Source organism: Bacillus sp. SD088 (assembly GCF_017355205.1).
Taxonomy (GTDB): domain Bacteria; phylum Bacillota; class Bacilli; order Bacillales; family Bacillaceae_C; genus Lederbergia.
In genome coordinates this window covers 1-115,343 of record NZ_JADIJK010000001.1, presented here as the reverse complement: position 1 = coordinate 115,343, position 115,343 = coordinate 1, and the positions used below count along the sequence as shown (strand labels likewise).

Annotated in this window: 89 protein-coding genes and 3 pseudogenes (1 of these 92 running past the window's edge); 68 read left to right on the top strand and 24 right to left on the bottom strand. The window is 37.2% G+C overall.

All coding sequences use genetic code 11. The annotated features are described in order from the left end of the window. The 9 genes from IPU53_RS00445 to IPU53_RS00405 form a co-directional block, all read left to right on the top strand. On the top strand, positions 1–1,579 hold the 3' portion of the coding sequence (locus tag IPU53_RS00445; protein WP_207446293.1) for an extracellular solute-binding protein. Its footprint begins 35 nt before the window's first position; only the last 1,579 of its 1,614 coding nucleotides appear in the window; the start codon falls outside the window, past its left edge; its stop codon occupies positions 1,577–1,579. Between the two features lie 92 nt (positions 1,580–1,671). Next, on the top strand, positions 1,672–4,077 hold the full coding sequence (locus IPU53_RS00440; protein WP_242697968.1) for a glycosyl hydrolase: 2,406 nt from the start codon (positions 1,672–1,674) through the stop codon (positions 4,075–4,077). A gap of 634 nt (positions 4,078–4,711) precedes the next feature. Further along, complete coding sequence (locus IPU53_RS00435) at positions 4,712–5,437, top strand: GntR family transcriptional regulator (protein ID WP_242697967.1); 726 nt, start codon at positions 4,712–4,714, stop codon at positions 5,435–5,437. A 174-nt stretch (positions 5,438–5,611) separates the two neighbouring features. Further along, positions 5,612–7,348, top strand: a complete 1,737-nt coding sequence (locus IPU53_RS00430) for a class I mannose-6-phosphate isomerase (protein WP_207446287.1) — start codon at positions 5,612–5,614, stop codon at positions 7,346–7,348. A gap of 14 nt (positions 7,349–7,362) precedes the next feature. Next, positions 7,363–8,268 carry an ROK family protein gene (locus tag IPU53_RS00425; RefSeq protein WP_207446285.1) on the top strand — a complete coding sequence of 302 codons (906 nt, stop codon included), beginning with the start codon at positions 7,363–7,365 and terminating at the stop codon, positions 8,266–8,268. A gap of 17 nt (positions 8,269–8,285) precedes the next feature. Next, a complete protein-coding gene (locus IPU53_RS00420) occupies positions 8,286–10,718 on the top strand; it encodes a glycosyl hydrolase (protein WP_242697966.1) in 2,433 nt (810 codons plus the stop codon). Positions 10,719–10,734: 16 nt separating this feature from the next. Further along, positions 10,735–12,813 (top strand): DUF5054 domain-containing protein, encoded by a 2,079-nt coding sequence (locus IPU53_RS00415; protein ID WP_207446281.1) that lies wholly within the window; start codon positions 10,735–10,737, stop codon positions 12,811–12,813. Between the two features lie 867 nt (positions 12,814–13,680). After that, positions 13,681–14,316 carry a pentapeptide repeat-containing protein gene (locus IPU53_RS00410; protein WP_207446280.1) on the top strand — a complete coding sequence of 212 codons (636 nt, stop codon included), beginning with the start codon at positions 13,681–13,683 and terminating at the stop codon, positions 14,314–14,316. A gap of 120 nt (positions 14,317–14,436) precedes the next feature. Continuing rightward, positions 14,437–15,069: a CatA-like O-acetyltransferase gene (locus IPU53_RS00405; protein WP_207446279.1), complete on the top strand. Its 633-nt coding sequence runs from the start codon at positions 14,437–14,439 to the stop codon at positions 15,067–15,069. A gap of 3 nt (positions 15,070–15,072) precedes the next feature. On the opposite strand, the pseudogene IPU53_RS00400 reads toward IPU53_RS00405, so the two are convergent. The 6 genes and pseudogenes from IPU53_RS00400 to phnX form a co-directional block, all read right to left on the bottom strand. Further along, a pseudogene (locus IPU53_RS00400) lies at positions 15,073–15,329 on the bottom strand (IS3-like element IS655 family transposase); the annotation flags it as partial. Positions 15,330–15,428: 99 nt separating this feature from the next. Then, entirely contained in the window at positions 15,429–16,742 is a 1,314-nt protein-coding gene (locus tag IPU53_RS00395) for an ABC transporter substrate-binding protein (protein WP_207446278.1), read from the bottom strand. Between the two features lie 33 nt (positions 16,743–16,775). Then, entirely contained in the window at positions 16,776–17,711 is a 936-nt protein-coding gene (locus IPU53_RS00390) for a metallophosphoesterase family protein (RefSeq protein WP_207446271.1), read from the bottom strand. Between the two features lie 154 nt (positions 17,712–17,865). Then, positions 17,866–18,750 (bottom strand): metallophosphoesterase family protein, encoded by an 885-nt coding sequence (locus IPU53_RS00385; RefSeq protein ID WP_207446262.1) that lies wholly within the window; start codon positions 18,748–18,750, stop codon positions 17,866–17,868. Between the two features lie 230 nt (positions 18,751–18,980). After that, on the bottom strand, positions 18,981–20,114 hold the full coding sequence (locus tag IPU53_RS00380) for a phosphonoacetaldehyde reductase (RefSeq protein WP_207446260.1): 1,134 nt from the start codon (positions 20,112–20,114) through the stop codon (positions 18,981–18,983). Continuing rightward, complete coding sequence (phnX, locus tag IPU53_RS00375; RefSeq protein WP_396019870.1) at positions 20,098–20,949, bottom strand: phosphonoacetaldehyde hydrolase; 852 nt, start codon at positions 20,947–20,949, stop codon at positions 20,098–20,100. Before phnX ends, IPU53_RS00380 begins: the two co-directional genes overlap by 17 nt. A 236-nt stretch (positions 20,950–21,185) precedes the next feature. Between phnX and IPU53_RS00370 the strand changes: the two genes are divergently transcribed. Next, positions 21,186–21,959, top strand: a complete 774-nt coding sequence (locus tag IPU53_RS00370; protein WP_207446256.1) for a DeoR/GlpR family DNA-binding transcription regulator — start codon at positions 21,186–21,188, stop codon at positions 21,957–21,959. A gap of 276 nt (positions 21,960–22,235) precedes the next feature. Here the strand turns inward: IPU53_RS00370 and IPU53_RS00365 are convergent, their stop codons facing one another. Beyond that, positions 22,236–23,111 carry a helix-turn-helix transcriptional regulator gene (locus IPU53_RS00365; protein ID WP_207446254.1) on the bottom strand — a complete coding sequence of 292 codons (876 nt, stop codon included), beginning with the start codon at positions 23,109–23,111 and terminating at the stop codon, positions 22,236–22,238. A gap of 253 nt (positions 23,112–23,364) precedes the next feature. Between IPU53_RS00365 and IPU53_RS00360 the strand changes: the two genes are divergently transcribed. From IPU53_RS00360 to IPU53_RS00350, 3 genes are all read left to right on the top strand, one after another. Further along, complete coding sequence (locus IPU53_RS00360; protein ID WP_207446252.1) at positions 23,365–26,760, top strand: glycoside hydrolase family 2 protein; 3,396 nt, start codon at positions 23,365–23,367, stop codon at positions 26,758–26,760. 95 nt (positions 26,761–26,855) lie between these two features. Next, a complete protein-coding gene (locus IPU53_RS00355) occupies positions 26,856–27,323 on the top strand; it encodes a hypothetical protein (protein WP_207446250.1) in 468 nt (155 codons plus the stop codon). A 14-nt stretch (positions 27,324–27,337) separates the two neighbouring features. After that, positions 27,338–28,126, top strand: coding sequence for an SDR family NAD(P)-dependent oxidoreductase (locus IPU53_RS00350; RefSeq protein WP_207446248.1), 789 nt, complete (start codon positions 27,338–27,340; stop codon positions 28,124–28,126). Positions 28,127–28,306: 180 nt separating this feature from the next. Here IPU53_RS00350 and IPU53_RS00345 read toward each other — a convergent pair whose 3' ends face one another. Further along, complete coding sequence (locus IPU53_RS00345; protein WP_313886425.1) at positions 28,307–29,605, bottom strand: C40 family peptidase; 1,299 nt, start codon at positions 29,603–29,605, stop codon at positions 28,307–28,309. A 219-nt stretch (positions 29,606–29,824) separates the two neighbouring features. Between IPU53_RS00345 and nagA the strand changes: the two genes are divergently transcribed. From nagA to IPU53_RS00330, 3 genes are all read left to right on the top strand, one after another. After that, entirely contained in the window at positions 29,825–30,967 is a 1,143-nt protein-coding gene (gene nagA / locus IPU53_RS00340; RefSeq protein ID WP_207446246.1) for an N-acetylglucosamine-6-phosphate deacetylase, read from the top strand. A gap of 84 nt (positions 30,968–31,051) precedes the next feature. Then, on the top strand, positions 31,052–31,759 hold the full coding sequence (nagB, locus tag IPU53_RS00335; protein WP_207446238.1) for a glucosamine-6-phosphate deaminase: 708 nt from the start codon (positions 31,052–31,054) through the stop codon (positions 31,757–31,759). Between the two features lie 460 nt (positions 31,760–32,219). Beyond that, a complete protein-coding gene (locus IPU53_RS00330) occupies positions 32,220–33,425 on the top strand; it encodes an MFS transporter (protein ID WP_207446230.1) in 1,206 nt (401 codons plus the stop codon). A gap of 272 nt (positions 33,426–33,697) precedes the next feature. Here the strand turns inward: IPU53_RS00330 and IPU53_RS00325 are convergent, their stop codons facing one another. The 3 genes from IPU53_RS00325 to IPU53_RS00315 all read right to left on the bottom strand — a co-directional run bounded on the left by IPU53_RS00325 (position 33,698) and on the right by IPU53_RS00315 (position 36,262). Then, positions 33,698–34,942 carry an efflux RND transporter periplasmic adaptor subunit gene (locus IPU53_RS00325; RefSeq protein ID WP_207446228.1) on the bottom strand — a complete coding sequence of 415 codons (1,245 nt, stop codon included), beginning with the start codon at positions 34,940–34,942 and terminating at the stop codon, positions 33,698–33,700. 70 nt (positions 34,943–35,012) lie between these two features. After that, positions 35,013–35,693: a hypothetical protein gene (locus IPU53_RS00320; RefSeq protein WP_207446226.1), complete on the bottom strand. Its 681-nt coding sequence runs from the start codon at positions 35,691–35,693 to the stop codon at positions 35,013–35,015. A gap of 167 nt (positions 35,694–35,860) precedes the next feature. Beyond that, positions 35,861–36,262, bottom strand: coding sequence for a helix-turn-helix domain-containing protein (locus IPU53_RS00315; RefSeq protein ID WP_207446224.1), 402 nt, complete (start codon positions 36,260–36,262; stop codon positions 35,861–35,863). A 192-nt stretch (positions 36,263–36,454) separates the two neighbouring features. Between IPU53_RS00315 and IPU53_RS00310 the strand changes: the two genes are divergently transcribed. The 3 genes from IPU53_RS00310 (at position 36,455) to IPU53_RS00300 (ending at position 39,452) form a co-directional block, all read left to right on the top strand. Next, on the top strand, positions 36,455–36,901 hold the full coding sequence (locus IPU53_RS00310) for a hypothetical protein (RefSeq protein ID WP_207446221.1): 447 nt from the start codon (positions 36,455–36,457) through the stop codon (positions 36,899–36,901). Positions 36,902–37,237: 336 nt separating this feature from the next. Next, positions 37,238–37,960 carry a WecB/TagA/CpsF family glycosyltransferase gene (locus IPU53_RS00305; RefSeq protein ID WP_313886427.1) on the top strand — a complete coding sequence of 241 codons (723 nt, stop codon included), beginning with the start codon at positions 37,238–37,240 and terminating at the stop codon, positions 37,958–37,960. A gap of 421 nt (positions 37,961–38,381) precedes the next feature. After that, positions 38,382–39,452: a glycosyltransferase family 4 protein gene (locus tag IPU53_RS00300; protein ID WP_207446219.1), complete on the top strand. Its 1,071-nt coding sequence runs from the start codon at positions 38,382–38,384 to the stop codon at positions 39,450–39,452. Between the two features lie 421 nt (positions 39,453–39,873). On the opposite strand, the gene IPU53_RS00295 is transcribed toward IPU53_RS00300, so the two are convergent. From IPU53_RS00295 to tagD (IPU53_RS00280), 4 genes are all read right to left on the bottom strand, one after another. Further along, entirely contained in the window at positions 39,874–40,914 is a 1,041-nt protein-coding gene (locus IPU53_RS00295) for an LCP family protein (RefSeq protein WP_207446217.1), read from the bottom strand. 228 nt (positions 40,915–41,142) lie between these two features. Next, on the bottom strand, positions 41,143–42,336 hold the full coding sequence (locus IPU53_RS00290) for a CDP-glycerol glycerophosphotransferase family protein (RefSeq protein ID WP_207446215.1): 1,194 nt from the start codon (positions 42,334–42,336) through the stop codon (positions 41,143–41,145). Next, the gene (tagD, locus tag IPU53_RS00285; RefSeq protein ID WP_207446207.1) at positions 42,329–42,727 is read right to left on the bottom strand and encodes a glycerol-3-phosphate cytidylyltransferase; all 399 of its coding nucleotides are present in this window, start codon (positions 42,725–42,727) and stop codon (positions 42,329–42,331) included. The genes IPU53_RS00290 and tagD (IPU53_RS00285) overlap by 8 nt, the downstream gene beginning before the upstream one ends. Positions 42,728–42,966: 239 nt before the next feature. Next, a complete protein-coding gene (tagD, locus tag IPU53_RS00280; protein WP_207446205.1) occupies positions 42,967–43,368 on the bottom strand; it encodes a glycerol-3-phosphate cytidylyltransferase in 402 nt (133 codons plus the stop codon). Positions 43,369–43,860: 492 nt separating this feature from the next. On the opposite strand from tagD (IPU53_RS00280), the pseudogene IPU53_RS00275 reads away from it, so the two are divergent. The 9 genes and pseudogenes from IPU53_RS00275 to tagH all read left to right on the top strand — a co-directional run. Continuing rightward, a pseudogene (locus IPU53_RS00275) lies at positions 43,861–45,033 on the top strand (CDP-glycerol glycerophosphotransferase family protein); the annotation flags it as partial. A 289-nt stretch (positions 45,034–45,322) separates the two neighbouring features. Beyond that, a complete protein-coding gene (locus IPU53_RS00270; RefSeq protein WP_207446203.1) occupies positions 45,323–47,689 on the top strand; it encodes a CDP-glycerol glycerophosphotransferase family protein in 2,367 nt (788 codons plus the stop codon). Between the two features lie 349 nt (positions 47,690–48,038). Then, a complete protein-coding gene (locus IPU53_RS00265; protein ID WP_207446201.1) occupies positions 48,039–48,752 on the top strand; it encodes an IspD/TarI family cytidylyltransferase in 714 nt (237 codons plus the stop codon). Next, positions 48,749–49,774: a ribitol-5-phosphate dehydrogenase gene (locus IPU53_RS00260; protein ID WP_207446199.1), complete on the top strand. Its 1,026-nt coding sequence runs from the start codon at positions 48,749–48,751 to the stop codon at positions 49,772–49,774. The genes IPU53_RS00265 and IPU53_RS00260 overlap by 4 nt, the downstream gene beginning before the upstream one ends. Before the next feature lie 33 nt (positions 49,775–49,807). Continuing rightward, a complete protein-coding gene (locus tag IPU53_RS00255) occupies positions 49,808–51,025 on the top strand; it encodes a CDP-glycerol glycerophosphotransferase family protein (protein ID WP_207446197.1) in 1,218 nt (405 codons plus the stop codon). Positions 51,026–51,195: 170 nt separating this feature from the next. Then, complete coding sequence (locus tag IPU53_RS00250; RefSeq protein ID WP_242697963.1) at positions 51,196–53,127, top strand: CDP-glycerol glycerophosphotransferase family protein; 1,932 nt, start codon at positions 51,196–51,198, stop codon at positions 53,125–53,127. A 402-nt stretch (positions 53,128–53,529) separates the two neighbouring features. Next, the gene (wecB, locus tag IPU53_RS00245; RefSeq protein WP_207446194.1) at positions 53,530–54,630 is read left to right on the top strand and encodes a non-hydrolyzing UDP-N-acetylglucosamine 2-epimerase; all 1,101 of its coding nucleotides are present in this window, start codon (positions 53,530–53,532) and stop codon (positions 54,628–54,630) included. Between the two features lie 209 nt (positions 54,631–54,839). Next, a complete protein-coding gene (locus tag IPU53_RS00240) occupies positions 54,840–55,658 on the top strand; it encodes an ABC transporter permease (protein WP_207446192.1) in 819 nt (272 codons plus the stop codon). Between the two features lie 14 nt (positions 55,659–55,672). Continuing rightward, positions 55,673–56,482: a teichoic acids export ABC transporter ATP-binding subunit TagH gene (tagH, locus tag IPU53_RS00235; protein WP_207446190.1), complete on the top strand. Its 810-nt coding sequence runs from the start codon at positions 55,673–55,675 to the stop codon at positions 56,480–56,482. 102 nt (positions 56,483–56,584) lie between these two features. On the opposite strand, the gene IPU53_RS00230 is transcribed toward tagH, so the two are convergent. Further along, complete coding sequence (locus IPU53_RS00230) at positions 56,585–59,317, bottom strand: CDP-glycerol glycerophosphotransferase family protein (protein ID WP_207446188.1); 2,733 nt, start codon at positions 59,315–59,317, stop codon at positions 56,585–56,587. Positions 59,318–59,414: 97 nt separating this feature from the next. Next, entirely contained in the window at positions 59,415–62,093 is a 2,679-nt protein-coding gene (locus IPU53_RS00225) for a CDP-glycerol glycerophosphotransferase family protein (RefSeq protein WP_207446186.1), read from the bottom strand. Positions 62,094–62,761: 668 nt separating this feature from the next. On the opposite strand from IPU53_RS00225, the gene IPU53_RS00220 reads away from it, so the two are divergent. From IPU53_RS00220 to IPU53_RS25205, 7 genes and pseudogenes are all read left to right on the top strand, one after another. Further along, positions 62,762–63,451: an IspD/TarI family cytidylyltransferase gene (locus tag IPU53_RS00220; RefSeq protein ID WP_207446185.1), complete on the top strand. Its 690-nt coding sequence runs from the start codon at positions 62,762–62,764 to the stop codon at positions 63,449–63,451. Then, a complete protein-coding gene (locus tag IPU53_RS00215; RefSeq protein ID WP_207446184.1) occupies positions 63,451–64,182 on the top strand; it encodes an SDR family oxidoreductase in 732 nt (243 codons plus the stop codon). Before IPU53_RS00220 ends, IPU53_RS00215 begins: the two co-directional genes overlap by 1 nt. A gap of 35 nt (positions 64,183–64,217) precedes the next feature. Continuing rightward, positions 64,218–65,486: a CDP-glycerol glycerophosphotransferase family protein gene (locus tag IPU53_RS00210; RefSeq protein ID WP_207446183.1), complete on the top strand. Its 1,269-nt coding sequence runs from the start codon at positions 64,218–64,220 to the stop codon at positions 65,484–65,486. Between the two features lie 30 nt (positions 65,487–65,516). Continuing rightward, positions 65,517–66,671 carry a CDP-glycerol glycerophosphotransferase family protein gene (locus IPU53_RS00205; RefSeq protein ID WP_207446182.1) on the top strand — a complete coding sequence of 385 codons (1,155 nt, stop codon included), beginning with the start codon at positions 65,517–65,519 and terminating at the stop codon, positions 66,669–66,671. Positions 66,672–66,960: 289 nt separating this feature from the next. Then, positions 66,961–67,131 carry a hypothetical protein gene (locus IPU53_RS24755; RefSeq protein WP_242697962.1) on the top strand — a complete coding sequence of 57 codons (171 nt, stop codon included), beginning with the start codon at positions 66,961–66,963 and terminating at the stop codon, positions 67,129–67,131. Further along, positions 67,118–67,426, top strand: a pseudogene (locus tag IPU53_RS24750) (EAL domain-containing protein). The gene IPU53_RS24755 and the pseudogene IPU53_RS24750 overlap by 14 nt, the downstream one beginning before the upstream one ends. A gap of 166 nt (positions 67,427–67,592) precedes the next feature. Next, positions 67,593–67,715, top strand: a complete 123-nt coding sequence (locus IPU53_RS25205; RefSeq protein WP_278253218.1) for a hypothetical protein — start codon at positions 67,593–67,595, stop codon at positions 67,713–67,715. Between the two features lie 240 nt (positions 67,716–67,955). Here IPU53_RS25205 and IPU53_RS00195 read toward each other — a convergent pair whose 3' ends face one another. Then, entirely contained in the window at positions 67,956–69,161 is a 1,206-nt protein-coding gene (locus tag IPU53_RS00195; protein ID WP_242697961.1) for an Rpn family recombination-promoting nuclease/putative transposase, read from the bottom strand. A gap of 243 nt (positions 69,162–69,404) precedes the next feature. Between IPU53_RS00195 and IPU53_RS00190 the strand changes: the two genes are divergently transcribed. Beyond that, positions 69,405–72,971: a CDP-glycerol glycerophosphotransferase family protein gene (locus IPU53_RS00190; RefSeq protein WP_207446176.1), complete on the top strand. Its 3,567-nt coding sequence runs from the start codon at positions 69,405–69,407 to the stop codon at positions 72,969–72,971. A gap of 193 nt (positions 72,972–73,164) precedes the next feature. Here the strand turns inward: IPU53_RS00190 and IPU53_RS00185 are convergent, their stop codons facing one another. From IPU53_RS00185 to IPU53_RS00170, 4 genes are all read right to left on the bottom strand, one after another. Beyond that, a complete protein-coding gene (locus tag IPU53_RS00185) occupies positions 73,165–73,332 on the bottom strand; it encodes a hypothetical protein (protein ID WP_207446169.1) in 168 nt (55 codons plus the stop codon). A 171-nt stretch (positions 73,333–73,503) separates the two neighbouring features. Next, entirely contained in the window at positions 73,504–73,803 is a 300-nt protein-coding gene (locus IPU53_RS00180) for a hypothetical protein (RefSeq protein WP_207446168.1), read from the bottom strand. Between the two features lie 14 nt (positions 73,804–73,817). After that, positions 73,818–75,239 (bottom strand): radical SAM protein, encoded by a 1,422-nt coding sequence (locus IPU53_RS00175; RefSeq protein ID WP_207446167.1) that lies wholly within the window; start codon positions 75,237–75,239, stop codon positions 73,818–73,820. Between the two features lie 2 nt (positions 75,240–75,241). Beyond that, positions 75,242–76,021, bottom strand: a complete 780-nt coding sequence (locus tag IPU53_RS00170; protein ID WP_207446166.1) for a prolipoprotein diacylglyceryl transferase — start codon at positions 76,019–76,021, stop codon at positions 75,242–75,244. 362 nt (positions 76,022–76,383) lie between these two features. Between IPU53_RS00170 and IPU53_RS00165 the strand changes: the two genes are divergently transcribed. The 7 genes from IPU53_RS00165 to IPU53_RS25525 all read left to right on the top strand — a co-directional run bounded on the left by IPU53_RS00165 (position 76,384) and on the right by IPU53_RS25525 (position 82,537). Then, positions 76,384–76,557 carry a YjzC family protein gene (locus IPU53_RS00165; protein ID WP_207446164.1) on the top strand — a complete coding sequence of 58 codons (174 nt, stop codon included), beginning with the start codon at positions 76,384–76,386 and terminating at the stop codon, positions 76,555–76,557. A gap of 126 nt (positions 76,558–76,683) precedes the next feature. Then, entirely contained in the window at positions 76,684–77,658 is a 975-nt protein-coding gene (locus IPU53_RS00160) for a nuclease-related domain-containing protein (protein ID WP_207446163.1), read from the top strand. A gap of 625 nt (positions 77,659–78,283) precedes the next feature. Beyond that, positions 78,284–79,216, top strand: coding sequence for a cysteine synthase A (cysK, locus tag IPU53_RS00155; RefSeq protein ID WP_207446162.1), 933 nt, complete (start codon positions 78,284–78,286; stop codon positions 79,214–79,216). A 77-nt stretch (positions 79,217–79,293) separates the two neighbouring features. Further along, positions 79,294–80,136, top strand: coding sequence for an ABC transporter ATP-binding protein (locus tag IPU53_RS00150; protein WP_207446161.1), 843 nt, complete (start codon positions 79,294–79,296; stop codon positions 80,134–80,136). Beyond that, positions 80,069–80,821, top strand: coding sequence for an ABC transporter permease (locus tag IPU53_RS00145; protein ID WP_207446160.1), 753 nt, complete (start codon positions 80,069–80,071; stop codon positions 80,819–80,821). The genes IPU53_RS00150 and IPU53_RS00145 overlap by 68 nt, the downstream gene beginning before the upstream one ends. 337 nt (positions 80,822–81,158) lie before the next feature. After that, positions 81,159–82,130: an aliphatic sulfonate ABC transporter substrate-binding protein gene (locus tag IPU53_RS00140; protein ID WP_207446159.1), complete on the top strand. Its 972-nt coding sequence runs from the start codon at positions 81,159–81,161 to the stop codon at positions 82,128–82,130. 320 nt (positions 82,131–82,450) lie between these two features. Further along, positions 82,451–82,537, top strand: coding sequence for a putative holin-like toxin (locus IPU53_RS25525; RefSeq protein WP_396019876.1), 87 nt, complete (start codon positions 82,451–82,453; stop codon positions 82,535–82,537). Positions 82,538–84,045: 1,508 nt separating this feature from the next. Here the strand turns inward: IPU53_RS25525 and IPU53_RS00135 are convergent. Then, complete coding sequence (locus IPU53_RS00135) at positions 84,046–84,819, bottom strand: SGNH/GDSL hydrolase family protein (RefSeq protein ID WP_207446158.1); 774 nt, start codon at positions 84,817–84,819, stop codon at positions 84,046–84,048. A gap of 158 nt (positions 84,820–84,977) precedes the next feature. Between IPU53_RS00135 and IPU53_RS00130 the strand changes: the two genes are divergently transcribed. The 25 genes from IPU53_RS00130 (at position 84,978) to dcuC (ending at position 113,517) form a co-directional block, all read left to right on the top strand. Next, on the top strand, positions 84,978–85,718 hold the full coding sequence (locus IPU53_RS00130) for a YveK family protein (RefSeq protein ID WP_207446157.1): 741 nt from the start codon (positions 84,978–84,980) through the stop codon (positions 85,716–85,718). Beyond that, a complete protein-coding gene (locus IPU53_RS00125; RefSeq protein WP_207446155.1) occupies positions 85,711–86,406 on the top strand; it encodes a CpsD/CapB family tyrosine-protein kinase in 696 nt (231 codons plus the stop codon). The genes IPU53_RS00130 and IPU53_RS00125 overlap by 8 nt, the downstream gene beginning before the upstream one ends. Positions 86,407–86,832: 426 nt before the next feature. Continuing rightward, the gene (locus IPU53_RS00120) at positions 86,833–87,600 is read left to right on the top strand and encodes a tyrosine-protein phosphatase (protein ID WP_207446154.1); all 768 of its coding nucleotides are present in this window, start codon (positions 86,833–86,835) and stop codon (positions 87,598–87,600) included. Positions 87,601–88,030: 430 nt separating this feature from the next. Next, a complete protein-coding gene (locus IPU53_RS00115; protein WP_207446153.1) occupies positions 88,031–89,854 on the top strand; it encodes a polysaccharide biosynthesis protein in 1,824 nt (607 codons plus the stop codon). 24 nt (positions 89,855–89,878) lie between these two features. Further along, entirely contained in the window at positions 89,879–90,757 is an 879-nt protein-coding gene (gene galU, locus IPU53_RS00110) for a UTP--glucose-1-phosphate uridylyltransferase GalU (protein WP_207446152.1), read from the top strand. 207 nt (positions 90,758–90,964) lie between these two features. Further along, the gene (locus IPU53_RS00105) at positions 90,965–92,077 is read left to right on the top strand and encodes a DegT/DnrJ/EryC1/StrS family aminotransferase (RefSeq protein ID WP_207446151.1); all 1,113 of its coding nucleotides are present in this window, start codon (positions 90,965–90,967) and stop codon (positions 92,075–92,077) included. A 2-nt stretch (positions 92,078–92,079) separates the two neighbouring features. Then, positions 92,080–92,733, top strand: coding sequence for a sugar transferase (locus IPU53_RS00100; RefSeq protein ID WP_242697958.1), 654 nt, complete (start codon positions 92,080–92,082; stop codon positions 92,731–92,733). Between the two features lie 36 nt (positions 92,734–92,769). Beyond that, entirely contained in the window at positions 92,770–93,438 is a 669-nt protein-coding gene (locus IPU53_RS00095) for an acetyltransferase (protein ID WP_207446150.1), read from the top strand. 96 nt (positions 93,439–93,534) lie between these two features. Further along, positions 93,535–94,698, top strand: coding sequence for a glycosyltransferase family 2 protein (locus tag IPU53_RS00090; RefSeq protein ID WP_207446149.1), 1,164 nt, complete (start codon positions 93,535–93,537; stop codon positions 94,696–94,698). 32 nt (positions 94,699–94,730) lie between these two features. Continuing rightward, a complete protein-coding gene (locus IPU53_RS00085; RefSeq protein ID WP_207446874.1) occupies positions 94,731–96,050 on the top strand; it encodes a nucleotide sugar dehydrogenase in 1,320 nt (439 codons plus the stop codon). Then, complete coding sequence (locus IPU53_RS00080; RefSeq protein WP_207446147.1) at positions 96,038–97,180, top strand: glycosyltransferase family 4 protein; 1,143 nt, start codon at positions 96,038–96,040, stop codon at positions 97,178–97,180. Before IPU53_RS00085 ends, IPU53_RS00080 begins: the two co-directional genes overlap by 13 nt. A 49-nt stretch (positions 97,181–97,229) precedes the next feature. Beyond that, a complete protein-coding gene (locus tag IPU53_RS00075) occupies positions 97,230–98,432 on the top strand; it encodes a glycosyltransferase family 4 protein (protein ID WP_207446145.1) in 1,203 nt (400 codons plus the stop codon). A 61-nt stretch (positions 98,433–98,493) separates the two neighbouring features. Beyond that, positions 98,494–99,624: an EpsG family protein gene (locus IPU53_RS00070; protein WP_207446142.1), complete on the top strand. Its 1,131-nt coding sequence runs from the start codon at positions 98,494–98,496 to the stop codon at positions 99,622–99,624. Between the two features lie 68 nt (positions 99,625–99,692). Further along, positions 99,693–100,751 (top strand): TDP-N-acetylfucosamine:lipid II N-acetylfucosaminyltransferase, encoded by a 1,059-nt coding sequence (locus IPU53_RS00065; RefSeq protein WP_207446140.1) that lies wholly within the window; start codon positions 99,693–99,695, stop codon positions 100,749–100,751. A 36-nt stretch (positions 100,752–100,787) separates the two neighbouring features. Then, positions 100,788–102,242: a lipopolysaccharide biosynthesis protein gene (locus IPU53_RS00060; RefSeq protein WP_207446138.1), complete on the top strand. Its 1,455-nt coding sequence runs from the start codon at positions 100,788–100,790 to the stop codon at positions 102,240–102,242. Between the two features lie 36 nt (positions 102,243–102,278). Further along, positions 102,279–103,367 (top strand): DegT/DnrJ/EryC1/StrS family aminotransferase, encoded by a 1,089-nt coding sequence (locus IPU53_RS00055; RefSeq protein WP_207446136.1) that lies wholly within the window; start codon positions 102,279–102,281, stop codon positions 103,365–103,367. Between the two features lie 5 nt (positions 103,368–103,372). Beyond that, positions 103,373–104,248 (top strand): glucose-1-phosphate thymidylyltransferase RfbA, encoded by an 876-nt coding sequence (gene rfbA / locus IPU53_RS00050; RefSeq protein WP_207446134.1) that lies wholly within the window; start codon positions 103,373–103,375, stop codon positions 104,246–104,248. After that, positions 104,248–105,264, top strand: a complete 1,017-nt coding sequence (gene rfbB, locus IPU53_RS00045; protein ID WP_207446132.1) for a dTDP-glucose 4,6-dehydratase — start codon at positions 104,248–104,250, stop codon at positions 105,262–105,264. Before rfbA ends, rfbB begins: the two co-directional genes overlap by 1 nt. Positions 105,265–105,322: 58 nt before the next feature. Next, positions 105,323–105,970 (top strand): acetyltransferase, encoded by a 648-nt coding sequence (locus tag IPU53_RS00040; protein ID WP_207446130.1) that lies wholly within the window; start codon positions 105,323–105,325, stop codon positions 105,968–105,970. A 75-nt stretch (positions 105,971–106,045) separates the two neighbouring features. After that, positions 106,046–107,212: a nucleotide sugar dehydrogenase gene (locus tag IPU53_RS00035; RefSeq protein ID WP_207446128.1), complete on the top strand. Its 1,167-nt coding sequence runs from the start codon at positions 106,046–106,048 to the stop codon at positions 107,210–107,212. A 171-nt stretch (positions 107,213–107,383) separates the two neighbouring features. Then, positions 107,384–108,793: a thermonuclease family protein gene (locus tag IPU53_RS00030; RefSeq protein WP_207446126.1), complete on the top strand. Its 1,410-nt coding sequence runs from the start codon at positions 107,384–107,386 to the stop codon at positions 108,791–108,793. Positions 108,794–109,166: 373 nt separating this feature from the next. Beyond that, on the top strand, positions 109,167–110,144 hold the full coding sequence (locus tag IPU53_RS00025; RefSeq protein WP_207446125.1) for a LacI family DNA-binding transcriptional regulator: 978 nt from the start codon (positions 109,167–109,169) through the stop codon (positions 110,142–110,144). A gap of 15 nt (positions 110,145–110,159) precedes the next feature. Further along, complete coding sequence (gene rbsK, locus IPU53_RS00020; RefSeq protein WP_207446124.1) at positions 110,160–111,044, top strand: ribokinase; 885 nt, start codon at positions 110,160–110,162, stop codon at positions 111,042–111,044. Positions 111,045–111,062: 18 nt separating this feature from the next. Then, positions 111,063–111,983, top strand: coding sequence for a ribonucleoside hydrolase RihC (gene rihC, locus IPU53_RS00015; RefSeq protein WP_207446123.1), 921 nt, complete (start codon positions 111,063–111,065; stop codon positions 111,981–111,983). Positions 111,984–112,077: 94 nt separating this feature from the next. Further along, positions 112,078–113,517, top strand: coding sequence for a C4-dicarboxylate transporter DcuC (gene dcuC, locus IPU53_RS00010; RefSeq protein WP_207446122.1), 1,440 nt, complete (start codon positions 112,078–112,080; stop codon positions 113,515–113,517). A gap of 480 nt (positions 113,518–113,997) precedes the next feature. On the opposite strand, the gene IPU53_RS00005 is transcribed toward dcuC, so the two are convergent. Beyond that, positions 113,998–114,495: a hypothetical protein gene (locus IPU53_RS00005; protein ID WP_207446121.1), complete on the bottom strand. Its 498-nt coding sequence runs from the start codon at positions 114,493–114,495 to the stop codon at positions 113,998–114,000. Between the last annotated feature and the right edge of the window lie 848 nt (positions 114,496–115,343).

The following is a 115,343-nucleotide window of genomic DNA, read 5'->3' as shown; positions in this document are numbered from 1 at the left end:
TCTAACTTTTTCGATGATACTGACGGCTTGTAGCAATGACGATTCTAAAGCTAGTAAGGAAGGTGATGAGACAAAAGATGGTAAGTTATCGTTACATTTTATGAAGAGAGGTTTTGGCAGTATTCATCCACCCGCAGATGAGTTATGGATGTGGAAAAAGCTGGAGGAAATGACAGATATCCATATCGAATGGGAGGAAGTCCCTGATGAAAGCAGAGGAGAGAAAAAGAATGTTATCATGTCATCTAAGGAATTACCGGATGCATTCTATGGAGGATTCGGCTTTTCGACAGATGAGGTGGGAAAATATGGACAAGAGGGCTTATTTATTCCACTTGAAGACTTGATCGCAGAGCATGCACCAAATTTAACAGCATTATTTGAAGAAAATCCATCTATTAAGCAAGCAGTTACAATGCCAGATGGGCATATTTATTCTTTGCCGTATGTAGATTTCTCAGGTCCAGAGCGTTCTACAAGGTATTACATTAATAAAAATTGGTTAGCGAACATCGGTATTGATGACCCTACGTCTATCAAAACACTAGATCAATTTACAGATGTACTTCGTAAATTTAAATCAGAAGATGCCAATGGGAATGGTGATGTAAATGACGAGGTCCCACTTTCATTAAAACCAGGTGGAATTGGAAGCTTCGAAATACAAATGCTTGGTCCTTTTGGTTTGGGAGAGGGGGGTCTAAAGGCTGCTGAGATGAATCTTTATTTAGACGAAAAGGGCGAATTACAATTGACGCTTACGGATGATAAGTACAAAAGTCTATGGTCATACTTTAATATGCTCTGGGAAGAAGAATTATTTCACCCGCAAACATTTTCTGATATGGAATATGAGGAGTGGGTAACAGAAGGTTCTCAAGATAAGGTTGGTGTTTTCTCTCACCCAGGTCCTGATTATCTTGGCAGTAAAGTTGCGGACAACTTTGTTGGATTCCATGCCTTTGATGGACCAAATAGTGACAGAGTTTTAAACTGGATTGATCACCCTGCTCGTGGTACTACTCAATTTATGATTACAAAGGATAATCAACATCCGGAAGAGTCGCTTGAATGGGTCGATTTCTTCTATGGAGAAGAGGGTTCTAATTTCGGTTTCTTTGGAATTGAAGGAGAAACATATGAAATGGTTGATGGGGCACCACTTTATAATGATGAAATTTTAAACTATGATGGGGGTATTCAATTAGGAGCATTCCAGTTTGTGGATAATGTTTATGGTGCATTCTATCCATATGTTGAACCGGATCCAGAATGGCGTGTAAAAGCAAGAGGATTAGAAATTGATGACATATATAAAGTAAATACTGATGAAATTGAAGCATTAGAACCAGAAACCATCCTACCTCAATTCCAAAGTACTGCGGAAGAAGGTGCTGAAATTTCCGCCATCTTGACAGATGTTGAAACATATGTTGAAGAGATGCGTGCGAAGTTTGTAACAGGGAAGGTTGATATCGAAACAGGTTGGGAAGAGTATGTAAACAACTTGGAAAAAATGGGGATTGATCGTTACTTAGAAATTAGACGTTCCCAATATGAAAGAATTCAAAATCAATAATCCAAGTACCTTGATAAAGGTAAGTAGGATGGAACATCGGCAAATGTAAGGGCTTAAGTATATTTAGCAAAAAAATGACAGGTGGGCTTAAGATGAAAAAGAAATGGAAGCTATATTTTATTCAACACTCGCATACTGATATTGGCTATACGGATCGCCAAGAGAAAATTGAAAGACATCATGTGGATTATATTAAATCAGCTATTGATAGCATAGAGGCAATCGAAAATGGTACAAAAAAAGAATGGGAAGGCTTTAAATGGACTTGTGAGAATTTTTGGCAAGTAGAACAGTTTCTTGAAAACTGTAATGAAGAATATAGACAAAAATTCAAAAGATATGTGCAAGCAGGATTTATTGATATTTCCCTCACTTATTTAAATATGACGGAATTAGTAGATAATGAGATTTTAGATCAAAAGTTTCAAAAGGGAAGGGAATATGCGGAAACGAACCAACTTGATCTAAATTCCGCAATGACGGCAGATATTAACGGTTTTTCTTGGGGGTATGCTGAAACCTTATATAAAAATGGGATTGTTAACTTGTTTACATGCGTCCATACGCATCATGGGATGTTTCCTTTATATAAAAAGCAAATTCCTTTTTGGTGGGAAACACCGAAAGGTCATAAGATTTTAGTTTGGAATGGGGACCATTACCATATGGGGAACCAATTTATGCTTATTCCAAATAGCTATCGAATCAATAAAGGCTCAGCAACAGTGACAACCTCTGATCAAATGGATATTGCAGAACAGCGAATCTTTACGTACCTAGAAAACTTAGAAGAAGAAGATTATCCATTTGATTTTATTCCTAATATGATTTCTGGAATTGGGACGGATAATTCACCTCCTAATCCGCGCTTAATGGAAATGATTCATAAATGGAATGCGAAGCATGGTGAGCAAGTAGAAATTGAATTGATCACATTGAATGAGTTTTTTCAATTTCTACGTAAGCAAGCTATCGATATTCCAACTTATTCAGGTGACTGGACAGACTGGTGGGCAGATGGAGTTGGCTCTACACCAGCACCAACAAAAATATACCGTGATGCACAACGCAAATATCACTTATCAAAAAAATTAGATCCAGAAGATAAGTTAGGGAAGCTGCCATTTTTAAAAGAGGCCGAATATCAGCTAATGTTATACGCAGAACACACTTGGGGCTACAATTCTTCCGTAAGAGAACCGTGGAATACATTAGTTAATGATTTGGATTTTCGGAAAGCTGCATATGCGACCAACGCAAATCGCCTTATATCGAAAAATTTAGATGAAGTGCTAAGCAATCTTGGAGAAGTTGCCCATCAAATAGACCGAGAGCAGTTCTTTAAAGTTGTCAATCCTCATCATAATCGAGTGACTGATTATACATCTATTCAAATGAAGAATTGGGAGCATATTGATGGGGCTTATTTAGATAACTCTATTGAAGTTGTAGATTGTCAAACGAATGAAGTGCTAGATTCACAGCTTACATCTATCTCTAGAGGGAACCAGATTGAATTTGCTATTACATTAGATCCTAAGGAAGAAAGAATAGTTAAATTGCGGAGAGGGAAAGCTCCGCAAAAGAAAATGGTCGTGAACCATGCTGGTGTGGCAGATTTAGCCGCGTATCCTGGATATGAAAAGATGGCGAATACTCATGTTATGGAAACAAATGATTATAAAATCACGTTTAATCATAGCTCAGGAATTGAATCATTTGTTAATAAGCGTAGCGGAGAGGAATTAATCCATCCAGATGCCCCTTATGCACCGTTTGCTGGTGTTTATGAAAAAACGCCAATTCAAACAGATCCTAGTACAGAAAGAAGAGTGATGGGACTCAATCGTAAAGGAAGATTATCAGAGCGCTACGAAGCAAGCTTGAAAAATATGAAAGTAATAGAAGATGGAAAACTGTTTACATCGATTAAAATGGATTTCGCATTAGCCGGAACGGAAATGTATAATGTGGTCTTAAAGGTGTATAAAGATATGCCGAAAATTGGCGTTAATGTAAGGATTCAAAAGCAAAATGAGTGGGCTCCTGAAAATCTTTATATCCCACTTCCATTTAGTTTAGGGGAAGCAAGCGAGCTATTTGTCGAGAAGACAGGAAGCGTATTCAGACCGGCGATTGATCAGTTGCCTGGTACCAATACCGAGTTCTACCTGCTGCAGAATGGATTAGCATTTAAAGATGAGGAACAAGCCCTACTTGTCGCGATCAAGGACACTCCATTAATCACTTTAGGGACTTTGGATCATCATGAAATTGAATTGTGTAATAAAAACACCCATAAGAAAAACAAGGACTTTGTCTACTCATGGGTGATGAATAACTTTTGGGAAACCAACTTTAAAGTAGATTTATCCGGCTTTTATGAGTTTGACTATCAGCTTTATGTAGTTTCAGAAAAGCAAAGTCCGGAGCAGCTACTTGAGAAGTGCCAAGAGCTGAACGAAGGACTAGTAACCATTCCAGTTAACCCTGAATAAGGCGGAGTATCATCTTATAAAGAAGAAGCTACATGTTGTCTTTAAGACGCATTTAGATAGTGGTTTTATCGGCTTACCTGAAAGATATTATATTCCAAAATGCATGGAGGATAAACTTTCCGACTTAGTATGAGGGAGATATGGACTATCTTTTGAAAGAAGAATTGGCCATTCGTTAGAAGGACTTGTTGAACGAGGGGGAGAGATTCTCAAAAATATTTCAGGAGCATCCATTCCTTTCTCAAAAGGAAAGATCTCACGTAAATAACCTACGGCTAAAATTGTCGTAGGTTATTTGATCCTTAGCGCTATGCTCCGTAGCTAATTAAAAAATTTGGCTATACCTTAATAAGAACTTTGTCCCTGCAGTCAAAACCAGAAGGAACCTTTTGCCGTACTAATTTTGCTCCATTAAGTAGCTATGGATTTAGATGACGAGTCGGTATTTGTATTCTTATCGTATATGTAATAAGAAGTTAATGTTAGGGCCATTTTTATAAGATTTCTGTTCGTAAACATTACGTTTGGCTTGGCCACTATAAGTGTTTATATGAAAGGGAATAGAAGTGCTTGACTTATCAAATGAAACGAAAGAGACTAGTGATAAGTACAAATAGAAAGCAGTGAGTCCATAATGAAAATATACAATCAAGCGGCTTATCCATTATACGCGCAAATTGCCGATGATATGCGTTTGCATATTCAAACAGAGAAATGGCCGGAAGGTGAGCGAATTCCTACAGAAATGGAGCTATGTGATATCTATCATGTAAGTAGGATCACGATTCGGAAGGCAATTGATGAATTAATGAAGGAAAATTTGCTCGTACGCATTCGATCAAAGGGTACATTTGTTAAAGATACATTTCAAGAGGAAGATCATTTTACAATTATTAAGGGATTTACCCAAGAACTACAGGAGCGTGGGAAGCTTGCGAAAACAGTAGACGTAGAGGTGAAAATAGGGCATGCGAATAAACGTGTGGCTAAGTTTTTAAATATTGAAGTTGGAAGCGAAGTACTGGTCTTAAAGCGAGTACGGGGAGATGAAGATTCTATTTTTGCCTTCTTTGTCACCTATATTGCCTATGATCGCGAATATTCTTTAGATGCCAAGGACTATTATTCCTCTTTCTATGCCTATTTGAAGACAAAGAACATTAGTGTAAATCAGGAAAGAGAGTATGTTGAGGCTATATCGCCCAATCGTGAAGTGCAAAGAAAGTTAAAAATAAAGGAATCTGAACCTGTATTGAAAAGAGTTCGTTTTACTTCACAAGCTGCTGAAAACTTTTACGAGTATACAGAATGTTTTTATATCGGAAAAAAATACCGTTACTATTTAGATTTTCGTGAATAAAAGAGTATCACTTAAGATCACGAATCATATAAAAAACTAGGTCCATCGATCCAAAATCTATAACAAAGCTCGCTAAGCTTGCTCGGATGGTGCTTCTAAAAAGACAATTTCCGCTATTAAATTGTGATAGACTCTAAAGTAATGTCATAACAAAGATACATTAGGAGGAACGAAATGTTTAATCCTTTTCCAGAGGTAAAAGTTGAAACAGGGCAACAGGCATGTAGTGGATATAAAGAGATCATAACCAAAATAAGACAAGAAATCTCTCAATCCAGCGCTAATGTCATAACAATAGAATGCTACCCTACTGTGAATGAAAGAGAGTTGTTAGAAGAACTCATTAAATCGTTAAATCCAAGGTATATCGTGCAAGCATCTGAACAATTTTATTCATCGGAAAAAATAACAGAGATGATACAAATGAATTTAACGGATGATCGCGTTTTTGGCTTAATGAGCCATCACAGTTTTTCCGATTTTGTTGATGAAGAAAAACAAAAAAGTCTGAAGATGAGTATTCAAGAGAAGAGAGATAATGATGAATTGGTCGTCGTGTATGGAGTAGGAGCTTCATTACTCTATGAAACGGATCTCTTAATCTATGCCGACTTAGCAAGATGGGAAATTCAAAACCGTTATCGTTCAGGAGAATTTAGTAATTGGAAGGCAGAAAATTTCGGGGAAGATCCATTAAGAATGGTGAAGCGTGGCTATTTTTTTGAATGGCGTATAGCAGATAAATTGAAAAAGCAATTATTTGCTCACATTGATTATTTTTTGGATACACATCAGGAACATCAGCCTGTTATGGTGGATGCTGAGAGCTATTTCCAGGCATTAGAGCAGGTCGTTAGACAGCCTTTTCGTTTAGTCCCATATTTTGACCCAGGGGTTTGGGGAGGAAAATGGATGCAGGAAAAGTTTCAGGTCGGTCAAGACAAAGTCAATCTAGCTTGGAGCTTTGATGGGGTTCCTGAAGAGAATAGTTTATATCTAAAGTTTGGTGATGTACGAATGGAAATACCGGCTAATAATGTCGTCATGCACCAACCGTTACCATTATTAGGCGAACGGGTTTATGGCCGCTTTGGTGCTGAATTTCCGATTCGTTTCGATTTTCTCGATACGATGGGGGGAGGAAACCTTAGCCTGCAGGTGCATCCGTTAATAGACTATGCACAAGAAGTATTTGGTGCGCATTATACCCAAGATGAAAGCTACTATATTGTTGATGCAGAAGAAGATGCCCAGATTTATTTGGGGGTGAAAAATGGGACAGACAAAGAAGAGATGATGCAGCAACTAAGATTGGCCGAGACTGGTGCGGGGCGTTTTCCAGATGAAGATTATATTTATAAAAAAACAATCAAAAAGCATGACCACTACTCCATTCCAGCGGGAACGATTCATAGTGCAGGTGCCAACTCTGTTGTACTGGAAATCAGTGCAACCCCTAATCGTTTTACATTTAAGCTATGGGATTGGGAACGGGTTGGCCTAGATGGAATTCCACGTCCCGTTCATTTAGAGCATGGTGAACCGAATATTATTTTTTCTCGTGACCAAGATTGGGTGGAAGAGGAACTAGCCAATCGTTTTGAAGTACTGGTCGAAAATGATACGTGGAAGGAAGAACGAACTGGTCTTCATGAAAGTGAATTTATCGAGACTAGAAGACACACTTTTTCCGGAGAAGTATTACACGAAACTCATGGGAGTGTGAATGTCCTGAACTTAGTGGAAGGTGACGAGGCTATTGTAGAAAGTGTTGATGGAAGCTTTGCCCCATTTGTTGTCCATTATGGTGAAACTTTTATCATCCCTGAGGCAGTGAAGAACTACAGAATTAAGCCATACGGCAGCAGTATCGGAAAAGAAATAATAACTATTAAAGCCTTTGTACGTTAATTGAGGTGGAAACAATGACAGAAGAATTTTATTTATGTTTAGATATCGGTGGGACTGAAATAAAAGTAAACCTTTTACATGGGGATCAGGCAGATGGCGAAAAGTACCCTTCCCAGGCTGAGCAAGGAAAATTAGAAATATTGGCCAATTTTGAACAGATCATCAAAAGGCAACTTCAGATTGTACTGGAACAAAAAGGGAAGTTAAAGGGGATCGGGATCGCCTTTCCGGGTCCTTTTGATTACGAAAATGGGATCAGTTTGATAAAGGGTTTACGAAAATATGATGCTCTTTATCAAGTCGAGCTAAAGCCATATTTCCAGAAATGGTTGGCTGATATGAATTTTCCGGCAAATATCCCTTTCCTATTTGAAAATGATGCGGTCGCCTTTTCCATAGGTGAGTATATTTATGGAGTGGGTCAACAGGCGGATAAAGCGATGTTCATTATGTTAGGAACAGGCTGTGGTTCCACCTTTATTGAACAGGGTGAGATCGTGAAAAACAAATATGGTTTACAGGAGAGTGGCATGATTTATCAAGATCCATTTTTAGAGGGAACGATCGAAGACTATTTATCTGCAAACGGCTTAAAAACAGTAGCCAAGCAAATGGGGATGAAAGAAACGGACGGATTAGCGCTCTATCAAGCTTCACAAATAGGTTCACAAAAGGCGCAGCACGTTTTTCAAAAATTCGGTTTCCTAATTGGAACGGCTTTACAGCGTTATGTACAATCCTTCCAGCCAGATTGTATCGTTTTCGGTGGACAAATTGCGGGAAGCATGAAGTGGATGAAGGCTGGTATCCAGGCAGGACTAGATCAGGGACAATCATCAAGAACAGAGATAAAAGCAAGTGAGAATGGAATGCTCAGTACATGTAAAGGCTTAGTATATTTATTAAAGAAAAAATGGTAAGGATAGGTGGACTTCAGATGAAAAAGAAATGGACCTTATATTTAATTCAGCATTCTCATACTGATATTGGTTATACCGACCGCCAAGAAAAAATCGAAAGATATCATGTTGATTATATTAAATCGGTGATTGATATTTTGGACGCCGCCCGAAATGGTTCGAAAAAAGAATGGGAAGGCTATAAATGGACATGTGAGAATTTTTGGCAGGTGGAGAATTTCCTTGAAAACAGCAATGAGGAATTCAAAAGAAAATTTACAAAATATGTAAAAGCGGGCCTTATTGATATTTCCCTCACCTATTTAAATATGACAGAACTAGTAGATAATGAGATTCTAGATCAGAAATTCCAAAAGGGAAGGGACTATGCGGAAACGAATCAGCTTGACTTAAATTCCGCGATGACGGCAGATATTAACGGATTTTCCTGGGGATATGCTGAAACTTTGCATAAAAATGGCATAGTGAACTTGTTTTCATGCTTGCATACGCATCATGGAATGTTTCCTTTATATAAAAAACAACAACCATTTTGGTGGGAAACGCCAAAAGGTAATAAGGTGTTAGTGTGGAATGGCGACCATTATCAAATCGGAAATGATTTTATGCTTATCCCCAATAGTTATCGAATTGATCAAGGTGCTGTAGTCGTAACGAAACCGGATCAGATGGACATTGCGGAGGAAAGAATTTTCAGCTATATAGAAGATTTGGAAGCTGAAAACTATCCGTTTGATTTCATTCCCAATATGATTTCGGGAATTGTGACAGATAATGCGCCACCTAATCCACGTTTGATTGAATCCATTTATCAGTGGAATGAGAAGCATGGCGAACAGGTGGAAATAGCACTTATTACGCTGAATGAGTTTTTTCGAATTTTGCGAAACAAAGATTTGGAAATCCCAACTTATTCAGGGGACTGGACAGATTGGTGGGCAGATGGGGTCGGCTCGACACCAGCACCAACGAAAATTTATCGTGATGCCCAGCGAAAATATCATCTATCGAAGAAATTGGACCCAAAATCAGAGCTGGGCAAACAGTCGTTTTTGCAAGAGGCGGAAAATCAGCTGATGATGTACGCGGAACATACTTGGGGCTATGCTTCTTCTGTCAGTGAACCATGGAATACGCTCGTCAATGATTTAGATTATCGAAAGGCTGCTTATGCGATTAGTGCCAACCGGCTGATCTCTAAGAATTTGGATGAAGTGTTAAGCAATCTGGGGGAAGTGTCCCAGCAGACAGATCGGGAAAAGTATTTCAAAGTAGTTAATCCACATGAGAATAGAGTGACGGATTATACGTCTGTGCAAATCAAGCATTGGGAACATATTGATGGAACTTATTTAGCATGGGATAGGGAAAACTATGTGGAAGTGGTTGATTGCAAGACGAATGAGGTGCTGGATTGCCAGCTTACATCTATACCGAGTGGCGATTTGATTGAATTCGCCATCACGTTAGACCCTAAGGAAGAAAGAATCGTGAAATTACGGAGAGGAAAAGCGCCCAAACAGAAAATGATTGTAAACCATGCGCATATTGGCACAGATCGTGTGGAAGATTTAGCCTCATATCCTGGATATGAAGAGATTGCGAATACGCATATGATTGAAACAAATGCTTATAAAATTACATTTAATGATACATCAGGAATCGAATCATTCGTTGAAAAGCAGAGTGGCAGGGAACTCATTCATCCAGATGCACCATATGCTCCGTTTGCTGGTGTATATGAAAAAACGCCGATTCAAACAGATGCTTGTACAGAAAGAAGATTGATGGGGCGTAATCGCAAAGGGAGATTGACAGAGCGTCATCCTGCCAGTCTGAAAAATATTAAGATATTAAAAGATGGACCGCTATTTATCTCTGTTAAAATGGATTTTGAATTGGCTGGTACGGAAATGTACACCGTATTCCTGAAAATTTATAAACATGTACCGAAAATAAATGTCAATGTGAGAATTCAAAAACAAAATGAGTGGGCACCGGAAAATCTTTATATCCCACTTCCATTTAGTCTCGGGGAAGCAAGTGAACTATTTGTTGAGAAGACAGGTACCGTATTCAGACCAGCGATTGATCAGCTGCCTGGCACAAATACCGAATTCTACCTGCTGCAGAATGGATTAGCATTTAAAGATGAGGATCAAGCCCTGCTTGTCGCGATTAAGGACACACCATTAATGACATTAGGAACCTTGGATCATCATAAAATTGAATTGTGTAATGGAAACACTCATAAGAAAAACAAGGACCTTGTCTACTCATGGGTTATGAATAACTATTGGGAAACCAACTTTAAAGTAGATTTATCCGGATTTTATGAGTTTGATTATCAGCTTTATTTTGTTTCAGAAAAACAAAGTGCCGAGCAACTGATCGAGAAGTGTCAAGAGTTAAACGAAGGCTTAGTAGCCTTTCCGGTTAACCCTGAATAAGGAAGGAGTCACATCCATGAAGAAACTACATGTTGTTTTTAAGACACATTTAGATATTGGTTTTACCGACTTAGCTGAGAAGGTAATGGATACGTATCTGTTTGATTATATGCCTAGAGCGGTTGAAATCGGTGAAGCATTGAAGGAAAAGTTTACATGGACGACGGGGTCATGGTTAATTGACCACTATTTAAATCATGAAGCTGTTGTCGCAGAAGATAAAAATCGCCTGATTGCGGCTATTGAAGCAGGAACGATTAAATGGCATGGTTTGCCTGTTACGACACATACAGAGTTAATGGATCGAGATCTGTTTGAATATGGTTTGTCAATTTCACAAAAGCTTGATGAACGATTTCAAAAGAAAACCATAGCAGCGAAAATGACAGATGTTCCTGGACATACGATTGCAATCGTCCCCTTAATGGCGAAGGCTGGCTTAAAGTATTTGCACATCGGTGTAAATGCCAGTTCGGCTGTTCCGAATGTGCCAGAGTTATTCGTATGGCGGGCAAATGACGGATCAGAAATCATTGTTCATTATGCGAAGGATTATGGACAAACCTTTGAACGTGAAGATTGGAATGACTTACTTTATTTCGCACATAGTCACGATAATCAAGGTCCACCTCGTGATGCTCAAGAAGTGGTGGAACTTCATGAGAAATTGAGTCAGCAATATCCAGATGTTGAAATTGTCGCATCCACATTAGATGAATTTGCCCAAGCAGCCTGGGAAAAAAGGGAAACCCTGCCTGTGATTGAAGAAGAAATCGCTGATTCTTGGATTCATGGTGTTGGCTCTGACCCAGGAAAAATAGGCAAGTATGAGATATTGCTTGGTTTACGAGCTAAATGGTTAGCCCAAGGGACATTGCTAAAGGACAGCGAAGAATATCGGCAATTCTCAGAACAACTATTATTAGTAGCTGAGCATACATGGGGCGGGAATGGTAATGTATTTTTGCCGGATTACCGAAATTATTTAATCTCCGACTTTCAAAAGGCACGAGCAAAAGATAAATTAGAGTTTAATCGTGATCGAAAAATGATGGACTTCTTTGATTTGATGACGGAGATTAGTACAGATCTCGGTTTTCATACAGAGAAACGATCTTACAAATTATATGAGGCTTCTTGGGTAGAACAGCGGCAGTATGTCGAAAAAGCAGTTCAATTTTTATCAGAAGCCCACCGGGAAGAAGTAGACCAGGAATTTGCGGACTATGAAAGTACTATCCCAGTGATCCAGTCCGGACAACAAATTGTAATAGGAAAACCATATCAGTTTGGTGAGTTTGAGATGGTCTTTGCTTCGACAGGAGCGCTCCAAGAACTGAAGGTAAAAAATCGTTCAATGCTTGAGCAAGGAAAGCGATTTGGAGAGCTATCATATGAACGTTTCGACTTTGCGAACTTTAGCCGATTCTTAAGTCAATATAGTCGTTTAACACGTTGGACAAGTAGTTGGGCATTGGTTGACTTTGCCAAACGGGGAATCGAAGCATATTCCGAGATTAGACATGAAATCATCTCGCCATACGTAGATAATGCTTCTTTTAGACGAGAAAATGAGCTTGTCATATTTGAATTGGATTTAAAGTTCAAGGAAGAGTCTGTGACACATTTCGGATTACCGAAGAGGATGCGGCTTAGTTACAATTTAAATCTTCGCACGAAAACATTAGCAGGAATGTTAAAAATGCAAGACAAAGTGGCCAATAGAATGCCAGAAGCGTATTGGCTAGAAACGAGTATCTCTGTTGCGAATCCATATTGCTGGCAAATGCACAAATTAAGTGAGCCGCTATCTCCTTATCATGTAGTAGAAGACGGAAATCGCAATATGCATGCTTTATCAAAAGAAGGGCTTACCTATTCCGGCGTTGTGGGGGAAGTCGCAATTCGTTCCAAGGAAGCTCCTTTGTTTTCTTTTGGCAGAAGAGGGCTATTACAATTTGACAATGCTCAGCCTTCCTTAAACGATGGTATTTTTATTAATTTATATAATAATGTATGGGGAACGAACTTTCCGGCTTGGTATGAAGGGGATATGGGCTATCGTTTTGCAGTGGAATTGGATTTGCATAGCTAATGATGTACTAATTGAATGAACATAAATAACAATTATTTTAATGTGTTTTATGTTTTAACAAGAGTGGCCTGTTCCTAACGCTGGACACAGGCTACTTCCTAGGGAAGCAATCCTTAAATCTGGCGAACGTGTTTATTTGAGGTGCCGTTCATATCTGATAAAAAGCATGGTGAAAAAGAGGAATATTCACCTTGTAACAATTTTCATAATAGTAATTGTAAACGGATACAACATTCCGTTAGAGAGGGGACAAAATGAGTTAGGAATTTGGGTAGTGAAGGGATTAGTCTGAACATCATGAGAAATTTATCCCGAATTGCTTATGATCGTTGGGCAGAAGGATAATGTAGGCGTTACCACTTTATAGAGAGCTAGTTATCAAGAGCAGTTTGGAAGGGCGTGAATGAACGTTGTTGGGAGTGGAACTAAAAAAGAAGCGATTATTACCACCAATTCGCTCCTAACGATTAAATGTTGCCAGGGGGCTTATCATTTATCATTTAGCCCCTTCTCAATATAAGGATGAGTTAAAATTGCTTGATGCACTGCTTCCTATCTGTTTTTACTAGCCTAACATCATTTAACCTTTCAGCGGCATCATATTCGTCATAGGGGTGAAATATTGTTAAACAAGTGAATTTATAAAGCACATTTTTATAATATTAGTATTCTTTCGTAATCGGGCGATTTAATTTAATAAGGGGATTTCTTAGCAAAACAATTTCAGTTAAGATATGCATTTGATAAATCTTTTGTATCAGAAAATGCATAAAAGTCAAGCCTTGTAAAAGAGCGTGCGTTCCCTTATGTTTGTAACTAGAGAGTTTATAAATGAATTGAATTCGTTTGAAAGTAGGTAGGTATACAGTGAAGATTGACACACCCAAGATCCCTGAAGATTTAACGGAAAGAAGATTTACAGATATTTTTTACGAAGAAGATACGGAATTTGAATTGTGTATGGTTACCGATTCAGAATTTGCCGACGAAAGTCTTGAGCGGGTGCGACTATATAAAACAGTGATTAGGAATTGCAATCTCACAAATACGGATTTTAGCCGAATTGATCTTACCGATGTGCGCTTTGAGAATTGTGATTTATCCAATGCTAATTTAGGGAATGCCTCTATGAATCGAGTTGAATTTCTTAATTGTAAGTTACTTGGCAGTAACTTAACAGACTCTTATATCGGTAATACAAGATTTAGGGAATCAATTCTTAATATGGTTACGTTCGGTAACTCAAAACTTGAAAAGGTAATTTTTGATGATGATGCGTTAGAAAGCGCTGATTTTTTTGACTGTAAGCTTAAAAAGGTAGAATTTCTTTCATGCAATCTTAATGGCGCGAACTTTGAAGAGACACCATTAAAAGGAATTGATATAAGCTCATCCAAATTTGACTCTTTAACTGTTTCAATAGAGAACTTAAAAGGATGTATAGTATCAACATCTCAAGCAATACAATTTGCTTCGTTATTTGGTCTAAAAATTAAACAGTAATGATACTGTTTAATCCCCTTTAACTCCGTACTTGGATTATGTAAAGTCTTATACATGCCATCTTACCAAGAATGTAGTGAGTTTATAATAACTAGTATTTTAAATGAGAGGTTGAAATAGATGACAATTTATCGAGTCATTGATTTAGAAAGTTTTCCAAGAAGAAACTATTATGATTATTTTATGGCGACAGACACAACGTTTGAAATGACAGTAAAAATAGATGTTACTCGAGCAGTTAAAAAATGTAAAGACGAATCTATAAGTTTTTATGCTTACTCTATTTTTAATTTAACTAGATCGGTTAACAAGATTCCGAATTTGAGGTATGCCCACGTAGATAAGCAATTAGTAGAATGGCAAGAATTAGTGCCAACGTTTACGACTTTTAACCAAGAAACAACGTTATTTTATAGTTTATGGTTGGAAGGGTTAACGGATTATAAATCAGTTGACCGTGAGTACAAAAAGCTTATAAAAGACTATGCAAACACAACAGATATTGCACCAATGGGAGATGCTCCACCCAACGTGGTGAATATTTCATCAATTCCTTGGATGCATTTTGAACATTTTTCATCTCATCCAGGAGCTATCAAAAATAATTTAACACCAATGATTACCAGTGGAAAGTACGAAAAAGTTGGTTCACAGTTGCTAATGCCAGTGAATATTAAGGTTCACCACGCAACAGTAGATGGCTATCATGTGACGTTGTTTTTTGAAATACTGCAACGTGAAATGAACCGTTAATTCCCGATCGGAGTGGAATAATTCAAGGCGACTAAGATTGTAGGGAACTGATGCAAAGGCATGCTGAACTAAGGCTGCAGTCTTCTCAGATCCAGCACTGTCGCCAATGATTTTGCGATTATATAAATATAGCAAAACACAGATGTAATGCCATTCCTGTCTGACACGGGCGTAAGTCAGATCACTCACAACACCTTTAGTTCCTGGCCCTGATCAAACTCCCGATTGAGAACATTTCCAATCTCCGATTCATTGACAGATTATTCGGGGGGGGGGGAGTTCATTATTTCACTCCGGAAGACAGGAAAAGTAGATTCCTGCCCCCAAAGCGTTTATACGATTGCTGTCAGACACGGAGATTACTCCATCTGACTCATTGCCTCTTGAATTTTTGGATTTGATTTTTCTTCTAACGTTCGTAAAAATGTTGGAATATCCGCCTCAAACTTTGCGAACTCAGCTAAACTCCCTTGTATATCCACATATTCATCCCACCTACTCACATTTTCTGGTGGACTCGTATAGTCTATGGAAAATACAGGCGCTAATTCCAGGTTTTTTAGCTTTTCAGACTCTGAACCGAATTTAGTCAGTACTTTCTCGTCTTTTAAAACGGGGACTTCAGAATATTTAGCTGCTAGCATAGATTGGTGTTCAGCTGACAGATATTCGGAAATAACTTCGAAGGCTGCTTCTTTTTGTTCACTATGTTTATTGATAACAAGCCGAGCTGTTCCCATAGGTATTGGAGCAGCTCCTTTGTCCTCCCATACAGGAACAGGGAGAACTCCGACATGATCCATAAAATCAGCCTCAGGAATCCCCCAGCGAGGGTAATCAACCCATGACACAAGCATACCGACCGTACTCAGAGGAAATTCATATGCCTCTCTTGCTTCTGGATCTGGATTGTACAATCCAGGAATACTATATAGATGTTCCATTAATTCAAAATATTTTGTAACAGCAGGTTCCTGTGTTATTAATACTTCCCCTGTTTCAGGATCCGTTAAGTTCACACCAAGTTCTAATAAAGGAGTCAAGGTGTCGTTCCCTGTATTGGCTTGTCCCAACTCCAGACCACGGTACTGCTGTCCGTTTCTTTCTCCGTTCATTTTTTTAGATAAGTCTAAAACTTCCGTCCATGTGAGTTGTCCTTCTGGATAAGGCACTCCAAAGAGATCAAATATATCTTTGTTATAGAATAGTGCGTAAGTTCTTCCATTTGTAGGTAAGCCTAATATTCTTCCTTCGGAATCCGCAGATCGGATGGTTTCAACGACCGATGGTAAGAATGAGTCAAGATCAAAATTATATTGTTCTATTAAATCATCAAGTGGTTGAATCATGTCCAGTCCTTCTAACGGTGCCAACCCTAAATTCGAATGAATTAAATCCGGTGTCATATTTTTGGCATTCAGTTCTTGAAGTGATTCTGATGTTGCCTCTGCTGGGATAAGCTCTAGTTTAATGTGCTCTAGTTTTTGATCGATCGCTTCATATCTTTGTTTAAATGCATCCTCTCCCCATGGATACAAAACTTTAACGGTTACAACATCTTCTGCTTGTTTGTCTAATCCCATTTCGGTTTTCTGTGCATTATTATTACTGCATCCAGTTAAAGCGGAGAAAACAAGCAAAGAAACGAAAATAGCTACCACCTTAGTTTTCAAAACCTTTCCTCCCCAAGAAAGTCTTTATTATTGTTATATTGGAAGTGTTCTGTCCGATATAATCGATTTAATTTCATGTCCATACGATATATTATTGTGACCTAATTCCAATGGACTTGCTCCAACAAATTCACTCTTTGTCCCTTCGATGCTTACATGTCCAGATTGTATAGTGACGATTGCAAATAATGGATCTTTATAAGGAACTGTGCTTTTTAGATACGGATACTTTTCATCAATTTCTTTCGAATAGCGGATATGCTCATAGCCTTCACCTATCCAATGGTTCGATATACTGTTTATGTCTATATAATAAATATCATCAATTGTTCTTATATGATCAAGGTGATGATGGCCGTTCATACAAGCTACCACTTTTTGATATCCTGCCTTGGCATTAACAGCCGAAAGAACAGATTGAACTTCCCTTGCGTTATTAATTCCAGCCTCCTCATTTTCTAAGCTTTGATGACTAAATATGATTGTATGCTTATTTGTTTTTGCAAGATCTTCTTTTAACCAATGAAGTTGCTGATCATTTAAAAACGGACATTCTTCACGTGGTCTATAAAAGTTTGCATTTGCAAAGTCAATATAGTCTCCGTTTATTTTTAAGAAATTTGCATCAAGAACAATGAAATGAACTGGACCACAATCAAATGAATAGTAGTTTTTCTCCATTCCCAAAAAGTCCATTATTGTTTTCTTATCAGCATGATCCATGTCATGATTTCCAAGGACATGATATTTGGGGCCATTGAAGTGTTTCCAAATGTTCAGTAAATCAAAGTTATTTGATGAAGGGTGACAAAAGTCTCCTAATTGTATAATAAAATCAACGTCTTCTTCATTCATCCTATCAATGAAAGTCTTTAATCGTTCTTGTCCGTCATGCATAACATCATGGTGTAAGTCAGTAAAGATACCAAATCGAACTGGCTGTGAATCATTAGAAACAATACTATCCATTCATCTAACCCCCGGTATTAAAAAGTTTTCTGCCGTATTCGCTAAGAACCTAACCCGAAAAATCATTTGCTGTCTCGTTTATTTGCACTCTCAATAAAATGGTTACTGTAAATATCACCCCTTTCCAAAGATTTCCATGAAAGGCTTAAGTTTGTTATTTATACAAAGCGGTAGGTAGTGTGAAAGTGTTCTCTATCCATTCTTTTTTTGCTATATCCCTTGGTCTAATGATGACTTTCTCCTCAAACACTTGGACATATAAACCTTGACTCCCATCTGGATCGATAAGGACCTCATGCCCTTCCTCACCAGGACCATATGTATTATAAATTGCTCCCGAATTCGCCATGGAAAAGGAGTTTTGAAGAAACATTCCTGGCAAACGTAAATCCCAATGAGAATGGCCGGAAAATAATATGACTTGTGGATACTGGGATAAAATACGCTTCAATTCCATATCCTGGATGACCCCATTACTATAGTACTTCAAATCCGTACCTGTAAGTGTATAGGGAAGCGGTTGATGAAGAAAAACAAAGATTGGCCTCCTCGATGTCTCATATTTTTTCAAGGTTTGCACTAACCAATGTAACTGTTCATCGCCTAATACTGCTGAATCTTTGGTTGGTGTACCGACCGGCCCCCAACTTTCTGTTCCCAATAGGATAAAGGGATAGCCTTTTACTACTATTTCATCATAAATTTGGTCACGTCCGGCAAAATTCAAAAATCGTTTGATTGATGGTTCATTTCCATCATTCTTAAAAAATTCATGATTACCAATTGCAAATAAAGTATTTTCCACATGAAAAGCTTCCTCCATTATCTCGAGGACTTTTGCATAACTTTCATTCCCTCCATCATCAGTCATGTCCCCATTGACTACTAATGCATCAGGCGCAGAATGAATTGATTTAAGATCCTCCAATCCCATTTTTAACTTTTCATGTGATCTCTCATTGCCGGCAGTCAGCTGAAAGTCACTGATTATAAAGAATTCAAGAATAGCGCTTTCATCAGATTGATTTACATTTCCCATTTAATAGAACCTCCTAGAATGTTTTATTGTTTCAATAAGGTTTTTGTTAGTACTTTCAATATTTATCTTTCGCTTAGATGAAGTGAAAAATCAGGAGGCAAAAAAGCCCCCATCAATTCTTCATCGACACAACTCTACCTGTACTTTTTATTCCTTATATCTTTCATAAGCATCCTGATAAACCTTCATATACTCATCATATTTGTTCTTGTTGTTTACTCTCTTTTATCTTAAAATATTGACATAAGAACGCTTAAAACATCTTTCTTTGTTAAAGCGATAGGATTATTATCCATCCGCCCTTTCGTAAAGGCATTTTCAACGATAGATTCAATTATTTCAAGATTAGCATTATAATCTTTGAGATTGCTTGGAAAACCAGCTTGTTCATATATATGAATAATAAACTGCTTCACTTCCTCAATGTTCGCTACACCAAACGCTTCAAATAATTGATTTTTATCAATTATTGTTTCAAGATTTAACTCCATTATTTTAGCCAGAGTTAAACTTGTCGCTACACCGTGGTCTATTCCAAGATACAAGGTAAGAGGATAAGATATAGAATGACATGCAGTTGTACGTGTGTTGCTAAAAGCTAGTCCCGCATATAAACTTCCTAAAGCCATTTCATTTCTTAATGTAAGATCGTAAGGGCAATCTAATACTTTTTCCAAGTTGCCTACAATACGTTTGATTGCTTCTAAGGCATATACTTTTGATAGTTCATTGGAGTTTTTTGACCAATAAGCTTCCGTAGCATGACATAATGCATCAAGTGCAGTTGAAGCTGTTAATTTTTTGGGTAGTGATGTTGTAAGGGTAGAATCGATAATAGCAGTATGTGCATACAGATTTTCACTTTCAATCGATAATTTCACACCCTTGGCTCGATCCCAAATTGTTGCCCAACATGTCAGTTCCGAGCCTGTTCCTGATGTGGTCGGTATTCCAATCCATGGAACGATATTTTGGTTTTCTACATAGCTTTTTTGCTTGATCAACAATCGAAGTTGATTGGTAGAATCAATCTCTATATGTTTTAATGCGGATAAAGATTTCGAAAGGTCTAGAATGGTACCTCCACCAACACCGATAATGCAGTGGAAATCAACGTTTTTAATTTGTGAATAATAATGAAATAAATCTTCAATGTCAGGGTTAGAAATACCTACTTGAAGATGTTTCACATTAAAATTCTCAAGACACTTCATGAGTGTATGAGCAGAAAGAGAATCTAAGAAATCTTCACCTCGCGTAAGAAGCACAATATTTTTCACTTGAGAACCAAGATTTATCAAGACACGTTCAATTTCGTCAATACGATTTATTAATACTTTTACTGGATTATAGAAGCTTCCCATGTTCAAGCCTCTTTCTATGCGAATATTCATGGGGATAAATATTTTGCTGTAATACATCATTTATCTCTTCTATTAATCTAGGCAACTCCTTGATGGAATTGATGACAAAATGGGCGCCTGCTTGATAAAATTTCATCTTTGCTACTTCCATGCTCTTTGAGAGTTCAGCTTGACTCATATGTTTTATATCCATCTCACTAAAACCATGTAGACTGCTTCCCAAAACCACCCCAACACTCCACATTCCTGCATGAATGCCCTCTTGGATGTCAGCAACTGTATCGCCAACTTTCACCATTTTTTGCATTCCATTAATGTCTAATTGAATGGCATTTTCATAACACATATAAGGAAATGGACGTCCTTTGCTGAATTTCTCTGATGTAATTCTAATATCTGGTTGATAGCCTTGTTTTGCTGCTTCTTCAGCTACAATATCCAGCATTTCTTTCGTATAGCCACTCGTTGAGCCTATTTTTAGGCCATTTTTGCGCAGTGCATCCACTACTTCAAGGGTTCCTTCGATTGGTTTCGCGTAAAACTTAAGATTAGCAAATAATGTGGGTTCAAATTCCTGATATAACTCATCTATCTCATCTTTACTTGGCCACTTTTTATATCTTGCTTTCCATTGTGCTTTAACACTTTCTAATTGACATAGTTCATAAATATGATCCCACTTCCCCATTCCCATCGGGCCTCTAACTTCTTCATTCGTGACAACAATGTTCTTTTCTTTAAAGATGTCGATAAATGCATTTAATGGGGCCAAACAACCATAATCTACAGTCGTACCAGCCCAATCAAATACGACAGCTTCCAGTTTGTTATACAATTGTATCATCTGCTTTCTTTTGCTGTTTTTTGCTATATAATGCAATAATAATGTTTCTTCGACTATTTTGCAATAGTTTTCATAAGAAATTTATATTGAATACAAGCTTATACATATAAAATATGGAGTCTTAGCTTTGGAAATTCCATTCTTTGCTTTCTTTTGCTTTTTTATCATAAGTGTTAATATAGAAGTTAAGCTATTGATTATACAGGTATAAATCGGAGGATAAAAAATTGTTACAAGAACATCGCCATCAAAAAATTGAGTCTTTTCTAAAACAACAAAAAGCCGTGAAAGCTACTGAGCTTGCATCATTATTAGATGTCTCTATAGACACTGTTCGAAGGGACTTGGAAGCACTTGAGAAAAAAGGAGTTATTAAGAAAGTTCATGGAGGAGCTATTTTAAAACAAAATGAAAAAAATGTTCTAAATAAACTTTTTAATGAAAGAGAAGTCAAAAATATAGAAATGAAGCAAGAAGCCGCTATGGTAGCAGTCGAATTAATTGAAGAAGGACAAGCAATTGCTTTAAACGGCGGGACAACAACCATTGAAATTGCAAAAGTACTGATGGAAAAATTTCAAAGGTTAACGATTATTACAAATGATATCCGGATACTAAGTATTCTTGGAGCTAATAAAAATTTCAAGGTTATCCTTTCTGGAGGTTTTTTTAATCCCGAAGAGTATACTTTATATGGAAAACAATGCGAAGAAGTACTCTCTAATTTTAATATTGATATCGCTTTTATTACCGTCAATGGATTATCACTTGAAAATGGTTTAACCGATTTTAGAATACACGAGGTAGAGGTGATCAAAACGATTCTCTCACGATCAAAACATAAAGTTGTCGTAGCAGATTCATCAAAATTTGAAACATCTTCTTATATTAATATTTGTCCATTGAAGGAGATCGATCTTATCGTTACAGATAGTTCAATTCCTTCCAATATACTTGAGGGTTTTGGCAGAGAGAATATTCGCATTCTTTCACCTAGCTAAATGAATAAGATACATTAGCTTTTCACGCAGCCGTAAAAAACCGTTTAAGCGGGCAAACACATTAAGAGAAGAGAACCATTGGAGTTAAGTTTTAGAAACTTAATGATTTATTAGAAAATAGATACTAACAAAAAATCTCCTTATTGGTTTATAACGCTAATATAACTGCACTCTAAACATGTTTAAATAAAGAAATACTAAGGTAGGTGGAGAAAGATAGTTTATTTTTCTCTACCTATTCTGTTTTTAGAGGCTTCATTCTCAATCCAGGTTGCTTTAAACAGAAAAATGTCTATTTCTATATTTGCTTGGGGCAATGCCAGCTTGCTTTGTGAAAAATCTTGAAAAATGACTGGATGAATAGAAATTTAGTCTTTCGGCAATCTCCTCAATGGATAAATGAGTTTCTAGAAGAAGTTCTTTAGCTTTTTCTAATTTTACATTTAAATGGTACTGCTTGGGTGACATGCCATAGATCTTTGAAAAGATACTGGTGATGTAAGTTCTATGTAAATGAATTTCAGATGAAATATCGGCTATTTTAAAATCAGAGATGGAACGAGTGTGAATAATCTTGGCTATTTCTTCTGCAATATACACTTCAAAACTATTATGTTTCATCTCTTTTTCTTTATTCTCGTAAGCATACTTCGCAATTTGGCAAATTAACAAGATGACATGACCGTGTATTTCTAACTCACTATTTGCAAATGTAAAATCTTCAACTTTTATAGAGGGGCTCGTTAGGTTCAGTATTTCCCTATATTGATGAATAAAATTAGTAACCCAATTCATAATATACTGCTGAAGCGTCGGTTCCGTTTTTGCTGTAATAAAAATATTGTTTGAATGGTGTATAGCTCTATTTATTTCTGTGTTCTCCACATCAAAATGGAAACCTAAGAACTCACTGGATTCTATTATTCTTGTTTTGTGGAAAAATCCCCCTTGAATAATAAGGCTATCACCCGGTCCTAATAAATAGGTATCATCCCCCACCGCTTGTTCGATTTTTCCAGAAATACAATGTAAAAATTCATAATAAGGATGACGGTGTTTATCGTAAATCCAATCTTTCTCAGCATAAGTATATTGCAAATTTGTTAAATTGACGGCACTATAAAGTCTTTTAGTATGAAAAATAAAATTCAAACTGTTTACACCTCTCATCAAAAATGAAAAAAGATTGTACAAATTTATATAGAGTTTAGTTTAGAGAACATTTATATTATTTGCAAGCGCTTTTATAAAAAAGAAGTGAAAGGCACGGATATTTATTCATAGATAAATACGAGGAGGAAACAAAATGGCGCAACAGTATGTTTATTCTTTACTATACGTTGCTATACATCCGATTTACACTAATTCTGAGAAAATCAAAAATTTACAGAAAGAGAAGGGATAAATGATGGTAAACAATCATAAGGAAAAGGTATGGACGACACCAACTATTGTTCCCAAACCTTTTGATGTACAAGGAGAAACGAATCCTGTTCAAAGTTTAATTTCTAGTGAAGGTACTAAATGGCTATTCAACAAAACGATCCGAAGCGAAGAAGAAGCTCTTGGGACTGCGAGGGACCTTTCCGGTTGGGATAAGGTGATTGTTCCTGGAGAAGTTGCGATGCAAGGGCATGATATTGAAAATGATATTCCTTACTATTATAAAACTTTTGTGATGATCCCTGCTGATTTCTTTGATCAACACATCATCCTTCGTTTTCACGGCATCTATTCCAAAGCAAAAGTGTGGGTGAATGGCCAATATATTCGTAGTCATAAGGGAGGGTTTACAACATGGGACTGCAATGTTACAGATGCTGTTGTACCTGGTCAAGAAGCAGTCATCCTCATCCAATTTATCGATGATATTTGGGATCCTTCGATTGGGAGTATCTATGCCCACCATAATATGGGAGGGATTATTCGCAACGTGGAGCTAATCGCTTTGCCGGCCAATCACTTTACTCGGCTTCATTATCTCGTTGATTTCGATGAGGAGTATAAAAATGCCCAATTAAGTGTGAAAATTGGTAAAAACGAAGGGGATCTCGCTGAAAAGTCCGTCCAATTGGAGCTATATGATGCAGGTCAGCAACAAGTACCATTAGAAAACAGTACGATTCCTTTTCCAAAAGGGCAAAGAGAACAAGAAATAACGTTTCACATCGATAATCCGAAAAAGTGGAATGCTGAACAACCCTATTTGTATACACTGAAAGCGAAGTTATTCAATGATCAAAAGGAAATCATTCAAACGACTCAAATCAAAGTTGGTTTTAGAAAAATTACCTATGGGGGAGCTGATGGAACAGATAAAAAGGAAATATACGTCAATGGTGACCCCATCAAACTACGTGGAACGTGTCGACATAGTGTTCATCCGACATTAGGTAGGGTAACAACACCTGAAATGGATCGAAATGATGTCATCATGTTGAAAAAGCAAAATGTAAACTATGTGAGAACCTCTCACTACCCTCCTACAAAAGAGTTTTTAGAAGCATGTGATGAATTAGGGATGTATGTTGAGGAAGAAACGGCTGTCAACTTTCAATATGCGAATGGTCCGGGGCCCTGGGGTGATGATCAGGAATGGTATATGGATCAGTTTGCCGAGATGATTGAACGTGATAAAAGCCATCCTTCTGTCATTATCTGGTCACTCGCCAATGAAAGTGGTTGGAGAAAAGGAGCGGAGGGCGATAAGTTCAGAAGACAGTATCGTTATCTTAAGCAGGTTGATACGAGCAGACCAGCGAAATTTAGCTATCCCTTCATGGTGGAAGATGGTACCGTCACTGATATCTATAGTGCCCATTATGCAGATTATAAAGAGGATATGTCTCATTACAAAATCAATTATGGCGTCGGTTCCATAACAGAGGATGTGATTGCGGATAAGGAACCTCCTGTTGTGCATGATGAATATGCGCATATTGCTTGTTACAATTTGAACGAAATCGAACGTGACAATAATGTGAGAAACTTTTGGGGAGAAAGTATTTCATTGTTTTGGGAGAAGATTGTCAAAACTCGCGGAGCTCTTGGAGGAGCTCTTTGGGCAAATATTGATGATGTGTTTCATTTGCCTGAAGGTGTGAAAGAGCGCCATCAAGTTCATTCTGTCGGTCCAGCAGCAGGGTATGGAGAATGGGGAAATATGAGCGATCAGTGGCGCCGGGAAAAGCCGGAGTATTGGTTGACGAAGAAGGCATATTCACCGATCCGGATTGAAGATAAACCGCTAGGAAGTCAAGGGTTCAAGGAATTGAAAATTCTGGTGCGAAACTGGTTCAATCATACGAATCTTCAAGACGTACAAGTATGTTGGCAAGTCATTTTAGAGGAAAAGATTGTTGAACAAGGCAAGCAAGCAGGTCCAGATGTCAAACCTTATCAACAAGGACATATTTCACTTCCGAAACGGAAATGGGATGACCGTGAAGTTGTTCAATTGCAGTTCGTCACCGCAGATGGAATCACAGTGGATGAATATAAGGTACCTCTTATTCTCCCTGAGGTGTTCTTCACAGGAGAGAATTTTGGTCCACTCCAGGTGAAGGAAACAGCCGACCAATGGCATATTAGTAATCAAACATTGTCTTTTCTATATGACAAGCAAAAGGGCCAATTGGAAATGGCTTCATATGAAGGACAAGCACTTATCAAGGGAGGTCCACACTTGCATGTGACAGGAGCGGTACTTGGAAGCTGGAATGCGAACGAAATGAACGTAGTAAGAAAGAACAATGGTGAAGCTGTAGAAGTGACGATTAAGGGAAGTTATTCCAATGGAACGGTTGTTGAATTTTTACAGACGATTTCATATGATGGGCAGTTAAAAACTCAGTATCAGATCGTGAAAGAACTGCTAAATTCCCATCAGCAAGAGATCGGCATTGAATACGCTATCGACCCTTCTGTACAAGAGGTAGAATGGGAAAGGATTGGCTTTCATTCCGTTTATCCACAAAACCATATCGGCAGAAGCAAAGGAATAGCAAAGCGAGTGCGAGAGGGGCATGAACAACAACCAGATACATATCGGAAACAACCGATGTGGGATTGGAAAGACGATATGCGTAATTTCTTCCTAGAAAGAGGGAATGACCCAGACAAAGGACTGGTGACAAAAGACTTTAACAGTATGAGAGAACATATTTTATATTATTCGGTCAAGTTTCCCGAAACAAAGGCGCGGATTAGAGTAGAATCGGATGGACAAGTGGGGGCTAGAATGAGTTATAAACATGCTGCTAATCCGATCGTCAATGACAGGGATACAGAAAAGTTGGCGTATACGGGTGACTGGGAAACCGGTTCTGATGCGAATTGCTATATGGGGACAGAAACGTTCTCCAATAAACCGGGTGCTAAAGTTTCATTTACCTTCTATGGGACTGGTATCAACTTAATCTACAAAAAACAAGCGAATACGGGTCCTATGCTTATACGCATGGATGATAGCGATCCTGAGCTATTGGACACACATAGTGATATTGGCACACCATTATATCATCAAAAATACGAAGTCAAAAACTTGCCACTTGGTGAACATACGTTGACAGTGGAAGTACCTGAACAAAATCGTGATGTATATGTCGTGATCGATGCAATTGAAATTATAAATCAAAATATACCTAGGAAAATACAGGCTCAATTAATCATCAATAATGAATGGAATTATGAAGGATTAGGCTGGGGGAACTACGTTAGAAAGCCAGTTAACCTCAAAGCGGGTTATCAAAATGAAGTCACAATAAGACTAACCAATAATAATGATTATCAAAATAAATAGGAATCCAAGGTGGTCAAGAAGGCTTTTATCTTAAAGGCCTTCTTGCCTGATACGCTCATTGAAAAATGAATGAATCTAAAAAGAGAGGGATTCACATGCTGAAAGGAGTCATACCAGTTGTTGCCCTGCCATTTACAGAAGGCGGAAAAATGGATGAAAATAGTTTTAGACAATTAAGCAAATGGCTGGCAAAATTGGATATTCCCGGTGCCATGTTATTTGGAATTGCAAGTGAATTTTATAAATTAACGGATCAAGAGAAAAGCATCATTCAAAAGGAATTTATTCGTTTGATGAAGAGTCAAGGTAAAACATGTGTAGTATCTGTCACAGATCACTCTTGGGAAGTTGCCGTAAATACCGCCCAATCTGCTCAAAAGGATGGGGCACACATTATGTTTCATGATGTACCTTGGCGAGATCAAATCTTGGATCATCCATTGGTCATTCAAGATGGTCACTTAGTATTATCGAAGCGTCCTGGCCTCGGTGTCGATTTAATAGAAGATGTCATGGAGGCTCATCCAGGAATTAGAGAAGCACGTGCTGGATTTTATGTATAAAGGAGAACGAGTTGATGTCAATCAGTATCGATTTAAGTGGGCATGTGGCCCTAATCACAGGAGCTTCTAGTGGTATTGGAGAAGGAATCACAAAAATGTTAGCTAAAGCTGGAGCGAAAATAGCGGGATGTGGGAGAACGAGGACCAATGATAAAAAAATCCTTCAACTCAAAAAGGAAGTTGAAGATTTAGGAAGTCAGTTATTATACATTCAAGCAGATGTTACAGATGATAAGCAACTTCAGATTCTTGTATCTGAAACGATGTCACATTTTGGGAGTATAGATATACTGGTTTCCAATGCTGGAATGAATGTATTTAAAGGTGCTGCAGAGTGTGATACAGAAGCGTGGGAGTTTAATATGGATTTGAATTTGAAGTCTCATTGGATGGTAAGTAAGCTGTGTCGACCTTATCTAGAAAAAAGTAGCAATGGGACGATTCTCATTATGACCTCTAACCACTCTGAAGCAACGATACCTGGATGTTTTCCATATAACGTTGCTAAAACAGCGTTAGTTGGCTTAGTACGAGCTCTTGCTATTGAGTGGGGACCTTTAATAAGAACGGTGGGGATCGCTCCAGGATATATTGAAACCAGTGGTAGTAAAAAATGGTTTTCGACATTTGCCGATCCGATTGCTGAGAGGGAGCGGACAAAAAATATGCACCCCGGTGGTCAATTAGGGACGACCGAGGAAGTTGGAGCGTTTTGTGCATTTCTAGTCAGTTCCTATGCCAGCTTTGCAACCGGCTCAACCTATGTGATGGATGGGGGGCGAACGGCGTTATTACAAGATTGAAAATAATATAATGACTAATTGATTTAACATCACAAAGTAAAAAAATATAAAGGTCTTTGTAGAATATTACTTTAAAAGCTATAAAGTGTAATTGTACAGACATATATGAAAAGTTTAACAGCAATGAAGCATGTGATTTATTACAAGAGGCAGCCAAGAACGGCTGCCTCTCTTTCTAGATTAATAGAATCTCTTATACCCATCAAACTTACTATCCCAATATGGATTGCTAAGGTTGATGATGTTTACGCCTTTGTCGTTAGCATGGATAAAGTCGCCGTTTCCAAGGTAAATCCCCATATGCGAGATTCCAGGTTTATAGGTATCTCTGAAAAACACAAGATCGCCAGGTTGAGGATCTTTTACATAATAAGAACGATCATAATATCCCTCAGAGCTTGTACGAGGGACGTTATGTCCACTTTGGCTAAATGCGTAGTAAATAAAACCACTGCAGTCAAAACCGGAAGGAGAGGTTCCTCCCCAAGCATATGGGCTTCCAAGTACCCCTTTTGCCGTACTAATTAGTTTTGTTGTGTTAGTAGCTTCAGATTTAGATGACGAGTCCGTGTTTGTATTCTTATCTTGCGAAGTCTTTGATTGTGATTTGTCAGGTGTAGAAGATGAACTTCCATTTACTTTCAACACTTGTCCAACCTGAAGGAAATCAGAGCTTAGGTCGTTCAAAGATTTTAATTTACTGACCGTTGTCCCATACTTTGCAGCAATCCCACTTAATGTATCGCCACTCACGATTTTATAAGTATCCGTTTTAGAGCTTGTATTATTGGAACTATTATTCTTTGATTCATTTGGTTTTGTTGTGTTAGACGATGTGTTTGATGAATTTGAAACTTTCAACACTTGTCCAACACGAATAAGATCGGAATTTAATCCATTCTGAGACTTTAATTTACTGACCGTTGTCCCATATTTAGCAGCAATCCCACTTAACGTATCGCCGCTTACAACTTTATATGTATCTGTTTTGGTATTTGTATTATTCGAGCTTCCACTATTTGATTCTTTTGGTTTGCTTGCCGTTGTTTTTGAACCCGAGACCTTTAGCACCTGTCCTGGATGGATTAAGTCACTTGTTAAATTATTCCATGAGATTAAATCAGCTAAAGAGATATTATGTTTGATTGCAATATTAAATAAACTATCACCTGAGACAACGGTATAGGATTTCGCTGTAGATGAAGAAGTTGCTTGTTTTTTTGTATTGGTTGAATCTTTTTTTTGTTTTTGTGGCTTCTTTGCCTCATCCGGGGTCACAATGATCACTTGTTTAGGGTAAATTAGATCCTGTTTTAAATGATTCCAGTCTTTTAATTGGGAAACAGAAGTTTGATATTTGGAAGCAATTTTCCAAAGAGAGTCTCCTGGTTTAACTTCATGTGTTGCGCCAAGCGCAGTGCCAGTGAAAGATGTTGTCAGCATAACGGCTGTTGCCGTGCCTACTAATGCTTTACGCACTATAAAATCCCCCTATCGATATAGTCTATTAATATAGTAGCATATACTTAAACATAATAATGGAAAATATTGCAATTTGTAACAAAAAATTAACGTTAGAACCATTTTTTGTAAAAAACATGGATGAAAGTTTTACTTCTAAGAGAGATGTTTGTCATTATAACGTGCTAGACTTATAATAGGAGTAATTAAACTTGTTGGAGAAAGTAGGGTGATAAGATGAATCAAAAGGTTGTAATCAATGCTGAAATTTATCCAGGGGGAAAAGCAGAGACGATTGAGCAGGGATATATGCGTTTCTCTGAACAGATAAACGAAGTAGGATCTATGAGTGAGTACAAAGAACAAGAAGGCGAAACGGTCATCGATGCCAAAGGCAATCTCCTTATTCCTGGTATGATTGATATTCATATTCATGGTGGACACGGAATTGATTTTATGGATGCCGATCCGGAAGCAAATGTAAAATTAAGTGAAGAACTAATGGGAGAAGGGGTTACTTCCTTTTTTGCGACGACCATGACTCAAACATATGATCATATTACCAGAGCAATGGAAGCGATCCAATCAGCGAAAGAAATGGGAGCCCATATCGAAGGCGTTCATCTGGAAGGTCCATTTATTAATCCGATAAAAGCGGGAGCTCAAGATCCTCAATATATGGGACCTGCCGATATCGAGACATTTTTAAAATGGTATGAAGCTTCTGGTGAACAGATCAAGCTTGTAACATATGCACCAGAATTAGCGGAAGCCCGTGAATTCGAACAAGTGATGCAGGAGCGTAACATTATTCCATCTGTTGGACACTCTGATGCTGTTCGCGCAGAGCTTCTTGAGAGCGCGGCAACACATGCCACTCACCTATATAATGGTATGCGTGGTCTTCATCATCGTGAGGCAGGAGTAGCTGGACATGCTTTAATCACGGACGGGTTACAAGTGGAAATCATTGCAGATGGAATCCATATTCATCCCGATATGATCGAACTTGCCTACCTTATTAAAGGGGCAGAAGGCATTACTTTAATTTCAGATGCCATGATGGCAAAAGGAATGGAAAACGGTGATTATGAGTTAGGTGGTCAAAAAGTCATCGTTGTGGATGGAGAAGCCCGCCTTGAAAATGGCTCTCTAGCAGGAAGTGTATTGACAATGGATCTGGCATTTCGTAATATTATGGAATTCACAGGCTGCTCGATCGCTGAAGCGGTGCAAATGACCTCTAGTAACCAAGCACGTGAATTTGGATTAACGCAAAAAGGCCATCTAGAAGTAGGCAAGGATGCAGACTTTGTCTTAATGAATCCACGTTTTGAAGTCGAAAACACCTATCGACTTGGCAAAAGCATGAAAGAATAGAGTTTAGGGATTGGATAGATACTAAGGCTACTAGCTAAACGATCACTATAAGAGCGTGTTCAAAAAGGGAAAAGGGGGATGGAAATGCACATTATAACAGCAAAGAATGCCCAAGAAGCATCTAAAGCGGCATTCGATATAGTACAAGAGGGATTAGAAAGTGGCACAATCCACACATTGGGATTGGCAACAGGAAGTACTCCATTAAAGCTATACGAAGAAATGCGCGAAGCACAACTTAACGTTGAAAATGTTACAACGGTAAATTTAGATGAGTATATCGGATTAGCAGCAGATGATCCACAAAGCTATCATTATTATATGGAAAATGAGTTATTTAACAGCTTAAACTTTAAAGCCTCTCATTTACCTAATGGAATGGCTTCGGACTTAGAAGCAGAGTGTAAACGTTATGAGCAAATATTAAATGAGCATCCCGTAGATCTGCAAGTTCTGGGTCTCGGAACGAACGGACATATTGGATTTAATGAGCCAGGCACACCATTTACGACAAAAACACATGTTGTTGAGCTAACGGCAGAAACCATTGAGGCAAATAAACGCTTTTTTGAAAAAGTTGAAGATGTGCCTACTCATGCGATTTCCATGGGAATTGCTTCGATTATGTCGGCGAAAAAGATTATTCTCCTTGCTTTCGGAGCAGCGAAGGCAGACGCGGTGCAACAGATGGTACAAGGACACGTAACGGAAGAGTGTCCTGCATCTGTATTGCAGAATCATCCTGATGTGACCATTATTGTCGATGAAGCTGCAGCGGAGAAATTGAAATAACAATAGTGGGTAAGTGAATTTCACCTTAAAGGGGCATGGGCAAAGGCATATCTAGGTAGGCAGCATACGCATGTTCTGCCAAATGGATATGGCCTGCACTGTCCCTTTATTTACGTTCTCCCCCTACCTCAAGATTATAGAGAGTACAGAGAAGGAGCGTAGATGGGGATACACTGTCCTAATCTAGTTGCAGCACCTAGCAAATTTACGGTTTTTGCTTGCGTAAATCAACATCAATTCACCCTTTGATCCTATCGTGTTTCCTTTATTTCAGGCCAACAGGATGTTGGTCAGTACGGTGTTACGATGTACAGGACGTACTAGTGCAGGTGAAACGACAGGATGTTGCGATCTTGGCCATTTGATCATCTGAAATCAGTGGGGGTGGAGGAATACCGCACTGATTGAAGTTTTACTTTATTTTTTTCTCCTAAAACTACTTAGATTAAGAAGGAATCGTATGAATGATAAAAAGCCTGTATATGTTGTCGCTTTTGTGACCGCTATTTGTTTATTGGGAGACTCCATGCTCTATATTGTGTTACCAGTGTATTGGAGAGAAGTTGGATTACAATCCTTATGGGAAGTCGGGATTTTGCTATCGGTCAACCGCTTTGTTCGACTCCCATTAAATCCGCTGATTGGTTGGCTATATAAAAAAATGTCCCTTCGTACTGGGCTATTCATAGCTGTTCTTATTGGGGCTCTGACAACAGTCGGTTATGGGGTCTTTAAAGGATTTATTGCTTGGTTAATTCTTAGAGGATTATGGGGAATTGCTTGGTCGTTTCTAAGAATGGGAGGATATTTTACTGTTATTCATTCTTCTCATGATGGCAATCGCGGGCAATTAATGGGCAGTTATAATGGGATTTTTCGTCTTGGCAGCTTGGCTGGAATGCTTGTTGGTGGAATACTGGTTCCTATTGTCGGAATGCAAAATGTTTCTTTAGGTTTTGGGTTGATTACGTTTATTGGCTTAGTACCAATATTTTTGTATATTTCTAATCAACAAGTAACAGAAGTGGAAGCGCATCCGCAAAAAGGAACCTTGCAATCTCGGATTTGGACGAAAGGCGTTATACAAATACTGATATGTGGGTTATGGATTGCTCTTATACAAGCGGTATTTAGCTCGACATTAAGTCTGCTCATCGACCGGCATTACTCTGAATCAATTTCGATCTTTGGTTTGATCATGAGTAGCACGGCATTAGCTGGTATTCTTCAAGCCATAAGATGGGTTTGGGAACCTTTCCTAGCGACAAAGATCGGGCAAATGTCAGATGGAGCTAAAGACAGAATTCCCTTATTTCTCCTTTCGCTCTTTTGTGCAGCGATCGGCTATTTCTTAATCCCATGGGAACTGCCGATATATATATGGATGCTGATTGTTCTATTTGTTATGGTAACTGGCACAGCAACCAATACTTTAATGGACGCCCTAGCCGCAGATATAGCAAAAACAACATCTGTGATTGCTGTGATGACAACTTATTCCGTTGTCACAGACTTAGGCTCTGCACTAGGCCCGATGCTGTCATACTGGTTTGTTGAATTAGAGCATGGTTTATTGCTAGTCTATCTTGTAAGTGCCAGCATCTATCTAGGAATCTTACTATGGTATCGTTCTACAAGGCGCTTAAAAAGAGAAATGCAAGGTTAAGAGCAGTTTGGTGGGAGATCAGGATGGCCGAAAAGAGGGTGGGACATAAGTATTTTTACCAAAGAAAAAACGAACGACTAGGGTGCATAACTCTCGCTCCGGAAATATACTTCGCTTTCCACGGGCGAGCGGCAAGACTCCCTTTCCTTCCGGGGTCTTGCCGAACTCTCACTTCCCGCAGGAGTCTACGTATATTTCTCCGCTAAGGTAATGTATCGTTCATTCGTGGAGCTTAACGTTTTAATTATGTCCCAGTTTTTTGCGGTTTCATTTTATTTTTGTAAAAGTCCAACCAATAGATATTTTACTATTTTACGAGAACTGGCTTTTTTCCATGTCTGCAATATTTGCTTATCCCATTGGAAACTTGTAATAAAAGGATTGGCTCCGCTAATCTCCGTTGGATCAGGAACATAGTATTCACCCGGTTCAATACCGCTTGTTAATTCTTGTTGATCGTCAACGTGTAAACCAAGTTTGACCATTCTCTTTTCAGTTTTCCCTTCTTCCGTTAAGACCCAAAGGAAAGTTTGCTTGGCCTTCTTTTCCACACTGTTTTTTGCAACAATGGGGACATTGTTTGCTTGTGCTAAAATGATTTCTGTCTGAAGATGTTGACCGATTCGCCATTTTTCGTCAGGTATTTCAAATGCGACTGAGAATGGGTAAAAGCTTTCTTTATCCAAGTCCGCTTCCTCAAATGGAAGATCTTCAATACTCGCTATTTCACCAAGAATCGGCTGCTTAAACTGGCTGGAATGCAGTTTTACCGGCATATCAGGGTCTACCTTTTCGACCTGCTTCTCCGATAAACGTCCTTCTACGATTGGCTCTTCAGATACGATGGTCATAATAGGATTTTTTAGTTCGAATGAAAGATCGGTAATTTTCCCCCCTGTAGGGCTAAAAACAGTTAATCCTTTTATCCCATTTTGAACGGCTTCTCGTTGTGCTTCATACTGCCGAATGGCTTCGTCGATATTGCGCTTGTCCAGTTCTTTTTCAGCAATGGTTTGATCAAGTGACAAAGATAATCCATTGATAGAGGCGGACTTCACTGCCTCAGATGTTTGACTATCCTCTTTATTTTCTTCTTCATGTAAGCTAGTGGCTGTGGTTGGATACAAATTCGTTTTCATTTGTACGAGTTCTTCAAGATAAGCATCGATATTTTTCTTCTCTGATTCTAACCGTAAAATTTCTGCATCAAGTAAAGCAAGCTGCTCATCTTGATGAGAACTTTCATATTCAAAAAGCGGGGTGCCTTTTTCAACCACATCTCCTTTTTCAACGAGGAAATGTTTAAAAGCGGTTTGGTCATCAACAAAAATTGGATGTTTCTCCGCAGGCACGATCATCCCCTCTGTTTGTAAGGTTTGTTCGAGAGTTCCAGAAGCTAAGATCTGCCAATCAGAAAGATGGGTCACTCGCTTCACCTTACTGTCATCCTTTTCCAGTAAAAAAATATTTATGCCAATAAACAGAACGCTCAGAAGGAAGATTAAACCTTTTTTCATAAGAAAAATCACCAGCTTTTTATGTAAGATGAATAGGATGATGGGAAATCCCGTTAGTGAGAATAAATTTTTATAATAAGTTTACAAAGTTGAACATAGCGATAGCAGAAGTACCGCACCATGAAATAAGGTGCACAGTAAAAATAAGCAAAATAAGTGGAAAACGTCCTAGGTGAATGAGCGGCTTCAGCCCACGATATTGCATAACCATAACCCAAATTTTAAAGATTGAGATGGTACCGAGTAAGAAAATGACATATGTATAGTTTGTGGAATATTGTCCGATTACCCCTAAAGAAAAAGGGGAAGAATACCAGGGCAAATCCATTCTAAGCGCTAATATGATATAAGAAATTTGTTCGAGTAATAAAATCGGCAACAGAATCGCTTGAATCATGACAAACTTTGAAAAAGTTTCGTGAGAAAATAGTGAAAAACAGAGAGCAGGTAAGGTTAAAAAGACTCCAGCAAACAATAGCCCAAGGATACAGCGACCTATGATAAAGAAGCCTCTAAGGCTTTCATATTCTGCTGGCGAGTGCTGCAATAATGCTGGGGACAGCGCTTGACTCCCAACTCCCAACCAGCCTGACAAAGAAAAGATAGCAGCACTTACCAATAAAAGAAAAGAAATGCGCAAACGCCATCTTTCAATGGTTTCCGCCTTAGCTAACTGGTAAAAGCTTTGATTTGGATAAAATAATCCTTTAAAAATGCTTAATTCATATATCAACAACATCACCTGCTTCAAAAGTCGACATCTTTATCATCCTTAAAGAATTCCTCTTTAAGTTGTTTCTTTCCTTCTAATTTTGTAAAAATGGGACTTTAGATGGAGGGGAGGAATAAGGAGCTGGTGGAGAAAAGCCTTAATCAATTAGTTAAGGCTTAACGGCACAACTATAGAGGCTAGTTTTTTTAACGTTGGGCAAGTTTTAGGACGTGTGGAAGAAAGTCACCTACAAGCCGCTGTGTTTTTTCGTCAGAATGAGAGAGGGAGACGAGAAACTTATGTAGGTTCTCATTTTTTTCAATCATATCCAGAATCTTATGGAGTTCTGAATCCTTTGTATGTTCTCGCAACATCATGGCGTTGTATTCTTTTCCTGTTTCTTCACCAAAAAGAATGCGCATCAAATGATCCTGCGGAATCGCGTAGGCACGCTGAAATTGTTGGAGTGTTTCAATAGAGATTTGGCGTTTCCCATGTTCATAATTAGAAAGGGCAGCCTGAGTCATATGAAGTCGCTTGATTGCTTCATCTTGACTGATTCCCAAAATTTCTTCTCGATATTTTTTAAGTTCTTGATGAAATACCATGCTACTTCCCCCATTTAGCTTTTTCGTTAAAGATACCGACAAAAAAGGAATGAAAAAGATTTTATAACAAAATAGAATGGGAAATGGTATAACAAATTATTTTTTTGATAAAAACAATCAATAAGGAAGTTAATATATAGGTATATTTAACTAAAAGTAGGTCTTTTTGACCTTGTGAGGGGGGAGATAAATTTGAGTATGAATATTGAAATTAGAAGGATAATGTCGCATGGGAAAATAGCAGGAAGAGGATATCAGTTGGTTTGCCATGGAAGCGTAACAAAGAATAGTAATATTATATTAAGCCCTGTCAATTACTTCTCAGAACCTTCATCTTTACAAAACTCCAAGAATTCTTTTCTAGATACCACTATACTTTTATCAGCAACCTTATTTGTTCACACAGCCCTTGATGTTACGGTCAAAAAAGAAGAAATGGAATGGAATATTCGAATGGTGATGGACCTAAACAATTGGTTATTTTACATAGAGGATCAAGGAGAGGGCACCTTTATACCCAATGATGTAAAAGTGCTACTTTTCTCTTCCTTTAGTATACAATTTCAACGAAAGGCTCTGACACTTGGGGTATTAGCCTCAAAGAAGCATATTATGAGTAAAAAACATTACTTCTCGTAAAATAAAAGTGATAAGATATTTGAAAGGGATTTCTTTCCTCTTTTGATGCGGAAACTGGTAAGGCTTCAACACGACTTAGCTTGACAAGATCTTTGGAAATTTAAACAGAACGTAACTGTTTAGACATAAAAATAGGGTACAATAGAGAGGCTGCAGAAAAAATGTCTGAATTGATTTTAGTACAAATGGCAAGTTTGGATATGGTTCAGTACACCGAACAGTGTAGGGGTTATTTGAATGAAGTAAACTTCTACCATATCCATACTTGGTTTATACGTGTATACTATCTAAGTATATCAATAAATTGTGATACAGGAGTTAACCATATTGGAAAAAGTGGACATCCTTGGAGTGGAATTTGACTATACTACCCAAAAGGAAATAATAAATATCTTACAAGATAAAATAAAGCGTCATAAAAAAGCCTTTGTTGTAACGGCAAATCCCGAGATTGTCATGTATGCCAATCAACATCCTCACTATATGCATACGTTGCAGTTTGCTAATCACATCATCGCAGATGGAATCGGCGTGATCTTAGGTTCAAAAATTGTTCGTCAGCCACTACCAGAAAGAATTGCAGGCTTTGACTTAATGGTAGAACTATTGTCAATTGCCAACGAGGAAGGGCTACGTGTCTTTTTTTTGGGGGCGAGAGAGCAAACTCTTGAACAAATGATTCCAAAGATCAAAAGGGATTATCCAAAATTGGTAATTGCAGGTTATCACCATGGATTTTTTAAGGGCCATGAGCATAAAGTGAAGCAGATGGTAAAAGAAGCAAATGCGGACCTTGTCTTCGTTGCCTTAGGTTACCCAAAACAAGAAGAATGGATTCAAAAAAATATAGATACCTTTGAAAAGGGAATTTTTATGGGAATTGGTGGTAGTTTTGATATTTTAGCAGGTACAGTGAAACGTGCTCCTGCGTTTTGGAGGAAACTAAATCTTGAATGGCTGCACCGGTTGCTTCAGCAACCAACACGGTGGAAAAGAATGCTTGCATTGCCTATTTTTGTGAAAAAAATGTTTCGCTATAGAAGAAAAAATTCACGATAATATGTAACCTTTTTATTTTTCGATCGTCATAGTATATAAGATTAGTTGAAAACGAGATTTAATTCGGCTATTATGTGATTAGGCAAAATTCGACCTTTTTTATAAGTAAGAAAGTATAAAAATTTTCTTAAAATTGCTTTAAGGCTGGGCAGTTGTTGTCCAGCTCCAGGCGCCATCGGCTCGAGGTCAAATAACCTGAGCCAATGAAAGGCAAAGAACGCCTTTCTTTGTCTCAGAACATTTGCTTGTCGCCGATAGGCGGGCGCCTTGCGCTTCTCTTAGTATAAAGGAGTATTTGTGGAGCATAGAAGCAGTTGTTAGGGGCTCTTATACAATCGTTCCTAATAATGGGAGAAATGTCATTAATCGATATGTCTAGTTATGATAAATTATGCAATAGTAAGGACAAGGGGGGTACAAATTGGATTTGCTGTATCTTTTTATATGCTTTGTTGCCTCAATTATTTTAACACCCATCATTAAAAAGCTTGCAATCAAATGGAATGTAACCGATAAACCGAATGAACGTAAGGTGCACGATAAAGCAATGCCATATCTTGGTGGGCTTGCCATTTATATCAGTTTCATGATTGGTCTTATCATCTCCCATGAAAACAGTCCTTATTTATGGCCGATTATAGTTGGAAGTGGCATTATCATCATAACAGGAATTTTAGACGATATTTTTGATCTTGCTCCACGCTATAAATTCATCGGGCAATTACTTGCAGCAGTTGTTGCCTTAGTCGGAGGATTTGATTTAGAATTCATTAATCTTCCATTTGGGGGGCAAGTGGAATTTGGTTATTTTTCCATCCCACTTACCATTCTCTGGATTGTTGGTATTACAAATGCGATTAATTTTATTGACGGATTAGACGGTCTTGCAGCTGGCGTTTCATCGATTGCTCTTATAACGTTAAGTATTATGTCGTTAATTCAAGGTGATTTTTTCGTTTTGACGATTGCGCTTGTGTTACTCGGTAGTACACTTGGGTTCTTACCTTATAACTTTTACCCAGCAAAAATTTTCATGGGAGACTCAGGAGCTTTATTTTTAGGCTATATGATTGCTGTCTTATCCCTACTTGGATTTAAGAATATTACTTTCTTGTCTTTCGTTATCCCGATTATTATTCTCGGCGTTCCGATTTCTGATACATTTTTTGCGATGATGCGCCGATTCATCCAACGAAAGCCATTATCTTCAGCAGATAAGCTCCATTTGCACCACCGTCTGCTAAGCTCTGGGTTTTCACATCGTCAAACCGTATTAATTATTTATGGTATTGCGATTATGTTTAGCCTAGTAGCCATTATCTTTTCCATGGCAACCGTTTGGGGCTCATTACTCATCATTGCCTTGCTATTACTGCTAATTGAACTATTCGCAGAACTCATTGGCCTTGCAGGAAAAGACTACAAACCAATCCTGAAGTTCATGCGACCTAGAGCAAATGCAAATGACAGTCGCTATAATGATCGACTATAGAAAAACAAGAGCAGTCGCCCAATTGCGATGCTCTTGTTTTTCTATTCTGCATTAACAAGCAGTAATACTTCCCACCTCAAGGTTCTAGGGAAGACGGAGAAGCAGGGATACTGCGATTGGTTCTTGGATTGCAGGAGGCAGGTCAGGAAGGCGTTACAACGTACAGAAGTACCTAAGTGCAGGGTGTCGTCTTTGAGCCTACAAACAGGTTGTTGCGATCTTAGTCTTGATCCTCTTCACAATCAGTCGGAATCAGAAATAGACTAAGTTCGCCGCTATGTCTACTCTAGCACATCCTTACGTCAAAAAACTTCACTGATTGAAGTTTCACTTTATGAATTTAAATTCGGCTGCCAGGCACCCGAAAGAGACTTAAAATCCCCCACTTATCATGCAAGTGGGGGATTGATTTTTGTCTATGTTAATCTTCTTCGTTAATAGCTGGTTCAGCGACATTATTTGTATGGTCCGTTGCTGGTTCTAGGCCTAGTTGTTGTTTTAAGCTAAGGGTGGTTTCAGCTAATGCTTCTTCATCAAGTTGCCAATAGTAGACGTTATTACCAGCACTATTAGGGATATAGCTGTCATAACCCTCAAGGGTCATTGTGTCTATGGATAAATTTCCAGTAATGCCGTAGTCGGCAAAAGCCTTAATTTCATCAAATGTCATATTCGTTTTCATATTGTTTCCAATGGCATCGATGATTTGGCCCATTTTCGGAATCGCTGCACCGGATGCTGCTTTCTTCGTCATGGCTTTAATGACTTCTTGTTGTCTTTTCCCACGTTCGATGTCATTATCCATATGTCTTGTTCTAGCAAAGGCTAAAGCTTCTTCACCATCAAGTGACTGCATGCCAGCTTCTAATGAGATCGCATTAGCACGATCTTTGGAATCCTGTTCAGAAAATGCGAATGGTACATCAATATCCACACCTCCAATGGCATCAATAATCTCCATGAAGGCTTCAAAGTCAACACGTACATAATAATCCACAGGGATATCTAAAAGGTTCTCAACGGTCTCGATTGTTGTCCTTGGACCACCAAAACTGTGAGCGTGGTTAATTTTTGTTGAATACCCAACCTCGTCAATATAAGCATACGTATCACGTGGAATGGATAAAAGGTTTACCGACTTTTGCTTTTCATTCAGTGTTGCCAGCAAAAGCGCGTCAGAACGCGTATTCTCACCTTGGCCACGTTTTTCGCTTTCATCAATCCCAATAAATAAAATCGATACATTATCAATTTTCGGATTCACTTTCTTCTCACGCAGCTGTGATTTTCCATCGCGATCATCTTGATAAGAATTTGCCATCATATCTTCTGCCTTCGTATATATATGGACACCATAGCTAATCGCACCAGATGCTACCAATAAAATCGGAAAAATTAAAAACCAGAAGATGCGTCTTTTACGCTTTTTTTTAGTTACCTTTTTTATATGTTGTCTTCCCATAAGGATTAGACCCCTTTATTTAAAATTTCTCTTACCTTTTAAAATGTGCTTATAAAAAATAAATATGCTACAAACTATAATACTATGAAAGTTTGATTAGGTAAAATACATTTTGATGACAAATCATGTAAAACGATGTAAAAAAGTAACTGGAGAGAGAAAGAATTGTGTTTTTGTTCATGAATCAAAAGAAAAAGTAGTCTGACTTTTGACTCCTTTTTCTTTTGATTATTCTTCTATAGATCTTGAATGTGAAGTCTGTTCGGAAGAAGTAAAGAGGGCTTGTACTAATTGTTCACTCGAATTCCCTTGCGAATACTCATTCCAGTTTTGTGCAAACTCATCAATTTGTTGTAAATGAAAGTCCTGATTTTGAATGCTTTCAATGAGTTCATCTGTTGTTTGGACAATGGGACCTGGAACAAGACTTTCATAATTTTCCCAAAAACCACGGGCACGACTATAGGCTTCTAAATCGTAGGCGAAGAAAAACATCGGTCTTTGTAACAGGGAAAATTCAAATGGAATGGAAGAATAATCCGAGATTAATAGATCCGTGACCATTAATAAATGATTGACATCAGGGTAATGAGAGACATTATAGATAAAATCGGGATAATGATTTGTCCAATCCGCTTGTATAGCGGGATGTAGTCGCAAAAATAATACATAATCTTTATGGAAAGCTTGATACATTTTTTCAAGATCAAGAGCTAACTGAGAAATATGCATTTGATCATCACGAAAAGTAGGTGCATATAGCATGACTTGTTTTTTTCGAATAACGGGGTAATGATAAGCCAAATCTGATTCAACAATTTGCTGAGTCAATTCATCATAAAAGAAATCTGTTCTTGGAATCCCTGTTTTTAAAATTCGCTCCGCAGGAATCCCGAAGCTCTGTTGGAAAATCTCACTCATTTTCTCACTACCTACAACCACATGAGTATGTTGATGATAGACTTTTTGAAAGCGAGCTTGAGCTCGAGGTGTTCGATAATAAATAGAGGGATCCTTTAATCCAAATTTCTTCACTGCTCCAGCTGCGTGCCATAATTGAACACAAGCCACTTCTTTTCGAAAGGGAGCAGCCGCTAAAAACCCAAAATAGTTATCGACAAAAATATGAGACGATGTCGCAAGGTGAAAAACGGAACGTAGCCAATGAATAGGGGAGGTAGGCTCGAAATTCAAGATAATCCAATCAGGATAACCTGCGAAATCTAGCTTACAAGAACTTGTCTTCAATATAATAATCGGTACGTCAGGCTTGGCTTTTTCCAACGCATCTGCCGTATATAAAACATTATCTCCAAATGACGCCACAAAGGTTGATTGCTTTTTTAAAGGGTACAATCTAAAAAGAGAGAAGACAATCTGAAAAAACCATAAATATAAAGTAATTGCCAGCTCTCTACCCATTATTCTTTCTATTCAAATCCTCTTTTATTTTGGTTGTGGAGATGCCAACTGTTCTTGGCAAATATACCACTTCGCAATATTCCTTTAAAAAATCAAACTTCCCCCGCCAATCATCCCCCATAACAAACACGTCGACATCATGCTTCTTCACATCATCTATTTTCTGATCCCAAGAATTCTCTGGTATCACCTCATCTACATAACGTACAGCCTCCAAAATGGCCTTACGCTGTTCATACGAATAATACGCTTTTTTTCCTTTAACCGCATTAAACTCATCCGTTGAAATGGCTACAATCAAATACTCCCCATACTCTTTTGCCCGACGCAAAATATTAATATGTCCAGTATGGAGAAGATCGAATGTTCCATAGGTTATTGCTTTCTTCAATTTGGGAACCTCCCGACACAGTATATGGAATATTATATCCATATTGAACAGAATCATCAAAGGTTTATGTAAATCTTATGGGGAAAAATGGATAAAATGCGTTTAATTCGACAAACCTTATTGAATAAAAACAAATTCATTGGATATATTAATTTTGCAGAAAAAAACAGACATAGCGCACAACAGGCATGTCTGTTAGAAAAGCTAATCTCAGTCTCAAATCCGTTTTCGATTATTTATTATTTATTGGCTGAAGCTGCATTCAAATCCTCTTTGATTTTCGTCGTAGAAATACCAACCGTTCTAGGTAAATAAATGACTTCACAATGCTCTTTCAAAAAATCAAATTTACCAGTCCAGTCGTCTCCCATCACGAATACATCTATATCATGGTTCAGTACATCCGTGGTCTTCTGTTCCCAAGTATGTTCAGGAATCACCTCATCCACATACCGAATCGCCTCAAGAATCAATTTTCTTTGCTCAAATGTATAATATGCTTTTTTATTTTTAATCGTATTAAACTCGTCTGATGAAATTGCCACGATCAAATAATCTCCATATTCCTTTGCCCGTCGTAAAATATTAATATGACCAGTATGAAGAAGATCGAAAGTGCCATATGTGATGACTTTTTTCAATTTGAGAACCTCCGTAAGAAATAGCATAATGTCACTAAAAATTCTTGTTAAAGTGTAATATCATAACTAATTTAAGCAAAGTAAGTGAACCTCTAATTATTGCATAATTGCTTAAGTGATGATAATAATACAAATAACAGCTAAATTCGTCAAAGATTTAGATGGCATTTTTTCAGTTGAATACTAAAAGAATGGGTTTCTAAAAGAAAATGTAATATTTGTAATCAAAAAATCCATTCGTATTGCCTATTTCATTTGGCCGTTGCTGATTTTTATTGTTTTTCGCTATTATTGTATCAAACGCTACTCCAATTTGGTAGCTTTTTTCGGTCGATGAAAGTTTAAAAGGGTGTTTTCTTTTAATAGCCTGCTCGATAAATGATATTGTTGTTCGTTCGCATAAACTGATCGTTTACTTTGAAAAGAAGAAGTCAGCTGAGCTTATGGAAATAAGGAGGAAGCGGTATAGTGTCGTCATTTTTAAGTGAAATTTTACGCAGTCAATTTATGCTGTTCTTATATAAAATTGTGTTTAAGCTTATTGGGCAATTCCCACCCAAAAAAAAGCTTATTATTTTTGAAAGTTTTCATGGAAAACAATACAGTGATAATCCAAGAGCGATATATGAATATATGCTAGAGCATCATATTGAATATGAAATGTACTGGAGTATAGACAAGAGATACATGGAACAATTTCGAAAAAGACATAACATAAGATGTCTACAACGCTTCTCGTTTCAGTGGTTAATGAAAATGGCTAGAGCTCGGTATTGGATCGTAAATAGTAGACTACCATTGTGGATCCCAAAGCCAAGGGAGACGATTTATGTTCAAACATGGCATGGAACTCCTTTAAAAAGGTTAGGTGCGGATATAGAAGAGGTACATATGCCGGGAACAAATACAGAGAAATATAAACAAAATTTCACTTATGAGGCAACCAAATGGGATTATTTACTATCGCCAAACGAATATTCAACAAAAATATTTACGAGTGCTTTTAATTATAAGAAAGCAATTGTTGAATCAGGATATCCCAGAAATGACTTTTTAATAAATCATAACGATGAAAAAAACATTCTAGGAATAAAAAAAAGAGAAGGCATCCCAGTTAATAAAAAAGTGATTTTATATGCTCCTACATGGAGGGATGATCAATTTTATACAAAAGGAAAATATAAATTTAATCTTCATTTAGATCTAGAAAAAATGAAGAATGATTTGGGAGAACAATATATCTTAATCCTTAGATTACATTATCTCGTTTCTGAAAGTCTCGACTTATCGGGGATGGAGGATTTTGTTATTAATTTATCTAATCATGAGGATATAAGGGAGCTTTATGTTATTTCAGATATGCTGGTGACAGACTATTCATCTGTTTTTTTTGATTATGCCAATCTTAAACGTCCTATGTTATTTTATGTTTATGATTTAGAAGATTATAGGGATAAATTAAGAGGATTCTACTTTGACTTTGAGAATCAAGCTCCAGGACCTCTTGTTAAAAATACAAATGATTTAATTGAAGAAATTAAACTTATAGAAGAAAATGGTTATACCCCACCAAGAACTACAATCGAATTCAATGAGAGATTTTGTTCCTTAGAAGATGGTCAGGCAAGTAAAAGAGTAATAAATGAAATTATATTGAACAGTTAAAAAAAAGCGCAAGGCGCCCGCCTATCGGCGACAAGCAAATGTTCTGAGCCAAAGAAAGGCGTTTTTTGCCTTTCATTGGCTCAGGTTATTTGACCTCGAGCCGATGGCGCCTGGAGCTGGACATCATCTGCCCAACCTTAAAGCAATCTTAAGCAAAATCATTTAATGATCCTCCACTTTAGAATATCTGCGAATCAGAAGTATAAAGTGGTGGAAATGATCAAAAGATAAATGTAATAAAGAATTCGTGATTAATTTTGATGGAAACGAAAAATGGAGTGTTTATTAAATGGAAATTTATGATTCCACATTTGAAGTTGTTGAAAGCCATCCTGAATCAATAGAGTTGTACTCAAAAATAGATAATAAAATCATTTCTATTGATATCCTTTCCCTTCATTTAAATGTACCACAGCAGATAGCAACATTAGAGATTAACGATAAGGAGATTCTTAAGTATGCTCCTAATGAAAATGTTATTTTTCTTTTATATTCGTATGACAACGTGGTCTATTGTATTTTAGAAGAAGAAGAAATCTCTACAACCGTAAAAAATGAAAATTATTTTAACTTCGATATAGAAAACTTTTATCCATCCACACGAGTATACCAACTAGGTTCAGCGCGAATAGGTATGGTGGATCAAAACGGGGAAACTCTCTTTAAAATTGATGACTTTCTGACAAATAACAGAAATCAGCTTCAATTTCAATATGACATGGGATTTACAACAACGGAATTTAGGTACACTGTTGTATCTATTATAAATTATGATAAATACAATATTGTGATTACCTATGACTTGTTCCGTAAAGAGTTTATTGTAGATAGAATTTTTTTGAAAGTTGTCAAACCTCATGAAGATATAAACATAAAGTTGCTAAGTAAAAACACAGTTCAAATAAGTAGTGATAATGCTTCAAAAGAAGTGAAATTTACCTCTCTTCCTAGGGGAAAAAGATACAAACTCCTTAACCATAATCAGGTGAAAAATGGAAGCAAAGAAAACATATTGTCCATTCTTAGTATTAATAAGACTCGCTATTATATCTTCAGTAGTCACAGAGGGATTTATATAGTAAAAGGTGATCCATATAAGGTTACGGGAAATCAAACAAACTTAAAGGTGATTCTGACTAAAAGAAATTTATACGTTTTCGGGCGTATGACACACTATGCTTATCACGCGCATGGTCAATATGAATATTTATATTTACAGAATGCAGATCAAAAAATCGGGAAGTTTTTTAGACCATTCAAGTCGATTAAATATTTGCAAAGGTTCGGTCTATTCAAAGTACCAATAAAATCTTTAATGGTAGATGGTCGAATTCATAATAATCTATTGGTAGGCGACGAAAAGATCCCAATTCATAATTTAAGAAGGAGAAAAAGAGATAGAAAAGCGACCACACTGTCTTTTAAAAAGCAAGATGATCAATTAATGGTATTAAGAACCAATTTAGGTGGGAATTTAACCGCAACCGTTGTCCCGTTCAGTGAAGAGTATCACCTTATCAATCGAATTAAGATTAAAATGGCTCATGTTGCATCGAAGTTGTTTCCACCGAAAGAAAAAAACGTAAATCTTTATTTTGAAAAGAAAAGTGAAAAAGCGGATGAATCGGGATTTCGTGTATTTGAAGAAGTAATGAAGAAAAAACCAACGGCATCTGAAAACTTTTTTATTATTAACGCTCATTCCCATCGATACGCTGAACTAAAAGAAATGTATGGAGCAAATATCATTGCCAAATATAGCTTTAGGCATTATTTGAATATATTTCGAGCAAAATATTTTATTTCGAGTGAGCTTTCTAATCATTTGTTAAATGATCGCTTATATATTGATGAAATTAGAAGCAAAATAATGTCTGTTCCCCTTATCTTTTTACAGCATGGTATTATGTTTGCAAAGCCTGTAGATAACCCGATGGCTTTCGGATTTCACAAAGATAAGAATTTGTATAATATGTATAAATCAGTGATAAGTTCTGAATTAGAGGCGAATGAATTTTACAAAATGGGATATAGTGATCAGGATTTAATTTTAACGGGCTTAGCAACCTTAGATTTTGCAAAGCTTGATGGAAATGCTAATAAAATTGCCTATATGCCAACATATAGATATTGGGAGGAGTCATTAATATATAACAATGAAATAAAGAAAACAACGTATTACAAATCGATAATGAAGGTAGTAGGAGCATTTAAAAAAGCGCAATTGCTTGATCGATTGATCATTGTCCCTCACAATAAGTTTTCGCAATTCATTTATGAGAACATTCCGGAATATAAGGATATAATTGAAAGCAATCCTTCTGAAGCTTTAAAAAAAGCACAAGTTTTTATTACTGATTATTCTTCTGCTATCTATGATGCGATTTTTAGAGGAGCTTATCCGGTCTTTTATTGGGAGGAAAAGGATTATTTAATTACAAACTATAAGGCAATCCCTCCTGTCAATGAAGAAAATGCCCCGGGGCCAATTGCGAATACGACCGAAGAATTAGTCGGGTATGTAAAGAATGCTATAGCCCGCAATTATGTTTTAGAAGAAGAGTATCAAGAAAAGTATTTAAGAATTAATAAGTTTGATGATCGGAAAAATACGGAAAGAATTGTGCAGTATTTAATAGAAGAAAATATAATCTAGATGAGTGGTAAAAGGAAATGATGATCCGGTATTGCTTGTGTGATAGGATCATTATTTGTGACAGTTAGACGATTACAAAGATAGAAGAGAAGGTAATGTCTAAAAGGTAAAAACTCGGGAGCGTTGATATAACAGCGTTCCTGGGTTTTTCTTTTTGTGGAAGAAGCAACTTTTGTGCCAACTCTTCACTTCAATTCATTTGAATAGATTTTTCTTTATTGTCAATGGCTGGCTCGCGGAACATCTGTTGATAAATTTAGAAAAGAAGTGTATATTTACTATGAGTTTATGACATTTTTCAACAATAATTATTAAGTTCATATAAACATATACAAAAGGAGATATTATAGTGATTTATGCAGAAATCCTAGCAGGTGGAAATGGTTCAAGAATGGGTAATGTGAATATGCCAAAACAGTTTTTGCCTCTAAATAATCGTCCTATTATTATTCATACCATTGAAAAATTTTTATTAAATGATCGTTTTGATAAAATCATCATCGTATCAAGGAAAGATTGGGTTAACCATACTAAAGATATTATCAAGAAGTTTATCGGTGATGTGGAGAGAATAGAGGTTGTGGCAGGCGGCCAAGATAGAAATGAATCAATTATGAGTGGTATCCAATATATAGATGAACACTTTGGAGTCTATGAAGAGGATATCATCGTTACCCATGATTCAGTGCGTCCATTTTTAACGCATAGAATCATAGAAGAAAATATTAATGCAGCCCTAGAGTATTCCGCAGTAGACACAGTGATTGAGGCAATTGACACCATCATCCGTTCAGAAGATAGAGAAATCATAACTGAAATTCCTGTTCGAGATACCATGTTCCAGGGTCAGACTCCTCAAAGTTTCAACATTAAGAAGTTAGTGGAGCAGTATCAGTCACTTGATGAAGATGAAAAGAATATTCTGACGGATGCGTGTAAAATATTCGCCTTAAAAGGTGAAAAAGTAAAGTTGGTGAGGGGAGAGGTATTTAATATCAAGGTAACAACCCCTTATGATCTAAAAGTGGCGAATGCGATTATACAGGAGCGGATTTCAAAATGATCAATCAAGTATATAGATTAGTCTCTGCGCGTCAATTTGAAGTTACCTATAAAGATAGATCGTTGCAATCAGATCATGTAGTGGTACGCCCTGAATATCTTTCTATTTGTGCGGCAGACCAACGCTATTATACAGGAACAAGAGGAAAAGAGGCGATGAAAGCAAAATTGCCGATGGCCTTAATTCATGAGGGGATCGGTAAAGTTGTTTATGATCGTTCGGGTAAGTTTAAAATTGGTACAAGGGTTGTGATGATCCCTAACGTGCCAAGCGAATTTGATGAGTATTGTGCGGAGAATTATCTACGGTCCAGCAAATTTAGGTCTAGTGGATATGATGGGTTTATGCAGGATTATGTTTTTCTGACGTATGATCGCTTAGTCGAACTACCAGAAGATATAAATCCTCAGGTGGCAGCCTTTACTGAGTTAATTACAATTGCAACACATTCCATTACTCGGTTTGAAGCAAAAGCACATGGTCGAAAAGATGTGCTAGGTGTTTGGGGAGACGGAAATCTTGGATATATCACTTCATTATTATTAAAGAAGAAATATCCAGAAAGCAAAGTTATAATATTTGGTAAAAATCAATATAAACTAGATCACTTTTCTTTTATTGATGAAGCCTATCAAATAGATGATATCCCTGAGTCCCTATCAATTGATCACGCTTTTGAAGCTGTGGGTGGAAGAGGTAGCGAATCAGCTATCAATCAGATTATTGATCATATTTATCCAGAGGGAGCAATATCCATTATGGGAGTTTCAGAGTATCCTGTGCAAATGAACACCCGAATGATTTTAGAGAAAGGGATTACTTTGATCGGAAGTAGTCGAAGTGGACGGGCTGATTTTGTTCATACTGTTGAATGCATGAAAGAGTATCCTGATATTGTGGATTATTTGGCGACGCTTATTGGTACTGTTCAATCGGTTACTACGATTAATGATATTATCCAATCCTTTGAAAATGATTTAACGGTATCTTGGGGAAAAACAGTATTGGCATGGAAAATTTAGTTTTTATAGTAATTAAGGAAAGCAGGCATACATGTGAAATTAAAATTCCTACCTACAATTATAGTGAAATACTTTCTACGTAGTATTTTTTCTGTGGTAGCTTTTCTATTTCCAATTAATGAGAAAAAGGTTACATTTGCTTCCTATCGTTCGCAAGCATTGGAAGGAAATTTAGAATACGTATACCGCGAAATGGTTAACCAATACCCAGATTATCAGTACCATTTTCTTATAAAAAAGTTCAAGAGTTCTATATGGGGGAAGATTGAATACATTCTTCACATGGTGAATTCTATTCATGCGCTTGCTACTTCTAAGTATTTTATTATTGATGACTATTATTTTCCCATATACGTTATTAAACCAAGGAAAGGAACCGAAATTATTCAATTATGGCATGCAGTAGGTGCTTTTAAAAAGTTTGGGTTAAGTACAGTTAATAAATCTTATGGACCGAGCAAAGACTATTTACGTCATGTGAAAGTTCATTCCAATTACTCAAAGGTATATGTAAGTGGTAAAAATGTTGTCCCATATTATGCGGAAGCCTTTGGGATGGAAGAAAGTAAAATTTACCCAGTTGGGGTCCCGCGTACGGATTTTTTCTTTGACTTTAATAAAATAAAAGAATCAATTGAAAAGTTTTATCTTGAATTCCCAGAAGTGATTAATAAAAAAGTACTTTTATACGCTCCTACTTTTAGAGGGAAGAGCCATGAACCTACAAACATTCCCTGTCCAATCGATATTGGAGTATTACGGGAAATGCTAGGAAATGAATATATTTTAATGATCCATCTTCATCCTTATATGAAAAAAAATTCATGGATTAAAGAAGAGGATCAAAATTTTGTTTTTTTGATTGAGGAAAATTATACCATTGAGGAATTAATGGCTGTTGCAGACATCCTCATAACTGACTATTCTTCTATTATTTTTGACTATAGCCTACTTGAAAGACCCATTTTATTTTATGCGAATGATCTTCAAGAATATCTCCAAGAACGCGATTTTTATTTTGATTATCGAAATTTTATTCCTGGACCATTTTTTGATGAAACACAGTCTCTAGGTGATTGGATTCTAAATGAAAAGTATGACCTTGCAGGCATTATAAGTTTCAAAAAAGGCTTTTTCGATTACTTGGATGGTATGAGTGCTAGACGGATTGTAAGTCATATTCATGGAGAAGATATTAAGGAAATTGAACACAGAAGCCAAGAAAAGTCCCATGAATTTATTCGGTCTTGAAGCAGCCACTTACTATCATCAAAAAAGCTGGATTATCTAGAAATTCTACATGATTGGAATAAGACTGGAAAACTTCTTACATTCAACCAAATGCTCGCTAATAATTGGTAGGACAAGAATTAGGCTATATAGCATTCCCCTATCAACTGATAAATAGAGGTGATTTTTTATTGTTTATCTCATCAATTGATAATAAACAAGTAGAAGTTAAACATAATAAAAAAGTAAAGAGTGATATTACAAAGCTTAGTTTTTATGGGCCATATCTTGATATTGAGGGGTATGCGACGATAGACGGATTAGCTACGTATGAAGAAGATCGAATTAGAAAAACACTACTGATTATTCCGAAGATAGACTTTGAACAATATCGAATTGATCATAGAAAATGTGAGGAAGAAGACGGGACATGCGAAGAAATGACCGATGATGAAATACTCGAAAAGGAAATGTATCAAGTTTCATTAACAAATTGCAAATTAAGAGATATTTCAATTGATACGGATAAGCATACAGATCTGGAACAGTTGAGCGGTTTTAAAAGTAGTGTAGATTTATCGGCCATTCATCAAGATAAACCGATAGAAGCTGGCGAATATGACGTATATATCAAATTGGAACAAATGCCTATCGATCAAGATGATATAAAATACGAAAAGGTCATTCCCCTTTCAAGCGCGAAGAAATTGATAGGAGATAAACTGATTACAACAAAGCTTCATTTTTTTTCAGCGAAAAAAGTGCTGAAATATAATCTGTTAATTATTTTAGATAAGCATACGAAAACGATACGCTTTAAGAATTCATTACTGCAATCCTATGATCCGAGAGAACTTGATGAAAATAGTAAAGTACATGAAAATAAGTATGTCACATCGATAAAACGCCGATTTTTTAAACTACTGTACATCCTTTTTTGTTTATTACCAATTAATAAAAATAAAGTTGTTTTTGCTTCTGATAGCCGTTCGGCACTAAATGGTAATTTCTTTTTTGTCTATGAAGAATTGTATAAAAGAAATTTGAAACTTAATATTAAGTTTCTGTTTAATGAACGTATTAATAACAGGAAGTCTATTATAGATTTAATCCGAATTGCTTTTCATTTTGCGACATCTAAAATTATCTTGCTAGACGACTTTTATCCCATGATCTATCCGTTAAATATCCGGAAAAATGCTGATTTAATTCAAGTTTGGCATGCTGCTGGAGCATTCAAAACGTTTGGATTCAGTAGACTAGGTAGACCTGGAGGACCATCACCCCGATCAAGAAATCATAGAAATTATACGAAGGTTGCTGTTAGTAGTGAAGGAGTTAGGAAAAATTACGCAGAAGGCTTCGGAGTTACGGTGGACAAGGTTTATGCTACTGGGGTAGCAAGATCTGATGTTTTCTTTGATGAAGAATACAAAAGTTATGTTGTTAAAACCTTACATCAAAAATATCCTTTTATGCAAAACAAGAAAGTTATTTTGTTTGCCCCGACTTTCCGGGGGCATGGACAGTCGTCAGCACACTATCCTTTTGAAGTGCTTCATTTAAAAAGGTTATATGAAGAATTACATGATGAATATGTATTCCTCTTTAAAATACATCCTTTTGTACAAAATAAATTGGATATACCTTATGAATTTGCGGACTTCTTTTACGATGTTAGTGACTACAGAGAGATCAATGATTTATTATTAGTAACTGATTTACTGATTACGGATTATTCCTCTGTCTGTTTTGAATATGCGCTGTTAAATAAACCAATGTTGTTTTTTGCTTATGACGTTGAAAAATATATCCAAGACCGTGATTTCTATTATAACTATTTTGATTTTATTCCGGGTCCGTTAGTAAAGACAACGGAAGAGATGCTCCAAACAATACGCACCGGTAATTACCAAATGGAAAAAATCCAGCCATTTGTACAATATTTCTTTGGGGATACATTAGGGCAAGCGTCGAAAAATGTTGTCGATGAGTTAATTATCCCAAGTTTAGAGAACAATATGAAAGACGAGAGAGAAACAAAGGTTGATCTTACACCGCCAACTTCAAGAATTGAGTTGTTCGAACGGTCCATTGCGGAGCAAGATCAGCAGCGGGACTAGAGCAACATTGATTCTTGTGTAAGTCTCGTTAATTCTAGAAAATTAATGGAGATTTCAATTCAATTAATTGGGCATGTTAGGAATGAAGAGTTTGATATTGAAAAGGTTAAACCTTTTAGCGATTATTCCTTGACTATCAAGATAGAAAGGACTGTATATCAACTCATATTAAATAACGATGAATAATTATTAAAAATCCCCTTTATAATAGATAATTTTAAACCTATTATAAAGGACTTTTTATATGGGTATAAATATACTAATGTCTATCTCAAGAGGCATAAATTACAAAGATTACAATTGTTCTGTTTGCACACTTGACTGTTGAATTATCCTTTTCATTTCCTGTATCATGATGGAAATGCCAACAATATGATAAATACAAAGGATTGTGAAAATCTCATGAAAAAAGTAATGGTAGTTTTTGGAACAAGACCTGAAGCGATAAAAATGTGTCCTCTGGTCAAAGAATTGAAAACACGAGAAAGTTTAGAAACGATTGTCTGTGTGACTGGTCAGCATAGAGAAATGTTAGCTCAAGTGTTAGATGCTTTCCAGACGACACCAGATTATGATCTTTCTATTATGAAATCTAAACAATCTTTATTTGATGTAACAATTAATATTTTAGATAAAATGAAAAGTGTTTTGGAAGAAGTAAAACCAGATGTCGTATTAGTTCATGGTGATACTTCAACAACGTTTGTCACGTCATTAGCATGCTTCTATTTACAAATTCCAGTAGGCCACGTAGAAGCGGGGCTTAGAACGTATAATATTTACTCTCCATATCCAGAGGAATTCAACCGCCAGGCTGTTGGGATTGTAGCAAAGTATAATTTTGCCCCAACCGAAATGTCTAAAGAGAACTTAATGAAAGAAGGCAAAGATCCTGCATCGATTTATATTACAGGGAATACAGCTATCGATGCACTGAAGACAACAGTAAACGAAGAGTATTCACATGAACAATTAGATTGGGTAGGGGATAATAAACTCATTATGATCACAGCCCATAGACGTGAAAACTTGGGTGAACCAATGAAAAACATGTTTAGGGCAATTAAGAGGATTGTTGATGAACATCCTAATATCAAAGCGATTTATCCGATCCATATGAATCCAGTTGTAAGAGAAGCAGCAAATGAAATTTTAGGAAACTGTGATCGGATTCGGATTATTGAACCATTGGAAGTCATTGATTTTCATAATTTCCTCTCAAGATCTTATATGATCCTCACAGATAGTGGTGGCATTCAAGAAGAAGCTCCAAGCTTAGGAAAACCCGTACTGGTAATGAGGGATACAACAGAAAGACCTGAAGGAATAGCAGCAGGAACATTGAAGCTAGTTGGAACTGAAGAAAAAGTTATCTACCAAACCTTTAAGCTTTTGTTAGAAAATCAAGCTGAGTATGAGAAGATGAGTCAGGCGAGTAATCCATATGGGGACGGATTAGCAAGTAAGCGAATTGCAGATGTGTTGGAAGAATCATCCGAGTGACTTTAGAAGAACTTTTTTAGGAAAAGTGATTATATCCAGATAGACTGCCCTGATCAATCAATTAGATTGTCAGGGCTCAATTATACGGTAAACCTCAGTGAAACATCTGAACGGTCAGTGTTTTTTCTCTCTTTTATTGTCATTTGATGTCCTTCCTAGTATAATTTATGAAGTGCATGTATCGATTATGGAATTTGAAAGGAAATTGTATGAAAGCTGCAATAACGGTTATTAAAGAGCAAATAGAGCATTTTTATCTTATTCGAAGATTGTCATTATATGAGTTAAAAAGCCAAAATAAAAGTAATTATTTAGGGATGATATGGGAATTTTTGAATCCTCTCATACAAGTGCTGATTTATTGGTTTGTATTTGGAAGTATCAGACAAAGGGCAGATATCGAAATTGCCCCCGGATTAGAAGTACCGTTCTCTTATTGGTTGTTTGGAGGCTTTGTTTTATGGACATTCTTTTATCAATCGACCATTCAAGGCTCTAAATCCATTTATTCAAGGTTGCGGATGTTGTCGAAGATGAATTTTCCGATGAGTGTCATTCCTAATATAGCATTGTTCTCTCAGTTTTATATCCATTTAGTTATATTGGGAATCGTCGTTATCATATTTCAATTCGCTGGTTTTTTCCTAAGCATCTATTTTTTACAGATATTTTATTTTATCTTTGCAGCATTCTGCTTAATGTTTTCCATATCCCTAATTACTTCGACATTGTCAACGATCATAAGGGATATTCATATGTTTTTGAATGCTACATTAAGAATGGTGCTCTATTTATCGCCAATCCTTTGGCAAGTAACGATTTTAGACGATCCGCTTCCAACACTTATGAAACTTAATCCGCTCTATTATTTAATTGAAGGATATCGGTCTGCATTATTTGGATTGGATTGGTATTTTATAGAGCATTGGCAATATGGTCTCTATTTCTGGGGGCTAGTGATTGTGCTATTTTTATTTGGGTCAACGATTCATGTTAAATTCAGAAGACATTTTATAGATTACTTATAATGGTTGTGACTGTGATGGAAAAATCAATAGTTGTAAAAAATATTACGAAGAAATATAAGCTATATAGTAATACGAAGGAACGGATCCTAGATCTTGTTACACCAAAAGACTATGGAGAAGATTTCTATGCTTTGACGGATGTTAGCTTTGAGGCGGAAAAAGGAGACATTGTTGGGTTTATCGGGATTAATGGCTCTGGAAAATCGACATTGTCCAATATTATTTCTGGGATCGTGCCAGAGACATCAGGTACAGTTACAGTTAATGGCCAAGCTGCTCTTATTGCCGTCTCTGCTGGATTAAAAGCAGATTTATCTGGAAGAGATAATATTGAATTAAAGCTCCTTATGCTTGGATTCAATAAAGAACAAATCAAAAAGCTGGAACCAGAAATCATTGAATTCGCAGAGCTAGGGAAATTTATTGATCAGCCGGTGAAGTCGTATTCCAGCGGCATGAAATCACGTCTTGGCTTTGCTATTTCGGTAAGTGTTGATCCTGATATCCTTATTATTGATGAAGCTCTTTCTGTAGGAGATAAGGCATTTGCAGAGAAAAGTCTTGAAAAAATGAAAGAGTTTAAGCAAAAGGGAAAAACGATGATTTTTGTCAGTCACTCGATTGGACAAATGAAGGAATTTTGTGAAAAGATCCTTTGGTTAGAATTTGGCATGGTCAAGGACTTTGGCTCTGTTGAGGAAGTACTGCCTAAATACGAGAAATTCTTAAAGGTATATAAGAAGATGCCTAAAAAAGAAAAAGATCAATATAGAGAAGACGCATTAAAAAACAGGCAAGGATCATATGATCTTCATACTAGTTAGAAAAGAACCGTGAGGTATTGAACTTCACGGTTCTTTTGTATGTCTTGAATGGGCTATAACTTTGTGGTGAAAGTTCATAACAGGTACTAACAACATCAATCATTAATTCAATGTACTTGTCGTCGAAATACTTTCCTGTAAAGAATTCCAGTAAATAGAGTTGGTTTCATAATTAAAGACCTGATCGAACTGACTGTCACCAAATAGTCGTCTAGCTTCCCGTTTAAATGACTGTTTATAATCGTGCTCCATTCTTTTATTAATGAATTTTCCATTAGAATTAAAATATTCAATTGCTGTGGCTTCTTCCAACGTTGTTGGCATAACACCGGCGTGGACGATAAGATTAATACTTGTTTTTAACTTTTTCAACATATCTAGTCTATCCTTATCTTGTTCCAATCCCTTTTTCAACATTACAGACACGGCACTATCGTCTTGTTTGAGTTCATTTAGATTAGAGATAAGACTATCAATTCCTGATTCATCCCTTAACATCCCGGCCAAATAAAGACAACTTTTTGCGGGCTTTTCCTTATCAACAAAATTTATTCCTTGATCCTCTTCATAGAAGAACCAGCGTACAGTTCTATCGGCTGCTCTTCCGTCATCATATGGGCAAAACCTTTCTTTTGCGTCTAAATAGCGTAAACTAGGTTTATTATTCTTGAGACAATCATCGACACTTGCAACCAATTGATTACTGGTTTTTACTACATTTCCAGGCAACTCATCTTCTGTTAAGTTTAAACCTCGCTCCTTAGTATACTCCTCTAGATCATAGAGATAATGAATGATCGGTCGTTCTGTGACGATGAAATCAAAGAATATACTAGAGTAATCAGTAATAAGTATATCAGCTATACTTAAAAGCTCGTTTGTTTGAATATCTGATGGCGGAACAATAATGTTATCCGGAAGTTTTATATCCTTTAACAAGCGATCTGAATCCGTATGGCTGCGAAACATGAGGTTCACATCAAGTTCTCCTAACAATTTTAAGTCATCAATCAGTTTCTTTGAATCGAACCAATTGTTTGTTTTAGAACTTCCACGCCAGGTTGGTGCATATAGAACTGTTTTTCTTGATGGCTCAAGCTTTAGCCTTGTTTTTATTTGATCCTTGATATTATCCGATGCATTAAGGGTGATGTCTATACGCGGATAACCAATTTTTGCAATTTGACCAGAGTTTATACCTTTTATTGAATAACTTTTTGGTTGTTTTTCAGCCATATAATCGTTGGGAACAATAATATGAGTGGCTTGAAGCAAATTGCGTGTGCCTCCCGCAACCCCAAGTGGGGTTCCCGCGCTGTCACGGCCCACTGTTTTATAAAATATTCCATGACTTGTCTGCAAATAAAGTTGATCAGGTTTGCGTACGACATAATCTGCAAATGTGTTATCACATATCAGATACTTAGCACTAGATATGTATCTAAAATAAGCATCCGAGCCTTTTTTTACGAAAATGATATTGTCCATAGATCTAAATTCGTCAGGTATAACTTGAAAAGATTCCACTACCCAAACATGAGTATAATCTTTAAAATTGATGTGGTTGTAGATATGCTTAAAAATAGCGTAAGGATTTCCCGTCATTTGTGAGCCATCCAAACTTTCATAAAAAACCATCTTATTGTCCAAAGGATAATGCTCATAACTGATGGCATAACGAACTCTGAGTTTTGTGATATTTTTTTTATAGAATCCTTGATCAATGATGTTGGGCTTGCTAAAAAGCTCAGCTTCTTTGTATGCTCTTAAGGACTCCTTAGTTTTCCCAAGTTGACTTAGAACAAAGCCCAATCGTCTATAATTTCCGGGGCGATGTTTTTCTTGGCGGGCAATTGCGCTTTCGAACCATTTCGCCGCATTTTGATAGTCTTTTAACTGCTCGTAACAATTCGCCAGTGCAAAGTTCCAGGGTGATCGAACTTTGTCTAATTTTAGGGCTTTTTTATAATATTCTAGGGCTTGTTCAGGTTGATTTATTCCATCCAGCATGGAAGCTATCTTAAATAGCAGTTCAGCATCGCTGCTATTTTGTGATAACTGATCCTCGTACGCTTCTAAGGCGAATTTCCATTGCTTAAAATATTCGTGGAAAACTCCTATTCCAAAACGTTGGCTTTTCAGTTTTTGATCCTGCTTGATGGCCTCAGTAAATGAGTCGGCAGCAGATTCAATCTTATTGTTCATAAGCTGCATTAATCCTAGCATGTAATATGCAAAAGCAAGCGATTGATCAACACATTTGTGGTCGAGATTCTTGATGGCCTGTTGAAAATGAGGTTCGGCATACTTGGGGGAGTTTAGCTTGTAGTAACATTCCCCCAATTGGTAGCTTGCCATTGAATCTTCTGGTTGTAACTTGAGATAGGCTTCAAAACTATTGGCAGACTCTTGCCAATGGTGAAGTTTAAAATATTCCAAAGCTAGCCTAAGCCAGGATTGTGAGTCGGTTGGATTTGCTCGCAAATATGCATCCAAACATGATGTGGCTTGAGCTGATTCACCTATTTTGATCAAACAATCAGCTTTACATTTGTAAAACTCTATAGCAGTGTTTTTATCCGCTAATTTGATAGCGTCGTTAATATGCTCCAGAGCTTGCTTCCACAACTTTTGGCGAAAAGCTAGATTTGACAAACGTTTGTGATAAGTGGGGGAGCCCTTATAGATTGGTGCTAACTTCTTAAGGTTACGGTACATGCCTGGTAAATTACTATTATTTGTATACACCTTGAAAGCCACATAATGGCGCGGTAGTTTGAGCAATCTTGTTAATTTGCTTGTTTTTTTCTTGGATATTTTTTCTGCCAAAACCAATACACTTCCATCCTGTATTAATTGTCACAAGTGTTACATTCGTTTTCGTCTCATATATTAAAGGTACGACCAACTAACAATGATCTTCTTTTGTACCTTATTTCTCTATATTGACATGACTTAAAAAACTTGCCCAAAACTTCGAGTCCCCAGCAAAGTCTATGGTTTTAACGAATTTCGAGTCTCCTAATGCCCGTCTGACCTCACGAGTAAATGCCCTGTTATAAGCTTTTTCCATCTCTTTACTTGTGAAATTATCGTGCTGATTATAATACTCTATCGCCTGGCGCTCTTGGAGCGTCATAATCATTCCTTCCATATAAGGGATGAACATGGTTTGCTCAGGAAGCAATTTAAATTGTTGAGTTTTCTCTGCTGATCCGGCTACGTTTGTTGGGATGAGAACATCGACGTTATATTTGGTAAGGTCTAACTCATTAATTTTTTTGAAAAATTCATCGGTTTTGTTGCCTGGCGTGAAGTCGCCGCCATAAACAAGTATAGAAGGCTTATTGCCGGTATTTACTAGTTTGACATGCTCAGTTTTCCCATGGAAAAACCAATCGATAACCCGCTCTGATACGTGCCCGTCTTCATGTGGACAAAATTGCTGTTTAGCAACCATATACTGTTTTGATGGTTTATAGTCAGCTTTTAGGTCTTTCTCTATTAATTTAGCAACTTCATCAATTGTATAAGCTATGTCACCAGGTAGTTCATCTACACCAAAATACAGACCACGAGTTTTAGTGTACTCTTCTAGATCATATAAGTAATGGATAACAGGTTTATCGGTTACTAAATAATCATAAAAAATACTGGAGTAATCAGTGATTAATAGATCAACTATCCCCAATAGCTTGTTACTATCTATGTTTGAGGGGACTACCTTAATATTGTTGAGTTTGCCTTTTATGTGCTTCTCTGACAAATGATGACCACGGAATATTAATTGAATGTCCAGCTTAGAAAGTTTCATCAGATCATTTTGTAGCTTAGAAACGTCATAAACATTGTTGGAATACGTGCCACGCCAGGTTGGAGCATATAGTACAATGGGTTTGTCTAAATTAACATCCAAATCATCGGCCAATTTGCGTTTTTCCAAGGAATCAATATTTATTGTAGCATCAATCCTTGGGTAACCTGTTTCTGCCATTTGCCCAGAATAAATGTTCTTAAACTGGTAACAGTCCGGTTGGGTATTCGACATATGTGGGTTTGGCGTCAGAATATTGGTAGTCGTCAAGAAAACCTTGTTAGCATTTTTAAAGCCCAGTGGAGACGCACTATCATGGCCACCTATAGTTTTATAAGCAGTACCATGCCATGTATCTAGTAGTTTCTGCTCTGGTTTACGAGTTATATGTTTTGGTAATTTTGAATTAGTAATTATAAATTTGGCACTAGAAGAATACCGCATATACAGATCAGTATCACGTTTTACAAATAAAATATTGCTAAAATTTCGGTACTCAGACGGTATATCATCAAGGTTTTTTATAGACCAAACGTGTGTATAGTTTTTAAATTCTTTGTCTTTCAGTAACTGCTGAAATAGCGCTAGCGGGTTACACATTAGCCGTGACCCAGCCATACTTTCATATAAAATTATTTTATCGTCTACTTGATAATATTCGTAACTAATCGCATATCGAGTAGCCGAGTTGTTGATATATTTTTCATAAAAATTGTTATTAATATCACTAGGACGACGAAACAAGTCAGCTTCTTGAAAGGCCACTAAAGCTTCACTTGACTTTCCTGACTTTTCCAACGCAAATCCAAGCCGACGGTACCATTCAGCATTATGTTTTTGCCGACGAGCGATCGCGCTACTATAGTATTTTGCTGCATTTTGATAATCTTTTAATTTTTCGTAGCAGTTAGCCAAGGAATAATGCCATTCCGCTCGAACTTTGTCTAATTCCAAAGCCTTTTCATAATACTCTAAGGCTTCTTCAGGTGCATGTAATCTTTTGTCTAATAACGAAGCTAATTTAAACTGTAGTTCTGCATCTTTTGCGTTTTGCTGCAATTGAGTTTTATATGCTTCTACAGCATATTCCCATTGCTTATAGTGTTCATGAAAAACACCGATGCCAAAGCGTTGTCCTTTTAATTTCTGATCCAGTTCAATGGCCTTATTATAGGACTGAAAAGCCTGTTCAAGATGATTATTATTATGTTGCATTAAACCTAGCCAGTAATAGGAGTTGGCAAGTGTTTGACCAACATGTTTATGATCAAGATTGTTTACAGCTTGTTGATATTTCTCCTCGGCATGCTGATAATCCTTCAGCTTGCGATAACATTCAGCCAATTGATAACTAGCCCTTGAATCTGCTGGATGTAACTTAAGATAAGATTCAAAGCTCTTTGCTGCATCTTTCCATTGGCGGAGCTTTTTATGTTCATTTGCCAACTTAAGCCAAGCCTGAACATCTTTTGGTTTAGTCGATAAATACTCATTTAGGCATGATATAGCTTTAGCCGATTCTCCTAAATGAATTAAACTTTCGGATTTATATACGTAATACCCATCGGGGGAATGGTCTCCTGCCAGCTGCATGGCGGTATTAATATGGTCTAATGCTTGCTTCCACTTCTTTTGACGGTAAGATAGCTTTGCCAAACGATAATAATAGTCAGTTTTATTCTTATACATAGGTTTCAATTTTAGCAGGTTTCGATACATCCCTTGTACATTGTCTCGTTTTGTATATATCTTTAGAGCTACATAGCGGGTCAACAAATTATCCATTTTATTTTTCATAAACAACGCACCTCTTACAATAAAAAAATTTTTGGTTTTTATTGAGCTTCCTAGTTTAACAAATTAGTCGATACAGCATGCTTTCAACAAAATTCTTTATGGGAAATAGTTTGAGACCAATATGATCCGTATATTGGTCTGCACCAAGCCTAATCTCAAGCGAACCCCAATGAATTAGATGTCAATTTCACATTCCAGCACATCTTCTTCCTAAATTTGTCTAGATTCCGGGTCAAGTTTGTTTCTACCTTTTACATACCGGTCACAAGTAATCTATATGGTCATTATAACTACATCCTTTTCAAAAGGAAAGGTTCCATTTATTCACTTGTGTTCAATGGAGGACGTGCGGGCTCACATAATAAGATTAGCTATAACTAAAAAAAGGAATAATTTGACTAGTCAAATTAGTTGAGATCAAAGGAAACATCTATGATCAATAAGGTTGAAGGACCTAAGCTAGAATATCCTATGTTTCGCCCTAAGAGAATTTTTATTCAGAAAAGTAGTTTCTCCGAATAGCAAAGATTTTCGCTTATGCTAGTTTATTGGTTCATTTGAACCATACTATCTATAATTAGTTGAAATTAGTCGAAAAGTATATGTTTTCAGACAAATTCAGATGTAGTATAATAGTTTGAATTCAGCTTTAGACTGGGGGTCTACTCATGAAAGAGTATAGCTTTGTTTTGTTATCAGGCGGTATTGGAAAACGGATGCAATTAAAGATACCTAAGCAATTTTTGCTATTGGCAGGGAAACCGATTTTTATTCATGTGTTAGAAAAGGTAGATGAGCTTCAGGAAATTCAGGAGATTCTGATACCTTGCCCAGCTGAGTTTTTGTTGAAAACGGAGGAAATTATTGAGGATTATGGTTTTTCAACATCGATTCATTGTATCGAAGGCGGGGTCACGAGGCAGGAATCTGTTTATAAGGCATTATGCGAGGCGGGCTATGAGAATGTGATGATCCATGAGGCCGTTCGTCCATTTGTGTCGATCGAAGAATTCCGCCAATTGCTTTACGATAGTAATGACAGCGCTATCTTCGGATTGGATATCCCATTTACAGTATTACAAGGTAAGGAACAGGTTGAGGGGAATTTGCAGCGTGATCAGCTTGTGAATGTACAATTACCTCATAAATATCCAACTAAACGGCTTTTGTACGCTCACGAATGTGCTCGTGAAGATGATTTAGAGTTTACCGAGGATGCCAGTTTATTTTTCCATTACTATCATTCTCCCATTTCGATATTAAAGGGAAGCGAATACAACATTAAAATTACAAAACCGATTGACCGCAAGATTGCGGAGGCAATTTACAAAGACACGATTTTAATGGAGGGTTCCTGATGACCAAAACATGTGTAATTACAGGTGCGAGTCGTGGTATTGGCAGGGCGATAGCGATTGAGTTAAGTAAAAGAGAGGATATTCGCCACTTTATTCTACTTGCAAGAACGGAAGAAGGATTAAAGGAAACTGTCAGCTTCATGCAACCTGGTAAAAATATCGAATTACTTGCAATCGATCTCACGAATTATAAAGAAGTTAGCGAGATTATCCAGATGGTCGGTGTACGATATGGTACCATTGATATGTTGGTAAATGTAGCTGGCTATGCCAATCCTAAATCTCTCTTGGAAACCTCTGTGGAAAATTGGGAAAAAACGTATCAAATTAATGTGCATTCAGTTTTTAATCTAACAAAAGAAGTCGTAAAATTCATGAAACGATCAGGCGGGCAGATTTTAAATGTCGCATCGACAGCTGGCAGCTCGGCAAGACCAGGATGGTTAGCCTATGCTTCTTCGAAAGCGGCTTTAATCAGTATGTCCCAGACTTTGTCGGAAGAACTATCTGAATATGGAATCCGTGTCTATTGTATTTCCCCAGGGCGTTGTGCAACGGAATTACGGAAGGTTTTAGCACCTGATGAGGATCCGACAACGATTATGCAACCAGAGCATGTTGGTGAGGTTGTGAATCTGCTTTTATCAGCTGATGGGATTTGTTTAGATGGACAAAATATCGTAGTGAGGAAGCAAGTCGTAAAGACATCAATTCCTCAGACAATGAAATAAGAATAAAATGACATCAATTGTTGAGGCGGTAAAGCATGAATGGAAAACTAATCGACATTATACAGATAATTCTTTTGCTCTTAATCTTGTTATCAGCCAATCATAAACTATTAAAAAAGGCGAAATTACTTGCAAAACGAACATTAGTAGTTTCTATCCACGCCTTTTCTAAAGCTGTCCCCAAAAAGCGTAATCTTGTTGTATTTGGTGGAGAAAATGGAAAAGGATTTAGAGGGAATACAAAATATTTATTTTTAGAAATAGCGAAAGATCCACAGTTAAATTGTGTCTGGATTTCAAAAAGTGATCAGGTTGTGACGCAATTAACAAAACAAGGCTATCAAGCGTACAAACACAACTCCCCTAAAGGGATCTATTATCAATTGCGAGCAAAATTGGTGATTCATTCTCATTCGATAAATGACGATTTTAGTAAGCCTTTCTTAGGAGGAGCCATTTCGTATAATACATGGCATGGTGTAGGGTTGAAAAAGGTATGGGGGGCTAATAAAAAAACTTTTTCCTATAAAATTCTTCATGAAAAAAGTTGGCTTAAGCGTTATTTCGGAAGCTTTGTGGTAAAAACGAACCAAGCAAAAACCAATTATGTCGTATCAACAAGTAATGCCGTCTCTTCCTATTATCCGGAAACCTTTTTGGTACCGGAAAGCCATGTCATTCAAATGGGACAAGTGCGAAATGATGTGTTTTTCAAGGAAACGCAAGAGGATTTACTAATCCCCGAATGGATTCGACGGCAAAAAGTAATTATGTATATGCCAACACACCGAAATTTTGGGAAGTTAGAGACAGATATTAATCTTGTATTTGATTTTCAGAAATTAAATCAATTATGTGCTGAAAAGGGATATATATTTTTAGTGAAACGACATATGTATAGTAGTGGTCAAGTGCCAAGTATCTATGAAAATATTATTGATATTAGTGAAGAGGATTATGATCCACAGCTTTTATTAAAATATACGGATATTTTGTTAACAGATTATTCGAGCTGTTATACGGATTATCTATTACTAGATCGCCCGGTGCTATTTTATAGTTATGATCTCAATGTATATTTACAAAAATCAAATGAGATGTATTTTAATTATTTTGATGTGACCCCAGGTCCAAAAGTAAATGATTTTTCGCATTTACTAAAGGAATTAGAGGGGGCGATGGAGGATCCGACTTGTTATGCGGAAGAGCGTGACCGAGTGCTCAATATTTTCTATGCAAAGGAAAATCAGGGAGAAGTATTGCAAAAGCAGGTTCGGTATATCATGGAGCATTTATTACGGTGACGAAAATATAAGGTGAGAGGTAGGCCGTGTATGAGTTTTCTCAAGCTAGTACCTACAATTGTTGTAAAATATATATTAAGAACCTTTTATAGTGTGTTCTGCCTATGTTTTCGAATAGATTCACATAAAGTGACGTTTGCCTCTTACAGAGCAAATCAACTTCAGGACAATTTGGCTTATATCCATAAAGAGATGCGGGAAAGCTATCCTGAATATAAGCCACACTATCTTTTTAAAAAAATGGATGGGACTGTGTTTGGAAAGCTACTGTACATTTTCCATATGATTCATGCGATCTTTCATCTTGCCACGTCCCGTTATTTTATTATTGATGATTTTTATTTTCCGATTTATGTGATTAAACCGCGAAAAGGAGTCGATATCATTCAATTATGGCATAGTGCGGGAGCATTAAAGAAGTTCGGCTTAAGTACGGTAGGAAAACCATTTGGCCCTAGTCCCGAGTATTTAAAACATGTTGCCATTCATGGGAATTACACAAAAGCTTATGTGAGTTCCAGAGAAGTGGTCCCTTATTTTGCGGAGGCCTTTAATATGCCAACGGAAAATATATACCCTCTCGGAATCCCGCGGACTGATTATTTTTATGCAAAGGAAATGATCGAGGATTTACAGGCGAATTTTGAACAGGTTTACCCTGGGATAAAGGGGAAAAAGCTCATTTTATATGCCCCTACCTTTAGAGGGAAAAGTCATGCAAAAGCAGACTTTCGGATGCCTTTTGATGTTGAGAAGATGAAGAAAGCGCTAGGGAAGACACACGCTTTGCTGGTTCGTCTTCATCCTTATATGCGTGGCGAATTTGTATTAGAAGGGGAAGGCTTCGCCTACCACGTAAAAGATGCATTTTCCATTCAGGAACTCCTCGCCTTATCCGATTTACTTATTACGGACTACTCGACCGTTTTCTTTGACTATAGCTTACTTGGGCGCCCGATGATTTTTTATCCTTATGATTTGGAGGAGTACATCCGCAGTCGTGATTTTTATTATTCCTATGAAGATATGATCCCAGGTCCGATGGCGGCAGACACGGTAACGTTAATTCAGCTTATTCAGAACCAAGATGAGACAAAGGATGACATCGCTCAATTCCGCAATCGTTTCTTCGATCATCAAGACGGCCACTCAGCAAAGCGAATCGCCCAACATATATTTGGATGAAAAAGCCTTGGAGAGGGCTTTTTTTATTGTTAAACCCATAATTCTATTAAGAACCTCATTTATTGAGCAAAGGAGCCCATTCAGTACATAAAGAAGCCCATAACTTGTTCAGAAAGCCCATACTATCTCTGAAGGAACCCATAAATCGTCTATGGACCCATTTCCATTCTGAACCCTATATTTCTAAAAGGAGACCCAATCTCGCATGGTAGCTTTTGTTAGATGGATCCACCCAGAACTGGGACGTATTGCCCCTAATAGCTAATAAATTTATCCCGATGGCAGGCAATTGGATGATATTGATTTCGTCGATAAAGTTACGCAAATTTTACATGAAACAGGTTTAGATCCAAAATGGCTTGAACTGGAAGTAACAGAAAGTGTATTTGCCGATAACGAGCGGGCCTTCCAAAGTGCTGCAAGAGATCAGAGAATTGGGTGTGTAAATTTCGATCGATGACTTTGGAACAGGCTATAGTTCATTTAGTTATATAAAGCATCTTCCTGTAGATACATTAAAAGTTGATGCTTCTTTTATAGAAGATATCGCTTAAAATCAGCAGAGCAAAGCCATCGTGAAAGCCGTCTTAACATTGGCGCAAAAACTAGGATTAAACGTCATTGCTGAAGGTATTGAAACGAAAGAACAAATGGCCACTCTTCGTAAGGATGGTTGTAAGATTGGACAAGGCTATTACCTTAGTAAACCTCTGTCGAATGTAGATTTTGAAGAACGTCTGAAAAATTCAGGATAACATTAAAGTGAGCACTTTACGTAATCTGTAAAGTGCTCTTTTCAGGGGGCTTCGGATATCGAATCCAAAGTACGAATGTTCCATAGTTCAAAAAAGGAAAAAGCTGTCGGTGTGCTATTTTTAGGATCTTAATCAAACGTTTGATTAAGAAGGGAACGGAAGGGTTATGGATCGTTTCGCTGGTAAAGTGGGGGCATTAAAGCATCGTGGAATACCTGTGCAACGAAAAAATGCCTTATTTGGGATTGGAAAATTTGAAAAAGCTTGTGGAGGAAATGAAAAACGATAATCCATATGAATGGTTCGACCTGAAGAAACAGAAAAATCACGTAGCAATTGGGAAATTCAAATGACCTCCACAGACGGGAAAATACAGACGAAAATTCCAGGGAACATAGAGGTCAAATATTATATGAAGAAATTCTGGTGGGTTGTGCTCCCGATCATCCTCTTTATTATGATTGGTTTGCTATCAAGGAGAAGGAAAAAATAGCCAAGGCAGTTCAGAACGCTTTGGCTATTGTATTTATCAAAGCTCTTTTTTCAGTTCCATGATATGGTCTTTCGTGAGACCTGTAGATTCAACAATCAAATCTATTTCCAGATTATTTTTTAATAGCTTCCGGGCAACGGCCTCTATTTTTTGTTTAGCCTCTTTTTCCTTACGAGCCACTTCTTCAGCTTTCTGGGTAAATTCCTTTTTGATCTTTGCAAGATCGGATTTTTCTTGCACAACCCTCTTTTTGTCTTGCTCTAACTCCCTTTTGTTTTGTTCAAATTCATTTCTTCCTCGTTCCAAATCTTTCCTTCTCTGTTCAACTTCTTTTTTTCCAAGTTCAATCTCCTCAGCCATCGACTCCATATCTTGTCGGAAGGATTCGTCATCGATAATTCGTTTCATTCTGGAGGTATAGGCAATGTACTGTTCTTGGTTTAGACTTAATTTTTCCCAATCTTCAAAGGCTGTGCGTAATGATTCATCTTCCATGGAAATCTCCTCCAATTCTGCAAAAATATCATCATACTGTTTCCCGTTTCTATGATCGACCACACCAAGCATTAAAAGCCATCTTGCTAAAATATCATTCCATGGGTCTAGTTTATCATCTTTCCAATCTTTAAGTAACTTCCCCATTTCAAGGAAATGGAATTCCAACACATCAGTCAATTGAAATCGGTCTTCATCTTCGTATAAATGGTAAGATGTGTGAAAGCGCTCCGTTTCAGAAAAAAGATTGAAATTAAGAATGTTTATGGCAATAACAGGTCTTAATTGTTTATAATTCATACTTTTCATCAAGGGAGTCTTATACACATCAGACCAATAGTAAATAGAGCGTTTAATCATATCAAACTTGTTTGTAAATTGAATTTCAATGTTAATCCATTCATCTGCATTCGTTACAGCTAATAAATCCAATCTTGACTCTTTATCATCCTTATATTCTCTGCTTGATTCTGTATTTTGAAAGGTAATATCTACAATCTGATTCCTATTGGTTTTTTGTAAAATAGCGTTAAGGAATTTAATCGTAATGACTTTATTTCGGTCATTTCCAAATAATTGCTTAAAAGCATAATCCACCTTCAAATCCATTAAGCGCTCGAGCGGAATTCTTTTCAATAATTTTGTTGGAGAATTTGTCTTGAGGGATTGTTTTCTCTTGAGGTAGTTATTTCGTTCCTCCTTAATCATGAAAGATGAAATCGTTTGCCTTTTATTTGTGAATACCATCTTATCACAGCCTTTACCATAAATGAGGCCTGACTAGGAAGTAATTCCTATAAAAAGAATAACACACAACAATTTAGAGAACGAGGGTTCCTTTTTGTCTTTTTTCGACAAAATTCGGGGCGTGTCAGGCACCATTATATTTATTGGAGAATTGGGGCATACTGTGATCGGGAATATTTTGCAAATATTGCCCGGGAAATGGAAAGTTTCCCAAATTTCGACGATTGGGGGTATCAATAGATTTTGAATAAAAAGGTTCTGAAGCGAAAAGTCAATTATTTGCTGAATCCGATGACGAATTTTCTGCTTAAGGGAAATCATCGGCGGGTGAATCAGTATGCGTATTTTTATGAGAAGATGCCGATTAAGGAAAATACGATTTTATATGAGAGTCGTGATGGAAATAGTATGACGGATAGTCCATATGCAATGTTTCGTTTTATGCTCGAGCACCCAGACTTTCAGAACTATACTCATATATGGTCGATTGAAAATGTGGAAGCTCTTGAGCTAGTGATGGCAAGATTTAGATCTTATCCGAATGTGAAGTTTGTGAAGCGCCATTCGCGCGCCTATCTACAGGCTTTGGCTACTTGCGCTTATTTGGTGAATAATTCTACCTTCCCTTCTTATTATCTCTCGAAAAAGGGTCAGATTTATGTGAACACATGGCACGGAACACCCTTAAAAAGGATGGGCTATGATATTCCAGGGGATCCTTCAAATTCGCAAAATGTCGTGCGGAATTTTTTGAGCACAGATTACATATTAAGTCCAAATCCTCATACAACTAAAATTTTCATGGATAGTTATAAGTTAGATGGTTTATATACAGGTGAGATTATGGAAGAGGGATACCCTAGAATCGATTTTACAGTAAATGGAAACCCGCAGGCTGTGTGTGAACAGTTACGTGAGATCGGATTAACACTTGATAGTGGGAAGCAGACCGTGTTATACGCACCGACATGGAAAGGGACGGATGTCGGCAAGGTCAATGATGATGTGCTTCAGATTCATGCCGATATTCAAACGTTAGTGAAAAGAGTCGGTGATCAATACAATTTTCTGATTAAAGTTCATCCTTTCATATATAAAAAGGCTGTGAAATATCCGGAAATCCAAGATCGCCTCATTCCCGATTATTTCGAAACGAATGAACTGCTTGCGGCTGTAGATCTATTAATAACCGATTATTCGAGTATTTTCTTTGATTATCTTGTAACCAATAAGCCGATTCTTTTTTACACTTGGGATTTAGATGTGTATAACGAGGAGCGTGGGCAATATATACATCAGGACGAACTACCGGGGCCATTGCTTTTTAATATAAGAGAACTGGCAGAAGCGATTGAAAATATCGAGACCATTCAAACTTCCTTTCAAGAAAAATATGAAAAAGCGAAACAGCGGTTTACGGGTCATGATGATGGGCAAGTGACAGAGCGGGTTGTTTCCTATATTTTTCAAAAAAAGGGAAAATTGAATACTATCACCGATCTTCAGACGAAAAAGGAAAAGATCCTTATTTATCCAGGCGGCATGCGAAATAATGGGATCACTTCATCTTTCCTGAATTTGATGAATAATATCGATTATGATCGCTATGATGTAACATGCTTCACAGCGGCACCACAGTCCTCAGAGACATTGAATAATATAAAAAAGGTTCATCCGAACGTGCGGATGCTTTTTAAACCAGGTTTACCTGTGTACACGTTTTTTGAAGTGTATCAGGATAAGCTTGTTCATAATCGTGGGAAAAACGGACTTTTGGCCAATCGCTTATTCCCAGAGCAAGCCTTTGTGAGAGAACATCGCCGTTTGTTTGGAAAAGCGCAATTTGATTATGTGATCGATTTCAGTGGGTACAGCTTATATTGGGCTAAATATTTATTGCCCGCTGAAGCGAAACAGAAGATATGTTTCATGCATAGCGATTTATGGGCGGATAGTGAGAGAAATGTACATGGAAAAAGACCACATCGGATTAATTTACGCGGATTATTTTCAGTCTATGATCAATTTGATAAAATTGTCGGCGTTTCGAAAGTGAATATGGAAGTGAATCGAAAAAACTTACTTAAATATGCGGATGATGAAAAATTTGATTATGTTATGAATTCGCTTCATGCTGAAAGAATCCTAGGGGACGACCTTGAGGAAGAAGTCAAAGAAGAAGGGACAGTAGAAAATTTTAAGGCACGAGCTATTTTAAAAAAGGGCAGCCAAGTTTGGAACACCCTGCCTTTTCGTAAAGAAGCCAAGTTGTTCTCGCAGGGAGAAGACAAAGAAGTTTCCATATCTAGAAAAGTAATAGATGATACGCATATGTATTATAAGTGTCACGATCAACACCAAGTCATTGGTTGGGTAAAAGCTGATTCGATTGAATTTATGGCAGATACCATTTTACAAGAAAAAGAGGTCAATCAGATCGGTAAAGTGACCAGCCCAAAAGGAAATCAGATTTGGTCGAAGCCTTACCAAGTGTCTGGATGTGAGCGAGTGTCAGGTAGTGCGGATTATCAAGGATTACTTGTTGAGATTGATCAAGAGGCGAAAACACAGCACGGAACTTATTGCCAAATTGCTGTGAATGGGATCACAATCGGTTGGATTGATCAAAAAGCATTACATGTATTCACATCCTGTAGTCTGACGGAAGGACAAACTGCGATTGAAAAAGCACAAATTACTGCGAAAAGAAGGTTATTAAAGGCAAGAAATGAACAGCAAAATCGAGAAATCGTACGAAACCTACAAAATCGTGCCTTAAAGGAAGCAAAAATTGTCAAACCTGTTTTTGCTTATATTGCCAAACCGGGAGAGCATCTAATTTGGACTCACGCCTATCCGCATTGGAAAGCAGAAGCGATGGGACCTGCGAAATGGTTGGAAGGTGAGGTAGTTACCATTCGCGCTATGATTGAAACAAGGGCAGGCCGTTTTTACTTGTTTTACAAAGATGAGAAAAAAGTGGGCTGGTTGGATGGACGCGCCTTTGAAAAAATCACTCGTCCTACATTGATTCGAGAGCGGGAAGTATCTCAAGTAGCGGAATTGAGGTTGGATGGGAACCGAGCAATTTGGTCCAAACCATATGGGTTAGAAGGAGCTAAAAGGGTTGCCGATTTTCAAGCATATAATGGAAAAACGGTCAAAGTGGATCGTGAAGCCATTACGCAAAAAGGGCGATCTGCCCATATCTTGATAGATGATCGTGAACTAGGCTGGGTGAATCGCAAGGCTTTAAGGGTAAAAACAGAATTTGGTTTTGTAGTGGACGGCCGCTATATACCTGAACCAGATACGGAAAAAATCAATTTTGTCCATATGGGGCGACTATCCCCGGAAAAAGGGCAAGATCAACTGATTCAAGCCTTCGCCCGATTTCATAAGCAATCCCCTAAAAGTACGTTATACATCATGGGGGAGGGAGCTTTAAAAAAGGATTTGCAAAAACTAATAGACGAACTGGGCGTCGTGAATGCCGTCTACCTATTAGGGCAAGTGGAAAATCCCTTTACTTTAATGAAAAAATGCGATGCCTTTATTTTATCCTCCCATTATGAAGGGCAGCCTATGGTGCTACTGGAAGCGATGACCCTAGGAATGACCATTATCGCAACCGATATCGTCGCTAATCGCAACGTGCTCGCCAATGGAAAATATGGCCTCCTTGTTGAAAATAGTGTCGAAGGATTAGAAAAGGGCATGCACCAAGTAACAGACTTCCAACCAGCCCCCTTCGACTACCAATACTATAACGAAATGGCCATGGAAACCTTTTATAAAGGATTAAAATAGCAACCGGCCTGGGCCGGTTGTTTTGCTTATATATAGTGAGCGTGAACGGAGGGCACAGGGGGAATGGTTTTCCTTGTGTGGAAATGGGTTCTCCTGGAGCAAATGGGCCACTTGTCCCGGAAATGGGCTTCTTATCCGAAGAATGGGCCTCACTGAGGAAAAATGGGTTTCTTGCCCAGAGAATAAGTTTCTCTCAAGGTAAATGGGCTTCTTCGAGTGAGGAATGGGTTTCCCGTCTTAAGAATGGATATGTCCGTTCCCGATGATCCACTTCTTTCAGAAATGGGTTTCTTGTCTGAAGAATGGGCATTTCTAAGAAAAGAATGGGTTTCTTGCCCAGAGAATGAGCTTCTTCGTGCATGAATGGCCTTCCTGCCTCCAGAATGGGTATCTCGTTCCCAATGAGTCTCTTGCCCCAAAAATGGGCTTCTTATCCGAAGAATGGGCCACTCCCAAGATAAATGGGTTTCTCCCTCCCAAATTCCCAATAAAGAGAGGGCGCACATTCCAATGTACTCCCTCTCTCTTCCTATTATAAATTGGATAAAGGGACAAAAATCACCCCATAGCAACCTGCATTCAGTAGAAAGGTAATGCCGGCAGCGATGATGATTCCCTTAGCAAAGCCAGGTAGATTTTTTACATTCCCGTAGATGATAAGCGGGATGACGTAAATAAGTTGGGCCACGCCGATAAACATCAAGAAGAACAGAAAGAATTCGGGCAAGAAACCCATAGAGTTAAAGACAAGAATGAATAAAACGAGATTGATCACTGTAAGGATCAAAAAGCCTATTCCTCCATAGGTTTTCTCCTTTTCTTCATCAGGCATACGCTCGTCCTCCCTTAAATTTCCGTTATCGAACTTTCCGGTACAATTTCTGCTTGCAATTCTTTTAAAATTTCTTCCTGTTCATCTCTATAAAAAAGGTTAAAGGTATCAAAAGGAATTAAGCGACCATCTTGATGGACAATATGAACGCAAGACTTTTTGACCGAACGAACATCAAAATTATAAGGATCCAGGAATTGCATGATAATCACGCGAAATACATTGTCATATTGAATATTTTCTGGTACTTCAACCTGCGGCAAACAGCATAATAAATTTTTCAATGACATGCTAGAGGACTCAGGTGAGTGACTTGTCGAAAAGAGAGAAAAGATATGATCTCTTACTGTTTCATCTTGTTCGTATACGATCGTGTTTCGAGGGCCTTGCAATAATACTTCGGGATCGATTAATCCCGTAAGTGGGAGTGCTTGGCCATTGATTTTCAAGGCATAGCCCATCGCTAGACAATCTGGATGGCACGGAACTGGTATCATATCCTCTTCTTGAAAAAGTCCGGATTGCTCAATGATTCCTTGACGTACCTCAGACAAGGTTAGACGATCGACGGCAGGATCAAAATCTTCAAGTCGACCTGCTGCTTGAATCGGTTGAAAAGTAACGCCCCGCACAGCTTTTTGCTGTAATCCATATTGAATAATTTTGCCAATTTCTTGGTCATTTAATCCTTTTTTCAGCGTTACCACCAAAGTGGTAGAAATATTAAATTCATTTAAATTGGCCAATGCCTTTTCGCGAATTTTTCGTAAATCAGCACCGCGAAGCTCCATTAAGGTGTCCCTTTCAAAGCTATCAAACTGCAAATACAGTTCGAATCCCGGCATGTACGTGGCGAGCTTTTTTACAAATTCCCGATCACGCGCAATCCGGAGTCCATTTGTATTGACCATTAAATGTTTAATTGGTCTCGCTTTTGCGGCATCAAGAATCGCAAAAAAATCAGGATGAATCGTCGGTTCTCCGCCTGAAATCTGTACGATATCAGGTTCAATTTCGTTACGCACCACGGCATCAAGCATATCTTCAATTTGCTCCAGACTACGAAACGTTTTACGGTGGGGAGAGGAGGCTGCATAGCAAATCGGACATTCTAAATTACAAGATTCCGTAACCTCTACAATCGCCAAACAACTATGCTGCTCATGATCAGGACAGAGGCCGCAATCATAGGGACAGCCATATTTAATTGGTGTATTGAAATGCCTTGGCATCTCGGCAGGCTTCAAATAATTCCGACACATTTTATAATATTCCGCATCAGATGAGATTAACACTTTTTCCGTTCCGTGATGGGCACAACGCTTAATCATATACATTTTTCCGTTTTGCTCAACTATTTTCCCTTCCACTTTTCGGTAGCAGGTAGAGCAAATACTATTTGTTAATTCATAAAAAATATACGGTCTCACTGGCATACTCAAGCACTCTCCTCTTTAAAATTTCTTCTTTTCCGTAAAAGTCCTAACAAACGCGGAATATCCTTTGCGTAATACAGAATCCCTAGTAAACAGGCAACTTGAATGCTTCCCAATCCCAGATATTCTCGCGGATAAGGCTTGATAAAATCAACCACAAATCGAAAAAGCAAATAGCTGACCATAAATAATTTGAATAGATCCCCTTCTTGATGTGGTAATTTATTTTTTAAAAATAAGATAATTCCTAGGATTACGAGAAAAAGTAATTCATAAAGTTGGGTAGGGTGGCGTAATATGCCATCTCCGAAATCTATTCCCCACGGTAGGGTAGTTGCAATGCCGTATGTATTATCCTCAATTCCCGTTAAAAAGCAGCCAATTCGGCCAATCGCCATCCCTGTGATCAAGGGGAGAGTTAAATCATCCCCGGTCGACTCCGTATGGCCTACCAATTTCTTCGCGAGCTCCACTCCGATCAATCCGCCTAATAACCCGCCAACAATACTTTTCCCTTTCATCCAAAAACCAGGATCTGCAAGAGGCTGTTGAAGGTGGTTCCATAAAACGCCCCAATCATAAAACCAAGCCAACATCTTAGAGCCGAGTGCAGCCCCTACAATCGCACCTGCAAGCACTGACAAGGAAACAGAAGGAGATAAGCGTTCCGAACGTCGCGAGAAAAGATAGAATCGGAACCCAAGAAAATACCCCAAAGCCTCAAAAACCACATGAGGATGCAGTGTAAACAACCCCAAATTGATCCAGACAGGAAACTCCATCGCCTCTCCTCCTTCTGCTAGATAATCCCAGTTTAACTAAAAAATCCATTGATCGCACTAGCTTTAGAACAATTTAGGACAAAAGATAGGAAGATTACGAAAGGTTCATCAGGGAATGGTTTCTTCGAAGGGAGAAATGGGTTTCTTCATCCCAAAATGGGCCTCTCAAGGGGAAAATGGGTTTATTGGTTCGAGAATGGGTTTCTCTGTTTCGTAATGGGCCTCCCAAAGGAAGAATGGGCTTCTCCGCCCAGAAATGGGCTTTCTTATTAATCAAACATTTGATTAAACATTTTGGTAGTGTTTATCAACATTTATATTGGGAATACAAAAACTAGACAAACTTCTTGGAGGTGCTTCAAATGGCAGACAAATACAAAACTGGTGAAAATGCTCCCGAGAGTGGCAAGTTTAAGGTGGAAGGCTTGGTTAACGGGAACTCTCATAATGATGACACTGTCATTGATATTGAAAAAGGGGAGCAATTTCCACCATCCTCGAGTAGCCGTGAAGCAGCTTACTGGGTAAAAGCATAATAATAGAAGCAAATGTGGCCTTCTTGATTAAATATCAGGAGGGCCTTTTGCATAAAAAGAAGGACTTTTAACACTAGTCTCGAATCCTATAAAGGAATACAAATAGGAGAGGAGAACATAAATGAAATGATCTTGAAACTAAGAACCAAGCCACTGGCTTTGAAAAAAGTGGAAGCGATCATGAAGAGAGTAAGCGAAAATCATTGGAATAGGAAGGAAATCGAAACAGAATACAAAACTCGCTTAGCTGGCTATCATGGGGAAAAGACAGTGGATTATCACCTTTCGTTATTAAACCCAAACACTTACCTCATTTTAAACGATCTACGTCTCAAAAATCGGACCGGAACTTATTTTCAGATTGACACAATCCTAATTTCTCAAGATGGAATGCTCCTTCTATCCATTAAAAACTTCCGTGAAAAGGTGATTTTTGAAGAGTCGACAAGACAGATGATTCACATTGTTGATGGCAGGGAAAGGGGCTATGCATGTCCAACCGTTCAAGCCTCCCATCATGAAATGCAGATAAAACAATGGCTTGGAAAAAATGGCTATCCTCAATTCCCCATACATTCCTTCATCATCTTCAGTGATCCTCACACCATTCTCAAAATCAACGGCAACCCCGAACATTATCAGCATATCTTTACTAGTAACCAACTTTATCTAAGAATGTCACACTATGAAACGCATATTCGTGAAAATTGTATTAGCAAGAAAGTTATGAACTCCCTAAGCAACGAACTAATTAAACAGCACAAACCAGCTAACTATGATTTAATGAATAAATTAGCGATCAAACAAGCAGAGATTCAGACTGGAGTTCGTTGTCCCCAGTGTGACCACCTAGCAATGGAGCGGAAATATGGAAAATGGCTCTGTCCAAGATGCCAACAAACCTCCGTAAGCGCACATATCCAAGCACTCCTGGACTACTTCCTACTCATAAAACCTTCCATCACCAATGCACAATGCCGGAAATTTCTTCATCTTCACTCACGTTACCAAGCCCAAAAAATATTAAACACATTCCCTAATCTGAGGAAAACAGGAAAAAATAGAGGTACAACCTATCATTATGAAGGGTTTCAAAAATAAATCGCTCAATCGAAGCAATCGGCTTGCCGATTGCTCCATTTTGGTTATTAAAAAGGTTCTTCGTGAAAAGGAGATCCCATTTATTCATGAAGAACTCATGAACAAGGAGAAAAAGCTCATTCTTTATTCAAGAAACCCATTTAGTTCAAGAGAACCCCATACGATGGTGAACCTCCCCATTTCCAAATTAAGAAACCCATTCTTTAATCAGGAGCCCATTCTATCTCATAGAACCTCATAATTAACATGAGAACCCCATACTCAGGCCAAGAACCCCATACTCAGGCCGAGAAACCCATACTCAGGCCAAGAAACCCATACTCAGGCCAAGAACCTCATACCCAGGTCAAGTTCCCCATATTCCCCAATCAAGGTCCTCCATTTTAAGCACCACCATTCAAAATGAACCCCTCCCTCCACAGGGCCTAATTTAAAAATTGTAAAAATAATGCTTGACGATTGACTTAATTCATTGTATTTTGGTATGTATTATCAGTTATTAAAACTTATTAAAAAACGACGTAAATCTCCTAAAAATAGGAGAGAGGACGTTCGAGTTTAATTTCATAAATGTAAGGAATTTGATCAGAGAATCATTTTTTCGATGATCAGGGAGGTATTTAGGATGTTGAGAAAGGTAGAGTCAATTGCTGATTTGGTGGGGGATACGCCACTTGTACGTTTAAATCGCTTGAATGACCCAGAGGGTGCTGAGGTGTTGGTGAAGCTTGAATATTTTAACCCAAGCCGAAGTGTAAAGGATCGGGCCGCCTATAATATGATTATAGAGGCTGAGCGGGCAGGCCTGCTAAAGAAAGGGGCCACGATTATTGAACCGACATCTGGGAATACCGGGATTGGTTTGGCGATGAATGCCGCGGCAAAGGGATATCGGACGATTATTGTCATGCCGGACTCATCGACTTTGGAGCGGATCAATATTTTAAAGGCATACGGGGCGGAGGTTATACTTACGCCGAGTGCTGAAAAGATGCCGGGCTGTATTCGCAAGGCGGAGGAATTAGCGGAAGGTATTACAGATAGTTTTATCCCGATGCAGTTTGAGAATGAGGCAAATGCGGATATTCATCGCAAAACGACTGCCCAGGAAATTATCGCCGCTATGGAAGACAACGGTAAAAAGTTAGGCGCCTTCGTTTGTACAGCGGGAACAGGTGGAACGATTACAGGCACGGGTGAAGCTTTAAAGACATATAATCCCAATATCACCGTCCATGTTGTAGAGCCTGCGGGATCTCCCGTTTTATCCGGCGGTGAGCCGGGGAAACATAAGCTGGTGGGCACAAGTCCAGGCTTTATTCCGCCGATTTTAAATACAGAGATTTATGACGAGATTTTAAAAATAAAAGATGAAGAAGCTTATGAAACTACAAGAAATTTGGCGGCGAAAGAAGGCTTGCTACTGGGACCTTCTAGTGGAGCGTCCGTGTTTGCAGCATTGCAAGTAGCGAAGCGACTATCACCAGATCAAACGGTTGTATGCATTGCACCAGATTCTGGCGAACGCTATTTATCAAGTGATTTATTTCAATTTTAATGGGGGCCTGTCCCCCTTCTTTTTTAAAAGTAAAATAGAGTAAAACACTGGGTTTAATGATGTATGGAGGTGAAGGGATGTATCTCAGTTTAGAAGGCATTGAGAAAAATTTTACGAATAAACAGAATGAGAGCTTGCTAGTCTTAGATTCCATTGATTTACAAGTTGATAAAGGAGATTTCGTTTCAATTGTAGGGCCATCTGGTTGTGGAAAGTCAACTTTGCTCTATTTGATTGCTGGGTTAGACAAACCGGATAAAGGAAAAATTGAGGTCCTTGGCAAAAAAATTGAAAAACCGAGTCCAGAGCGGGTTGTGGTATTTCAAGAATCAGGCTTATTCCCGTGGCTGACTGTTTTGGAAAATGTCACCTATGGCCTGTTATTAAAAAAGATGTCCAAACAAGAAGCGGAAGAGCGAGCACGAAATATTTTAAAAATGGTGCATTTAAGTCGATACGTGGATTCCTATCCGCATCAGCTTTCTGGCGGAATGAAACAAAGAGTGTCCATTGCCCGAGCACTTGTGATGGAACCAGAGGTCCTACTAATGGATGAACCCTTCTCCGCATTAGATGAACAAACGCGGATGGTGCTACATCGCGAGCTATTGGAAATCTGGCGAGAGACGAAAGTGACGATAATTTTTGTCACCCATAATATTCGGGAGGCCGTCCAATTATCGGAAAAAATCGTCGTTATGGCCACACGCCCAGGACGAGTAAAGGAATTAATTGAAGTACCTGTCACTAAGGATGGGATCATGCCGGATAGCGTCACCCTCCATACGGAACAGCGTGTACTAAATATCTTGCAAAATGAAATTGAAAAAGTGTTGAAGGAGGAGATGGGAGATGACTATCGCTTTTCGGCGAATCAGTTTCATCGTGATCATAGCGGCGATATGGGAAGCCACATCTAGACTATCGGGACTTCCAGATTTCATGTTTCCATCATTAATCCAAGTATTTGAGACTTTGTTCAATGGTATTATCAATGGACAAATTTTGGTCGCCGTCGGAAAAAGTCTTAGCCGACTGCTAATCGGGTTTTCAATTGCGATTGTACTTGGCTTGCTGATGGGGTATCTCATTTGGCGTTATAAATTGGTTGAGGATACACTTGGTTTCCTCGTCACAGCCTTACAGTCGATTCCAAGTATCGTCTGGTTCCCACTGGCAATTATATGGTTTGGTTTAAATGATATGGCAATCTTATTCATCGTCACCATTGGGGCCACTTGGACCATGACAACAAGTGCAACGAGCGGCTTTAAAAATGTCCCTCAATTGTATCAAAGAGTAGCGAAAACATTTGGCTCAAGCGGTTTTCACTTTATTCGCACTGTCATTTTACCCGCGTCTGTCCCACAATTATTATCAGGCTTACGAATCGCCTGGGCATTCTCTTGGCGTGCGTTAATGGCTGGAGAATTACTTGGTGCAGGAGGCGGACTTGGCCAACTACTGGAAACAGGGCGCTCACTGGGACAAATGGACTTAGTCATTTCCGTTATGATCGTGATCGCCGTCATTGGTACAATCATTGATCAAATCTTCTTCACTCGTTTGGAACGTTCAGTCCAAACTAAATGGGGCGTGGCTTAATTTCTGGAGGAAGCTCAGTATAGGCAAGAGATCTATGTTAGTTTCCTTGGGCCAGGGAGGCGTTTAATTTGGTCATATGGGTTTATTATCATGAGAAATGGGGCTCCTTTTCAAGGGAGTGGGTTTCTCGGCACGAGAATGAGCCCCAAACAAGGTAAATGGGTTCCCTGCAAATAAATGGGTTTGTTTTAAGGAGGAATGGGTTTCTTGACACGAGAATGGGCCCCACTCAAGAAAAATGGGTTTCATTCCACATAAATGAGTTCCTTCCCCCTAAGAATGGGTTTCCTAACTTCCTTTAAAATACGAATGTCATCGGAAAAAGAGGAGAAATGTAATGAAAAAATTATGGATAGGTTTATTACTAGTAATCGTCTTAGCGGGTTGCGGAAATGGTAAAAGTGATACCGTGAAGATCGGGTATTTTCCAAACCTTACACATGTTGCGACGATTGTTGGGTTGGATAAAGGATTTTTTCAAGAGGAGTTTGGCGAGAATACGAAGATTGATACAAAGACTGTCAGCAATGGTGGCCTCTTTATGGAAGCCATGACCACGAAGGCGATTGATATTGGTACAGTCGGTCCGGGACCGGCAATTAATTTCTATGTAAAAAATCCCCAGCACCATATTGTGTCAGGTGCTGTCAATGGGGGAGCGGTTCTAGTAGCTGGAGAAAATAGTGGGGTCGAGACACTAGCCGACCTTGATGGAAAAAGAGTAGCCATCCCAGTTATCGGAAGCACACAAGATGTAATGTTGCGTAAAGCACTTCAGGAAGTCGACCTGAACGTACAGGAAAATGGAGGAACAGTGGAATTATATGCTGCGGCTCCTGCGGATACAGCTTCCCTATTTGTCCAAGAATCGGTTGATGCCGCTGCAACACAGGAACCATGGGGATATATCCTTGAAACACAAGCAAATGGAAATCTCTTATTGGACTGGGAAAACTTTGCTTGGGGGAAAGATTCCACAAACACAGTTGTGGTCGCTAGAGACGATTTCCTTGAAAATGACGAACTTGTTCACGCCTATCTTCGTGCCCATCAAAAGGCCGTGGAGTTTATCCGGGAAAATCCAGAAGAAGCACAAGAAATTGTTATCGAACATATTAAAGAATTAACCGGTAAAGAAGTGGACGCAGAGGAAACACAGGCAGCCTTCGAACATTTAGAAGTGACCACAGACGTCAATGAACAAGTCATCAAAGAAATGGCCGAAATTAGTAAAGAAGCCGACTACATCGAAAGTGATAATATTGAAGGACTCATTAACCTAGACTACTTGGAAGAAGCAAAAGAATAAAATAAAAGGGGCAAAGCTGAAGACCACGGCTTTGCCCCTTTTATTTGCTTGCACCATGCTCTCTGGATGCTTCCTTATTAGAGAAGGTTGTTTACAAATAATGATCCGTGATCCTTACGAGGTTGTGCAATAACGGCCCTTCGAACAACTTCTGGCATATACATCTTAATTAATATAACTGAACTACACTCCGTGAAGGTAATCCAATTGTGAAGAATTTATGTTATAATATTTTTACAATAGAATGGCTTCACATGAGGGGTATTGGCACACCAATTGTTTGACCTTCTGGGAAATTTCCCAAGAAGGAGGTGGCGCCTATGGATGTGGAAAATGCATTGACTCTGATGATTGCATTCGGAATGTTGATTGCTTTTATCATGTCCGATAAAAACAGCAAAAAATAATCCCTCATGTGCTCTGAGCCAGCCTTGAGGGATTTAGTACTTTAGGTGCCAACCCTTTTGATGGGGTTAGACTATTGTAACCGTTCCATGTTGGTAGCATGGAGCGGTTTTTAATATTATATAGAAATTTAAATTAATTATACCATAAATCAGTAATTTGTATACTTTAAGAGGTAGTTTAGTTACTCTAAACTAGAAAATGCTCAGGCATGTTCACAACTTCAGAAAGGTCATAAATATAGAATCATAAGTGGGGAGTTTATCTATTATAGAAATTCGCCTTCCCAACAAAGTCGCGCAATCCCCGACTTTTTTCAAAGATAAATGGGTTTCCCTGCTTCTTTATGGGGGTCTCATGTAAGCTATGGGCTTCCTAATATAGAAATGATGACCTTAGCTTGGATATGGGCTTCAACTAAACTAAATGGGCTTCTCCCATTAGAAATGGGCGTGATCTTCAGAAAATGGTTCCTTCACGCACAAGAATGGGTTTCCTCCTCCAATTATGGGTTTTTCACGCCCAGAAATGGGCCCACCACCTCCAGCAATGGGTTCCTCTTCTCTCCACACCCCTCCTCAAACCAAAAAAACCAGTAGGGGAGAGAACCCTACTGATCTTCCATTTGCAACCGGCTCACCGGTTGCACCCAGGAAAAGAACGATCAACAAAAGACAGAAGCGATGGCAAGAGTCTAAATCAGGAAATGGTGAACGATTGTCTGCATGCAAGGGAAGTAACAGGGATGGATGAAGATGGCGATCCACGGAAGGTGGATCGGAATAACTCTGTGACGTATAGAAAATGAGGCGGCAGGATGTAGTCATTTGCAATACGTCGTACCTTAGCCATTCGCCCTAAAAACGAGTGCTTTTGTCCATGACAAGGAGTTGGTTTTAAGACAAGGCTCTCGCCCCAATTCCCTCTGAGATTGCATTCCGTCCGCATACAAGCTCGAGTGCATGAGACAAAAAGTCATACCATTTCTGTACGAAGAAATTGAATCCAGTTTGGCATGCTCATAACATAAGCATAAGGCACGAGCAGTGGATTAGCACGAGCCTTTCCCGCAAATTTTAGTAGTCACAGCAGTCGCGGCGGGCTGCTTCTTCACGGCGTCTACAACATTTATGACAATGACAACCGTTATCGGGTTCCCGATCTCCTACGCCACCAACATTAACTTCACGGCACTTACATACGATGACACGTGGTCTTCTCCGCCGTCTATCCTCAACGCCACCTACAAAATCATTATCGTCATGATAACACATATACATATCTCCCCTCTTTTAGTAAAGGCCGGCCGACCTTACTATATACTACGGGGAAGTAGCCAATTAGATTGTACAAACAATCTAGTATAAACGAGGATTTTTTCAAATAAGTAAAAATAAAATATTGAAATAGTCGCATAAAAAAATCGCCACCGGATTCTCCACTTAGGGTAGAAAGTCCAGTCGCGATTTTTCTTGTAAAATTCACACATTATCCTGCAGAACTATATCCATTATTCCGCAATAAAATATTCCTGCAAATACTCAAACCAAACTTCATGTCCTTTTTCATTCGGAGCGCTTTCCCCATTCACCACATAATCAGAGGCATCCTCTGGCCAGTTTTCCCAGTGGTCAAGATAAGGAATATCATGTGTCTCCGCATACCTTTCCAAATCCTGCACCTGCATCGGATAAATACTGGAATCAGGAATAGGACGAGCTGGTTGTAAAAGGACGACTGCGTCTGATAGTTCATCGAGGAAGGTATCAAGATTGTCGTGGTTCTCACCGACATCGACAACACCGTTGTCATTTAAAATAAATGGCTCAAATAATACCAATTTAGGTGAAAAATCGACAACATCCTCATACTTTTCCTCGTCAATAAACTCTGTTGAGGTTAGGTCATATTCAAAAAGCTTCACATCGACGGCATCTTTCCCGTAGCTTTTCTCTAATGCCTTCTTCAACATAGCGGCCCAGCCATCCTCACCACCTAACGCAAGTGAGCCAACAATAGCGATCGGATAGGATTCCTCGTTTTCAATCGCTTTCTCTAAGTCGGCCTGCGCCTCTTCTGGCCAGTTACTCGCCAACTCAACAACCTTAGTGTCCACGTCCTTCTCTTTCTTTTCCTTATCAGTTGATTCAGAATGATCATCCTTTTTTGGGGTTGAATCAACTTCAGAAGCGACCACCCCAGTCCGATCTTTCCAGTACAAATAACCTGAACCAAGAAAAACCAGACAAGCCAAAACTATAATGGCTGTCAACAAATTTCGCATCGTTTTGATACCCTCCTAAGACAAACATACTAGTTTCATTGCATACCCTGGCAAAAGATTCTAAGAAAAGATGAAAAAATACCAGTTCAAAAACTTACATACTATGCTATAATAATACACGTTAATAGAATAGTCGACAATCATCCAGGGAGGATATTATGGAAGAAACAATCAGTCTAAAAGAGCTGATGCAGACTCTACGTAAGAGAATGACCTTGATTATACTGATTACAGTAGTCGCAATGGTCCTAAGTGGAGCGATCAGTTTTTTTGTGCTTACACCCATCTATCAATCTTCAACGCAATTATTAGTTAATCAATCAAAAGAAGAACAACCAGCTTATAATGTATCGGAAATCCAAACCAATTTGCAATTGATTAATACATATAATGTTATCATTACGACACCAAGAATTCTGGATAAGGTGATTACAGACCTTGACCTTGGGATGACCGTTAGTCAATTGAAAGATAAAATTTCCGTTCAAAATGAAACAGACTCCCAAGTTGTCAATATCACCGTACAAGATCCGGATCCGAATCAAGCCGCTGCGATTGCGAATAAAGTCGCAGAAGTATTTGAAAAAGATATCGTCGATCTTATGAACGTTGATAACGTGAACATTCTAACCAAAGCAGAAGTAGGGCCAAAGGCATCACCGGTTAAGCCGCAGCCACTACTAAATATTGCAATTGCTGCTGTTGTTGGTTTAATGCTAGGAGTGGGACTTGCCTTCTTACTTGAATATCTTGATAACACGGTTAAAACAGCCGAAGATATTGAAAAATTGCTTGAATTACCGATGCTTGGGGCTGTCGCAAATATTGAAGATCAGAAGATTCAAAGAAAAGTAGGGAATAGCCGCAATGCTAGAGTAAGGAGTGAGCAAGTTGGCTAAACAAGATCTAACCCCGCAATCGGGACGACGTAAATTAGTTGCTAAAGCCAATCCAAAGTCACCAATCTCGGAGCAATATCGGACAATTCGGACGAATATTGAGTTTTCTGCAGTTGATGAAGAAATTCGTACTTTAATGGTGACATCATCTGGACCAGCAGAAGGAAAATCAACAACAACCGCGAATTTAGCTGTTGTCTTTGCACAACAAGGGAAAAAGGTATTGATAGTCGATGCAGATATGAGGAAGCCAACTGTGCATTATACATTCGGTGTCACGAATACGACAGGATTAACGAATGTTCTCACCCGTCAGGTGGTATTAGAAGAAGCGGCGCGGCCGACGGATGTGGAAAATCTGCACGTATTGCCATCTGGACCTATCCCCCCAAATCCAGCTGAATTGCTTGGCTCGAAAGGGATGCAACTCTTCTTTGAAGGAGCAAAAGAGCAATATGATCTGATTATTTTTGATACACCACCTGTATTAGCTGTCACTGATGCGCAAATTTTGGCGAATAAATGTGACGGAACCGTTCTAGTTGTGGCAAGTGGCAAAACAGAGCTCGAATCCGCTCAAAAAACAAAGGAACTTCTAGCAGCTGCGCAAGCGAAAATACTAGGGGTTGTCTTAAATAATAAAAAAATGGAAAAAACCGATTACTACTATTATTATGGAACGAATTAAGAAGAAAGAGACTACTAGGAAGAAAGCAACTCGATAATAAAAAACTAGTAATTTTTTCTTAGAAAAAGGTTTTACATCCATAAAACGATTAGTCCAAAATAACCGTATAAGTTGTTTTGGACTATTGAGTTTTACTGTTGGTTTTTACATCATCCTAAAAAAGTACTCGATTTCTCTTTCTTAGATTCGATCACTCTAGAAAATCGTTCCTTTATCCCGGTGCAACCGTTCGTAGAACTCTGATATACTTCCAGAGAAGTCTAAGTGGAGGAAAAAGGGCACTAGCACCTCGATAATCTCGTTTTATTCGTGAAAATAGCGAGTAGTCATGAGCCTGATATTACGCTTTATGCTTTATTTCTTTCAGTTAGAGGAAATGCTGAAGGAAAGAGTACATTTACTTTTAATGGAAGGGAGAAGAGGTAAATGATTGATATCCATTGCCATATACTTCCTGGCGTAGATGACGGTGCAAGTCATTATACAGATAGCTTATTAATGGCGAAACAGGCAGTCAGTGAAGGGATCCATACAATTATTGCAACACCACATCATATGAATGGTCATTTTTTGAATACAAAAGCAGATATTATGGTGAAAGTAAAAGAGTTAAATGAGTATTTGCAAGCAGAACAGATTGACCTTGAGATTTTACCAGGTCAGGAGAATCGAATTTACGGGGAGATCATGGAGGATTATGAAGCTGGAGAGATCCTTAGGTTAGGGGATACCTCTCACTATTTATTTATTGAACTTCCAACCAACCATGTTCCACGTTACACCGAGCAATTGTGCTTTGACATCCAGATGAAAGGACTAATTCCGGTGATTGTCCACCCAGAACGAAACACGGAATTAATTGAACATCCAAACAAACTCTATCAGTTAGTGAAAAATGGAGCCGCTTCTCAAGTTACAGCGGGAAGTCTCACTGGTTATTTCGGCAAAAAAATTCAAAAGTTTAGCTTTGACTTAATCGAAAATAATTTAACCCATTTCTTAGCCTCAGATGCTCATAATACAACGACAAGAGGATTTAAAATGGCGGAAGCAGTTGATCTAGTGGAAAGCAAATATGGTCTTGATTATGTCGATTTATTTCTACAAAATGCGGAAGTTATACTAGATGGACAAGATATTGATCGCGATATTCCTAAACAAATCAAAAAGAAAAAATTCTTAGGTCTTTTTTAGGGCCACGGGGCGAAACAACGCAATTCAATTATATTGCTATATCTAAATAGTAAGTAACCCGAAGGAACTAGGACTATAAACGGGTGGAATGCCGGTTATGTCTCCAATCCGTTATCAACGGAGGCACTCGGTTATCCTGTGGGAGGGAAAAGTCCCTACCTTAGACACATTCGTTGTCAAGAGGATAATGTGAGGGCGGGTTAGATGCCCGTGTTTTAGGCTAACAAGACGACGTACACGGATGTACTAGTGCAGGCAAAGCAACAGGATGTTGCATTTTGAGCCTGTCGCCAAGAGGCGCGTCTTAGCCTTTGCTCTTTAACGTTTCATTATTTAACGAAAGGTCATGTGTGTACATGATTTTTCGTTAGCTAGTGAAAATAAGGTTAATCATACATAAATCTATTAATTGAGAAAGAAGGGATGCTTAGTGACTTATCCAAAACGTCTATCGTTATTGGTTTTGTTGGATTCAGCCATTGTATTGTTTTCGATTTATATTGGCTATTTCCTTCTGCACCCATTTTCAAACTTTTATACGTCGAAACTTTTATTCGTGAGTTCACTTATCCTACTCGCAAGCCATCATTTATTCGCTTTTCTTTATCGTCTGTATAACAAAGTTTGGGAATATGCAAGTGTCGGAGAATTGCTTAGTATTGCCAAGGCCGTGACATTTTCGATCTTAACCGCAGCTGTTGCACAATTTATTGGTGTTGGTCATGTCTATTGGCGTGTACTGTTTATCACTTGGATGCTGCATATTTTGTTAATTGGTGGTTCACGCTTTTCTTGGCGAATGGTACGTGACCGTTTAATCAAATCAAAAGCAGAAAAGAGAAATACCTTAATCGTTGGTGCTGGTTCTGCTGGGACAACGGTTGCCAGGCAATTGCTTCATCATGAAGATGGAGAGCAAATCCCGGTTGCTTTTGCGGATGATGATCTAACAAAATACAAGTTAGAAATTTTTAACTTAACCGTTTGTGGGACGATTGAGCAAATTCCTGATATTGTCGAAAAGCGGGAGATTGAAGATATCATTATTGCCATTCCTTCTCTATCGAAAAAAGAAATTAGACGAATTTATGAGATTTGCGCACAAACAGACGCTAATGTGAAAATTATGCCGCTGATTGAAGATGTAATGACAGGGAAAGTTTCGGTCAGTGCGATCCGTAATGTCGAGGTAGAAGACTTACTAGGGCGTGAACCAGTAAAATTAGATAGTAGTCAAATTTCAGAGTCAATCACAGGTTCGACAGTACTCGTGACAGGTGCTGGTGGTTCGATCGGATCGGAAATCTGTCGGCAAATCTGTCACTTCGCGCCAAAAAGGCTATTATTATTAGGGCATGGTGAATTCAGTATTTACTCGATTGATATGGAACTGAAAAAACAATATAGTCAAGAAATTGAGATTATTCCGATCATTGCCGATGTGCAAGACCGGACACGTATCTTTGAAATAATGAATGACTATCAACCTGATGTTGTCTATCACGCTGCAGCCCATAAGCATGTGCCATTGATGGAATATAACCCAAGGGAAGCAGTGAAGAACAATGTGTTTGGCACGAAAAATGTAGCAGAAGCTTGTGACACCTTTGGCATTCACACCTTTGTATTAGTCTCGACAGACAAAGCAGTCAACCCACCAAATGTGATGGGGGCAACCAAGCGAATTGCAGAAATGGTGATTCAAAACTTGGCAAAAGAAAGTCAAACCAAATTTGTTGCCGTTCGTTTTGGAAATGTCTTAGGCAGTCGCGGTAGTGTTATCCCATTGTTTAAGAAGCAAATAGAAGCAGGTGGACCTGTGACGGTGACACATCCAGATATGACAAGATATTTTATGACAATCCCAGAAGCATCCCGGTTAGTCATTCAAGCAGGAGTCTTAGCCCGTGGTGGCGAAGTCTTCGTTTTAGATATGGGTGACCCCGTCAAAATCGCTGATCTTGCCAAAAACTTAATTACTTTATCTGGATATACATTAGAAGAAATCGGTGTTGAATATAGTGGTATTCGTCCAGGCGAGAAAATGTACGAGGAATTACTTAATGAAAATGAAGTACAGAAAGAACAAGTATTTCCAAAGATTCATATTGGCAAGGCAGAGCCGATGGAGAAAACGGAGTTATTCGAGATTATCGAACGCTTTGAACATTTAAATATAGAAGAAACTAGAGATGTTGTACTAGCAACAGCTAATTGGAAGAATAAAGAAAAAGTAAAGGCGGGAGTTAGCTAAAGATTAAATTAGGAGGATGCTTCATTGAAAACTGTAAAAAAAGCCATTATCCCTGCCGCTGGTCTGGGAACGAGATTCTTACCAGCAACCAAAGCAATGCCAAAAGAAATGCTACCGATCGTCGATAAGCCAACGATTCAATATATTATTGAAGAAGCCGTCGCTTCAGGAATTGAAGATATTATCATCGTAACTGGAAAAGGAAAGCGAGCGATTGAAGATCATTTCGATCATAACTTCGAATTAGAAGACAATCTTGTCCAAAAAGAGAAGTATGGGTTACTCGAGAAAGTAAAACAACCGGCTAATGTTGATCTCCATTATATCCGTCAAAAGGAACCAAAAGGATTAGGACATGCTGTTTGGTGTGCCCGTAAATTTATTGGCAATGATCCCTTTGCGGTTTTATTAGGGGACGATATTGTTCAAGCAGAAACGCCAGGACTCAAACAATTGATCCAACAATTTGAAGAAATGCAAAGCTCTGTTGTAGGGGTGCAACAAGTACCTGAAAACGAAACAAATCGTTATGGGATTGTCGATCCATATACAAAAGAAGGCCGTCGTTATCAAGTGAAAAATTTTGTTGAAAAGCCTGCATTAGGCACTGCACCATCTAATCTGGCAATTATGGGTAGATATATCTTTACTCCAGAAATTTTCACTTTCTTAGATCGCCAAGAAATTGGGGCAGGTGGCGAAATCCAATTGACAGATGCCATTCAACATTTAAATAAATTACAAAAAGTCTATGCCTATGACTTTGAAGGCAAACGATACGACGTTGGAGAAAAAATGGGCTTTATTCAAACGACAATCGAAATAGCCTTGCAAGATCCTGAACTGAAAAATGGTCTGTTCACTTATTTACAAGGAATTGTAAAGGAGAAAGAATTGGTATAGTGAAGGAGTGGTCCCTGTCCATTTTCCCCTTATGAATATGGACAGGGGGTTCTTAAAACGACTAAAGAGAATTGACATTATTTTAGTTGTTTAGTAGTTGGTCAGAATCAATTATTTTACCAAGTATTAAACAACTAAAAATACTTGGAGTCAACTAACGAAGTAAATCATCCTAGGAAGGAAGTGTTGTAGATGGAGGTAACAAAAGTGAAAGAAAGAATATTTCTTTCCTCACCACATATGAGTGATGAGGGTTACGAAATGGAATACATAAAAGAAGCCTTTGATACAAATTGGATTGCCCCCCTCGGTGAAAATGTAAATCAATTTGAAGCAGAATTTGCTGCCAAGGTTGGTTCGAAATCAGCGGCAGCTTTATCTTCAGGAACAGCTGCGATTCATTTGGCTCTAAAAGCTGCCGGTGTAGGTGAAGGAGATGTTGTATTCTGTCAAACTCTTACTTTTTCTGCCACAGCCAATCCAATTATCTATCAAAATGCGATTCCAGTATTTATTGATAGTGATGAAGAAACTTGGAATATGTCTCCAGATGCATTAGGGGAGGCCTTTAAAAAATATCCACAAGTAAAAGCAGTTATAGTTGTCCACCTTTACGGTTTATCTGCTGATATGGATAAGATTGTTGAACTTTGCAAAAAACATAATGTGACATTAATTGAAGATGCTGCGGAATCTTTAGGTACATATTATAAGGGACAACATACTGGAACTTTTGGAGATTATGGAATCTTCTCTTTCAATGGAAATAAAATTATCACAACTTCCGGTGGTGGTATGCTAGTTTCGGATAATGAAGAAAAAATTGCTAAAGCAAGATTTTGGGCAACACAAAGTCGAGATCAAGCAAAGCACTATCAACATAGTGAACTTGGTTTTAACTACCGAATGAGTAATGTGGTAGCGGGAATTGGCAGAGGACAGTTAAAAGTATTAGATCAAAGAGTTAAGAAGAAAAGATATATTTTTGAGTATTATAAACAAGAACTTGGTAATCTTGAAGGCATTAAATTTATGCCGAGTAATGCATGGAATGAACCGAATTATTGGTTAAGCAGTATGACATTGACTGGATCAGTCAGACCTATTGATATTATGGAGGCTCTAGAAAGAGAGAATATTGAATCAAGGCCTATATGGAAGCCGATGCATATGCAACCTTATTTTGAGCGATATGACTACACAGGTAAAAATGTTTCAGAAAAATTGTTTGAAAATGGAATTTGTTTACCATCTGATACGAAGATGACGGATAGTGATTTGAATAAAATTACAACAATAATTAAAGGATTGTGGAAGTAGAGATGTCAGACGAAACTAAAGCAAGTACCGAGTCAAGTATAAAACTTAGTATTTATAGAAAATTTGTTAAAAGGCCATTGGATTTCACCTTATCTTTAATGACCCTAATTATTTTGAGTCCAGTATTGGCAATAGTCGCATTCTTAGTAAAGAAAAAATTAGGAAGTCCAATTATATTTGAACAGAAGCGCCCGGGTTTAAATGAAGAAATATTTACATTATACAAATTCAGAACTATGACAGATGAGCGAGATGAGGCAGGAACGTTATTACCAAACCATCTGAGAACGACTAAATTTGGGAACTTTCTCCGTTCAACTTCTTTGGATGAGTTGCCAGAGCTATTTAATATCCTTAAGGGTGACATGTCATTTATTGGGCCGCGCCCTTTATTAATAGAGTATTTACCTTTATATAATGAAAGGCAAAAAAGACGTCATCAAGTCCGCCCAGGATTGTCTGGTTTAGCACAAGTGAGTGGCCGGAACGCTATTAGTTGGCAGCAAAAATTTGATTTGGATGTTTATTATGTTGATCATATGAAATTTTCACTTGATTTTAAACTTATTTTCTTAACAATAAAGAAAGTATTTGTTAGAGACGGGATCAATTTTCAAAATGGGTCATCTAATAATAAATTTTCAGGCAATAAATAAGTTGTGAACAAGTTGCCGATAGAAATGAGTGGAAAAATGAAAAAGCTTTTTATTATTGGTAGTGGTGGTTTTAGTAAACAGGTTCTTGAAATTATTGAGGAAATCAATGAGGATAGTAATGAATATGAATTAGTAGGATTAATTGATGATAATATAGATAAGGTTGGTCATAACCTATTAGGTTATGAAGTCGTAGGAACAACTGACTATTTGAGGGAATATTCAAAGAAACATAAGGTATATGGAGTCGTTGCAATTGCAGATGCTGATATAAGGCGACAAATTGTCCGAAAACTTAAATTGGTTGAATGGGTTAATCTAATTCATCCTCAAGCCATTGTAAGTAAATATATAAATTTAGGTGTTGGTAATGTTATATGCGCTGGTGTGGTTATTAATCCTGATTGCTATATTGGAAATCATTGTCACATCAATATTGGGACGACGCTGGGGCACGATATTACAATAATGGATTTTGTTACTGTAATGCCGGGGGCAAATATTTCAGGTAATGTTTTATTGAAATCTTTTTCAACTGTAGGAACGGGCTCAATTATAATTCAAGGTTTAATAATTGAAGAACATGTTTTCCTAGCCGCAGGGTCTACAGTGATAAAGAATTCTTTGAAAAATAGTTTGTATGCGGGTGTTCCAGCAAAGAAAGTCAAGGATATTAGCATCGAGTTATCTGAGCAGTTTGATTGAACTTGTGAGATAAGTTATTGAGACTGTTTTAACAAAAGATAATTTGATAGATTTATGTAATATGAAGACAGCTGAAGAAAAAAATGAGGTCTTATAATGGAATTAATTATGAAAATAATATTATATTTAAGTGCGTTTATAATAATTTGGGCAATGGTTGGATATTCACTTTCGTTAAAGCTTATTGCAAAGTTATTTAAAAATAGAAGACTTGAAAAAAATTATTCTTTTCAGCCAACTGTTACAGTTATGGTGGTTGCTCATGATGAAGAGAAAGTTATCACAACAAAATTACAGAATATAATAGAGCTTGACTATCCAAAAGATAAGATTGAATTCTTAATAGCCTCCGATAACAGCACTGATAAAACTAATGCATTTGTAAAGCAATTTATCAAAGAAAACCCTGACTATAGAATTCGATTATATGAAGTTAAAGAAAGAAAAGGAAAGACAAACGCACAAAATGAAGCTCAAAAAACAGTTACAACAGAATATTTAGTTATGACCGATGCAAATTCCATTATGGAGGAGAATTCTATAAAGGAGCTTATGGCAGCATTTACTTCAGATGAGATTAGTTATGTTTCAGGACGATTAGCAATTCTCAAACCAAGTACAGAGGTTAGTGGAGCTGAAGCAAGTTATTGGGATAGTGATACGTATTTAAGAGAAATTGAAGGTAGAATTCAAACAATTACTGCTGGAAATGGAGCGATATATGCTTGCAAAACAGAAGCATATCATGATTTTAACCCAATAGAGTCTCATGATAGTGCAATGCCTTTATATTATGCCTTAAAGGGGAAACGAGCAATCTGTAATCACGATGCTATTGCGTATGAAAAGGCTGGAGAAACAATAGAAGATGAATTTGGACGTAAAGTCAGAATGAACAGAAGAATTCTTGAAAAAATTGTTCCAGATATTCGTCTTCTCAATGTATTTCGTTATAAATGGTTCTCTTATTTTTATTTTGGTCATAGAACATGCCGATATTTGTTGTGGATTGCACATTTAACTGTGTTTGTATCAAATTCTATGTTGATTGCAAATTCATGGTTTTATTTTACTCTTTTTGTAGGCCAAATATTATTCTATTTAATGGCTATTATTAAATTTTTAACCAAGTCAAACAATAAATATCTCGTGTTAGTTTATTATTATTGTGTTACCGTTTTTGCCCAGTGGGTCGGGGTGTTTAATATTCTAACTGGTAAGGCAAAACCGTTTTGGGAGAAAGCAGAGAGTACAAGATAAGAATTTAAACAAACAAGTTAAGGAGTGAAGTCATAATGTTGTTTAATGATTTATTAAATAGAAAAGAAAAACTAGCAATAATTGGATTAGGATATGTTGGAATGCCAATAGCAGTTGCGTTTGCAAAGAAAGTAGATGCTATAGGATTTGACTTAAATGCAAAAAAGATTGAGTTATATAAGCAGGGCATTGATCCCACAAATGAAGTAGGAAGTAATGCAATTAAAGAAACCACTGTTGATTTTACAGCTGATGAAACAAAGCTAAGGGAGGCAAAGTTTCATATTGTTGCTGTTCCTACTCCAATTAATATGGATAAAACTCCTGATCTTGCGCCGGTAGAAGGTGCTAGTGCTGTTATCGGTAGGAATTTATCCAAGGGTTCGATAGTTGTATACGAATCGACAGTTTATCCAGGTGTAACAGAAGACGTGTGTATTCCAATCCTAGAGAAGGAATCAGGTTTGAAATGTGGTATCGATTTTAAGGTGGGCTACTCTCCGGAACGCATTAATCCAGGAGATAAAGTTCATACATTAGAAACAATCACTAAGATAGTTTCTGGTATGGATAAAGAGAGCTTAGAAGAAATTGCGAAAGTATATGAGTTAGTCATTCAAGCCGGTGTTCATAAAGCGGGTTCTATTAAAGTAGCGGAGGCTGCAAAAGTTGTTGAGAATAGTCAACGAGATATTAATATTGCATTTATGAATGAGCTGGCAATGGTTTTTGATCGTATGGATATTGATACTAAAGAAGTTTTAGAGGCAATGAATACAAAATGGAACGCATTGGGATTTCATCCAGGACTTGTGGGCGGGCATTGTATTGGCGTGGATCCCTACTATTTTATATACGAGGCAGAACGCTTAGGCTATCACAGCCAAATAATTTTATCAGGTAGAAAAATCAATGATGGAATGGGCGAATTCATTGCAGATGCAATTATAAAGAAATTAATTCAAGCTAATAAAAAAGTAAAACAAGCCAAGGTCGTGATTTTAGGAATCACCTTTAAAGAAAATACTCCGGATATAAGAAATTCTAAAGTTATTGATATCATTAAAATACTAAACGATTTTGGGGTAAAGCCTATAGTTGTTGATCCTATGGCTGATGAAAAAGATGTGCTAGATGAATATGGATTTGAATTACAGCGAATGGAAGATGTTCAAGAGGCTGATTGTATTGTTCTTGCAGTTGCACATGATCAATTTAAAAACATAGATTTAAGGCGACTTAATAAATTATTTGGTGATTTTAAGAATAATGAAAAAGTATTGATAGATGTAAAGGGATTTTTCGACCGAGAAGCTGTTCAGGAGCAAGGATATCTTTATTGGAAATTATAAAAAATGGGAGTGCTAGCATGAGAGTTCTTCATATTAACTCATATTACAGTACTAGTAGGTTTTACAAAAATTTATATGATAAGCAAGTTAGAGATGGCATTGGAATAGATGTATTTGTCCCAGTCCCAACATCACATATTGATAATAATTTTGACTATGGTGAGTATACAAAAGTTAGTGAAAGTTATAGTAAATATGATAGAGCTTTTTTTCATATTAAAAACGGAAAAATTTTAAGGGGAGTAATTAAAAATTTTAAAGTCGATAATTATTCCCTTATTCATGCACACTCTCTATTTACTAATGGGTATATAGCCTATAAACTAAAAGAAAAGTATAATACTCCTTATATTGTGGCTGTTAGAAATACAGATGTAAATGTATTTTTTAAAAAAATGATCCATTTAAGAAATTTAGGTGTTAATATACTTAAAAGTGCGGAATATATTATATTTTTGTCTGATTCCTATAAGAAATTAGTAATAAATAACTATATACCTTCAAAAGACCGATCGATAATTGAAAGGAAAATTAGAGTCATTCCAAATGGAATAGACCATTTTTGGTTTCGAAACAAATTTGATAGAAAAGAAAATCCATTAAAGCAAACTGAAAAAGTAAGAATCCTGCAAGTCGGAGATATTAATAGGAATAAAAATCAATCAGCAACTGTTCAGGCGATTAAATTATTAATAGATGAAGGATATAAGATTAAATACACAATCGTAGGAAATGTGAAAGATAATGAAATCTTTAATAAAATAACCTCAGAAAAATTTGTTGATTATATACCTCCCTTGCCAAAAGAAAGATTACTTGAAGTTTATCGGAATAATGATATTTTTGTGATGCCTTCTATAACAGAAACTTTCGGATTAGTCTATGCCGAGGCAATGAGTCAGGGCTTACCTATAATATATACAAAGAATCAAGGGTTTGATGGGCAATTTTATGATGGAGAAGTAGGGTATAGTGTAAACTGCTTTGATAAAGAAAATATAAAAGATAGACTTATTCAAGTCATTAAAAATCATCAACAGATATCAAGCGATAATATTCACAGATGTCAAAAGTTTGATTGGAAAGAAATAAATAACCAATACATTGAACTTTACAAGCGAATGATTTAATTGAATCATATTTTTTGAGATAGCTCTGTAAATAAGGAAAGTGACTATAATGAAAATATTACTAATTACAACGTTATACCCTGGCTATGAAGGGCAGTCAAGAAAAGAAAAATCTTATGCCCTACACTACTTTGTTAAAGATTGGGTAAGTTTAGGACATGAGGTTAAGGTAGTTAAAGTTTGGCCAAAGTATCCAAGTCTCTTTAACTTTTTTGAAAAAGGTAAAAAAGCAACTTCTCATAAGCATGATCAAAAGTTCTTTCTTGAAGGTGTCGAAGTAAATAGGGTCAGTATAACTAAATTCCCTAAATTAGAATACTCCAATACTGATATTCAAAAAGCACGTAATAAAATTTTAAAAATTATTTCCGATGGTTTCCATCCGAACATTGTTGTTTGTCATATGTTTAATCCTTCATTATTTATTGCGAATGAAATTAAGAAAGACATAAACACTCCTCTAGTCCTGACTATGCATCAGTCTGATGTCAATCATTTGAGAAATTATAAAAAAAGATTTAATCGTTTTACTTCTATAATGAATAACATTGATAGTATTGGATTTAGAAGTTCTGCATTGAAATTGAAATTTGAGGAGCTAAAATTAGATCATGAAAGAACTTTTGTGATTCCATCTGGCATAGAAGAAAAATTAATTATTAATGAAACACTACTAAGGGAAAAAGGGAACTCCCCTATAAAAACTATCTTTGTAGCAGCTAGTTTAATAAAATTAAAAAATATTGATGTGTTAATAAGGGCATTTGATAGGATTTCTTCTGAAAAAAATATAGTTTTGAAAATTGCTGGGGATGGGCCTGAAAGGGAAAAATTAGTAAAATTAATGAATAGTGTAGATTCTAAAGATAAAATTGAGTTTCTTGGCTTTTTAAATCGAGAGCAGGTTTTAGATGAAATGCAGAAGTCAGATATATTTGCAATGGTTAGTTCCCCAGAGACATTTGGGCTTGTCTATTTAGAGGCAATGGCGAAAGGCTGCATTACCATTGGCTCAAAAGGTGAGGGTATTGATGGAGTTATTCAAGATGGAATCAATGGATTTTTGTGTGAACCAAGGAATGTAAATGAGTTGACTAGTGTGTTAAATAAATCTTTGATGTTAGAAGAGAATCAAAAAAAAATAATTGTGAAAAATGCACTTTCTACTGCAAGAAACATGACTCAGAAGCAGTTGTCATCTCATTATCTTGAAGTTGTTGAACAGACAATAATTAAATTTCAAAATACATGATTTTCACCTTATAGATTTGAAATAAGGGAGATTGTGTATTAGAATTTTTGAGGAGTTATCAATGTCAGAAATAATTATTAACTATCTTATAGTAACACTATTTCTTCTATTGTTTTATATATTATCTTCATATGAAAAAAGTTTTTCATACAGAGCTAAAAAAGGAATCCTTGTTTTAGCTATTATTAGTTTTTCAATATTTGCAGGATATAGAGTTATTGGTACTGACATTAATTCTTATAAACAGATATTTGATGAACAACCGATTATTGTATTGAATTTTGATTTTATACAAACAATGTTTGAGTATTATATTGAGCCTGGTTTTGTTTTAATAATATCATATCTAAAAAGGTACGGTTTAGGGTTCAATGTGTTCCTTTTTTTATCTGCAATTATACCTTTATTTGTTATTTATAGAGTTATATTTAATCATGAGAAAAAGCATGTATTTCTTACATTTCTGCTCTTTCTTTTGTTATATGCACTACGGGGACCTTTAGATGTGATAAGACAGTTTTTTGCGGCAGCAATTTATTTAAGTGCTTTATATTCATTATCAATAAAAAAGGAATTCAGATATTTTTGGAAGATTATTGTATCGATATTTTTCCATTATTCAAGTATCCTTAATTTTCTTATCAGACCTTTTCTTAAAATTAAATGGACTATAAAAAAATATGCTACTTTATTTGTTAGTTTGTTCTTATTGGGTTTTTTGTTCAAGAATTTAATCTTAACTATAACAAATAACATGGATATAAGTAATACTGATAGAATCTTATATAAATTTCAACGATATATTGATGCTAACTATGAGGTTGATAGTTTTTTGCAAGGTCTTTTTCTATATTCTACATGGTATTTGCCGATTTTTCTAAATATTATACTTATAGTGGTTGCTATTTCATACTATAAAGATATATGTAAAAGCGACTTTTTAAAAATATTACTAAACTCACAGATTCTCGCTAGTTTAATATTTATTTTTTTCTGGGCAATGGATTCGACTATTTTAGCAAGAAGAATTGAGTTTACCCTAAGTATAGGTAACTTTTTTATATTGAAAGAGATTATTATTAATTTAAAAGGAAAAAATCGTCTGTTGTTTGTTTTTATTTTAATGTATTTGATAACTTTTATGATTTTTCAGTTCTTGTTTTTAGTACAATTAAGGACTAGTTTATTTTAGTTTTAATACGCCGTATAGGATATATATTACATTTTAATAATGTTTTGTGCATATTAGGGATGGTGACAATGTCTATATTACATATTCAAAAACGAGAGAAATTTACAGATCCATTTAATAAATTTATTGAAGATTATTTTGATGAAGAAGATCACTTTTTTGCAATTAGAACAAATAAAAGTAGCCAAGAAGAAGTTCATAGTATAAAAAACAATAAATTTTATGTGAAAAATAGTAAAGATTTCTTACTTTTAATAATGAAGATGAATCAATCAGATAAGATATTCTTGCATTCTTTATTAATAGACCCCAAAATTTTAGTGTTACTATTTTTTCAACCATGGATTTTAAAGAAATGCTACTGGATATTGTGGGGAGCTGATCTTTATAAATATAAAAAGCCAAAAGTTACTTTTAAACAAAAGACATTGGAGTTTGTAAGGAAATTTGTGATCAAAAATATGTATGAAATACTCCCAATAGTGGAAGGCGATTATAGGTTAGCTAAGGATTGGTACCATACAAAGGCAAAGTATAGATATAATGCAATATATCCTGTCAATACTGAGATAATTAATAAAATAGAGCTGAAAGATTATAAAAGGGGGAAAGACATACAAATTTTATTAGGTAATTCGGCAACTGAATCTAATAAACATGAGGATATTTTGCGGAAATTATCAAAGTTTAAAGATGAAAACATTAAATTATATGTTCCACTATCATATGGAAATAGTGATTATGCAGAAAAAATAATCAGTATAGGTAAAAGTATATTTGAAGGTAAATTTATTCCGATAACAGAATTTATGGATAGAGCTGATTATATAAATTTATTAAATACAATGGACGTTGGAATTTTCAACAATGACAGACAGCAAGCAATGGGAAACATTTATTTATTACTATATCTTGGTAAAAAGGTATTTATCAGGAAAGGTACAACTATGTGGGATGAATTAAATGAAAAATATTATCTATCTACGGTAAATGATATTGAACATAAAAATTTAAACTTTTTATGTAACTTAGATGAAGAAAAACGAGATCATAACAAAAATGAAGCTTCAATAAGATATGATATTAATAAAGTAAAAGAACATTGGATAAATATATTTAGTGACTAGTTATAAAGTTGACTGGATTAGAGCTGAGGTTGAATTATGTCAAAAAGTACGCAATTAAGATCTAAAACTATAAATGGTTTCGTTTGGAGTTTCGTCGAACTAATTTCCAAACAAGGTATTCAATTAATCATTCAAATTATTTTAGCTAGATTACTTTTACCTGAACATTTCGGATTAATTGGTATGATCACAATTTTTATTGCTATTTCTACAACATTTGTGCAGAGCGGTATGGATCAAGCTTTAATTAGAGAAAAGAAAATTGACAAAGAGGCTTATTCAACAGTTTTTTATTATAATTTGGTTGTTTCTATAATGGTCTATTTCATAATCTTTTTTGTAGCTTCATGGATTGCGAATTTTTATAATGAACCGGAGCTAATTAAAATTTTACGTGTGGTCATGCTTGTTGTTATAATCAATGCATTTTCAGTTATTCAACGAGTCATGCTTATAAGGAAGTTAGATTTTAAAACACAAACAAAGGTTAGCGTTATTGCAGGAATAATTTCTGGGGCAGTAGCAATAGGAATGGCATTGTCTGGTGCAGGAGTCTGGAGCTTAGTGGCTCAACAGGTTTTCATGCAGTTAATGATAGCAATATTATTAATGAGCAATAATCGTTGGTTTCCTTCGTTACAATTCAATGTTGTATTATTTAAAAAGTACTTCATATTTGGCTATAAGTTGCTATTATCAAGTCTAATTGATACTATTTACCAAAATATTTATTTCATTATCATAGGTAAGATATATCCTGTCGCGCAATTAGGATACTATACGAATGCGAATAAATTAAAAGATGTATCATCCCAATCGATCTCGCAAGCTATTCAAAAGGTAACATATCCGGTGTTTAGTAATATTCAAGATGATAGTAAGAAACTTGCTGGAAATTATCAGAGGTTAATTCAAATGACCTCTTATTTGTTTTTCCCCTTTATGCTGGGGCTAGTGGCAATAGCGCCAAATCTTATTCCACTTTTATTAGGCGATAAATGGATACCATCCATCATATATTTTCAATTGTTATGTATCGCAGGGATGCTATATCCCATTCATGCTATTAATTTAAATATATTAAAAGTAAGAAATAGATCAGATCTATTCCTATTATTGGAAGTAATAAAAAAACTAATCTTAACAATTTTAATAGTGGTGGCAGTTATATATACAAGTTCAATTGAAGGGTTAATATATGCCGCAATAGTTAGTTCTTTTATAAGTCTTGCTATTAATACGTATTATTCTGCAAGGGAAATTGATTATTCATTTTTTAACCAAGTAAAAGATATGCTACCGTCACTGTTGCTGGCAGGGATTATGTCTATTGTTGTCTATTTAATGAGTAATATTTTTAATATCTATTCTGTTAACCTACTCATTCAAATTATATCTGGAATACTGATATACTTAGTTGGGAGTATGTTATTAAGATTAAAAGAGTTTACAATTATGATTCGAATGTTAAAAAGTATTGGGAAAAGGTAAATTGAAAATCCAAATTAATTTTAGAAGGTGGTTTTTATGCCAATCCAGGTAACAAAGTCATCAATGCCTCCATTTGAAGAATATATTGATGAAATTAAAGGGTTATGGGAAACGCGATGGTTAACAAATAATGGAGAGAAACATAGACAGTTAGAAAAGGATTTAAATGAGTTTCTTCATACGCCTAATATAAGCCTTTTTAATAACGGGCACCAAGCACTTGAAGCTATTATTAAAACTATGAATTTAACTGGAGAAGTAATCACCACTCCTTTCACATTTGTTTCAACTACGCATGCGATTGTTCGTAATGGATTGAATCCACTATTTTGTGATATAAATCCGGAAAGTTTGACCATTGACCCTGATCATTTGGAAAGTTTGATTACCGATCAAACATCAGCGATCTTACCGGTTCATGTCTATGGTAATATCTGTGATGTCGACTCTATTGAAAAGATTGCACAGAAATATAATTTGAAAGTTATTTATGATGCGGCACATGCTTTTGGTGAAGAGCAAAACGGTGTTGCAGTAGGTAACTTTGGAGATGCGTCAATGTTTAGCTTCCATGCAACGAAAGTTTTTCATACGATCGAAGGTGGTGCGGTTACCTTTAAGGATGCTAGTATAAAAAGTAAGATAGAAAGCTATAAAAATTTTGGAATTACAAACTCTGAGTCCATTGATTACATAGGAACAAATGCTAAAATGAATGAATTTCAAGCAGCAATGGGGCTGTGTAATTTACGTTACGTGGAGGAATCTATTAAAAAGCGTAAGGCAGTTTCGGAAAGGTACTTTGAACATCTAGAAGGAGTAGACGGTATAAAACTTCCAATTGCCCAGCAAAATGTGAAGCAAAATTATGCCTATTTTCCGGTTATATTTGATGGCTATTTATATTCTAGAGATGAAATAATGGATGGGTTGAGTAAAAATGATATATTTGCAAGGAAATATTTTTATCCATTAACTAACGAGATTAATTGCTATAATTACAGTAGTGAGCAAACACCGATTGCAAAATATATTTCTGATCGCATATTAACTTTGCCTATATATCCTGATTTAGAATTAGAAATAGTAGATAAAATTTGTAAAATAATAAAAGGTAAGTGGTGAATGTAATGAAAGGTATTATTTTGGCAGGAGGATCTGGAACTAGATTATATCCTTTGACACGAGCAGCATCAAAACAGATGTTACCAATCTACGATAAACCAATGATATATTATCCGTTGTCAGTACTTATGTTAGCAGGTATAAGAGAGGTTCTTATTATCTCAACACCTAGGGATTTACCAATGTTTCAAGAACTACTAAGCGATGGTAATCACTTAGGTTTAGACATTCAGTATAAAATTCAAGATAAACCAAGAGGGTTGGCAGAAGCTTTCATCGTAGGAGAAGACTTTATTGGGGAATCATCCGTGGCATTAGTTTTAGGAGATAACATTTTTTATGGTTCCAATTTCGGTAATATTGTGCAACGTGAAGCTAAGTTAGAGCAAGGAGCTTTGATTTTTGGTTGCTACGTAAAGGACCCTAGACGCTATGGAGTAGTGGAAGTAGATGATCAGCGTAACGCGATTTCTATTGAAGAAAAACCTGAAATCCCCAAGTCGTCTTATGCGATTCCAGGTCTATATTTCTTTGATAAAAATGTTGTAGAGTATGCAAAACAAGTTAAGCCTTCTGATAGAGGTGAGCTAGAAATTACTTCGGTAATTGAAAGGTATATGAATGATGGAAAGTTGAAAGTTCAGTTATTAGGTCGTGGTTTGGCCTGGTTGGATACGGGAACTCATGAATCATTATTAGAAGCTTCAAATTTTGTAGAAGCTATCCAAAAAAGACAAGGATTTTATATATCCTGTATTGAAGAAATAGCCTACCGCAGAGGTTATATAGATAAAAGCCAGGTGAAAAGATTAGCGGAGCCATTAATAAAAACGGACTACGGTAAATATTTAATTGATTTACTAAATGAAGGAGAACAATAATGAATATTTTAGTAACAGGCGGTGCTGGCTTTATTGGGGGGAACTTTGTTCAATATATGGTCAACAAGTACCCAGAATATAATATTGTTAATCTAGACTTACTAACTTATGCTGGAGATCTTACAAAGCATTCTATGATAGAGAAGAAAAAAAATTACCAATTTATTAAAGCTGACATTGCTGATCGTAAAACAATAATGCAATTATTTCAAGAGAGGGATTTTGATTATGTAATTCACTTTGCTGCTGAAAGCCATGTAGACAGATCAATTTCCGATCCTGAAATCTTTATCCGTACTAATGTATTGGGGACACAAATATTGTTAGATGCCGCTAAAAAAATAGGAGTTAAAAAATTTATCCATGTATCAACTGATGAGGTCTATGGTGAATTGAATTTTGATCCTAATACATTTTTTACAGAAAATACTCCGTTGCGTCCGAATAGTCCATATAGCGCAAGTAAGGCATCATCCGATTTTTTGGTAAGAGCATATCATGAGACATATAGTTTACCTGTAAATATTACAAGGTGTTCCAATAATTACGGCCCTTACCATTTTCCAGAAAAATTAATACCACTTACTATATCTAGAGTTTTAAAAAATGACAAAGTACCAGTATATGGCGATGGTAAAAATGTACGAGACTGGCTACATGTATACGATCATTGCTCCGCAATTGATTTAGTTTTACACAAAGCTGATAGTGGTGAGGTTTTTAATGTAGGTGGACATAATGAAAAGACCAATCTAGAAGTTGTCAAACAAATAATTAGTACATTAAATAAATCAGATGACCTAATTGAGTTTGTGGAAGATCGTTTAGGACATGATAAACGATACGCAATAGATCCTACTAAATTAGAACGATTAGGTTGGAAACCAAAGTATACATTTGAGACAGGAATTGAACAAACCATCGATTGGTATTTGGAGAATAAAGATTGGTGGCAGGCTATTATTGAAGGGGAATATAGGAACTATTTCAAAAATCAATATGGAAACATAAACTAACTTCTTTTCTAAAAATGTGAATGTTAATTTCAATTTTCTATCTATGGAGATGTTTAACGTGGACGAAATAGTTATCTTTGGAGCCAGTGGTCACGCAAGAGTTATAATTGATATATTGGAGAAGCAAAATAAATATAAGATAGCTGGTCTTTTTGCGGACACTCCAGAATTAATAGGAACGAATATAATGGGCTATCCTATTATTGATCAGATAGCTAACCTTACCCATTTCGATAAAGGAATTATTGCAATAGGGGACAATTATGGAAGAAATAAAGTAGCTGATAAAATAAAGAAAATCAACAATAACTTTCAGTTCATCAATGCAATTCATCCTAACTCTGTAATAGGGAAAGACGTTAAAATTGGTGATGGAACCGTTGTGGTTGCTGGTGCTATTATTAACGCAAATGCAATTATAGGTAAACAATGTATAATTAACACAAATTCTTCAGTGGGTCATGATGTTACCGTCGGAAATTATTCTACTATTGCACCTGGTGTAGCGATTGGTGGCAATGCAGTGATAGGAGAATTGGTTACCATTTCAATGGGCTCCACTGTTATTCAAAAGGCCAAGATTGGGTATGGAACATTAATTGGTGCAGGCTCTACGGTCATTAGGGATATTCCTGATGGTGTTTTAGCTTTTGGATCACCTGCTAAAATCATTCGAGAAAGAAAGATAGATGAAAAATATGTGTAAGTTAATTTATTTGAGTAGGAGTATTGTGTGAATATAAAAATTAGTTGATAAGTAGATTTGAGGAAGTGTAGGATAATGAAAATCACAATTGCAGGTACAGGCTATGTAGGACTTTCTAATGCAGTTCTACTAGCCCAACATAATGAAGTTATTGCACTTGATGTTATTCAAGAAAAAGTGGATATGATTAATAATAAAAGATCACCCATTTCAGATAATGAAATTGAGGAGTTTTTAGCGACAAAAGATTTAACTTTAACTGCTACGACAGATAATACTGAAGCATTTAAGGATGCTGAATATGTTATTATTTCGACACCAACTAATTATGATCCGGAAATGAATTATTTTAATACGAGCACGGTCGAGGCCGTGATTGAGAGTGTTCTATCAATCAATCCAGATGCAGTCATGGTGATTAAGTCAACCGTTCCAGTAGGATACACGGAAACGGTCCGAGAGAAATTTGAAACAGATAATATTGTCTTCTCGCCAGAGTTTTTGAGAGAGGGAAGAGCCCTTTATGATAATCTTAACCCATCAAGGATTGTGGTTGGAGAACAATCTGAGCGGGCGAAAGTGTTTGCTGATTTATTAGCAGAAGGCGCACAGAAGGAAGGTATCGATATTCTCTTTACAAATTCAACAGAAGCCGAAGCTATTAAACTATTTGCCAATACATATCTTGCGATGAGGGTTGCATTCTTTAATGAATTGGATTCCTATGCAGAAGTTAGAGGGTTAGATGCTAAACAAATTATCGATGGCGTTGGGCTGGATCCACGTATAGGTACACATTATAATAACCCTTCCTTTGGATATGGCGGTTACTGTCTACCAAAAGATACAAAGCAGCTTTTGGCCAATTATGCAGATGTGCCGAATAATATTATGACCGCTATTGTGGACGCCAATCGAACTCGGAAAGACCATATTGCCGATAGGATTCTTAACAGAAATCCTAAAGTTGTTGGGATCTACAGACTTACAATGAAGACTGACTCCGACAATTTCCGGCAATCAGCCATCCAAGGTATTATGAAACGAATTAAAGCCAAAGGAATTGAAGTCGTAGTATATGAACCAGCTCTATCTGAGGATGATTTCTATAAATCTAGAGTAGTCAACGATTTTGAAGAATTCAAGAAAATCTCTGATGTCATTGTCGCCAATCGCTTATCTGATGACCTACAAGAAGTAAAGGATAAGGTCTACACAAGAGATTTGTTCAGTCGAGATTGAAGCTGACAGTAAAATTTAATGAGAAGAGTTAATAAATGCAACTCTTCCCTCCTTTTACCAATAAATGGAAGCGTTGTCACAACTTGTAATTAAATTTATATAGAGATAGATAAAGAAAAATAAATAAGGGAATCTACTAAAGTTGTAGAGTGTATGAACTGGGGGATGGAAATGGATATTTTATTTAGTCTTCTTTTTGGAATACTAATGGTCGTTGGAGGGATAGCGACTTTTATATTTGTCGGTTTATTATTACTTAGGGCCATTGGCAATAAAGGGCTTTCCATTAAAAGTGGAGCAATTGGCGCTGGGGCGTCATTGGCTTTGTTTATTATTTCTTTTGTTACATTTTTTATGATTATCTTGAATTCACCTTCTTTTGAGAATGAGGTAGAGGAGGCTAGCGTTACAGATGAGCAAGAAGTGAAGACGTTCACACCTGAAATGCAAATTCAAAGTGCAATTAAGGATAATCAATTGGAGGTTACTGGTACAACTAATCTTCCAGATGCTACCGAGTTAGTTATTACATTACAAAATGATAAAGGTGAAAGTTTTGATCAGGCTGTGTCGATAAAAGATGGCAGCTTTTCCATGGATGTCGTTCCGATTGAAGAATTAAAGCCAGGGGAGCAAGCGATAGAAGTCTCACTTGCAGATCAACAGCCTGATGCAGTATTAGAGGTCATTGGGGAGGACGCTAAGCTCCTTATTGGGCCTTTATTAGATGATGATCAGCAATTATTCGTCTCAGCCAATGTTACGATCCCAGCTGAACGGTCTCCACCCAGTGATGTGGAAGGTGTCAAAGCTGAAGTAACAAAAGTTATTGATGGCAATACGATCCTAGTTCAACTAGATGGAAAAGAAGAAGAGGTAAGAATGAGTTCTGTGGCTGTTCCAGAAGCAAAACATTCAAAAAAAGGTGAACAACCATTTGGAACAGATGCACTTGAATTCACCTCCAAAAGTTTGGAAGAAAAAGCCGTTACCTTAGAGTTTGATGACCAAGAAAAGGACAAGGATGGAAGACTTCTCGCGTATGTTTGGATAGAAGATGTCCTTTACAATAATACTTTGATAGAAAAAGGGTTAGCAAAACTAGAAGAATCCTCAGATAATACAAAATACCTTGATGATTTCAACAAGACTCAAGACAAAGCTAAAGAAAAAGAAATTGGCATTTGGAGTATTAAAAATTACGTCCAAAAAAATGGATTTAGTGATCCAGAGAAAAAGAAAGAAAAAGTAGCAAATAAAGGAAAGAAAGAGAGCAAGGAAAAGAAATCAATTGCTTCAACACCAGCACCAAAAAAAGATTCGGAAAAGATGGCGAAGGCGCCTAAAGAAGAGAAGCCAGCGAGTACAGAAACGAAACCAAAAGTAAAAGAGGAAACAAAGACACAAGCGCCTTCTAAACCAAAAACAGAAGAAAACTCAGCTCCTGCACCGGCAAAAACCCCTGATCCACCAGCAGAAACAGCTAGTTGTGACATAAAGGGAAGTCAAAATGGCATCTATCATGTTCCTGGAAGCACTTATGTAACTGCTAAACTAAAGTGGACAGATTCTGCTCGATAGAATTGAACACTTTCTGCCAAAGTAACTCTCAATCAGTTAAAATATTGAATTAGATATACAGCTTATTTTTATTAGTCAATTATTAGATTAAGAATGAGAATGAGATACTAAAGTTTTTGGTGTGCGTACATAGACTAACGGTGGCTTTTGTTTAATATCTCGGCTGGCGTTTAATGGAACAAAAACTTATCATGTTACATCGGAGATGACACTTTTACTATGTGTTTTCTGTGACATTTTACATGGTCCCACAACCTGATTCGGATGTGAACACTTTCTGAAATCGCTGTTGTTTTGCATTGACTTTTTTAAGTAGGCACGTTACAATATGTGTAACCGGTTACCTATTATTTCAGAAAATGGAGTGGGCATTTTGTCTTCTATTAAAGATGTGTCGAAACATGCAGGTGTTTCGGTTGCGACTGTATCCAGAGTTTTAAATAATAAGGGTTATGTGAGTGTGGAAACGCGGAAAAAGGTAGAGCAGGCGATTAAAACACTAGATTATAAACCAAATGAGGTCGCAAGGAGTTTGTTTAAAAAACAATCTAAGGCGATTGGTTTAATGGTGCCAACCATCATGAATCCATTTTTTCCAGAACTTGCTAGGGCTGTTGAGGATGTTGCCTCGACACTGGGTTATAATATTATATTATGCAATACAGATGATAATCAGGTAAAAGAACAACATTATTTAGATGTTCTTTTACAGAAATATGTGGATGGAATCATTGTTTCTTCTAATAATTTAAAAGCAGAACAAATTGAAAAGCTTTCAATTCCAGTTGTGTGTGTTGACCGGGAGATTAGTAAAGAAATCCCTACAGTTATTGTAGACAACACAAAAGGGGCACAGATTGCAACCCAATTTCTACTAGATCAAAGTCGAAAGAGGATTGGACACATTAAAGGACCAAGCCATATTTTGAATGCAACAGAGAGATATAAAGGGTATCTGAATGTGATAGGTGCCGCTGATTGGTTTGAAAGTAGCTATGTGGTGGAAGGACATTACAACATGGAATCAGCCATTGAGGGCACAAAAAGGCTTCTGCATTTCCACCCAGAAATAGATGGTATTTTCGCGGCAAATGATACAATGGCGATTGGAGCAATTAAAGCTATTAACCAACTTGGATATCATACCCCAAGGGATATTGCGGTGATTGGTTTTGATGGCATTTCACTTGGAAAAGCAACCATACCTGAGTTAACAACCATCGCTCAACCGATCTATCAACTAGGGGAAAGGGCCGCTACTATGCTTGTGGAGCTCATAGAAGGTCAATCAGCTATTGATCGTGTATATCATGTTCTTGGGGTACAGCTTGTAGAAAGACAATCAACATAAGGAGGGATCCATACTATGACCTTTAAACCTAAAATTACGGTGGTCGGAAGTATAAATATGGATTTGGTCACCATGACAGATAAACTTCCTAACAAAGGTGAAACTTTACTTGGACAACAATTTCAAATGAATCCTGGAGGGAAAGGGGCTAATCAAGCGATCGCAGCAGCTAGACTTGGGGCCCGCACTTCCATGATTGGTTGTGTTGGACAAGATGCTTTTGGGAAACAGCTACTTCACAATTTAGAAGAAAATGGTGTGAATGTAAGTAATGTGGAACCGGTTACCGATGTTGTGACGGGAACCGCTACGATTCTTGTTTCGGACCAAGATAACCGAATCATTGTTACTCCTGGAGCTAATGGCTCTGTCACCGTAGACTTTATTGAATCAAAGCGAGAAGTGATTGCGAACAGTGATGTCGTTATTTTACAACTAGAAATTCCTTTAGAAAGTGTTATAAGAGCAACTGAAATAGCTAAGGAACATCATGTAAAGGTGATTTTGAATCCTGCACCAATCAGAGAATTACCGGATACTCTGATCAGACAGATTGATTATGTGACACCAAATGAGCATGAAGAAACACTTTTAATGAAGAACAGGGATTTAAACGAACTTCAGAAAAAGTTAATTGTGACAAGAGGAGAGTCGGGTGTTTCTTTTTATCAAAATGATAAAAGGATCGATGTTCCAGCTTTTAAGGTAGATGTAAAGGATACAACTGGTGCAGGTGATGCTTTTAATGGCGGATTGGCAGTGGCTCTAAGCAAGGGACTTTCTTTAAGAGAAGCATGCATTTTTAGTAGCGCTGTTGCGGCAATCTCGATCACGGAATTAGGGGCACAAACGGGAATGCCAACAGAGGAACAGGTAAAAACTTTTCTTACCAATAACTAATTTTAGGAGGAGAACGAAATGACAAAAAGGCCAATTATTATCGACACAGATCCTGGAATTGATGATGCAATTGCGATAGCGATCGCTCTATATAGTGAGAAGTTAGATGTGCGACTTATTACGACAGTTGCGGGGAATGTCAGTCTCGAAAAAGTAACGTATAATGCCCTTCGTTTACTTAAGTTCTTTAAAAAAGACATCCCTGTTGCGAAAGGGGCCGATCGACCACTGATTAAAGCACCAATTGACGCAAGTGGTATTCATGGATCAACGGGTATGGATGGTTTTGATTTCGAAGAGCCAACCAAGGACCTATTATTAAAAGAAAATGCAGTAGAAGCGATGCGGCGGATTATTACAACCAGTGCTGAACCAATCACCCTTGTTCCGATTGGCCCCTTAACGAATATTGCCTTGTTATTTAAGGTTTATCCTGAAGTGAAGGAAAACATTCAAGAAATTGTGCTTATGGGGGGGTCTACGGCTAGAGGAAATGCCGGCGTCATGTCGGAATTTAATATCTATGCAGACCCAGAAGCCGCAAAGATTGTTTTCCATAGTGGTGTACCCATTGTGATGGCAGGACTCGATGTTGGCTTAAAAGCGCTCATTTATCCAGAAGATAGTGAACAATTAAAGGATATGAACGAAACTGGGAATATGGCTTATCAACTGTTTAGTAAATATCGTGGTGGTAGCATGAAAACGGGGTTGAAAATGTATGATGCTTTTGCCATTGCCTATTTATCAAAACCGGAAATATTCCAGATAGCTGATACATTCGTTGATATTGAATTAACTGGAACCCTAACAAGTGGCTGTACAGTTGTCGATTTAAAGGGTTACCTAGGAAAACCCAATAATGCTAAAGTTTGCCTTGATGTTAATGAATCTGAGTTTAAAGAGTGGTTTTTTACAAGTTTAGAGAAATGTAATTAAATCTGACAGGTTATTCCTAACAATGGGGCTGATGAAGGCCCCGTTGTGTCCCTAACTAACAACACATTTGAGAGCAACAAGAGGAGGAAGAACAATGAACCTTGATATTGTCATGTATGCATCCGCTATTATTTCTGTTGCCGTTGTCATATTTATGTTAATCAAGAAAATGGATATTAAGATTACACTTTTTTTAATGGGAATCATTTTAATCCTGATCAGCATTGGGATGGGGAAGGAAATTGCGATCAAAGACTTTGTACCATCCGGGTCTTTTTTGTTAGATCCCATTCAAGTCATAGTGGATCAATTTAAAAGTACTTTAAATGCTGCCGGATTTATTATTCTCTTGTTAGGTGGATATACCGCCTATATGTCTAAAATTGGCGCGAATGATGTGACAGTAAATGTATTAACGAGACCTATTTCCAAAATTAAGTCGGTTTACTTTTTAGTCCCAGTTGTGTTTCTTTTAGGTAATCTATTGTCTCTCGTTATTCCTAGTGCCTCTAATTTGGCGATTATTTTGCTTGCTACTTTGTATCCGGTTTTAAGGAAAGCTGGAATGTCATCGCTCTCAGCTGCAGCTGTGATCGCAACATCTGCAACAATTGTTCCAACTCCTTTAGGAAGTGACAATGTCGCGATTGCAGAAGAATTAGCTAAGCAAGAAGCATTTAGTGGTTTAACGGTAACAGAGTATGTTTTTAATTATCATGCGCTAGTTTCAATTCCGACCCTGATTTTTATTGCGATTGTGCACTATTTTTGGCAAAAGCGGATGGATAAAAAGCTGGAACAAAGTACTCAGGAGAGTGAAGGAAAGATTGAATCAGAAGAGATGTCTGAGAAGCAACCTAATGTTACAGGTGGAAAATTATATAAATTTGTTTATGCCATTTTACCAATTTTTCCGATTATCTTGTTGCTCATTGCCTATGGAATACAAATAGGAACAGGATCGGCGATTAATATTAGCGTAGAAGTTGCCACGATTGTATCTTTTATTTTAGCGATTATTTGTGAATTAGTTCGGCATAAAGGGAATAAAAGCGTGTTAAAAAGCACGGAGGAATTTTTTAAAGGAATGGGTGGGGCTATGCCCATTGTTGCACTTCTAGTTGCCGCTTCTGTTTACGTGACGGGATTAAAATCGATTGGATTAATTGATGCTTTACAGGCATCAATGGAAAACGTTCAGGGACAAGGCTTTGACTTTGTTTTGCCACTTATTTTAGTTGCAATCACCATGCTGATTGTGTTACTAAGTGGTAGTGGACTCGCTCTTTTCTTCGCGATGGTACCATTAGTAGTGCCACTTGCAAATGCAGCGGGAATTAGCCCTATTGCATTATCGATTCCAATGGGACTAGCTGGAAACCTTATGCGTGCCATATCTCCAGTTGCGGCCGTCGTCTTAATTGTTGCCGGAACAACCAAAAAAGAACCACTTGAGATTGTTAAAAGAACTTCTGTCCCAATGCTTTCAGGGATTGTATTCATGTTTATCTTATCCATGATCGTATTCTTATGATTTAAAATGATGCCAGGTTCTGAAACAATTTAGAACCTGGCACTTATAATTAGGAGAAATCTTATGGGTTACGGGGAATCCCATTCACCCTAGCAGGAAACCCATATACATAACAGGGGATCCCCATTCTAGTATGCAAGAAGCCCATTTACATAAGGGTGACTACAGCCATCCAATTGCCCCACTTATCTTTTTGATCATCTATGACAAGGAAATGATCCAGTTATGACAATGATGATCCACTTACTAGGATACAACACTATCTTAACCACAGCTTTAGCTGCTTGCCCTTCACTGTCGTGCCACTTCTGAATGTCGACAATGGTTTTGTTCAGTAGAAGAGGCAGAGAATGCGAGGTATCGAGCTCCGAAGCGATGAAATTAATGACACATTTATATGATGCCCTAGCAGTTTGAGAACTGTTAGGGCATCTGTATACATAGTTTTGTTGTAATAATACGATTTCGTTTTTAAATTAGTTAGTTTAGTACTACGGGTTCTGGCGGTATATAGTTATTTTCAAGTTTTTCCTTCACAACCGAAATCCCAAATTTTTCAAGCTCCTTGTGAATCATTGGGCTGTCTGCAAGTCCTTGGCGATAACAATATTCAAGGAAAATCAGATACTTGCTGCTCCACGATGATTCTAATTCAAGGAGTAATTTTTTTTGCTCCTTAGACAGTGATTCCTTTAATTGGGAAAAGAGTTGATCTGAAACTTCGTCTACCGTACGGTATTTTGAATCAGCCATCACCTTTTTATAGGCTACTCGATGAACTCGTTCAAAAAAGACAATATCGATAAAGGCCTTTTGAATAACGTCTTTACTAGACAATGGTTCATCCTGGTTGTTGTCAGATTCATAGGTATCACGATTCTCGTGGGTTTCTTGAGTAAAAGGAAAATCCATAAAACCTTTTATTAAGCTCTTATTATAAACCATTGAATTTTCTACGCTATATAGATCGATTGTCATTTAAACTCCTCCTATTTTTTGTATATAACATTGTAGGTTATATGGATATCACTTATGTTCCCCTTGCTGATAGGAGGCAACCCATATATAATAGAGTTGCAACCTCTCAGGAGGGTGTTGCATTGAGGAATCCGTTTACTTATGCTAGTTGGGTGGATTCCTCTTTTACTTGCCCTTTTGTACGGTATAATTGACTTCTTGCAACTAATAGTAAACGCTTCCAACATATCATTCATTTTTTCAATGCACGATTTTTTAAAGCTTTTTGCAAGTCTTTATCTACTGTTGCAGTAAATGGTCTTCTTGCCAATCTTTCAACACCTCCTAAGTATTATTATACATTTTTAAGAACATACGTTCAACCGAATTTTAAAGAATAAAAAGTGAATGATCATTAATATTCCTAGATTGATAAGCTTTATGGCATTCGTGTATTTACTGAACATTCAGTGCTAAAAAGTTAAATTCCATTGAGTGTTTTTAATCTCCCATTAAATAGATTTAAAAGGATTGCCAATCTCTTTTATCATGTATTGGAGAAAAATACTGTTTATAGGAGTAGATGGGGGAGATGTCTATAACATTAATGCTCCTTTCCAAAATGGCAATTACTTATAGATAGGTCGAGTCGAACATCCTCCAGATGAGTTTTCAGAAGTTCGGTATTGTGGTTTTGACATACAATCTCCTGAAAGGTAGCCAGCTCTAAATTGCAAAAACAGGAGAAGAAAAACAGGTTGTTTTTCTTTCCTCCTGCTTGATTCGAGGACTTCTAAAACAGTTATGTTATGCGCTTACAAAAGACAGGCTCTCTTTTACACAATGAATGACTCAAAATTCCACATAAA

Coding starts and splice junctions, on each gene's coding strand:
- IPU53_RS00440 (WP_242697968.1), top strand. CDS start 1,672: ATGAAAAAGAAATGGAAGCTATATTTTATTCAACACTCGCATACTGAT.
- IPU53_RS00435 (WP_242697967.1), top strand. CDS start 4,712: ATGAAAATATACAATCAAGCGGCTTATCCATTATACGCGCAAATTGCC.
- IPU53_RS00430 (WP_207446287.1), top strand. CDS start 5,612: ATGTTTAATCCTTTTCCAGAGGTAAAAGTTGAAACAGGGCAACAGGCA.
- IPU53_RS00425 (WP_207446285.1), top strand. CDS start 7,363: ATGACAGAAGAATTTTATTTATGTTTAGATATCGGTGGGACTGAAATA.
- IPU53_RS00420 (WP_242697966.1), top strand. CDS start 8,286: ATGAAAAAGAAATGGACCTTATATTTAATTCAGCATTCTCATACTGAT.
- IPU53_RS00415 (WP_207446281.1), top strand. CDS start 10,735: ATGAAGAAACTACATGTTGTTTTTAAGACACATTTAGATATTGGTTTT.
- IPU53_RS00405 (WP_207446279.1), top strand. CDS start 14,437: ATGACAATTTATCGAGTCATTGATTTAGAAAGTTTTCCAAGAAGAAAC.
- IPU53_RS00390 (WP_207446271.1), bottom strand. CDS start 17,711: ATGGATAGTATTGTTTCTAATGATTCACAGCCAGTTCGATTTGGTATC.
- IPU53_RS00385 (WP_207446262.1), bottom strand. CDS start 18,750: ATGGGAAATGTAAATCAATCTGATGAAAGCGCTATTCTTGAATTCTTT.
- IPU53_RS00380 (WP_207446260.1), bottom strand. CDS start 20,114: ATGGGAAGCTTCTATAATCCAGTAAAAGTATTAATAAATCGTATTGAC.
- IPU53_RS00360 (WP_207446252.1), top strand. CDS start 23,365: ATGATGGTAAACAATCATAAGGAAAAGGTATGGACGACACCAACTATT.
- IPU53_RS00355 (WP_207446250.1), top strand. CDS start 26,856: ATGCTGAAAGGAGTCATACCAGTTGTTGCCCTGCCATTTACAGAAGGC.
- IPU53_RS00350 (WP_207446248.1), top strand. CDS start 27,338: ATGTCAATCAGTATCGATTTAAGTGGGCATGTGGCCCTAATCACAGGA.
- nagA (WP_207446246.1), top strand. CDS start 29,825: ATGAATCAAAAGGTTGTAATCAATGCTGAAATTTATCCAGGGGGAAAA.
- nagB (WP_207446238.1), top strand. CDS start 31,052: ATGCACATTATAACAGCAAAGAATGCCCAAGAAGCATCTAAAGCGGCA.
- IPU53_RS00330 (WP_207446230.1), top strand. CDS start 32,220: ATGAATGATAAAAAGCCTGTATATGTTGTCGCTTTTGTGACCGCTATT.
- IPU53_RS00325 (WP_207446228.1), bottom strand. CDS start 34,942: ATGAAAAAAGGTTTAATCTTCCTTCTGAGCGTTCTGTTTATTGGCATA.
- IPU53_RS00315 (WP_207446224.1), bottom strand. CDS start 36,262: ATGGTATTTCATCAAGAACTTAAAAAATATCGAGAAGAAATTTTGGGA.
- IPU53_RS00295 (WP_207446217.1), bottom strand. CDS start 40,914: ATGGGAAGACAACATATAAAAAAGGTAACTAAAAAAAAGCGTAAAAGA.
- IPU53_RS00290 (WP_207446215.1), bottom strand. CDS start 42,336: ATGGGTAGAGAGCTGGCAATTACTTTATATTTATGGTTTTTTCAGATT.
- IPU53_RS00270 (WP_207446203.1), top strand. CDS start 45,323: ATGGAAATTTATGATTCCACATTTGAAGTTGTTGAAAGCCATCCTGAA.
- IPU53_RS00260 (WP_207446199.1), top strand. CDS start 48,749: ATGATCAATCAAGTATATAGATTAGTCTCTGCGCGTCAATTTGAAGTT.
- wecB (WP_207446194.1), top strand. CDS start 53,530: ATGAAAAAAGTAATGGTAGTTTTTGGAACAAGACCTGAAGCGATAAAA.
- IPU53_RS00240 (WP_207446192.1), top strand. CDS start 54,840: ATGAAAGCTGCAATAACGGTTATTAAAGAGCAAATAGAGCATTTTTAT.
- tagH (WP_207446190.1), top strand. CDS start 55,673: ATGGAAAAATCAATAGTTGTAAAAAATATTACGAAGAAATATAAGCTA.
- IPU53_RS00225 (WP_207446186.1), bottom strand. CDS start 62,093: ATGAAAAATAAAATGGATAATTTGTTGACCCGCTATGTAGCTCTAAAG.
- IPU53_RS00220 (WP_207446185.1), top strand. CDS start 62,762: ATGAAAGAGTATAGCTTTGTTTTGTTATCAGGCGGTATTGGAAAACGG.
- IPU53_RS00215 (WP_207446184.1), top strand. CDS start 63,451: ATGACCAAAACATGTGTAATTACAGGTGCGAGTCGTGGTATTGGCAGG.
- IPU53_RS00210 (WP_207446183.1), top strand. CDS start 64,218: ATGAATGGAAAACTAATCGACATTATACAGATAATTCTTTTGCTCTTA.
- IPU53_RS00205 (WP_207446182.1), top strand. CDS start 65,517: ATGAGTTTTCTCAAGCTAGTACCTACAATTGTTGTAAAATATATATTA.
- IPU53_RS25205 (WP_278253218.1), top strand. CDS start 67,593: ATGGATCGTTTCGCTGGTAAAGTGGGGGCATTAAAGCATCGTGGAATA.
- IPU53_RS00195 (WP_242697961.1), bottom strand. CDS start 69,161: ATGGTATTCACAAATAAAAGGCAAACGATTTCATCTTTCATGATTAAG.
- IPU53_RS00185 (WP_207446169.1), bottom strand. CDS start 73,332: ATGCACGAAGAAGCTCATTCTCTGGGCAAGAAACCCATTCTTTTCTTA.
- IPU53_RS00180 (WP_207446168.1), bottom strand. CDS start 73,803: ATGCCTGATGAAGAAAAGGAGAAAACCTATGGAGGAATAGGCTTTTTG.
- IPU53_RS00175 (WP_207446167.1), bottom strand. CDS start 75,239: ATGCCAGTGAGACCGTATATTTTTTATGAATTAACAAATAGTATTTGC.
- IPU53_RS00170 (WP_207446166.1), bottom strand. CDS start 76,021: ATGGAGTTTCCTGTCTGGATCAATTTGGGGTTGTTTACACTGCATCCT.
- IPU53_RS00165 (WP_207446164.1), top strand. CDS start 76,384: ATGGCAGACAAATACAAAACTGGTGAAAATGCTCCCGAGAGTGGCAAG.
- IPU53_RS00160 (WP_207446163.1), top strand. CDS start 76,684: ATGATCTTGAAACTAAGAACCAAGCCACTGGCTTTGAAAAAAGTGGAA.
- cysK (WP_207446162.1), top strand. CDS start 78,284: ATGTTGAGAAAGGTAGAGTCAATTGCTGATTTGGTGGGGGATACGCCA.
- IPU53_RS00150 (WP_207446161.1), top strand. CDS start 79,294: ATGTATCTCAGTTTAGAAGGCATTGAGAAAAATTTTACGAATAAACAG.
- IPU53_RS00145 (WP_207446160.1), top strand. CDS start 80,069: ATGACTATCGCTTTTCGGCGAATCAGTTTCATCGTGATCATAGCGGCG.
- IPU53_RS00140 (WP_207446159.1), top strand. CDS start 81,159: ATGAAAAAATTATGGATAGGTTTATTACTAGTAATCGTCTTAGCGGGT.
- IPU53_RS25525 (WP_396019876.1), top strand. CDS start 82,451: ATGGATGTGGAAAATGCATTGACTCTGATGATTGCATTCGGAATGTTG.
- IPU53_RS00135 (WP_207446158.1), bottom strand. CDS start 84,819: ATGCGAAATTTGTTGACAGCCATTATAGTTTTGGCTTGTCTGGTTTTT.
- IPU53_RS00130 (WP_207446157.1), top strand. CDS start 84,978: ATGGAAGAAACAATCAGTCTAAAAGAGCTGATGCAGACTCTACGTAAG.
- IPU53_RS00120 (WP_207446154.1), top strand. CDS start 86,833: ATGATTGATATCCATTGCCATATACTTCCTGGCGTAGATGACGGTGCA.
- IPU53_RS00100 (WP_242697958.1), top strand. CDS start 92,080: ATGTCAGACGAAACTAAAGCAAGTACCGAGTCAAGTATAAAACTTAGT.
- IPU53_RS00095 (WP_207446150.1), top strand. CDS start 92,770: ATGAAAAAGCTTTTTATTATTGGTAGTGGTGGTTTTAGTAAACAGGTT.
- IPU53_RS00090 (WP_207446149.1), top strand. CDS start 93,535: ATGGAATTAATTATGAAAATAATATTATATTTAAGTGCGTTTATAATA.
- IPU53_RS00075 (WP_207446145.1), top strand. CDS start 97,230: ATGAAAATATTACTAATTACAACGTTATACCCTGGCTATGAAGGGCAG.
- IPU53_RS00070 (WP_207446142.1), top strand. CDS start 98,494: ATGTCAGAAATAATTATTAACTATCTTATAGTAACACTATTTCTTCTA.
- IPU53_RS00065 (WP_207446140.1), top strand. CDS start 99,693: ATGTCTATATTACATATTCAAAAACGAGAGAAATTTACAGATCCATTT.
- IPU53_RS00060 (WP_207446138.1), top strand. CDS start 100,788: ATGTCAAAAAGTACGCAATTAAGATCTAAAACTATAAATGGTTTCGTT.
- IPU53_RS00055 (WP_207446136.1), top strand. CDS start 102,279: ATGCCAATCCAGGTAACAAAGTCATCAATGCCTCCATTTGAAGAATAT.
- rfbA (WP_207446134.1), top strand. CDS start 103,373: ATGAAAGGTATTATTTTGGCAGGAGGATCTGGAACTAGATTATATCCT.
- rfbB (WP_207446132.1), top strand. CDS start 104,248: ATGAATATTTTAGTAACAGGCGGTGCTGGCTTTATTGGGGGGAACTTT.
- IPU53_RS00035 (WP_207446128.1), top strand. CDS start 106,046: ATGAAAATCACAATTGCAGGTACAGGCTATGTAGGACTTTCTAATGCA.
- IPU53_RS00030 (WP_207446126.1), top strand. CDS start 107,384: ATGGATATTTTATTTAGTCTTCTTTTTGGAATACTAATGGTCGTTGGA.
- rbsK (WP_207446124.1), top strand. CDS start 110,160: ATGACCTTTAAACCTAAAATTACGGTGGTCGGAAGTATAAATATGGAT.
- rihC (WP_207446123.1), top strand. CDS start 111,063: ATGACAAAAAGGCCAATTATTATCGACACAGATCCTGGAATTGATGAT.
- dcuC (WP_207446122.1), top strand. CDS start 112,078: ATGAACCTTGATATTGTCATGTATGCATCCGCTATTATTTCTGTTGCC.
- IPU53_RS00005 (WP_207446121.1), bottom strand. CDS start 114,495: ATGACAATCGATCTATATAGCGTAGAAAATTCAATGGTTTATAATAAG.